This is a genomic window from Pelomonas parva (genome assembly GCF_043555835.1).
GTDB lineage: Bacteria > Pseudomonadota > Gammaproteobacteria > Burkholderiales > Burkholderiaceae_C > Pelomonas > Pelomonas parva.
Window position 1 is genome coordinate 1 of sequence record NZ_JBIGHV010000015.1, and the last position, 105275, is coordinate 105275.

At 67.0% G+C, this 105275-nt stretch carries 76 protein-coding genes and 1 pseudogene; 42 read left to right on the forward strand and 35 right to left on the reverse strand.

Translation table 11 applies throughout. The features are described 5' to 3' along the window. Positions 1-73 precede the first annotated feature (73 nt). Complete coding sequence (locus tag ACG00Y_RS27635; protein WP_394484675.1) at positions 74-262, reverse strand: helix-hairpin-helix domain-containing protein; 189 nt, start codon at positions 260-262, stop codon at positions 74-76. 219 nt (positions 263-481) lie between these two features. On the opposite strand from ACG00Y_RS27635, the gene ACG00Y_RS27640 reads away from it, so the two are divergent. The 5 genes from ACG00Y_RS27640 to ACG00Y_RS27660 all read left to right on the forward strand — a co-directional run bounded on the left by ACG00Y_RS27640 (position 482) and on the right by ACG00Y_RS27660 (position 6463). Continuing rightward, a complete protein-coding gene (locus ACG00Y_RS27640) occupies positions 482-781 on the forward strand; it encodes a helix-turn-helix transcriptional regulator (RefSeq protein WP_394484677.1) in 300 nt (99 codons plus the stop codon). Positions 782-1007: 226 nt separating this feature from the next. Further along, positions 1008-1670 carry a hypothetical protein gene (locus ACG00Y_RS27645; RefSeq protein ID WP_394484678.1) on the forward strand — a complete coding sequence of 221 codons (663 nt, stop codon included), beginning with the start codon at positions 1008-1010 and terminating at the stop codon, positions 1668-1670. A 1-nt stretch (position 1671) separates the two neighbouring features. Then, a complete protein-coding gene (locus ACG00Y_RS27650) occupies positions 1672-2376 on the forward strand; it encodes a PIN domain-containing protein (protein WP_394484680.1) in 705 nt (234 codons plus the stop codon). 102 nt (positions 2377-2478) lie between these two features. Further along, positions 2479-5070, forward strand: a complete 2592-nt coding sequence (locus ACG00Y_RS27655; protein ID WP_394484682.1) for a hypothetical protein — start codon at positions 2479-2481, stop codon at positions 5068-5070. A gap of 145 nt (positions 5071-5215) precedes the next feature. After that, positions 5216-6463, forward strand: a complete 1248-nt coding sequence (locus ACG00Y_RS27660; protein WP_394484684.1) for a hypothetical protein — start codon at positions 5216-5218, stop codon at positions 6461-6463. Between the two features lie 119 nt (positions 6464-6582). On the opposite strand, the gene ACG00Y_RS27665 is transcribed toward ACG00Y_RS27660, so the two are convergent. Further along, the gene (locus ACG00Y_RS27665) at positions 6583-8748 is read right to left on the reverse strand and encodes an SEC-C metal-binding domain-containing protein (RefSeq protein WP_394484686.1); all 2166 of its coding nucleotides are present in this window, start codon (positions 8746-8748) and stop codon (positions 6583-6585) included. Between the two features lie 288 nt (positions 8749-9036). Between ACG00Y_RS27665 and ACG00Y_RS27670 the strand changes: the two genes are divergently transcribed. Then, the gene (locus ACG00Y_RS27670; RefSeq protein WP_394484688.1) at positions 9037-13194 is read left to right on the forward strand and encodes an NACHT domain-containing protein; all 4158 of its coding nucleotides are present in this window, start codon (positions 9037-9039) and stop codon (positions 13192-13194) included. A 231-nt stretch (positions 13195-13425) separates the two neighbouring features. Here ACG00Y_RS27670 and ACG00Y_RS27675 read toward each other — a convergent pair whose 3' ends face one another. Further along, entirely contained in the window at positions 13426-13866 is a 441-nt protein-coding gene (locus tag ACG00Y_RS27675) for an HAD domain-containing protein (protein WP_394484690.1), read from the reverse strand. A 575-nt stretch (positions 13867-14441) separates the two neighbouring features. On the opposite strand from ACG00Y_RS27675, the pseudogene ACG00Y_RS27680 reads away from it, so the two are divergent. Next, positions 14442-14696 (forward strand): annotated as a pseudogene (locus ACG00Y_RS27680) (DUF3526 domain-containing protein); the annotation flags it as partial. On the opposite strand, the gene ACG00Y_RS27685 reads toward ACG00Y_RS27680, so the two are convergent. The 5 genes from ACG00Y_RS27685 to ACG00Y_RS27705 form a co-directional block, all read right to left on the reverse strand. Continuing rightward, positions 14653-15249 (reverse strand): H-NS histone family protein, encoded by a 597-nt coding sequence (locus ACG00Y_RS27685; RefSeq protein WP_394484692.1) that lies wholly within the window; start codon positions 15247-15249, stop codon positions 14653-14655. The pseudogene ACG00Y_RS27680 and the gene ACG00Y_RS27685 sit on opposite strands and share 44 nt — an antisense overlap. A gap of 139 nt (positions 15250-15388) precedes the next feature. Beyond that, positions 15389-17008: a TniQ family protein gene (locus tag ACG00Y_RS27690; RefSeq protein ID WP_394484694.1), complete on the reverse strand. Its 1620-nt coding sequence runs from the start codon at positions 17006-17008 to the stop codon at positions 15389-15391. Between the two features lie 7 nt (positions 17009-17015). Continuing rightward, complete coding sequence (locus tag ACG00Y_RS27695) at positions 17016-18539, reverse strand: ATP-binding protein (RefSeq protein WP_394484696.1); 1524 nt, start codon at positions 18537-18539, stop codon at positions 17016-17018. A 16-nt stretch (positions 18540-18555) separates the two neighbouring features. Continuing rightward, positions 18556-20538, reverse strand: a complete 1983-nt coding sequence (locus tag ACG00Y_RS27700; protein WP_394484698.1) for a hypothetical protein — start codon at positions 20536-20538, stop codon at positions 18556-18558. 201 nt (positions 20539-20739) lie between these two features. Then, positions 20740-21543, reverse strand: a complete 804-nt coding sequence (locus tag ACG00Y_RS27705) for a TnsA endonuclease N-terminal domain-containing protein (RefSeq protein WP_394484700.1) — start codon at positions 21541-21543, stop codon at positions 20740-20742. 338 nt (positions 21544-21881) lie between these two features. On the opposite strand from ACG00Y_RS27705, the gene ACG00Y_RS27710 reads away from it, so the two are divergent. Further along, the gene (locus ACG00Y_RS27710) at positions 21882-23090 is read left to right on the forward strand and encodes a TniQ family protein (RefSeq protein ID WP_394484702.1); all 1209 of its coding nucleotides are present in this window, start codon (positions 21882-21884) and stop codon (positions 23088-23090) included. A 270-nt stretch (positions 23091-23360) separates the two neighbouring features. Here ACG00Y_RS27710 and ACG00Y_RS27715 read toward each other — a convergent pair whose 3' ends face one another. The 5 genes from ACG00Y_RS27715 to ACG00Y_RS27735 all read right to left on the reverse strand — a co-directional run bounded on the left by ACG00Y_RS27715 (position 23361) and on the right by ACG00Y_RS27735 (position 28368). After that, positions 23361-24158 carry an ABC transporter ATP-binding protein gene (locus ACG00Y_RS27715; RefSeq protein ID WP_394484704.1) on the reverse strand — a complete coding sequence of 266 codons (798 nt, stop codon included), beginning with the start codon at positions 24156-24158 and terminating at the stop codon, positions 23361-23363. A 4-nt stretch (positions 24159-24162) separates the two neighbouring features. Continuing rightward, on the reverse strand, positions 24163-25068 hold the full coding sequence (gene ntrB, locus ACG00Y_RS27720) for a nitrate ABC transporter permease (RefSeq protein ID WP_394484706.1): 906 nt from the start codon (positions 25066-25068) through the stop codon (positions 24163-24165). A 2-nt stretch (positions 25069-25070) separates the two neighbouring features. Continuing rightward, positions 25071-26318, reverse strand: coding sequence for a CmpA/NrtA family ABC transporter substrate-binding protein (locus tag ACG00Y_RS27725; protein WP_394484708.1), 1248 nt, complete (start codon positions 26316-26318; stop codon positions 25071-25073). A gap of 321 nt (positions 26319-26639) precedes the next feature. Beyond that, positions 26640-27257: an ANTAR domain-containing response regulator gene (locus ACG00Y_RS27730; RefSeq protein ID WP_394484710.1), complete on the reverse strand. Its 618-nt coding sequence runs from the start codon at positions 27255-27257 to the stop codon at positions 26640-26642. A gap of 112 nt (positions 27258-27369) precedes the next feature. After that, positions 27370-28368, reverse strand: a complete 999-nt coding sequence (locus tag ACG00Y_RS27735) for a TRAP transporter substrate-binding protein (protein WP_394484711.1) — start codon at positions 28366-28368, stop codon at positions 27370-27372. 107 nt (positions 28369-28475) lie between these two features. On the opposite strand from ACG00Y_RS27735, the gene ACG00Y_RS27740 reads away from it, so the two are divergent. From ACG00Y_RS27740 to ACG00Y_RS27760, 5 genes are all read left to right on the forward strand, one after another. Further along, the gene (locus ACG00Y_RS27740; RefSeq protein WP_394484713.1) at positions 28476-30389 is read left to right on the forward strand and encodes a sensor histidine kinase; all 1914 of its coding nucleotides are present in this window, start codon (positions 28476-28478) and stop codon (positions 30387-30389) included. Positions 30390-30535: 146 nt separating this feature from the next. After that, positions 30536-31144: a response regulator transcription factor gene (locus ACG00Y_RS27745; protein ID WP_394484715.1), complete on the forward strand. Its 609-nt coding sequence runs from the start codon at positions 30536-30538 to the stop codon at positions 31142-31144. Positions 31145-31326: 182 nt separating this feature from the next. After that, on the forward strand, positions 31327-31677 hold the full coding sequence (locus ACG00Y_RS27750; RefSeq protein ID WP_394484717.1) for a hypothetical protein: 351 nt from the start codon (positions 31327-31329) through the stop codon (positions 31675-31677). Between the two features lie 208 nt (positions 31678-31885). Next, positions 31886-33058: a sensor histidine kinase gene (locus tag ACG00Y_RS27755; RefSeq protein WP_394484719.1), complete on the forward strand. Its 1173-nt coding sequence runs from the start codon at positions 31886-31888 to the stop codon at positions 33056-33058. Beyond that, a complete protein-coding gene (locus ACG00Y_RS27760) occupies positions 33055-33819 on the forward strand; it encodes a LytR/AlgR family response regulator transcription factor (RefSeq protein WP_394484721.1) in 765 nt (254 codons plus the stop codon). Before ACG00Y_RS27755 ends, ACG00Y_RS27760 begins: the two co-directional genes overlap by 4 nt. 110 nt (positions 33820-33929) lie before the next feature. On the opposite strand, the gene ACG00Y_RS27765 is transcribed toward ACG00Y_RS27760, so the two are convergent. Both ACG00Y_RS27765 and ACG00Y_RS27770 read right to left on the reverse strand, forming a co-directional pair. Continuing rightward, positions 33930-35531, reverse strand: coding sequence for a rhamnogalacturonan lyase B N-terminal domain-containing protein (locus ACG00Y_RS27765; protein WP_394484723.1), 1602 nt, complete (start codon positions 35529-35531; stop codon positions 33930-33932). Positions 35532-35665: 134 nt separating this feature from the next. Then, on the reverse strand, positions 35666-36538 hold the full coding sequence (locus tag ACG00Y_RS27770; RefSeq protein WP_394484725.1) for a hypothetical protein: 873 nt from the start codon (positions 36536-36538) through the stop codon (positions 35666-35668). Between the two features lie 380 nt (positions 36539-36918). Here ACG00Y_RS27770 and fusA point away from each other — a divergent pair, with 380 nt between their 5' ends. The 3 genes from fusA to ACG00Y_RS27785 all read left to right on the forward strand — a co-directional run bounded on the left by fusA (position 36919) and on the right by ACG00Y_RS27785 (position 41384). Then, on the forward strand, positions 36919-38934 hold the full coding sequence (fusA, locus tag ACG00Y_RS27775) for an elongation factor G (protein ID WP_394484727.1): 2016 nt from the start codon (positions 36919-36921) through the stop codon (positions 38932-38934). Positions 38935-39244: 310 nt separating this feature from the next. Then, entirely contained in the window at positions 39245-39487 is a 243-nt protein-coding gene (locus tag ACG00Y_RS27780) for a hypothetical protein (RefSeq protein ID WP_394484729.1), read from the forward strand. Then, positions 39480-41384, forward strand: coding sequence for an AAA family ATPase (locus ACG00Y_RS27785; RefSeq protein ID WP_394484731.1), 1905 nt, complete (start codon positions 39480-39482; stop codon positions 41382-41384). The genes ACG00Y_RS27780 and ACG00Y_RS27785 overlap by 8 nt, the downstream gene beginning before the upstream one ends. A gap of 32 nt (positions 41385-41416) precedes the next feature. Here ACG00Y_RS27785 and ACG00Y_RS27790 read toward each other — a convergent pair whose 3' ends face one another. The 5 genes from ACG00Y_RS27790 to ACG00Y_RS27810 form a co-directional block, all read right to left on the reverse strand. Further along, the gene (locus ACG00Y_RS27790; RefSeq protein ID WP_394484734.1) at positions 41417-42823 is read right to left on the reverse strand and encodes a DUF4832 domain-containing protein; all 1407 of its coding nucleotides are present in this window, start codon (positions 42821-42823) and stop codon (positions 41417-41419) included. Between the two features lie 6 nt (positions 42824-42829). Then, the gene (locus ACG00Y_RS27795) at positions 42830-44716 is read right to left on the reverse strand and encodes an NPCBM/NEW2 domain-containing protein (protein WP_394484736.1); all 1887 of its coding nucleotides are present in this window, start codon (positions 44714-44716) and stop codon (positions 42830-42832) included. Then, positions 44713-47394 carry an alpha-galactosidase gene (locus ACG00Y_RS27800; protein WP_394484738.1) on the reverse strand — a complete coding sequence of 894 codons (2682 nt, stop codon included), beginning with the start codon at positions 47392-47394 and terminating at the stop codon, positions 44713-44715. Before ACG00Y_RS27800 ends, ACG00Y_RS27795 begins: the two co-directional genes overlap by 4 nt. Then, complete coding sequence (locus ACG00Y_RS27805; protein WP_394484739.1) at positions 47391-48488, reverse strand: amidohydrolase family protein; 1098 nt, start codon at positions 48486-48488, stop codon at positions 47391-47393. Before ACG00Y_RS27805 ends, ACG00Y_RS27800 begins: the two co-directional genes overlap by 4 nt. A gap of 166 nt (positions 48489-48654) precedes the next feature. Then, on the reverse strand, positions 48655-51477 hold the full coding sequence (locus ACG00Y_RS27810) for a TonB-dependent receptor (RefSeq protein ID WP_394484741.1): 2823 nt from the start codon (positions 51475-51477) through the stop codon (positions 48655-48657). Positions 51478-51858: 381 nt separating this feature from the next. Between ACG00Y_RS27810 and ACG00Y_RS27815 the strand changes: the two genes are divergently transcribed. From ACG00Y_RS27815 to ACG00Y_RS27835, 5 genes are read left to right on the forward strand one after another with little or no spacing between them, the layout of a single operon-like run. After that, on the forward strand, positions 51859-52758 hold the full coding sequence (locus tag ACG00Y_RS27815; protein ID WP_394484743.1) for an EamA family transporter: 900 nt from the start codon (positions 51859-51861) through the stop codon (positions 52756-52758). Next, positions 52755-54041, forward strand: coding sequence for a D-tagatose-bisphosphate aldolase, class II, non-catalytic subunit (locus ACG00Y_RS27820; protein ID WP_394484745.1), 1287 nt, complete (start codon positions 52755-52757; stop codon positions 54039-54041). Before ACG00Y_RS27815 ends, ACG00Y_RS27820 begins: the two co-directional genes overlap by 4 nt. A gap of 4 nt (positions 54042-54045) precedes the next feature. Then, complete coding sequence (locus ACG00Y_RS27825; protein WP_394484747.1) at positions 54046-55206, forward strand: SIS domain-containing protein; 1161 nt, start codon at positions 54046-54048, stop codon at positions 55204-55206. Beyond that, entirely contained in the window at positions 55203-56159 is a 957-nt protein-coding gene (locus ACG00Y_RS27830; protein ID WP_394484749.1) for an N-acetylglucosamine kinase, read from the forward strand. Before ACG00Y_RS27825 ends, ACG00Y_RS27830 begins: the two co-directional genes overlap by 4 nt. A gap of 47 nt (positions 56160-56206) precedes the next feature. Beyond that, a complete protein-coding gene (locus tag ACG00Y_RS27835; protein ID WP_394484752.1) occupies positions 56207-57013 on the forward strand; it encodes a DeoR/GlpR family DNA-binding transcription regulator in 807 nt (268 codons plus the stop codon). A gap of 84 nt (positions 57014-57097) precedes the next feature. Here the strand turns inward: ACG00Y_RS27835 and ACG00Y_RS27840 are convergent, their stop codons facing one another. Further along, positions 57098-57595 (reverse strand): 3'-5' exonuclease, encoded by a 498-nt coding sequence (locus tag ACG00Y_RS27840; RefSeq protein ID WP_394484754.1) that lies wholly within the window; start codon positions 57593-57595, stop codon positions 57098-57100. 31 nt (positions 57596-57626) lie between these two features. Further along, the gene (locus ACG00Y_RS27845; protein WP_394484756.1) at positions 57627-58202 is read right to left on the reverse strand and encodes a hypothetical protein; all 576 of its coding nucleotides are present in this window, start codon (positions 58200-58202) and stop codon (positions 57627-57629) included. Between the two features lie 144 nt (positions 58203-58346). Between ACG00Y_RS27845 and ACG00Y_RS27850 the strand changes: the two genes are divergently transcribed. Together ACG00Y_RS27850 and ACG00Y_RS27855 are read left to right on the forward strand one after the other, a co-directional pair. Continuing rightward, the gene (locus ACG00Y_RS27850) at positions 58347-60089 is read left to right on the forward strand and encodes a methyl-accepting chemotaxis protein (protein ID WP_394484758.1); all 1743 of its coding nucleotides are present in this window, start codon (positions 58347-58349) and stop codon (positions 60087-60089) included. A gap of 19 nt (positions 60090-60108) precedes the next feature. Beyond that, positions 60109-61044: a 4-hydroxyproline epimerase gene (locus tag ACG00Y_RS27855; RefSeq protein WP_394484760.1), complete on the forward strand. Its 936-nt coding sequence runs from the start codon at positions 60109-60111 to the stop codon at positions 61042-61044. On the opposite strand, the gene ACG00Y_RS27860 is transcribed toward ACG00Y_RS27855, so the two are convergent. Both ACG00Y_RS27860 and ACG00Y_RS27865 read right to left on the reverse strand, forming a co-directional pair. After that, positions 61041-61802: a spermine/spermidine synthase domain-containing protein gene (locus ACG00Y_RS27860; protein WP_394484762.1), complete on the reverse strand. Its 762-nt coding sequence runs from the start codon at positions 61800-61802 to the stop codon at positions 61041-61043. The genes ACG00Y_RS27855 and ACG00Y_RS27860 overlap by 4 nt on opposite strands. Positions 61803-61815: 13 nt before the next feature. Beyond that, on the reverse strand, positions 61816-62556 hold the full coding sequence (locus tag ACG00Y_RS27865) for a YoaK family protein (protein ID WP_394484764.1): 741 nt from the start codon (positions 62554-62556) through the stop codon (positions 61816-61818). A 65-nt stretch (positions 62557-62621) separates the two neighbouring features. On the opposite strand from ACG00Y_RS27865, the gene ACG00Y_RS27870 reads away from it, so the two are divergent. Then, complete coding sequence (locus tag ACG00Y_RS27870; protein ID WP_394484766.1) at positions 62622-62804, forward strand: ribbon-helix-helix protein, CopG family; 183 nt, start codon at positions 62622-62624, stop codon at positions 62802-62804. Positions 62805-62811: 7 nt separating this feature from the next. Here the strand turns inward: ACG00Y_RS27870 and ACG00Y_RS27875 are convergent, their stop codons facing one another. The 3 genes from ACG00Y_RS27875 to ACG00Y_RS27885 all read right to left on the reverse strand — a co-directional run bounded on the left by ACG00Y_RS27875 (position 62812) and on the right by ACG00Y_RS27885 (position 66702). Continuing rightward, positions 62812-63171 (reverse strand): nuclear transport factor 2 family protein, encoded by a 360-nt coding sequence (locus ACG00Y_RS27875; protein ID WP_394484768.1) that lies wholly within the window; start codon positions 63169-63171, stop codon positions 62812-62814. Between the two features lies 1 nt (position 63172). Next, positions 63173-66070 carry an adenosylcobalamin-dependent ribonucleoside-diphosphate reductase gene (locus ACG00Y_RS27880; protein ID WP_474103956.1) on the reverse strand — a complete coding sequence of 966 codons (2898 nt, stop codon included), beginning with the start codon at positions 66068-66070 and terminating at the stop codon, positions 63173-63175. Positions 66071-66132: 62 nt separating this feature from the next. After that, positions 66133-66702, reverse strand: a complete 570-nt coding sequence (locus tag ACG00Y_RS27885) for a DUF1134 domain-containing protein (RefSeq protein ID WP_394484772.1) — start codon at positions 66700-66702, stop codon at positions 66133-66135. A 103-nt stretch (positions 66703-66805) separates the two neighbouring features. Here ACG00Y_RS27885 and ACG00Y_RS27890 point away from each other — a divergent pair, with 103 nt between their 5' ends. The 5 genes from ACG00Y_RS27890 to ACG00Y_RS27910 are packed head-to-tail and all read left to right on the forward strand — an operon-like array spanning position 66806 to position 70622. Then, entirely contained in the window at positions 66806-67240 is a 435-nt protein-coding gene (locus tag ACG00Y_RS27890) for a hypothetical protein (RefSeq protein WP_394484774.1), read from the forward strand. A 32-nt stretch (positions 67241-67272) separates the two neighbouring features. Continuing rightward, positions 67273-67656 carry a PilZ domain-containing protein gene (locus ACG00Y_RS27895; protein WP_394484827.1) on the forward strand — a complete coding sequence of 128 codons (384 nt, stop codon included), beginning with the start codon at positions 67273-67275 and terminating at the stop codon, positions 67654-67656. Positions 67657-67711: 55 nt separating this feature from the next. After that, positions 67712-68812 carry a sensor histidine kinase gene (locus ACG00Y_RS27900; RefSeq protein ID WP_394484776.1) on the forward strand — a complete coding sequence of 367 codons (1101 nt, stop codon included), beginning with the start codon at positions 67712-67714 and terminating at the stop codon, positions 68810-68812. Beyond that, complete coding sequence (locus ACG00Y_RS27905; protein WP_394484778.1) at positions 68809-69855, forward strand: histidine kinase; 1047 nt, start codon at positions 68809-68811, stop codon at positions 69853-69855. Before ACG00Y_RS27900 ends, ACG00Y_RS27905 begins: the two co-directional genes overlap by 4 nt. Next, a complete protein-coding gene (locus tag ACG00Y_RS27910; RefSeq protein WP_394484780.1) occupies positions 69852-70622 on the forward strand; it encodes a LytR/AlgR family response regulator transcription factor in 771 nt (256 codons plus the stop codon). The genes ACG00Y_RS27905 and ACG00Y_RS27910 overlap by 4 nt, the downstream gene beginning before the upstream one ends. Before the next feature lie 49 nt (positions 70623-70671). Here ACG00Y_RS27910 and ACG00Y_RS27915 read toward each other — a convergent pair whose 3' ends face one another. The 8 genes from ACG00Y_RS27915 to ACG00Y_RS27950 form a co-directional block, all read right to left on the reverse strand. Beyond that, positions 70672-71400 (reverse strand): polysaccharide deacetylase family protein, encoded by a 729-nt coding sequence (locus tag ACG00Y_RS27915; protein WP_394484782.1) that lies wholly within the window; start codon positions 71398-71400, stop codon positions 70672-70674. Between the two features lie 5 nt (positions 71401-71405). Then, on the reverse strand, positions 71406-72722 hold the full coding sequence (locus ACG00Y_RS27920) for an MFS transporter (RefSeq protein WP_394484784.1): 1317 nt from the start codon (positions 72720-72722) through the stop codon (positions 71406-71408). After that, entirely contained in the window at positions 72719-74245 is a 1527-nt protein-coding gene (locus tag ACG00Y_RS27925; protein ID WP_394484787.1) for a tetratricopeptide repeat protein, read from the reverse strand. The genes ACG00Y_RS27920 and ACG00Y_RS27925 overlap by 4 nt, the downstream gene beginning before the upstream one ends. Beyond that, the gene (locus ACG00Y_RS27930; RefSeq protein ID WP_394484789.1) at positions 74242-75795 is read right to left on the reverse strand and encodes a hypothetical protein; all 1554 of its coding nucleotides are present in this window, start codon (positions 75793-75795) and stop codon (positions 74242-74244) included. The genes ACG00Y_RS27925 and ACG00Y_RS27930 overlap by 4 nt, the downstream gene beginning before the upstream one ends. A 19-nt stretch (positions 75796-75814) precedes the next feature. After that, positions 75815-77533: a glycoside hydrolase family 9 protein gene (locus ACG00Y_RS27935; protein ID WP_394484791.1), complete on the reverse strand. Its 1719-nt coding sequence runs from the start codon at positions 77531-77533 to the stop codon at positions 75815-75817. 100 nt (positions 77534-77633) lie between these two features. Next, on the reverse strand, positions 77634-80444 hold the full coding sequence (gene galA, locus ACG00Y_RS27940; protein WP_394484793.1) for a beta-galactosidase GalA: 2811 nt from the start codon (positions 80442-80444) through the stop codon (positions 77634-77636). A gap of 67 nt (positions 80445-80511) precedes the next feature. Then, entirely contained in the window at positions 80512-82782 is a 2271-nt protein-coding gene (gene yicI, locus ACG00Y_RS27945) for an alpha-xylosidase (protein WP_394484795.1), read from the reverse strand. Positions 82783-82863: 81 nt separating this feature from the next. Further along, positions 82864-84399, reverse strand: a complete 1536-nt coding sequence (locus ACG00Y_RS27950; RefSeq protein WP_394484797.1) for a tryptophan halogenase family protein — start codon at positions 84397-84399, stop codon at positions 82864-82866. Between the two features lie 153 nt (positions 84400-84552). On the opposite strand from ACG00Y_RS27950, the gene ACG00Y_RS27955 reads away from it, so the two are divergent. The 13 genes from ACG00Y_RS27955 to ACG00Y_RS28015 all read left to right on the forward strand — a co-directional run. After that, positions 84553-85782, forward strand: coding sequence for an ROK family transcriptional regulator (locus tag ACG00Y_RS27955; RefSeq protein ID WP_394484799.1), 1230 nt, complete (start codon positions 84553-84555; stop codon positions 85780-85782). After that, positions 85782-87236, forward strand: coding sequence for a xylulokinase (gene xylB, locus ACG00Y_RS27960; RefSeq protein WP_394484801.1), 1455 nt, complete (start codon positions 85782-85784; stop codon positions 87234-87236). The genes ACG00Y_RS27955 and xylB overlap by 1 nt, the downstream gene beginning before the upstream one ends. Before the next feature lie 12 nt (positions 87237-87248). Beyond that, positions 87249-88562: a xylose isomerase gene (xylA, locus tag ACG00Y_RS27965; RefSeq protein WP_394484803.1), complete on the forward strand. Its 1314-nt coding sequence runs from the start codon at positions 87249-87251 to the stop codon at positions 88560-88562. A gap of 138 nt (positions 88563-88700) precedes the next feature. Then, positions 88701-91697, forward strand: a complete 2997-nt coding sequence (locus ACG00Y_RS27970; RefSeq protein WP_394484805.1) for a TonB-dependent receptor — start codon at positions 88701-88703, stop codon at positions 91695-91697. Between the two features lie 69 nt (positions 91698-91766). Continuing rightward, the gene (locus ACG00Y_RS27975) at positions 91767-93401 is read left to right on the forward strand and encodes a DUF5597 domain-containing protein (protein ID WP_394484807.1); all 1635 of its coding nucleotides are present in this window, start codon (positions 91767-91769) and stop codon (positions 93399-93401) included. Continuing rightward, positions 93398-95581: a beta propeller repeat protein gene (locus ACG00Y_RS27980; RefSeq protein ID WP_394484809.1), complete on the forward strand. Its 2184-nt coding sequence runs from the start codon at positions 93398-93400 to the stop codon at positions 95579-95581. The genes ACG00Y_RS27975 and ACG00Y_RS27980 overlap by 4 nt, the downstream gene beginning before the upstream one ends. After that, on the forward strand, positions 95578-97857 hold the full coding sequence (locus ACG00Y_RS27985; protein WP_394484811.1) for a glycoside hydrolase family 95 protein: 2280 nt from the start codon (positions 95578-95580) through the stop codon (positions 97855-97857). The genes ACG00Y_RS27980 and ACG00Y_RS27985 overlap by 4 nt, the downstream gene beginning before the upstream one ends. Before the next feature lies 1 nt (position 97858). After that, positions 97859-99118 carry a GDSL-type esterase/lipase family protein gene (locus tag ACG00Y_RS27990; RefSeq protein ID WP_394484813.1) on the forward strand — a complete coding sequence of 420 codons (1260 nt, stop codon included), beginning with the start codon at positions 97859-97861 and terminating at the stop codon, positions 99116-99118. A 20-nt stretch (positions 99119-99138) separates the two neighbouring features. Then, positions 99139-100497 carry a GH1 family beta-glucosidase gene (locus tag ACG00Y_RS27995; RefSeq protein WP_394484815.1) on the forward strand — a complete coding sequence of 453 codons (1359 nt, stop codon included), beginning with the start codon at positions 99139-99141 and terminating at the stop codon, positions 100495-100497. Further along, entirely contained in the window at positions 100494-101936 is a 1443-nt protein-coding gene (locus ACG00Y_RS28000) for an MFS transporter (RefSeq protein ID WP_394484818.1), read from the forward strand. The genes ACG00Y_RS27995 and ACG00Y_RS28000 overlap by 4 nt, the downstream gene beginning before the upstream one ends. Next, positions 101933-103510 carry a family 43 glycosylhydrolase gene (locus tag ACG00Y_RS28005; RefSeq protein WP_394484820.1) on the forward strand — a complete coding sequence of 526 codons (1578 nt, stop codon included), beginning with the start codon at positions 101933-101935 and terminating at the stop codon, positions 103508-103510. The genes ACG00Y_RS28000 and ACG00Y_RS28005 overlap by 4 nt, the downstream gene beginning before the upstream one ends. Further along, positions 103507-105090, forward strand: coding sequence for a GH39 family glycosyl hydrolase (locus ACG00Y_RS28010; protein ID WP_394484823.1), 1584 nt, complete (start codon positions 103507-103509; stop codon positions 105088-105090). The genes ACG00Y_RS28005 and ACG00Y_RS28010 overlap by 4 nt, the downstream gene beginning before the upstream one ends. Beyond that, positions 105087-105275, forward strand: a 189-nt coding sequence (locus ACG00Y_RS28015) for a hypothetical protein (protein WP_394484825.1), incomplete at its 3' end; no start/stop codon positions are given. The genes ACG00Y_RS28010 and ACG00Y_RS28015, both read left to right, overlap by 4 nt.

Below are 105275 nucleotides of genomic sequence, written 5' to 3' on the forward strand. Positions count from 1 at the left end.
CGACTCGCCTCCCCAAAACTCCCAGCAACTGCTATGGATTGAATATCTTCCTGGGAGTTCTGACCATCGGCACTCACCCCGAAAAGCTAGTGTTCATGCGGGTTGCAGGCGTTCTGCAGGGCCGACTCTGTAGCGCGTCACCGCCCGCCAGACGCTTCATCACCGGCGTCTCCAGCCGCGCGCGCAGGCACAGGTCTTCAGCGCTCAGGAACGGCGCTCCTGCCCGAGCTGCGACGATGCGCTGGGCGACGTCCTCGCGCATGCCGCTGATGAACTGCCACCGGAGCTACTGCTCTGCAAACCCTCATTGGGGCTGAAAACACCAGGCGTTCTTGAAGCGCTGGAAGCGTGGCTGGCTGCCACCTCCAAACTTTGAAGGCTGCCTCCGCCATCGAGCCGCATCAGGTTCCCGCAGCAGTCGCGTGAGCTTTAGCTCACAAACGCGCTATCCTGTGAGCCAACATTCACATGGAGAGCTACGATGCGCTTGATGGGTGAGTTGCAGGCAATCCGCAAGCTGGCGGGCGTTACCCAGAGCGCCTTGGCCGAGCGCTCAGGTCTTGCGCGAGAGACGGTCAGCAAGATGGAAACTGGCTCAGCCGACCCGCAGCTTTCCTCGGTATTCGAGTACTGCCGGGCGCTCGACCTAGAGTTGCTTGTGGTGCCAAAGAGCTTGCTGCCAGAGCTGAAAGGCTTCATCGCGTCGGGTGGCAAGTACTTTTCTCAGCCCCACGGAATTGATGCGCCTGAGTCGGTCGTGGACAAGCTCATGCAGCGCTGAGGCTACCGGGAGGTACCGCAATGGCGGTATCGATGCCTCCTCACAGCAAGGTTCAAGCGCGTACCGCCATCAAATCTGCGCCGGTGTCGAATGGAATGCGACTGCCAAATCGCGTCTTGGACAGACGAGACTTGGCCGCTTGCACACGCCGGCCGCCTATAGACTTCTTCGCAACGGACCCGGGATGCGGCTGTCGCCAGCCCGAAGCAACCAGGAGATGAACTGCATGACTGAAAAGACGCAAGCCCTCGAGGTATTTCAGGAACTTTATCTGCGCCATCCACAAGGCGCAGTTGCCGTGCGAGCCGCAGTTCTGGCCAACTTGGACAACGGGTGGAGTCACGAACCTGAGCGAGAGGAAAAGTCCGCGGCGCTGGGCAACGACGACATGCTTGCACTAGAGCGGGCCGCCACTCCCAACCTTCCAGGCGTGTCGCTTTGGATGTTCTCGGCAAAAGATGCCAGCTACAAGGTATCCAACATCGTGCCGTCGAAGAGTGGGGAGCTGGGTGTCGCCGGCTACAACGCTGCGCTACAACACTTCATTCAATCGGTGATTCAGCCAGCAAGCGAGAGCACTCCGTTGACATTCGAGGTCACTGGAGCTCTTCAATCGATTGAAGACTGGGCAGGGGATGCTTGCGCGAAGGCGCTGAAGACATTCTCGTCGCTGGCGAACAAGTCGACGGGGCGCACTCACCCGATGGACGAGAAGCGCTGGCTTCTCTTTCTGTTAGTGGCCCACCGAGAAAAATCGACGCTAGAGAGCGACCGGCTGGCGCGCTGGCTCATCGAGACAGAAAGCTGGCCGCTGGAAATTGCCTACGAGCTGGCATCGGAGTACGACCTCAGCCGTACTCTTCTCAAGCTTTACGACCAGACGCGCTGAGATGGCGCTCAGTCCCGCCGATTTGGCGAAAATCCTGGGCGCAGGGGCTCCGGTTCTCATGTTGGACACGTGCTCGCTTCTGGACATCGTGCGGGAGCCGATGCGTCATGATTGCAGGCTTGGCAATGTGAAGGCGGCGATGGCCATGTTGGCAGCTGCGGAAACTGGCTCCAGGCTGACCGTCTTGATTGCCGAGCAGGTCTCGCTCGAACTGAATGACAACCTGGCGGACGTCTTGCAAGTGGCTGGCAAAGCGATGCGCGAGTACATCACCCAAGCGAATCACATTGACCGTGTCGCGATGGAGTACGGAGCAGCTGGCGCTACCAGCACCACCCACCTCGTGGACCACGTCGCGAGGGCAACCGCCGTGTTAAGCCGCTGGGTCGCAGTTGGAATCTCCGTACCCGCAGGACCAGCGGTAGCGCAGAAGGCGATGGACCGAGTCAGGCACGGTGTTGCGCCAGCAAGAAGGGGCAAGGAGAACAGCAAAGACTGCTTCGTTATTGAGAGCTATCTCGAAACCGCGGCTCAGTTGAATGCCGCTGGCTTCGCAGGCCGCATGGTTTTTGGGTCGTCTAACACTAACGAGTATCTAGACCCTGTGTCCAGGCAGCCGCCTGCGCCACTCGACGCCCACCTGCTAGCGGAACGTGTTGTTTATGGGAGCACCCATGAACTCATGAAGAAAGCACTCGGACTCTGATGAAGCAGCGGCCTCTCCTTCCCCCTCGGCGACCCCTTTATGAGCATTACCTCTGGTGCTGCCGGAGTTGGGACCAACTACCTCACGAATCCGACGCGTGACATGAACGAAGCCGAGTTCGAGCGCCATGTCCAGACAGGCCTTCGCAACAAAGAGGTCTGGGAGCTCGTCCACAACTTCTGTTCCCATGCCACGGTCGTGAATCGCGGCGGAGTCGGTCTGATAGCGCAGATGACTGGACTTCCCCTTGGCATGCTTGGACTAAGTTGCGACCACGCACATGTTGGTGGAATGGCGGGCTGGTACCTTGAGGAGACGGCGGTCGATTTCTACGACCGGAATTGCAATCACTGTGACAAACGAGCTGCGTTGCGACTGCCCAACCTGCTTCAGCTAATCGACCAGCGCGACCGTGCCGTTGAAGCTCGACGAGCAGCCGACAAAGCGAATGCGGTAGCCGCAGAATCCGCTCACCAAGCACGTATAGCACGGCGTGCCTCATTGCGAATAGGGCAGAGCGCAGCAACATGCAGCTTGCTGGATGACATCGATGCCCTGGATGAGAGCCGGTCCAGCGATGCCAAGACAAAGGTTGTCGAGACAGCAAGACTCGCACCCGAGGTATTCACCACGCCCATCGTCGAGTACTTCTTTGAGTTGGCGACCTCCTCCGAGATGAACCTCCATGAGCAGGCGCTGCTTGTTCTTCGCAAGATAGGAGCAGACCGTGGTCGGGTCACCGAAGCTGCCTTGGAATGCTTAGCTAAGCATGTTGCTGTCGAGGTGGCCGCTGATATCGTGATGGCTAGCCCGTCCTCCGGCTCCGAAGAAGCGATGGAGAAGGCCGTGCGTGCACTGATTTCGCTCGCCCGGCTGCCGGAGTCGCAGTTACCGGTTTCAGTGCCTGCTCGCCGCCCCGGTCCATTGAGGGCTGTCTACAAGGCTAGGCCAGATACCGTTTGCCGCGTGATTCAGGCGCTGCTGGACTACAAGAGCTCCTACCCGATTCGCTTGGGTATCGCTGCGCTTGAGGTTCTCGGCGAAGACGATGTGAGCCTACTGCCGCGATTCGCCCGAGCAATCATTGCGAAGCTCACGCGCGCCAACTTGCTGATTGACGAGGACGAAGCCGACCGCGAGCTTCAGATGGTTTGTGGTGACATGAGCAAAGCAGTAGCCGCAGCACTCCTCTCTGACCCTGAAAATACGGACGCGCTCATCGCCGACTACTTTACGAGCGCCTCCAGTGAAGGTGAAGAGCGACTATCAGATGTCTACGAGCGCGTTTCTCGGCGGTCGATGCGCAGCAAGTACTTAGGGGGGACGCAGCTACAGCTGGACGAGAAGGTTAACGCCGTAGTACTCAAGCGACTGCTTTCGTGGGCAGGAAAGTCATCGAACGGTGAGGTGCTGTCCAACGTAGTTCAGGCGTTCAGGAACGAGCCGGAGGAGCTGGTGTCAGCTGCCAGGCAGAACATTGACGCTCCACTTGGAACCGCCGCAGTTCTTGACGACCGCATGGAAGCGTGCGACCGCGAAAAGAGCGGGAAGCCAGCCACAACCCTCCTTGAGCAGCTCGATGCAGACAACTTGATGCAGTCGCTTCGGCAGCTTCGCGACTCTTGCGCGGCAATTGCGGCCACCGCCGCAAAGGGGAACCTGGACCTGACGACCTCATACGTTGGGTTCCTCGCAAATGTGGACGAGCGGCGCGACGGCCTGAGCTCTACGCTTTTGAGGGCGACTCCACACCTAATAGACAGGCCCAGCACGCTGAATCTAGTTCTTCCGCATTTGTATTCGGCGATGGTCGGCACGTCAGTTCTGCGTCGCGCGGCCGCCGCGGAGGCTCTCGGAGACCTCGGAAAAGGTCTGCTCTCAGACCTTCCCAGCCTCGTTCTTGAAGCGTTCGTGCTTCTTCTCCATGACCGGTACGTTCTCGTTCACAAGAGAGCAGTCGAAGCACTTCCTAGCGTCGCGCTGCCTACAGAACTAGAGGGCAGCGCAGAGAGTGCCCTGCTGTCTCTGGTTCTGTACTACCAGGGAAAGAAAGATGAGCACAATTTCCTCCTGCGCTGCATGGCACTTTACCTGCGAAGATTCTCAACGCCGGCCAAGCTATCCAGAGGATACAGACGTGCGTTCATAAAGTTCCTGATGGGCGTGCCAGCAAGCTCGCATGTCGACGACTTTGCAAGGATGGCCAGCGACCTCTGCGCCGAGCCGATTTTTGTAGATTTGGTCGGTCGAGTCTTTGAAGACCGCAAGTTGAGCGAGTATGGCGAGGAGGACGCCTGTAGGCTTGTCAATTCCATCCCTGATTCAGTGGCGCTTGATAGAGCCGAGGACTTAGCGAGCTTCGTCCGACGTAATCCTCAGAGGCTCTCGGTTGCTGGTTCAGTCATCGAGCTTTTGACTCGGGTTGGCGCATGGAGCCAGGCCGTGAGCGCCATCGAGGCAACCTGGACTTTCATCCCGGACACGGCGCCTGAGCGACGCTTCAAGATGAACCGTCGGCTCCATGTTGTTGCCGTGCAGTTTGAGGCTGCAGTAGCTGCCGGTGACGTACCGCGACAGCAAGCTTTGAAAGCCGAGTGGATACAGATTGAGTCAGCCCTCGAGGAGGACAGGAAGCGATATGCAGAAAGACGTAGTGCTCTCCCAAGTTTTCTTCAGCCGGATTCAGGCAATTGACTCGCTGAGGTCAGTTTCCGCTGGGGAAGCGTGCGATGCGAACGGACTGCGAGAGATAAGCTCCGCGTTGGACGATGCCTCGCTGAAGTACGGGCGTGCGACGACCGCAACCGCATATGGCGCTCTGGCTGGGCTCCTTAGATTAGTGGCCAGCCTCGTCGAGTGGCGCAACGCGGTGCTTGATGCTACCGATGGAGCTGAGCGCTTCCTGCGAAGCGCCGTAGAACGATATCGCCTATGGCTAAAGGAGTACGGCGACAACGAAGCGGCAGCTGCTCTGGCAACGGCATCACGGTCGCTCCCCGGCATCGCCTCGTTGGATGATTTGGAAGCACTGTGCAAAGCTTTGGCGGGCGTGCCTCTGCCAGTAGGCTTCTTCTCTGATGGCTCTAGCAGACTGCCGAGGCCGGTGGAGAAAGAGGCCCCCCCGCCCCCACCCGCAGAGCTATCGGTGGCGTTCCTCAAGTTCCAGATAGATGGCGAAGCTGCAGCGAACATCCATCACCTTGCACCGCAGGTCCTTCACGACCTGGAGATTGAAGTCCGCGTTTCGCGCTGGCCCACGTTGGCTGAACGGCTACGACTTTCGCCGGTTTCCACTGAGCTGCGCAGCACATATGACCTCTCCGAGTTTGTCTTTGAGAGGCCCGTTGGCGAAGCGCCGTTTATCTTGATGCAGCGAGGGCGGGCCGTCCTGCAGCTCGCGCAAGGTTTGAGTACACGGCCGTACGAATTCAAGTACTCGGCCGCTTTCGAGCCCACAGTCGCGGAGCAGCCCGTATCGGTTGTGGGTCACCGCACGTTGCTTATCGAAGGATTGGACGTGAAGGTGAATCCAATCACCGGGTACGTCGCCGTGGACCAGAAGCTCCTGAAGATTCGGGATGATGTTCGACGTGCAGCTCTCGTGAATGCCCAAGAGCTGACGGACTTGTTGGAGATACTCACTGTCCTGGGCGGTCTTGCTGGGCGTGCAGTTCAAGATGCAGAGTTCGATGGGGTCTGGTCCGAAGCCAGGTTCCAGGATGAGGTGCGCAAGGAACTGCGACGGAATCCTCGGATTGGCGCCGACCTAGCCGAGCATCCGAAGGCTGCTGGTGGCATCACGGACTTGAACTTCCACGACATCGTCATCGAGCTGAAGTCCACCCCGTCCGGCTTGAAGAAGGTCAGTGACTGTCAGGGATACGTTGAGCAGACGGCCAGTTACGCCGTCGCCAAGGGCAAGCGCGTTGCCGTTCTGTGCGTGTTGGACTGCACTATGAAGACCACCGCGCCTTTGCCGGCAGCGGACGGAATCTCCATTCTTTTCTCAGCACCACCCGCAGAGATTGCTGTCATCACTATTCTTGTACAGGGAAACCTAACAAGGCCCAGCAAACTGTCGCGTTGAGTGCCTGCGGTCAGCAGCCGATGATGCCGAAATCCACGTAGGCGCTGTGTTCCACCGCTCCCCTGACTTCGCCGGGCTCTTTGAGGGCCTGCCGCTGCCAAGGCGCTGAGGTATCCAGCTCAGCGCCGTTCGGTTGCCAGGCAGCACTTCTTGTACTTCCTGCCACTCCCACAGGTGCATGGCGAATTGCGCCCCACCTTGAGTTTCCTCGCATCACTTGCAAACTTGTGCAGGGCAGTACGCCAGCCCTTGCCATCCCCCAGCCGCGAGGTCAACTCGTCCATGTCGTCGGACTTCTCCCAGGGTAACTCGTTGGCAATTGCGGCATGAATCTGGCCGTCGGCGCCGATGGACACACCGAACCAGCTGTTGGACCGCGTAGTGTACTTTCGCACCTCGCAGTGTGTCTGCAGCTGAGCTACCGCCTCGGCATCGTGCACTGCATTGAAGTGCAGTGTTACCCCAGCCTGCCCCTCGCCGAAATGGAAAGTGACGTCGTGACGTTTCCCATCTGCGCGCCCCCTCCTCACCAAGGCCTCGTACGCCTGATTAAACCCTCTAACTGAGTCTTCGCCCAAGGATAGGAGCAACAAGCAAAACTCAATAGCATGAGGTATCGCCTGCTCCTCAAGCTGCGCTACAACAGACTCGAAGTGAGTGCCCTTGAACTTCGTCAGCATTCCACGTGGTTCGCGCTCACCGGCGTGACTGTCGCGCCGAACAAGCATCGCTGCGTCCATGTCCGCCGTGAACGAGTCGTCCAAAAGCGCCAGATTGAAGTCACCTTGCGGCCCCATGTTCGTCCGCAGGTGAATGGCCAGCGACGTGTGTTCATGATTCACCAGAATCTTCTCGCCGATACCCACGCGCATCCGCAAGTAGTGCAAGAGTCGGAGCGGGCTGAACAGGAACTCAGTGAGCACATCAAGCAGAAAGACGTCCATCACAAGCGGCGGATGGATAACGTCGGTGCTCCGATGCTTCAGATACTGCCGAGCCTGATGGGCAAGAGCGGGGTAATGCTCCGCCACCAAGCTCAGCGTAAACACCTCCCTGATGGACGCGGGAGCGGCAATCTCACGTCCGCTGGCGTCCTCGAGACGGCAGCCCCCTGAAACCAAGAAACTTGCGCAGTCCCACCCTTGGTCACAGGCGTCCTGGATGGCTGCCCCGAAGTCCTTCTGTAGCTGGCCATCATTTCCTTTGCGTGCTTCAAGCGTCAGCTTCTTTGCCTTGGCCTGAACCACGATGACGCGGTCTCCGAACACGACCAGGACGTCGGCCTCTCCAACGACCTGCTTGCCTTTGAGGAAGTTCACATTGGTGTGGACGTTCCTCCGGCCAAAGACCAAAGCAAAGCGGCGAGCAGCGAAGTTCTCGGTGAACGCCCCACGGTGCGCGTTGGCCGTTGGCCTATAGGCCTTGTCGGCATGCATCCAGTAAAAGGGCGACTCGTAGACCGCCTCGTAGAACGCTCCGACATCGAACAGCAGCACGCTGCCGGTGCCTGTCGGAATCAGAGGCGTCGCGGAAACCTGGTTGAAGTCACCGACGTGCTGGAACCCCTCATTCCTGCCCAGCAAGGTGAAGGCCCGGAAGAATGCCTGAACGACATCCAGAGCCACCCCACTCTGATGGGAAACATCCTCGGCTCGGAACTCGAACATGGGCAGCCAACTGTCAGGCTGCCTACCCGAGTCCACTGCGGCGTTGAAGAGCTCCTGCCCCTTGGCGCTCGTCGCATCGCACATGCTCCGCGCGATTTCTCTCGCCTGATAGGCGGTGAAGCCTTTGTTGGCCACAAGCCAGTTGTCATCCGAACCGTACTTGTCCAGGAGCAGGTCTCGGTACTGGAAGGTATACGCACCCTCAGTAGCGTAGAAAATTGCCTCGCGCATCTGAGCACCGTCGGCAAACTCGTCGAGCGTTCCTTCCTCCACGGCCTTCGTCATCGCGGATGCGGCCGGCGCCCACATGGCCTCATGGAATTCCTTGAGCAGCGAATCGGTCTGAGACACGTATCTGGTCAGGTCCGCCGCCGTCGGAACCGTGAGGTCCAAAGCGCTACGGCACATCAGTCCGAGCACCGTCGTCACCTCAGTCCGCAGCAGGCGCTCGGGCTGGTGAAACTTCTGCATGTCGTCTGCCTTCAGCTCGTCCTGATAGACGATGAGGCTGTCACGCACACAGATGGCCGCTACCGCATGCACGTATCCCGGCGATGCGGTCAGCGCTAGCAACTCTGCGATGACCTCTTGCTCACTTCGAATCGCTCTTGGCTTCATGGGATGAAGGTTCTAGGCAGGCCCAGACTGCCGAAGGTGGTTCGAAGACGCCCGATAGCGCCCCGTGTGATTCGACCTGAGCGATGGAACGATACATCCACAGGCAGGCCCCGACTCGCCCAGGGCGTCCGCGTCAGCACTGCCGCAGCAGCACCTCAGACGTCGTGAGAAACCAGGGCTGGCTAACATCTAATTAGTGCGGCGCTAAGCGAAACTTGCGGTTGAACCAGGTCAGGAACGAGCACAGCTCCAGCACCACGATATCAAGAACCTTAGAGGGGATAGTGCATGACGACGCTCGACTTCGCCAGAATCAGAAGCGCTCCGAAGAGTCGCAACGACAGCTTTGAGGCGCTTGCGGTTCAACTTTTCCGGAGCAGTTGCTCAGCGCCCGAAGGTTCCACGTTTGTCAGCCTTCGTGGCGATGGCGGCGATGGCGGTGTCGAGGCCTACTTCCGCACGCCGGCGGGCGATGTGCTGGGCGTGCAGGCGAAGTACTTCTTCAAGCTGGACGCGGCTGAGCTCGACCAGATTGATGGCTCGCTTAAAACGGCCCTCGTCAACCATCCCACGTTGTCGAAGTACTGGGTTTACATCCCGTTCGACCTGACCGGCCGCACAGGAGGCGGGAAGCGCGGCGTCAGCCAGGCTGAGCGCTTCGAAGTGTGGAAGAAAGATGTCGAGACCCAAGCCAAAAAGCGCGGCGCGCCGCTGACCGTAACCCTGTGCACGGCAGCGGTCATCCGCACCCAACTGCTGGACCTCGACCCTCACGGCGGGCGACGGAGGTATTGGTTCGACGATTCCATCCTTACCGAAGCCCGCATCAAGCGGTCCATCGATGAGGCCGTGGCGTTCGCGGGGCCTAGATACACCGGCGCGTTGGACGTGGCCACCGATGCGCACGACGGGCTGGACTTCTTCGGGGGAACGGGCGACTTTGCGGCATGGCGCGAGGAATCGCTCCTGCCTGTCATGTCATCGATTCAGAGCCTGCGCGGCTGGGGTGATGACGCCCTGGACATCCTTGGCGAGAAGGACGCCGCGTCTGCCAGGGAGCTGATTAAGCGATTGCTCACGGCTGCTGGCGGAATCTCGGACGTCGCTACAGCGGCGGCAGCCGTTGCGGCGCTCAACGAAGCCCTGACAGAGCTGCTTCCGCTGTTTGCCAGGGCCCGTGAGGCCCAAGAGATGGCCTTCTACGATGAGCATGGTCGAGAAAGGGACACGCCATCCTTCCGCCAGTTCCATGCTGAATACATGTGCAATTTCCCGGCCGGCGATATGGACGCCGCACGAGACTGGGAAAGGGCTGCGCGTCGTCTCGAGTCAGTGCTGGCGTCCGGCGAGATTGGCGCAGCGCTGACGAACTCGCTGCTGCTGGTCGGGCCAGCCGGCATCGGGAAGACACACGCCATCGTCAGCGCCGCGATTCGCAGGCTGGCGGTGGGCGGCTTCTCGCTGGTGGTGTTCGGGGACGACTTCGGAAAAGCCGAGCCTTGGGAGGTCCTTCGCACGAAGCTGGGCTTTAGCGCAAGCGTCGACCAGGAGGCGCTGTTCGAGTGCTTGCAGGCCTGCGCCGACCACTCGGAACTTCCGTTTGTCATCTACATCGACGCGCTCAACGAAAGTCCGCGTGACGCGCGATGGAGGAAGAAGCTTCCGGAGCTCCTGGTTCAGTGCAAGCCGTATCCGGGCATCCGCGTGTGCGTGTCCACGCGCGACACGTACCGAGACTTGGTCGTCGACTCACGCTTTCCCGGCTTCGCCTTCGAGCATGCCGGCTTTGCCGGGCAGGAATTTGAGGCCGTCCAGGCGTTCGCCGCGCACTACGGCTTGGATGCTGAAATCACGCCGCTCTTTAGCCCCGAGCTGAGCAACCCGCTTTTTCTGCACCTCGCGTGCAGAACGCTGAAGGACGAGGGCCGCAACTCTCTGGACGTCTCGCTGCCCGGCTTCACGGCGTTGTTCGAGGGTCATCTCAAGCACTGCGACGGCCTGGTGCGCGAGCGCCTGGGCTACGCCAATCCACGTAACTTGGTTCGCGCCGCCATGCTGCGGTTGGCGGACACCCTTACGCAAAACCTCCCGCAGATGCGTACGTGGGAGGCGTGCACCGCTGCGTTGCAGGGCCTGACCGGCACCGACGTCTCGGCGGAAGACCTGCTGAAGGAGTTGGAGCACGAAGGGCTGCTCATCCTCTCGGGAGGCCAGGATGACTCTTGGCTCGTTCGGATGGGCTATCAGCGGTACGGTGACGTGCTCCGCGCGACCAGCCTGGTCGAAGGTGCCATGACCCCGTCTGGTTTTGACGTGGCCAAGCTGGCGCTTGCGCTGACGTCGGTGGACAAGGATGAGAAGGGTCTGCTTGAGGCACTTGCTGCCGTGCTGCCGGAGAAGACGGGAGTCGAAATCACGGCGAGCGAGTTGGGCCTAGACCCCGCGCTTGCGCACGAGCTTTTCATCAACGCGCTCACATGGCGTTCACGGGCCAGCGTGACGAGGGACGTCGAGGACCACGTGATGGCCGCGCTCTACACACCCGGCCTGTGGCTGCACGTCTACGAGGTGTTCTTCCGCTTGAGCCTGGTGCCCGACCATCGCATGAACGCGGCGCACTGGCTCCATCTGTTCTTGAACCGCACGGCGCTCGTGAATCGGGACGCCTACCTCTCGCATGCGGTCGCAACGTCGTTCGAGGACCACGGTGCGGTGTGGTCGCTCATCAACGCGACGTTGAAGGCGGACATCAAGAGGTGGCCGTCTGAGAGCCGCAGGCTTGCTGCGTTGACGCTTGCCTGGCTGGGTTCTGCATCGGACCGTCGCGTAAGGGACCAGTCATCGAAGGCACTCGCGCGAGTCATCGCGACCGAGCCGATGCTGGGAAGGGAGTTGGCCCGCGAGTTTGAGGATTGCGATGACGACTACATCTTGGAGTCCATCGCACTCGCCGTGTACAGCGCGTGCCTGCTGACGCCGGAGCGCAGCGCGGAGTTCGTGCCGGCCCTCGAGGGGCTTCTGATGACTACTTCCAGCACGCCGAATGTGTTGGTGCGGGACTCGATGCGATTGCTGGCCGAGCTGGTGGCAGATACCCCCATCCCGGCGGGTGTCGCCAAGCTGCTGAAAACCTACCCCGCGAAGGCAAAGGCCCCGACAAAGTGGCCGACGCTTGCGGATGCAAAACCGCTTTTGGACTTGGACAAGCTCCCGCTGAACATGAAGCTATGGGGTGAGTCGTTGGGTCCTGACTTCTGGCGCTACCAGGTGGAGTCGACAGTTGACGATTTCGAGCTCGAGAAGGCGGGCATCACTTACGAGAACATCGCCTGCTGGCTGATGGTAGAGACACTGCGGCTTGGCTACCCGGGCCATAAGCAGTGCGCGCTTGAGGCGGACGGCCACGTACAGGGCCGGTATGGGGGCGGTCGAGCTCGCGAGGGATACGGCGAACGTCTCGGGAAGAAGTACTACTGGATGCTGTTGCACCGTCTTGTGGGAGTCCTTGCCGACAACGTCGAACCCAAGCAAGACTCGTGGTCCGATTCGAAGCCAGGACCACAACATCTCTGGTCGGTCGACCTGCGCAAGGCCGACATCACCGACGTACGCGACATAGCGCCGGCTCGCGTGTACCCGGACCAGCTTCTGCAAGGACCGCAGTACCCCTTTCCGGACAAGGCCACCGCCGACATCAAGAAGTGGGTGCGGCACGATGATTTCACGCCGCATGGCGCCTGCATTGTTCGCACCTCCAACGACGGGGAGGAGTGGGTGGCTCTGTCCATCAGCGCGCGCGATAGCGACTCCCCTCCGAGTAGCGAGGAGTGGCGCAACTCGCACCTCGGTGTAGAGCTGCGCTACACGAGCATGCTTGTTGATGAAGGGGTGCCCATGTCCGCTCGAATCGGCGGCGACCGAGATGTGTTCGATGGCCGTGGAGCGAGCTGCTACCGAGGCTACTTCGGCGAGTACCCCAACGGCAAGGTTTTCGACCAGCTGATGGAGCACGGGAGCTTTAGCAAGGGGCAGCAGCAGATGCGCTTTACAGAGGTCTCGCTGATGCGCGGCGCCGAGTGGGAGTACGACTTCTCTTGGACGGGAAAGGAGCGTGCCGAGGGCATCCGCGTGCCGTGCCAGGATTTGGTGAGCCGCCTTGGGCTGCGATGGGACAGGCAGCGGGGCTGGGCCGACGCGCGGGGAAACTTGGTTGCCTTTGAGGCTGCCACAAAGAGGCGGGATGCGCTGTTCATCAGGCGGTCCAGTCTGAACCAGTACCTGCGGGACACCGGCCAGATGCTGGTTTATCGCCGGTTCGCGCGGCGAGGTCTGTTCGACATGCGCGGCCGCAGCGGGTCTGAGATAGACATGTTTTCCTGGATGAAGTACCGACCAGACGATGAGCCGGTCGTGTTCAAGACATCCGAGCGCCCATTCAACTGCTGAATTACGAAGTACCTGGAGCCATGAGTTGCACTTCACCTGTATTCTCATCGGGGCTTCTCGCTTGGGCCCCGAGTCGCATACCACTAGCGCACCTCTGATTCCTGCTATTTCCCCGCAAAGCGAGAGCATTGAGACTGCTCATTAGACACGGTTAGACAGATTTTTCTAATGAACGGTCGCACGAAGGCGCGCGGTTCGAACGAAAAACCGGTGCCGATGGAGCCAATCCCATTAAACAGGTTCTACCCCGCCCGAACATGCGAGCCATCGCATCAAGGCAGACAGCACGCCCGGCGTAGTCAGCCCTAAAGCAGATTCACACACCAAAAGCTCGTCCGGAGCCGGGTGACCGAACTCGTCGGGCTCATCGTCGAGAATTCGATACGAGGCAACGGCAGGATTCATCTGCAAGAACCACCTGATTGCCTCCCAACGAGGCCCCCTTGGGGCGATAGCAATCGGTTGGCCACCAAGGCAGCCTGCAAGCAGTTTTCGAATCTCGTCCGACGAATACTGATACCGCCAAGTCGAATGCACCACGACCAAAACGTCTGGGTACGCGGAAAGCGCATCGGCCAAAAGCGGCAGCCAGACCAGCATGGGCCCGGTGTCCTCCAAGCCGTTTCCCGCACGATGAAGGACGCCGTCGAAGTCCAGAAAGAGTGCACGCATCTCGTTGATGAATCCGCTATCGCTTAGTTCTCCCGCCATCACAAGTCGCGCCGTGGAACAGCCTTCGCTTCGAAAATGACGCTGCGCGCTGAAGCTAACACGCCACAGCGATTCTGAAAACTGCGTGACGCCAACCGCAGAGATTCTCTGACGCTCCTCGTGAGCTGCCGAGTGCCGCGACTGGAAGCAATCGTTTCCCTTAACGATTTAAGGGAAATGATTGTTGGCACGAACGCGCCTTTCGCTGGGACTTAGTTCGACCGGCGATGCGCGGTGCGGTCTCTAAGCTGTGGATGTTTTGCGCGTCGTGCGTTGTGATGACCCCGTTAGGCCGACGACGATGATGAGAAGTGGTCAGCAGACGTGGAAGCTGAGCCCTCGCGCTCGGGCAGATTCGCTCCGGTCTTGGTGCGCATCCCTCAGCCCGAATTTGGGCCGCCTACCCACCCCGCATCAACGCAACTTCCCCGACAACATGGCCGGTCAGCTTTGTCCCCGCGCTCCTGAGGTGGACAGGACTCTAGCGCCGGCTGTTCAGCGGCTCCCGAACGCCAGGCTAGACCAGGCAGCCAGTATTCGTTGAGAGATGGGGGATGCTCTGTCCCGGCCTCGCACTTGCTCACTTTGGCGAGCGCCTCTCCGGCGCCGGTGCGGCGAGTCACGTGCGATATCAGCGCCAGGTCATGCGCTTCGAAGAACGGCGGCGAGACTTCTTCGTTCCGCCGGTTGTGAGCCGCGAGGGGCTGAAGATGAGCGACCTTAAGCGTGCGCCCACGCTCGCCAAGCTCACGAAGCGGAGGCTTCAGCCGGTCCCGATGCCTGTCCACTGACCGCGGACTTTGCAACCCGTGGTTTCTTGAACTGTTTCGCGGAGGCTTTTTTCGCAACAGTTCTAGCGGGCGCGGCGTCCTTGGCGGCCTTCTTTGCGGCCGGAGTCTTCGCCGCGACTTGCTTTCGTGACGCCCTCTTCGAGGGCCGAGCCGATGGAGCAGCGGCGGTCTTCGCTTCAGTTGAAGCGGCCGACATACCGGGCTTGGTCGCCTTCTTGCCCTTCAACAGAAAGTCCTCCAAGGACGCGCCGGCCTCCAGTGCTTTGCGCAGCCAAGTCGGACGCTTTCCAAAACCACCCCAAGTTTGGCCCGTTCCGTCGCCGTACTTTGCTGCCCGAGCGACGCCGCTGGACTTTGCAGCCGCCTTCACCCGAAGGCCGCCACCGCGCTGCGCGGCGGGAACGCCAGCAGACGCTCCAAAAAGGTCTTCCGCTGTAAGTCCGTGAGAAGCAATCTCTTTGCGCAGCCTCTGGACGATGCCAGTCTTCAACTTCTCCGCTTGCTTTTGAAGAAGTTCAATTTGGTTGTGGATACGAGAAAGAGAGGCTGCCATCTGTGCGAACTCCGTCGAGGAAGTCCGCCCACTATATACAACGGATGACGGTGGCACTGAACCACCGGAGCGACAGGTATCTTGGGCACTGACCTCTCCAGCCGCCACGTGAAGCGAGGTCAACACAAGGCGCAGCCGTTCATCGGATGTTCAGACTGAAGGCGGCGCCTCGAACGCCTTTGCTCGCTCGCATGTCGCATCGGCTCCAAAGTGCACTTTCAACCTCCTCGGCAACGGCACAAATCCAATCGCGAACTGAGGCACAGCGGGTAGTGACTTGAACCGCTTGGAACCGCAGCGGAGGGGGTGGCCAGCGCAGAGCCATGCAAAGGGGTGCCGCCTCGCTGATATCGATGCACTCGGCGGCAACTGACCCCGCGTTGAGCAAGATGCTCTTGCGTCCGGTGCGGCCAGCGCCCTGCTGCTCGAGGCCTGCCAATGCGGACAGCGTGTGTCGGTGACGAAACAGCCATTTCTTGTCTCGCTTCAGACCAGGTTGCCCGCGTCTCCTCCAGGCTGGGGAGGTAGTAGGGATTGGAATCAACGCTTCCCGGGTCTGTCCCTCCCGCAGGACAGCCGCCGCGGACCATTCCTTCGCTAAAGCCTCGTTGCCACCAAGAATCTTGTAAATGCCCCTTACGCTATGACCCGTTTGGCTAGACACCTCGCGAACCGAGAGACCCGACAGCAGGAGGCTAGAGACTGAGGGCGGCACGATGACGCTGCATTGATGGTACGAACGCTCTGCCATCCAGTAATTGAGCATGGCCGCGCGGCTCCCGACCAGCGCCCTCCGGGTTTCTGTCGCCGGCATCTCGAACGCCCACGCCCCCCGGTCAAGAACGTCCCTCCACGCTGAGACCGAACCGAACAGCGCGCCGATGGTGATGGCATGCTGCAAGGGCGAGCGCACGCGAATCACGCCATCCGAGTAGATTGAGGAAAGCCACCCTGGGCGCCCAGTGCGTCGCTCGCTTTCGAGGGCCGCCAGACCGGACCACGCGGATTGAATGAGCGTCCAGAGCATCGCCTTGCGCACCCGTCCCCCACTTTCAACCAACCCGAGCTGCCGCAGTTGGTAAAGGTACGCGGCGGCCAGCGTTGCGTTGCCCAACGGCTGAAGGCGAGCTTGGTGTATGTCGGTCAGAAGCTCGGCAAGTCGACACGCCGCTTCAAGCCCAAGATTCCCTGCTTCAGAGTAGGCATCCGGGTTTGGAAATCCGAGGTATCTGTGCTTACCTAAACCCAAGTTTGACGCCGGCGGCGCGACCTGAAGGAGTCGGCCGTGCACATGGCACGCAGCCACGTGCGGAAGCGAGTGCCGGGCCAGCCAGTAAGGGGCCCCGTACTTGAGAACCTGGCTCTGGATGCAGTCCACACAGTGCGCGAGTTCTACGGGCTCCCCGCCGCCACGAACCAACCCCAACTTCATCCTTGCCCGGCGAGAGTCCTCCATCAAGAGGCTATTTCGCACACCAGGCCAGTCGTCCGGCTCCATGAACGGACGAAACAGGGGGGCAGAAGTGAACTGGTCTACAGCGTCGTCGACCAGGTAGTGCCCGACGGGCGGAAACTCGGCAAGCAGGTGCTGCCAGCGCCCAGGCAAAGACAGCGAGATAGTGCGATGCTGGTTGCCGAGCAAGGCAGCTATCAAGCTGGCCGGTGACTCTGCACCAGAGATGCGAAGCCAACGGCCGACCACGGAGACAAGTGCTTCGCCCTCGAACGGCTGAAGGGCCTGTGGGGCGTAGAACCGCACGCTGTGGTCAGGCCGAAGACGACAACTTGCCTTCCAGAATCCTGTCCGCCAGCAGCCCCTGTTTCTTGAAGGCGGGATACAGGTCTCCATCGCCGAACATCGCGCGCGTACGCTTCACCTCCCTCGCGATAGCGATGTCAGTGATATGCCCGCACGGGAACCCTTCAACCTCGAAGGTCCTGGACAACTCGGTCACCGTGGCGGCCGGGCTCCAAGTCTGTCCCTGCTTGACGCGCTCGGTGTCAATCTTCTGCTGACTGGCGCGCCATTCCTTCAAGGTTTCAGGACCGACAAGGTCATCGTAGTGTTGGGCCGCGTCGGGGTCGCGTCGACGAAGGATTTCCAGCGGCCGCTCCAGCAGCTTCAACTCGACCCGCTGGTAATAGCTCAGCACATCTCGCGTCAGATGCTTCAGGCCCCGAAAGGCCATCTCCGCCGCGCACCTTTGGACGAGGTTGGGTAGGAGCGCGTGGATACCTTGGTAGATGTCGTAAACACTGCTCCGCAGGAATGCCTCTTCCTTCCTGTCGGGTGGCATCGGAAGGAAGCCAAGGTAGTAGTTCTCCATGGCCTTGGTGATGGCATCGTTCTCCTCGTATCGAGAGAACTCGATGCATCCGAGACCCGAGAGACGGCGTGGGTCGCGCAGCGTGCCCTCGATGACCTTCCGAGCCGCGTAGGTCCCGATGCAGATGAGCGGCACCCTCAAGAAGTTCATCAGCGCGACAAAGAAGTTGAGCTGTATCTCGGTCTCGGCGTAACCGCGAGCTTTCAAATGCTGGAGCTCATCAAGCACGAGCACACCGACGCTGTGCGAGGACAGGATGAGGCAGACGTTAATGAGCAAGACGTCCGTCGAGGGATACCTGTTAAGCCACCTCGTATAGAAATCAGTACCCAGTTCAAGGTCCAGCGCAAGCAGGATTTCAAACAGAAGACCCTTGAGTGTTCCGGTCGGGGGGCATGAAACGTACAGGTACATAACCTGCAGAACATCCAACGTTCGCCCCCCGTAGGCGGTGTGCCGATACTTTGATGGCAGTCGGGCCAGACAGTACTGGACGCCGAAGGTTTTTCCTAGCCCGCTGGTGCCCATAACGAAGAGGCTGAGCGGCGTTCCGACGTTGAACGTCTGGACGCGTTCTTTGAGCGAAGCCGGGTCGGCGGTCGTCAGCAGATGGAACCTCTTGTTCTGCTCGACGCTGTTGAGCGGATTTCTGTCAATCAATCCCAGGAGGTGCAACTCAAGAACGCGGTCATTGGTTCTATGCAAGATTGGTGTGGGATACACCGCCACCGGCAACTGACGCATGCCAAGGGACGCAAGGATTGGATTGCCGCCCACCGCAACGCCGTTCTTCGGTGCAGTTGGCAACTGCACGGCAACTTCAGCGCTGAAGTTCGGGGCGTTGATGATGTGGCTTGAGATGCATTCGATAAATGGATTGCCATCACACTGCGGATGGCCAAGCGGCACATAGCTTTCCGGAGATGGAGGTTCCTTGTACTCCGGCAGGGTGATACCCTTCATAAGCAAGGACATTCGACTAGGAATTGTCATCGGCGCCTCCGGTTCCACTCTGTGCGGCGCGCTTGCGCAAGATTTCCTGAACCATGTCGACTTGGCGGTTCGCAATGTCAGCGTCGCTGGCTGGCGCTGGCGCAGCGGAAGTCGGCTCGACGTCAGGGTTAGGAACATCGTTCGGAAACCGCTGATGGGCTTCTCGTTTGGCGTTGCGCGCGATTTCTGCTTTTTTTGCAGCCAATGTTCGCTGCATGTCCTTTGTGACGTGGCCTTTCTTGGCCGCGTTTGAGGAAGCCTTTGCGCTCGCCCTGTCTGTGTGCTCTTCTTGGTGGGCAGCCTTATTGAGCTGCCGTAGCAGCTCCCGCTTTCGTGCAGCTGGCATAGAGTCCATATGCTCCTGCGCCTCGGCGGCTGTCATGTTCCCTACAATGTCCGCCTGCTTGGCGTGAAGCTGGCACCTGACACGCTCACCCTTGCCACGAACCCAATCCACGAAGAGGTTCGTGCCACGATGTTGCGCAATCTTGACCCGCGGTGTTTGGCCCTTTGCCCTGCGCTTCAGAAGCCCGTCAGCGACGAGGAGTTCGTGGAAGTAGTACCGACCGTCCACGCAGATGCCCTCGCCAGCATGAACCGAGCACATTCTCGTAGGCAAGCAAACCCTGGCCACGAACTCTTTGTCCGGAACAGGCTTTACCAACTCCGGATTGCTTTCAATCTGCCATCTGAAGAGCTCACGCCTATTAGCAGGCCTTTCTCCAACAGGAAATCCTTTCGGAATCTTGATTGCGGGTAGCTCAATTGAATTGAGGTCATCGATTTCTTCGATGACAAAGGCCTCAAGAGCCCGTACGCTCTTGTCCGCTCTACCCCTGGCCCTGTCCAGAATCTTTCCTACTGACCCCTTGGGGAAGGCGGCCGGGAGAAGCTTCACCCTACCTTTCACCTTGCCGATGCCGCCTTCAACGGCACCCTTGTCCCGCCCCTGCCCCAGTTCGGCGAGCATGACTTCCATGCCGAGGTTCACCAAGATTGCCTCATTCAACTGAGGGGAAGTGAGCTCTTGGTTGTCGACCCAAAGGCTCCTTCCTGGCCTTGAGCAGACCCACGATTCGGCAATCCTTGCGAGACCGTACTCCTTGCAGATGTCAACCATGCCTCCATAGGCGCGATAAAGGATTTCGGCAAATAGTTGATTCGAAGGGGCTTCTAGGCTGACAAGGCACGCTGCGATGTACCAGGTCTCGGCATCGATGAAAAGGTACATCGTTGGATTCTTGAATCGAACGGCTGCATCCAGTTCGGAAACCGCGAACACCTGAAGTTTCGTGGAGTCAACTTCAGACTCTTGGGTTGCGTATGAGACGCGCTTGTACCGGCTGTGGGCAAGGCCGGCGGTGTCGTTGGTGGCCTGACGCGTTCTGAAGGCTTTTCGCAGGTATCCAACCTGCCCAAACGATGGCAGTGGCAACGAGGGGACAGCACCGGCGGCGGCGGCTCGAATGCGTAGCCAGAATTTGGTCGCGTTGAGCTGAACTTCCGGGCCCTTTAACTTCGTCTCGATAATCTCGCGAAGTCGATTTCTCTGTTCAACGGTGAAGGGCTGTGCGGCCATCACGTCGAAGTCAGGTCCGTCTCCTTGCTTTGGTCCGCATACCACTACCCCAAAGAAGCTGCGACCGCTCGGCGACTTTCCGCAGTTAGCAAAGGAGCCCGCTAAGGCGACCCTCGTGCGTCCGTTCGTGAACCATCGCCACACCGATGTCGCGACGTACTGCTCCGACTTTCCACATACGTCTGCGTACCAAGCAACGATGCGCTTGAAATCATCTGGGTAGGCCAGCAGCTCTCCCTGTTGGCGGTGCTCTCCTGCTTCCAGGTCAAGGAGCGGCATCATGTGCTTGACTCGGTCCGCCCAATCCTTCTTTGCGCCAGGCCCCATCTCTTCTTCTGTCAAGCGCGCTGGGCTGTGCTCCTCAATGCCTAATTCCAGGTTCAATATCAACTGAGTAAGCCCTTGAATCTGAAGCCACTTGGGCCTCGCCGCCCTGCTACCCATTGCGATGGCGGCGACACGGCCCGACCCACGCGGAGGAAGAAGGAGGTGGTCTTCTTTGACGTACCGTCTTTCGCCCGCTGGCTTTATGGGACGGAGCACGTGGAAAGCCGGCAGCTGAAGTCGCCAATCCTTCACTGGCGACTCGCTTCAATCGAAGTTGACGGCATTGCAAATGTCGCCGGTTATTCGCCGTGAAAGGTCACATTTGATGGACCCATCCCAGACAAGAAGCTTGAGAAGCTCGAGCCCCTGTCCAGAGTCAATTTTGAGCTTCTTGCTGATTGTTCTCACGACGTGCATGAGAGGTGGAGACCAGTCCGCCTCTGCAGCCTCGCGATAGAACTCGGCGATAAGCTTCTTCGTTGGCCCCTTCCGGGTCTGAGGCAAGTGGGCGGGACAGAGCCAACGAAGCGATATGAGCTCGTTGGTCGCCACCTCCACATCGGTGACAACCAGAAATGGGACGTCGAAGAGAGACCAGTACGTATGTTCGACGAACAACGAGGTGCAGTCCCTCGGCTTCTTTAGTACGTGCCTCAGCTTGAATGTGAGCGCAACGTACTTCGGGGGCACCTTACGCGTGACTAGGAGGTCCGTCGTGAATGGCAAGAACGCAGTTCCGTCATTGCCACCCAAGTGTGGAACGCCCATTTCGTCGCATATCTTTAGGGTCAGGACGGTGGACAAAGGGAAGTTTTCTCGTGTATCGATGGTGTTCGGGTCACGTATTGCCCCAAGGAATATGCCTTGTTCGCCGTCAGAGAGATGACTCCTCAACTCACGTCCTGTGAGAGGACACACTTTCTTGCCGGAGTGCGACATGGTCAGCGTCTTCTCCGCCGTTAGCCAGGGCTGGTAGTCTTTTCCCTCTCCACTTCCACGACCTGCTTTGAGCCACTTGTGGAGCAACTCCACAGTGACCGGCGGTGGCTTAATTCCCCTTATCGACATTGCAAGACTCCGTCAACATTGCATGACTTTTAGCGTTCGGAATGGCTAAGCCGAAGTGGTGTTCTGTCGCAGCTCGGACGGACATGTCGAACCGACTCCTCGCATTCGCCCCGCGCGTGTCAGTCTGGCAGTCGTCAGGGTCACTTCGCAGCAAATTCCGTAGCTTTGAACGGCGGCGACGATAAGCGGTAATGCACACTTAATGCAACATTAGCAGGCAGTTCATATCTCATTCACTGTTTGTTTGCGGACCAACACCAGGTCTGCTTTATCCGTTAATGCGTTGAACTTATCCAGCTTAGGAAGTACGCTAACTTCGTCAAATCTCGAGTTAGACAATGACTACCATTCTTCGGTTGCCCAGTGGCTTCACTCCGGCTGACGACGAGCTTTTCTTCAGTCTTTGCAATCGCGTAATGCCTAGAACCGGGATGCCGAGCAGCCACGGTTTCTCACTGCGCATCAGCGGACAGGAATGGGGCACCTACATGCTCGCCCGCCGGGCGCCGCAGGGCCTAAGTGCAATGGCAGATTTGCTCAGCTGCAGCAGTCTTGAGTTGCTCACCAAGCACACCTTGATTCCATACTTTGAGTCCGCAAGTCCTGTGGGACTATCTGAGCAACAAGTTCAATTGCTCTGCAGTCACGACCACCCCAATTCAAGGTACCGAACGGCTAGTTGGAAGCGACAGCCGCTACAGCATTGTGTGGAGTGCGTTAATGAAGACCTCGAACTCATTGGCGAGCCGGTCTGGAGGCGGTCGCATCAACTTCCAGGTGTCCTCGTCTGCGTTAAACATCGAGCCTGGCTGGTTCACCAATGCTCTGTTTGCCAGTGGGCTTCGTCAGAACGGAAGCTTCGATATCCACCAACAGCGTGTCCGGCTGGGCATGCCTTCGTCGCTCGTAAGCCGCTCGAATCACTCGACCTTTCGGTAGAGTTGAAGTTCGCGCGATGGAGCTCGGAGCTTCTTAGCTATCCGATTGGCGCACGCACACTCACCTTGCGAACGACGTTGCGGACCCTCGCCAGGCGCAGGGGGCTCGGTGCGTGGTACCGCGATGTGGACAGACCAGACTCCCTTGCGGAGGCCTACACCTCGGGACTTCGGGATGCTGTTCTGTTGAACGCTCGGACTTTGGTCGAACGTGTATCGAATCCGGTTTTCCGACACTTGCTCACCCCTGCGCTCTCTTCGCAGCATTGCCATCGCCCTCATCCCGCCGAAATGATGCTGTGTGTTAAAGCATTGGTTGGCACCAAGGTATCAGTGCCCGTGGCACTGCTGTCTGCAGAACCGGCGGACCCGAGCAGTTGGAGCGCGCGTTATCACAGGAGCCGCCGCATGGACCCAGCGGAGCGTGAGAAGCTGCTGGTGTCTTTCGTGGAAGAGCGTGCGCACCTACAACAAGCGTCTTCGACCAACGCGATGGATGAGGCGCTTGGGAAGGAACTCGGCCTTAGCAGGTCAGGGTTCGGTCTGTGGCGGCGACAACTTTGTAAAGTGGCCCAGGCATTGCGTAAAGCGCGGCCGGACTTGTATTAAAGCCGGCACACCCATGTACGCGAATCCAACGCCAACGGGAAATAAAGATGACGGCGACAGTCCTAAAGCGTTGATTCACAAGAAGAATCTAGAAAATCGAATGTCCGGCGCCGATGTCGACTTTATTTCTTCCGGTCAGGCTCAATGCCGCGTGCATCTTCGGGAGGTCTTCCCGGACGCACCATCTGCCCGCTGCATTGCCGGCAGTTCCGCCAGGCAATGCAACGATGAGGCAGGCTCGACGCAAAAACCACCTCAGGCGATCAAGCCTCAAGCGGCTTGTTCGACGTGCGCATGCCGCGTGTACAGGAAGTCGATGACCTCCTTGCGCGCCGAGATGTAGCGCGGGTCTTCGGCCAGCTCGACGCGAACGCGCGGGCGAGGAATGTCAACGCTTAGGATCTCGCCGATGGTCGCGGCCGGGCCGTTGGTCATCATGACGATGCGGTCCGACAGCAGCACGGCTTCGTCGACATCATGCGTGACCATGACCACCGTGCTCTGCGTGCGAGCGACGATCTTCAGCAGCTCGTCCTGCAGCTTGGCGCGCGTCAGCGCGTCCAGTGCGCCGAAGGGCTCGTCCATCAGCAGGACCTTGGGCTCCATGGCCAGCGCGCGGGCGATGCCGACGCGCTGCTTCATGCCGCCCGAGACCTCGTGCGGCCGCTTGTGCAGCGCATGGCTCATGCCCACCAGCTCCAGCGCGGCGCGGGCGCGCACCTTCAACTGGGCCTGGCTCTCCTTGCCGCCGAAGACCGACTCGACGGCCAGCAGCACGTTGTCCAGACAGGACAGCCACGGCAGCAGCGAATGGTTCTGGAACACCACCGCGCGCTCCGGGCCAGGCGCGGCGATCTCGCGGCCGTCGCACAGCAGCACGCCCGAGGTGGCCTTCAGCAGGCCGGCAATCAGATTCAGCAGCGTGGACTTGCCGCAGCCGGAGTGGCCGATCAGCGTGATGAACTCGCCGCGCTGCACGTCCAGGCTGACGTTCTGCAGTGCATGGAAACGGCCCTTGCGGGTGGTGAACACCATCTCGGCGTCTTGCACTTGAATGAAGGGTTTCATGGCATCAGTCCTCGAAGGTGAAGTGCTTGGCCAGCGTCATCAGGAACCATTCGAGCAGCAGCCCGACGGTGCCGATGACGAAGATGGCGATGATGATGTGGGCGACGTTGAGGTTGTTCCACTCGTCCCAGACCCAGAAACCGATGCCGACGCCGCCGGTCAGCATTTCGGCTGCGACGATGACCAGCCAGGCCGTGCCCACCGACAGGCGCACGCCGGTCAGCACATAGGGCAGCACCGCCGGCAGCAGGATGCGCGTGATGACCTTCCACTCGCTGAGCTTGAGCACGCGGGCGACGTTCAGATAGTCCGCCGGCACGCGCTGCACACCGACAGCGGTGTTGACGACCATGGGCCAGATCGAGCAGATGAAGATGGTCCAGATCGCGGCCGGGTTGGCACTCTTGAAGACCAGCAGGCCGATGGGCAGCCAGGCCAGCGGCGACACCGGCTTGAGCAGCGCGATCAGCGGCGACACCATGCGGTTGGCGAACTCGAAGCGGCCGATGATGAAGCCCAGCGGAATGCCCACCAGCGCCGCCAGGCCGAAGCCCATGCCGACGCGTCCCAGCGAGTTCAGGATGTTCCAGCCAATGCCCTGGTCGTTCGGGCCGTTGCTGTAGAACGGATCGGAGAACAGCGTCACGGCCGCGTCGAAGGTGGCGGCGGGCGTCGGGAAGCTGCCGCCCTTCATCGTCGCGATGCCCCACAGGCCGATCAGCAAGGCCATGCCCAGCACGGGTGGCAGCACGCGCAGTGCCAGTGCGCGCCAGTCGTAGGGCGTGCGCTTGGGCGCGGCCTTGGGCTCTGCCGCAGCAGCCGCCGGGCGGCTGGTGGCGGCGGGCGCGGTGGAGGCGGCAGCGGCGGCCGCGGAGGCGTCGCCGGGGGAGTGGAAGACTGCGGAGACCATGATTAAGCCTTGATCTTGAAACCGTCGGCGTACTTCGCCGGGTCCTTGCCATCCCAGACAACGCCGTCGATCAGCTTGCTGGTGCGGAAGTCACTCTTGGGGATGCTGACGCCCAGGGCGCTGGCAGCCTGCTTGTAGAGCGCGATCTGGTTGATCTGCTTGGCCACGCCCAGGTAGTCGGGGTGAGCCTTGAGCAGGCCCCAGCGCTTGTGCTGGGTCAGGAACCACATGCCGTCGGACAGGTACGGGTAGTTGACCGTGCCGTCGTTGAAGAACTTCATGTGGTTGGGGTCGTCCCAGGTCTTGCCCAGGCCGTTCTGGTAGCGGCCCAGGATGCGCTGGTTGATCGCGTCGACGCCGGTGTTGATGTAGGACTTCTGCGCCACCGTCTCGGCCATCTTCAGCTTGTTGGACAGGCTGGCGTCGATCCAGCGGCTGGCCTCCAGCACGGCCATGATGACGGCGCGCGCGGTGTTGGGGTACTTCTTGACGAAGTCGGCCGTCGTGCCCAGCACCTTCTCGGGATGGTCCTTCCAGAGGTCTTGCGTCGTGTTGGCGGTGATGCCGATGCCGTCCATGATGGCGCGGTGGTTCCAGGGCTCGCCGACGCAGAAGCCGTCCATGTTGCCCACGCGCATGTTGGCCACCATCTGCGGCGGCGGCACGGTGATGAGCTTGGCGCCCGACACCGGGTTGATGCCCGCAGCGGCCAGCCAGTAGTGCATCCACATCGCGTGGGTGCCGGTGGGGAAGGTGCCGGCGAAGGTGTATTCGCGCGGGTTGGCGGCCATCACCTTGGCCAGCGAGGGGCCGTCAACGGCGCCCTTGTCGGCCAGCGCCTTGGACAGCGTGAAGGCCTGACCGTTGTGGTTCAGGTTCATCAGCACGGCCATGTCCTTCTTGGGGCCGGCGGTGCCCAGATGGACGCCGTAGACGAGGCCGTAGAGCACGTGCGCCATGTCCAGCTCACCGCTGACCAGCTTGTCGCGCACGCCGGCCCAGGAGGCTTCCTTGGTGGGGATGATCTTGATGCCGTACTTCTTGTCGAAGCCGAGCACGGCGGCCATGACGACGGAGGCGCAGTCGGTCAGCGGGATGAAGCCGATCTTGACTTCCTCCTTCTCGGGCTTGTCCGAACCCTGCGCCCAGGCGCCACCGGCCAGGCCGGCAAGAGGGAGGGCGGCAGCGGCGGCCAGCAGGCTGCGGCGTTGCGGGTGGGGCGTGGCGGTCGAGTTATCGAAGGCGGTCATCACAAGCTCCTGGGTCATGCAGGGTGCAACGGCGGCCACGCTCTCGCCCACGCAGCGGGACGCGAAGACGAATAGGGGAGGTCGGACGTCGTTGTCCCGAAGTGCCAACCGATGCAAAGCCGGTTGGCCCGAGAGACCTGCGCCATTGCAGGTCTCAGTCCTCATTGAGCAGGTTGCGTGCCAGCTTTTCTACGGGTTTGCCACGTGAGATTTGCACGCGGCTGGCGCACGGCTGCCGCTGCACCGGGCGGTTTGCGTCGCACCGGTGCGTGCCCTGGCAGTGCTTGTTGGTGCGCGGCGCCCCAAGCCGGCGAGCGGTGCCTAGCGGTGGCGCAGCAGTTGATCGGCGTCGATGAGCCGCGCGGCCACGCTGGCCATCGTCTGGCCGCCGGTCATCGCCAGCTGGCGCAGGCGCTGGAAGGCAGCTTCTTCGTCCAGGCCTTGCTCGCGCATCAGGATGCCGCGTGCGCGCTCGACGAGCTTGCGCTCGGCCAGCTGGGTCTGCGTCTGCCGCAGGTCCATCTGCAGCGCCTGGTCGTGCTCGAAGCGCGCCAGCGCCAGCTGCAACAGCGCGCCCAGCCGCTGCGGCGGCAGGCCGGCGAGCTGCAGTGCACTGGCGCCGGCGCGCAGCGCGGCGCGCATCTGCTCGGGCGTCATCTGCTCGGCCACCATCAGCACCGGGCGCGGGCGCTGCAGCTGCGCCACGGCCAGCTGGGCGAGCATTTCGGGCGTGGGCTGCTCGCAGTCGATCAGCAGCAGCTCGGGCGCCATGCGCTGCAGCGCGCTGCCGAGCGCGTGGGGCTCGGCGACGAGGTCGAGCACATCGACGAGCTGACAGCGCAGCCGGATCAGCTCAAGGCGGATGACGGGGCTGCGCCGCTGCCCGGCGTCCGCCAGCAGCACGCGCAGGCCGGCCAACGGGAATGCGGGCGTGTCCATGCCCCGGCCTAGTGCAAGTTGCGTGCCGTGGTGTGCGCAGGCAGGCCAGGCGGGTGCGGCACCAGGCCGGTGCCGCCACGTGGTGCACGCACGCCGACGAAGCGTGGCAGACCTACTTCGGCGCGACGAAGCCGGCCGCGCGGTAGGCCGCAGCGATGGTGGCCTTGCCCACGCGCGGCTCCATCGCCTTGTGCACGGGCATCAGCGCCTGCTTCCACGCGTTCAGCTCGGCCGGCGTCGGCGTGTGGAGGGTCACGCGGCCGCTGGCGCGGATGCTGGCCAGCGCGGCGTCGTTCTCGGTGCTGGCGATCGCGTTGGCATAGGCCGTCGCCTCCTTGAGCGCGGCTTCGAGCTGGCCGCGGATGTCGCCGGGCAGGCCGTCCCAGAACTTCTTGTTGACGATGACCGCATAGGCCAGGTGGCCGTGGTTGGACAGCGTCATGTGCTTCTGCACCTCGTGGATCTTCTGCGTGTAGAGGTTGCTCGGCACATTCTCGGTGCCGTCGACGACGCCGGCCTGCAGCGCCGGGTAGAGCTCGCTGAAGGCCATGACCTGCGGGAAGGCGCCCAGGGCGCGCATCTGCGCGTCCAGCACCTTGCTGGATTGGATGCGCATCCTCAGGCCCTTGAAGTCCGCCACGCTGTGCAGCGGCCGGTTGGCGCTCATGATCTGGAAGCCGTTGTCCCAATAGGCCAGGCCCTTGATGCCCTTGGGCTCCAGCTTCCTGAACAGCTCCTCGCCCATGGCCCCGTCGGTGATGGCGCGAAAGGCCTCGGTGTCCTTGAACAAAAAGGGCAGGTCGAAGACCTCGAACTCCTTGACCCCCAGCGGGCCGAACTTGGCCAGCGACGGTGCCAGCATCTGCACGCTGCCCAGCTGCAGCGCCTCCATCTCTTCCTTGTCCTTGTAGAGCCGGCTGTTGGGATGCACCTCGACCTTGACGCGGCCGCCGGTCTTGGCCTCGGCCAGCTCCTTGAAGCGCTGCGCGGCTTTGCCCTTGGGCGTGTCGGGCGTCACGACGTGGCTGAACTTGATGATGATGGGGGCCTGGGCGGAGGCGAGCACCGGCAGGGCAAGGGCGGCGGCGAGGACGAGACGGCGCGACGACATGGGGCAGGCCCGGAGGTGGGTATGCCGGCATTCTGAGCGGCCTGCACGGGGCGGCGATGTGGAGTTCCACATGTCGCCCGCTGGCCGGCCTCCGTAGACTGAGCCCAATGCCTTTCCGCGACGCCCTGACCCGCAGCCTCTGGCTGGCCCCGCTCGCCCTGTCCCTGGCCTTCGTGCTGGGCGTGCTGGCCTGGGTGCGCGCCAACGAGGCCGACGAGCAGGAGCTGCAGCACCAGACGCTGATCTCCGACGCCCTCAGCACCGAGGCGCAGCTGCGCGGCAGCATCGACGAGGAGCGCGCCCACCTGCGCCAGCTGGCCGCCGGCCTGGCCGGCCGCGTGCCCAGCGAGGCGACGCTGGCCGCCCACCCGGAGGTCAACGACGGGCTGCGCCGGCTGTGGCTGTCCGTCACCTGGTTGGACGGGCGCAATCGCGTGCTCGCCGAGGTGCCGGCCGGGTCGGCGGCCACGCGCTACGAGGACGGCCTGTCGCTGCACCTGACCGCCCCGGTCGCGCCGGACGGCGTGCTGGTGGTGCGCTATGCCCCGGCGCTGCTGCTCAAGCGCGGCGTGCCCTGGTGGCTGGCGCGCAAGTACGACGTGCAGCTGGTGGACAGCGCCGACCAGGTCATCGCCTCCACCACCGACTCGCCGCTGCGCGCCGCGCCGGGCGGGCCTAGCTACCGTGTCGCGCTGACCGGCCCGCTGCGGGCCAGCCCGCTGGCCGAGTCCATGCTGACCGACGCGGCGCTGGAGCTGACGCTGCGCGACGCCAGCGTGCACGGCGTGGGGCCGCTGGCCTGGGTGCTGGCGGCGGGCTTCCTGCCCTTGATCGCGGCGGCGAGCTGGCTGATCCGTCGCCAGATGCGCCATGTGCAGCGCGCCGAAAGTGCCTGGCGCACCGAGGCCGCCTGGCGCCGCGCGATGGAGGACTCGGCGCTGGTGGCGCTGCGCGCGCGCGACTTCGACGGCCGGCTGCTCTACGTCAATCGCACCTTCTGCGACATGGTCGGCCTGCCGGCTGAAGCGCTTGTCGGCCTGCTGCCGCCCATGCCCTACTGGCCGCCCGACGCGCTGGACGAGCTGACCGAGCGCAACCGCCGCAACCTCGCCGGCCAGGCGCCGCGCGAGGGCTTCGAGGCGCGCTGGCAGCACGCCTCGGGCCGTGCGGTGGACGTGGTGGTGTTCGAGTCGCCGCTGGTGGACGCGGCAGGCCGGCAGATCGGCTGGATGGGCTCCATCGTCGACGTCACCGAGCGCAAGCGCCTGGAGGAGCGCGAGCGCCGCGAGGTCGAGACGCTGGCCCACAACGCGCGGCTGACCATGCTGGGCGAGGTGGCCTCCACGCTGGCCCACGAGCTGAACCAGCCGCTCACGGCCATCGCCAGCTACAACGCCGGCATCACCAACTCGCTGGCCAAGCTGGGCGTGCAGGACGAGCTGGTGCTCGGCGCGCTGCAACGCCTGGGCCAGCAGGCCCAGCACGCCGGCCGCATCGTCGCGCGCATCCGCGAGTTCCTGACGCGCCGCGAGCCGCGCCACGAGCGCTGCGACCTCAACGAAGTCATCAGCGCGGCGCTGGACCTGCTGCGGCGCGACCTGCAGCGCCGCGGCATCACGCTGGACCTGCACCTCGCTGCCAGCGTGCCGGCCGTGCTGGCCGACGCCGTGCTGATCGAGCAGGTCGTCATCAACCTGGTGCGCAATGCGGCCGATGCCTTGCAGGCCAACAACGAGTCGGGCGCGCGCATCGCCGTCAGCAGCCATGTGGCCGGCGACTTCGTGCGCGTGGACGTGCGCGACAACGGCCCCGGCCTGCAGGGTCGCCGCGTCGAGCAGCTGTGCGCGCCCTTCTATTCCACCAAGGCCGAGGGCATGGGCATGGGCCTGGCGATCTGCCGCTCCATCATCGAGGCCCACCAGGGCGTGCTCGACGCCGACGAGGCGACGGGTGGCGGCGCGCTGTTCTCATTCAGCCTGCCCTTGAGTCGCGAACTGACCCCGGAGGCCGCGCATGACTGAGGTGAAAGTCAAAGGCAACCACAGAGGCACAGATACACAGAGGCAACACGGAGAAGACCTCTCTCTGTGCCTCTGTGCCTCTGTGGTTGCATTTCCGCATTCGCTTCATCTGGTGCGGATGGTCACCGATGTCATGGAGACCTGACATGTCCGAAGGCACCGTCCACCTCGTCGACGACGACCCCGGCGTGCGCGACGCGCTGGCCTTCCTGCTGCGCTCGCGCGGCCTGGACGTGCGCGCCTTCGCCAGCGGCCCGGCGCTGCTGGAGGCGCTGGCGCTGGAGCGGCGCCCGCCCCGGGGCATCTTTCTGCTCGACGTGCGCATGGAGCCCATGAGCGGCACGCGCCTGCACGACGAACTACTCGCGCGCGAGTTGAAGAACCCGGTGCTCTTCCTGACCGGCCATGGCGACATCCCCATGGTCGTCGAGGCGTTGAAGAAAGGCGCCTTCGATTTCCTGGAGAAGCCCTACAGCGACAACGCGCTGGCCGACCGCATCGCCCAGGCGCTGGCTGTGGACGCCGCCATGCAGGCCGAAGGCGCGCAGGCCGCGGAGCGCACGGCCCGGCTGGCCAGCCTGACCGAACGCGAGCACGAGGTCATGGCCCGCGTGGCCGCCGGCAAGCTCAACAAGGTCATCGCCGACGAACTGCACGTGTCCGTGCGCACCGTGGAGGTCCATCGCGCGCGCGTGTTCGCCAAGCTGGGCGTGCGCTCGGCGGCCGAGGTTGCCACGCTGCTGGCCGCGCGCTGAGCCAGGCGCAGCGTCCGCCCTTCAGGCGCCAACGCGAGGCATCACCTCCCAAAAGCGGCGCAGCGCAGCCCAGTCATGGGGCGGGTTTACCAGTATTCCGGCCTATTTGGCCTGGCATGGGGTTTGCACTAGTGGAAATACCGAAGCAACCGGCTTCGGAGCCCTTTAGGAGTACCCCCACCATGACCACCTGGACGAATCTGCGACCGATCACCCTCTCGGCCGCTCTGCTCGCAACCCTCACGCTCACCGCGCCCGCGAGTGCCCAGGAACCCACCGTGCCTGCCGCATCGACCCGGTCCATGCTTCGCCTCGCCCAGGGCGAGTACCTGCTGGACGACGGCCGCACGCTCAAGGTCCACGTCGGCAGCAGCCGGCTGGCCGTTGCGCTGGACGAGAGCCCCCTGGAGGCCTGGAAGGCCGAGAACAACGAGTTGCTCGTCAGCCCCGACGGCATGCGCCGTGTGCGCCTGTACCGCAGTGCCGACGGCAGCGTCGACCGCATCGCGCTGGAGACCGACCGGGTGCGTTGATCTGAGAAGTTAGCCCGGCTGCACCCGCTCGATCAGCGGTGCGGTCGGTCGTCCCCCGCGGCGGCGCGCAACCCGCGTTCGCCACCCACCTGAGAAACGACCGCCCGGCCTGCGCCTCATGCAGCGCTGGCGGCGTTTCATACGTGCCATGACGTGAGTCGCCCGGCTGGCTGCGGCCAGCCGGGCAGCCGCACCTAGAGTGCGGCCCATGGACACACCCAACCCCCTCGCCCACGGCAACCGCTTCCAGCGGCGCTACTACCGCTGGGCGCTGCCGTACTACGAGCGCTTCGGGCGCGAGGACCCGCTGCTGCGCGAGCGCGTCGAGCTGGCGGACATCTACCTCTATTCGCGTCAGGGCCTGGGCGCCTGGGCCGGCTGGCTGCTGTGCCTGCTGGGCGGCGCCGCCTGGTTGCACGGCAATGGCATGGGCCTGGGCAAGGCCCTCGCTGCAGCCACGACGATCATGCTGGGCTTGAGCATCGCGCTGCTGGGCGCCTGGCTGAAGCCGCATCAGAAGCCCCGCCGTGTCGTCGGTGGCTTCATGGGCGGCATGGCCGCCGGCATCGTCGCGATGTTGCTGGGTGTGAGCGTCGGCCGCGCGCTCAGTGGCAAGAGCCTGGACCTGGGCAGCGCACTGACGGCGCTGCAGGCGTCCGCCGCCACGTTGATCCCGCTGGGCCTGAGCTTTGCGCTGCTGCTGATCGGCGTGGCGCGGGCCGGCCGTCTGGCTCGCGAACGCCAGCTGGCCCGGCTGCAACTTGTCGCCGAGCGCGACGCCGCCGCACGCACCGCCGCCGAGGCCGACCTGCGGCTGCTGCAGGCGCAAATCCACCCACATTTTGTCTTCAACACGCTGGCCACACTGCAGCACTGGGTGGACCGCCGCGACGAACGCGCCGGCCCGCTGCTGCGCGAGCTGACCGGCTTCCTGCGCCGCAGCACCGAACTGCTGGGCCGCCCCGTCGTGCCGCTGGCCGACGAGGTACAGGCCGTGCGCCACTACCTCGCCATCCTGACCGCGCGGCTGGACGGCCGCGTGCAGGGCGAGGTCCACATCGCGCGCAACCTGGAGGCTGAGCTGCTGCCGCCGGGCCTGCTGCTGACCCTGGTGGAGAACGCCGTGGAGCACGGCCTGGAGCCCAAGATCGGCGGCGGCCTCCTGACGCTGGCAGCGTGTCGCGAGCCCGACGGCCGCTGGTGGCTGCGCGTCGACGACGACGGCCTGGGCCTGGCCGACGATGCCGAGGACGACGTGGGCCTGGCCAACCTGCGCCAGCGGCTGAGGCACCATTTCGGCGAGCGCGCGCGCTTCACGCTGCAGCGCCGCACCGAGGGCGGCACCCGCGCCGAGATATTCATCACCCCGGAACCCGCATGACCCGACTGCTGATCGCCGACGACGAACCCGCGCCCCGCGAGCAACTGGCCGATGCGCTGGCCCTGGCCTGGCCCGAGGCGCGCATCGTCGCCAGCGCCGAGCATGGCGCCGACGCCTGGGATCAGTGGCTGGCCCACGAGCCCGACGTGTGCTTCCTCGACATCCGCATGCCCGGCCTGTCGGGCATCGACGTGGCCCGCCGCATCGCCGGCCGCTGCCCGGTGGTGTTCGTCACCGCGCATGGCGACCATGCGCTGCAGGCGTTTGATGCCGGCGCGGTGGACTACCTCGTCAAGCCGCTGGACGTGGACCGGCTCGCGCAAACGGTGGCGCGGCTGAAGCAAACGCTGCAGCGGCCGGCGCCTGACGCCGGGGCTGTGCAGCAACTGCTGGCCCAGCTCGCCGGCCAGCAGCGCCGCCCGGCCTGGCCCGACACGCTGCAGGCCGGCGTGGGCAAGGAGGTGCGGCTGATCCGTGTCGAGGACGTGATCTATTGCGAGTCCGACAGCCGCTACACCCGCGTCGTCTACAGCGACGCCGGCAAGCAGTGCGAGGCCTTGCTGCGCACGGCGCTGAAGGACTTGCTGGCCCAGCTGGACCCGGCGCGCTTCCAGCAGGTGCACCGCTCCGTCGTCGTCGCCAGCGCGCAGATCGCCAGCGCGCTGCGCGACGACGAGGGCGGCATGCTGCTGCGCCTGCGCGGCTCGCCGGACACGCTGACCGTGTCGCGGCCGTTTCAGGGGCTGTTCAAGGGGCAGTGATCTCCCACCTCATGCGGGCGGGTCATGCCCCGCCGTTTGAGGGCGTGCTCGAAGCCGGCGTTCGACAGGGATGCGGGAAGGAACGGCGGGGCGCGACCCGCCCTACCCACTCAATACATATCCACCGCATCCACCGCAAACCCCGCGCTCAGGAAACCCGCACTGCCACTCCCCGACGCCGCATTGATCGTCACGGTATTCGTGCCCGCCACAAACGCGCTGGCCGGCACGCTGTACGTGAACGTCGTGTTGTTGCCCCGGTAGGTGCCGAGGGTCAGCGAGCGCGAGTTGGGCTGCGTCGACGGGCTGGGCACGGCGCTCGTCCAGCCGTTCACCGTGATCTGCGGCCGAGCGTTGGCATACGCCGCCGTGATGCCGATGCGCACCGTGCGCGCGGCCAGTTGCGCGCTGGTGAGGTTGAAGGTGATCTTGGTGCCGTCGTTCTTGTCCTTCCAGATCGCGCCCGGGAACTTGTTCGTCGCGCTGCCCACGGCGTAGGTGACCGGGCCCCACGACGGGTTGCGCGTGTCCTGCGGGTGGCGCACGGTGAAGGTCTGGCCGTTGAGGAACTCCAGCGGCGTGCCGTCCCAGTTGCCGACGCGCCAGAGCACCGCCCGCTGCGACGGGTCGGCCGTGATGGCGCGCGTGTTCAGCGTCGTCGTGCCGCCGCTGGCCACCGACACCTGCTCGGCGAACACGCCCAGCTCGCCCTTGTAGACCGTCATCGTGTAGGTGCCGGGCTTCATGTTGGCCACCGTGACAGCGCCGCTGCCGGACGCCGTGCCCCAGTGCTGCGCCGTGCCGTTGGCAAAGCCCACCGTGTAGGCATAAGCCGTGTCCATGCCCGTCAAACCGTTGAGCACCACCTTGCCGCGCCCGCTGACCCAGCCCTGCAGGCCGAGGCCGGACATCCAGCTCATGTCCGGTGCGGCCGGCGTGGCGCCGGTTGTAAAGACAAGTGCGTAGGGTCCGTGCAGGCCCATGCGGAAGGCCTCGGTCTGGTTGTGGCCCGAGTTCATGTAGTTGTAGAGCTCGGTGTCGGCGCCGCTCTGGTTCTGGATGTCGCGGAAGAACGGCCCGCCCGAGGCCGACTCGCGGTTGCCGTAGACCATGAACACGCCCACGCCGCTGCCCGTCACACCGCGCACACCCATGTCCTTGGCGCGCTGGTTGCCGTAGTACTTGGAGCGCGTGGTGCCATCACTCATGCCGAAGATGTCGGCGCTCTCGATGGCGCCGGTGTTGCCGCGCAGGTTGGACTCGACCGGCACGCCGGTGAACACGCTGCCGTTCAGCCGCGTGATCCAGCGCAGCTCACCCACCGCCGGCTCGGCGGTGACATGGGTGGCCATGTAGATGGTGTTCTCGTTGCGGCGCACGACGAGGTAGTGTTTCAGCGTAGCCGCGGTGATGGTGATGACGGCCGTGGTGCCGGACGGCGAGAACGCGTAGGTGGCCGGTGCGCCCAGGCCCGAGCTGATGTGGGAGAACTTGGTCTGGCCCTGCAGCTCCGCGCCGTTGTTGAGCTTGATGGACGTGATGTCGCCGCTGCTCTTGTTGACCTTGAACACCAGGCCGGCGCCGCTGTCGACGGTGAGCACGCCGCTGGCGTCGGTGATGCCCCAGGCGGCCAGCGCCGCAGTGGAAGAGAAGGTACAGGCGGCCGCAGCCAAGCCGAGCGCCGCAAGGCGCCCGTGCGAAACGAAGTTCATCGGTTGTCTCCAGTCGTTGTGGTCCGCCTGCTGGCATCCATGCCGCTGCGGTGCCGCGCAGTCTAGGAAGCGATGCAAGCCGCCGTACTCAGGCGCGCTACCGAGAAACGGCATTCACTCAACCGATTGATTGCTTACGGACAGGCGCTGACGGGAGGCGGCACGGGCGGCGGCGGGATATCGCTGCGGCCCAGTTGCTGGGCCAGATCGGCGCCCTGCTGCCAGGCGGCAGGCGTGTCGCTGCGCGTGAGCAGCAGCGTCGCCGCATGGGCGCAGGCCGCGCCGATGGGATGCGTCGGTCCGTAGTGGCCGCAGGCGTTGGCCAGGCTGATGGACGGTGCGGGCGACGCGGCCCAGGGCTGGTCGCGCAGCGGCTGCAGCAGCGCCTCGCGCTGGGCCGGCAGCAGCGCTGGTGGCAAGGCCCGGCCGACACGCTCGCCCAGCGCCAGCGGCTGCTCGCGCCAGTAGCGCGCGGCCGCGAGGCCCTGCCAGGCCTCGTCCATCGCAGCCGGGTGCTCGTCCAGCCAGGCCAGCCAGTGCACGGCGTTGTCGGGCTCCAGGCGCAGGCGCTCCTGCAGCAGCTCGCGGCGGCAGGCGGGCGTGGCGCAGGCGCTGGCCGCCCAGCGCAAGGCCTGCGCGTCCTGCGAGCGCAGCGCAGCCAGCCGCACCTGCTCCGCCCAGGCCGCGTCGTCGGTGGGGGGCCTTTGCATCAGCAGCGCCAGCACCGCGTCGCCGCCCGAGCCGCTGGCCAGCATGGCCACCGCGCGCTGCAGGGCCATGGCCTGGTCGTGCGGGCTGAGCGCGGGCACGGGCGGGCACTGCTCGGCACGCGCGGCTACCGGCATCGCGACAGAGGCCGCAGCCTGCGCGGGGGCTGGGGCGGCAAGCGCCGCAGCCTCGGCCACGACGGGCACCGCAGTTGGCTCATCCTCCGGCCAGGCCAGCCAGACCGCGGCAACACCCGCCCCCACAAGGGCGAGCACCAGGAGCAGGCGTCGGGTCGGCATGGGGCGCTATTGAAACGCAAGCGCGCGCCGCCAGATCTCCCCACAAGCCCCAGGCCCGTTCAAGCTCGTAGACAATCGCGCTCATCATGAAGATCAACCACACGACCCAAGCCCGCCTCAACACCTGAGACGCCCTTCGACCGTGTTCGGAAGGCGCCCCGCCTTCCGGTCCAACAAAACCCCGGCAGGCTCGCACCTCCCGGGGTTTTGTTTTTCCTGAGTTCAATCATGTTCAACCGCACCTTCGACAAGCTGATCGCCACGATTCCCGAGCGCCGGAGCGCGGCTTTGTCGCGTCTGCGCTTCGGCGTCCTGCCTTTGCGCTAGCCCCCAGCGATTCCGCTTGGGGCTGGCAACTGCTACCCCACTCAGGAATCGCCATGAACTCGAACACCACCTTCCGCAACCTGCGCAACATCGGCGTCATCGCCCACGTCGACGCGGGCAAGACCACGACCACCGAACGCATCCTGTTCTACACGGGCGAGAACCATCGCATCGGCGAAGTGCACGACGGCGCCACGACGATGGACTTCGACCCGCAGGAACGCGCACGCGGCATCACCATCCACAGCGCGGCCACGACCGTGCATTGGCAGGGCACGCAGATCAACCTGATCGACACGCCCGGACACATCGACTTCAACCTCGAGGTGCGCCGCTCGCTGCGCGTGCTGGACGGTGCCGTCGTCGTCTTCGACGGCGTGGCCGGCGTGGAACCGCAGACCGAGACCAACTGGCACCTCGCGGACGAGTACCGCGTGCCGCGCATCGCCTTCGTCAACAAGCTGGACCGCGTCGGCGCGGACTTCCAGCGCGTCGTCGCGTCCCTCGAAGAACGGCTCGGCGTGCGCGCGCTGCCGCTACAGCTGCCCATCGGCGCGGAAGGCGACTTCCGTGGCGTGGTGGACCTGTTGACGATGCAAGCCCTCGTCTGGGATCGCGACGACGCCTCTTCGCCGCCGCGTATGGACGCCATCCCGCCCGCGTTGCTGCCCGCCGCCGTGGCCGCCCGTGCGCGCCTGGTGGAAGCCGCTGCCGAGCAGGACGACGCGCTGCTGGACGCCTGGCTGCGCGGCGACGCGCTGCCCGTTGACAACCTGCGTGCGGCGCTGCGACGCGGCACGATCGCAGGCGCCTTCGTGCCCGTGCTGGCCGGCTCGGCCTTCCGCAACCGCGGCGTGGAGCCGCTGCTGGACGCAGTCGTTTCGTATCTGCCCGCACCTGGCGAAGCGGCAGGTGCGCTGGATACACACGGCCCGCTGTCTGCCCTCGCCTTCAAGCTGACCGCCGACGACCACGGCGCGATGGTGTTCGTGCGCGTCTACAGCGGCCGGCTCAAACGAGGCGACACGGTGTTCAACGCCAGCACGGGCAAGCCCGAGCGCGTGTCGCGCCTGTACGAGATCCATGCGGACCAGCGCGTCGAACGCGACGAACTCGTCGCGGGCGACATCGCGGGCGTCGTCGGCCTGAAGGACGTGCTGACCGGCCACACGCTGGCGTCCACCAAGGAAGCGGCGGTGCTGGAAAGCATCGCCGTGCCCGAGGCCGTCATCGACGTCGCCATCGAGCCGCGCAAGCAGGCCGATGCTGCGGCCCTCGCGAAGGGCCTGGGTGTGCTCGTCCGTGAAGACCCGTCGCTGCGGCTGCGCCAGGACGCCGACTCGGGCCAGACGCTGCTGTCTGGCATGGGCGAGCTGCAGCTGGAAGTGGCGGTGGAGAAGCTGCGTTCGCGCTTCGGCGTGGACGTGGCCACGGGCCGCCCGCAGGTCGCCTACCGCGAGACCATCACGGCCACGGCCGAGGTGCGCCATGTGCACAAGAAGCAGAGCGGCGGCCCCGGCCAGTTCGCCGAGCTGACGCTGCGCATCGCGCCGCTGCCGCGCGGTGACGGTTTCCGGTTCGACAGCCAGGTGATGGGCGGCGCGATCCCGCGCGAGTTCATCCCGGCGGTCGAGGCGGGCATCAGCAAGGCGGCGCAGGCGGGCCCGTTCGCGGGCCACCCACTGGTGGACTTCGAGGCCCAGCTGCTCGACGGCAGCGCCCACGTGCGCGACTCGTCGGCGCTGGCCTTCGAGCTGGCGGCGGCGGCGGCGCTGCGCGAAGCGGTGCTGAAGTCGTCACCCGTCGTGCTGGAGCCCGTCATGGCCGTCGAGGTCATCACGCCGGCCGAATCGCTGGGCGACGTCATCGGCGACCTGCTGCGCCGACGCGGCCAGGTGCAAGGCCAGGACGCACGCGGCAACGCGGTCGTCGTGACGGCGCATGTGCCGCTGGAGCGGATGTTTGGCTACATCGGCAATCTGCGCGCGCTCAGCTCGGGGCGGGCGCAGTTCACGATGCAGCTGAGCCACTACGACCAGGCGCCGGCCCGCATGGTGCTAGCGGCCTGATTGAACGGTGGGGCGCGTCGGCCAGCACGGTCGACCGCCCCATCACCGTTGGCGCACCGCAACGCGCCACGGCCGACGCGCTTGCGCGCTGGCGTCGGCACACGCATCATTCGCGCCCTTGCTGAAGGCGCCCACGACAGCGCCCGCAAATCGGAGATCCCTGCTATGTCCTCCCTGTTCATTTCGACGATCGACTGAACACGGTTCCCAGCCCCGGCTGAACCGTGTCTGTTCACAGATACGGCCTCAGACCGCGCGGCGTGCAAAGCCCCGGACACAAGAGCCGGGGCTTTTGCTTTTCGGAAACCGAATGAGTGCACAACTCCGTTCCCGCGCCTTGCAAGAAGGCCGGGTCAAGGCCCTGCGCCGCATGAAACAGCCGATGACGCTGGTGCTCGAAACGAGCTCCAGTGCGCGCGACCCCGTCGCTCGCGCACTGGCCCAGCGTGGCTTGCGTGGCGCAGGCGAACACATCCAAAGCCGCGGCGCCCAGCGCCGTGCCGACCGCATGGCGCTGCAGGCGCTGATGCGAAGAAAGGACTGGGATGAATGATCCCCAACACATGCGCGAGCAGCTGGCGCAGAGAAACCAGCAGTTGCAAGCCATCGCCGCCCAGCTCAAGACGGAGCTGCTTGGCATCGACGCCATCATCGACCGCGTGGTGGATTCGGTGCGCGCCTGGTACGTGCTGCCCGGGCTCGTCTCGCGGCCCGTCATCGTCTGTCTGTGGGGACTGACCGGCACCGGCAAGACCCAGCTCGTGCGCCGCCTCGCGCAGCTGCTGGGCTTCTACGACCGTTTCGTCGAAGTGCAGATGGACGGCTTCTCCAACGGCGCGAGCTGGCGCGGCGCGCAGAGCATCTCGGGCATGCTCGCGCAATCTGGCATGCGCGAGGGCGAGCCGGGCATCCTGGCGCTGGACGAGTTCCAGCGCTTTCGCACCATCGACGGCAAGCGCAGCGAGTTGCGCGTGGAGCGCTACCAGGACGTCTGGGCGCTGCTCTCCGACGGCCGCCTGCCGCCGGCGCTCTCGCTGCTGGGCGACATCGAGTCGTCCATTGCCGAGGCGGCCTTCGATGCCGAGCGCGCCGACGCCGACGATGCCAAGCTGCGTTTCAAGCTCACCAGTTGGGACGCGAAGGAGTTGCGGCGCACGCTGAAGCTCGACGTACCGCTGCTGGAGATCATGGCCTGGACGCCCGAGCAGATTCAGGCCCGCCTGCAGGCCTTCCGCGAGAGTGGGCAACAGCAGTGGGACACCGACTACAGCCGGCTGCTCGTCTTCGTCTGCGGCAACCTCGACGAGATGTACGAAGACCTCGCCACCAGCGTGGATGACTGCGACAGCGATGCCGACACCTTCCACGCGCTGACGGGCAAGCTGAGCGTCATCGACGTCAAGCAGGCGCTCAACAAGCGCTTCAAGCCCGAGCAGGTGGCGCGGCTGGGCAACGAGCATGTGATCTACCCCTCGCTGTCGCGCCGCGCCTATGAGCAGTTGATCGAGCAGGGCTGCGCGCGCTATGCCCGCGAGACCGGGGAGCGCTGCGGCCTGCGCTTCGAGCTGGCGGCCAGCGTGCGCGAGCAGATCTACGCCAATGCCGTGTTCCCCGCCCAGGGCACGCGGCCGCTGTTCTCGTCGCTGCATGCCATCCTCGGCGCCGGTCTGGCCAAGGCCGCGCTATGGGCGCTGGAGCGCGGCGCGATGGCGGGCGACGGCGTCGGCCTCACGGCCGATGGCCGCAGCCTGATCGCGCACTGGCGCGGCCAGTCGCACGCCATCGCCGCGCCGTTCGAGATCAGCCGCCTGCGCCAGCGCAGCAATGCCGACTTCCGCGCGCTGCTGGCCGTGCACGAAGCCGGGCATGGCCTCGTGCATGCGCTGCTGTTCGGCCGCGCGCCGACCGAGATCAAGATCCACGTGGCCAGCTTCGAAGGCGGCTACAACGCCTACACCTCGCGCAAGGTCTGGTCGCGCCAGAACCTGCTGGACTCCACGTGCACCAGCCTCGCCGGGCGCGCTGCGGAGCTGCTGGTGTTCGGGCCGGCCATGAGTTCCAGCGGCGCCGAAAGCGACTTGCGCAAGGCCACCGAGACGGTGGCCCGCATGCTGCGCCATCTTGGCCACGGTGAGCGCATCGGCCGCAGTGACGTGTCCGTCAACAGCGACGACAACCTCTGCACCGACGTGGACGACAGCAACGCACCCATCGAGGCCTTGCTCCAGGCCGAGCACGCCCGCGCCACGCGGCTGCTGGAAACGAACCGCGGCGCGCTGATGGCGCTGGTGGACGAGTTGATGGAGCACGGGCAGGTCACGCCGGCGCGATTCGCGGCGGTGGCCGGGCTGCCGGCAGGCAGCCTCGGCAAGCCCGAGGATGAGCTGGACCCCTATGCGCAGCGATGGGCGGCGTTCAAGCTGGAGGGGCGCGAGCGGCTGCGAGCGTAGCGGGCGCGCAAGACACCCTGGGTGCTCTCGCTCTACCGCACGGTCAACGCCGTCCCGGCACGGAAGGCGCCCAGCGCCGCATCCCAGGCCTGGGCCTTCGCCGTGTCGTCCGCATTGGCGGGGCGCACGCTGTAGCGCACGTCGCCCGCCAGTGACGCGGCGCCGTCCGGCAGCGCCAGCAGCACGTCGTAGGCACCCGCCGGCGTGCCCACCGGCACAGTGAACCCGGCCGACACGGTGCTGGAGCCGTGGGGCAGCCAGGCCCGCGGGTCGACCGCCGGCAGCGCGATGCGCACGACGGCGCCGCTGGTCTTGTGCTTGAGCAGCAGCTGCACCGCGCGCGGGTTGAAGGCGCGCGCCCAGCCGCTGTTCTTCACGGTCAGCAGCAGTTCGCCCGACTGCCCGGCGGTGACCGCCGCGGTGTGCCGCAACGTGGCCAGCTCAAAGCGGTAGCCAAGGCTGCGCCTGACCTCAGCCATGCAGCCCTGCTGCTCCCACTTGGTGTGGAAGATCTTGCGGTAGTAGCTGTTGTTCAGGTAGGTCAGGCCGAACTGCCGACCCTCGGCCAGGATGTCGGCGCAGCTGGTGCGCGGCATCGGGTTCTGCTCGTCGGCCGGGTTGCAGGTCTCCGCGCCGAAGGGCGTCACGCGAGACAGCGCGGCGACGTAGTTGCGCTCGGTCTGGCGCGTCGTCGCGTTGTCGCTGTAGGTGCCGACGTCGGTGGCCGAGGCCAGGAAGCAGTCGTTGTGCGTGCCGATGCGAGAGGCCGCCGAACCGTCTCGCCAACCCGGCACGTGCGGCGCCCATTGCATCAAGTAGGGCGGGTAGCGCAGCTGCAGGAAGCGGTCAGGCGGCAGCGCCTGCAGCAGCGCATCGCGGATGCGGGTGCGGGGCCCTGCGGCCGTCAGGTCGTTGGACGAGGTATGCCATTCGCCCCAGGCGCCGATGAAGCCGGCCTGCAGGTAGGCGATGACGTCGGCGTTGGCCGCCAGCACGGGCTTGAGCTGGTCGATATGGCCGAGCACGCGGGCCAACGGCGCATCCTTGGCGTCCCGGTACTCGGTCTCGCCCCGCGGGTAGTTGTAGAGGAAGCGCGGGATCAGTTTCAGACCGGCGCTGCGCGCGGTCGCGAAGGCCTCCGAGAGCCGTGCGAGCAGGTCGGCGGGCAGCGCGGCGTTGGCATGTGCGTCGAGGCGCACCGGCGCGTAGACGATGCGGTAGCCGGCCTGGAACTGCGCGTCGGCTGCCGCCTGCGTCCACTGCAGCAGGTCGTCCGCTGCCCAGACGTACATGCCGCGCTCGGGGTTGGCGAGCTCGGCAGCGCTGGTGGTGAAGGTCGTCTCCACCCACGGCGCAGCGGCGGCGTTGACAGGGGCGCCGGCAAGCAGCAGCGAGGCGATACCGCAGGCCAGCCCCGCCAGGGGAGATGTGCGAGGCACGGGCGGCTACTCGACGCGCGCCTCGCCCCAGGTCACGACGACGGGGCCTGCGGTGTCGGCGCCGTGCTGGCGCGCGACCAGCTCGATCAGCGTCGCACCGCGCAGCTCGGCGCTGAGTTCGCGCGCCGGCTGGTTGAACGTCATCGGTGCGGTGGTCGCGAGCTTGCGGCCATCACCCCAGACCTCGAAGCTGACGCCGGCGGTCTTGCCACGCGTCGAGTCGTCCACACCCACCTTGGCCGTGAATCGCTGCGAACCGCCGGGCACCCTGACCTGCAGCCGCGAGTCGGCCAGCACACCCACGCCGTGGCGAAACACCTGGCGCTGCACGCTGAGCGCCTGGTCGAACGGCGTCGAGTCCGCGCGCGGTCCACCCCAGCCGGCGTAGGCCGGGCGGGTGCCGCCGTTGTCGGTGGTGGACCACGACGCCAGCGCGCGGTAGATGACCGGGTCCTGCTCCAACGCGCGGATGCCGTCGCGCGCCACGTAGACGTTGCCGGGCCGCTCGGACACGAAGTAGCCGCGTGGCAGCAGGTGCTTGCCGGTGGCGGTGAACAGCAGCGCCTCGCGGGCTTGCAGCTCGAACTCGCGTTTGCCGGTGAACGTGCCGGCATCGGCGCGCGCCCAGGCGTCTCGCAAGGCGATGGGCACCGTCGAGTCCATCTTCAGGTGCTCGGCGGTCAGCGTGAACTTCGCCGGTGCACCGGTGCGGTTGAACAGCAGCACGGCCTTGCGTCCGTCGGCCAGCGTCTTCACGAGGATCTGCCGGTCGCTGTCGGCATAGGCGAGCACGCCCTGGTGGCCGGCCGGGTCCTGGTTGATGGCGACGACTTCGGGGGCCTTCAGGATGTCGATGATGGCGGGCGACGCCTTGGACAGGTCCGTGCCGATCATCAGCGGCGCGGCCATGATGGCCCACAGGCCCATGTGCGTGCGCGCTTCCAGCAGGTGGCCGTCGCCGAAGTCACCGTTGCCGATCTCCAGCATGTCAGGATCGTTCCAGCGGCCGGGGCCCGCATAGAACTCGCGCGTGGCGACGGTGTCGAAGTTGTGCACCATCTGCGCGAAGCCCTTCCAGATGTCGCGGCTGGTGCGCCACAGCGTGCCGTGGTCCTGCCCCCAGCTGCGGACATTGACCGTGCCCCACAGGCAGACCGACAGCATGTAGTCACCGCGCGGGCGCACCTCGTCCAGCGCGCCTTTGAGGGCGGCATACAGCTTCTTGGTGCCCTCGATGTCGGACTGGTTGATGCTGCCTTCGACGATGGTGGGGGTGTACTCGCGGTGCTGGCCCGAGGCGACGTGCGGCCGGTCGCGGCCATACGACGACAGCCCGCAGCCGTCGACCTTCAGGTAGTCGAAGTTCCACTCGTTGAAGAACAGCGCCACGTCCTGCTTCATGAACCCCATCAGGCCCACCTCGCGCTCGGCATGGGTGCCTTCGGGCAGGTTGGGGCTGTCGGCGTCGTAGGCCTGCGAGCAGGCGTTGCGGCCGATGTCGGTGTACAGGCCCGCCTTCAGGCCCATCGCGTGGATGCGGTCGGTGAACGGCCGCAGCGACGAGTCCTTGCCCGGGCCGAGGTTGGCGCTCGGGAACAGGCCCGTGCGCACCAGTAGCCGGCCATCAGTCGTGCGGCGCTTCAGCCACCAGCCGTCGTCGACGTTGATGTTGCGGTAGCCGGCCTTGGCGAGACCGGAGTCGACGATGACCTGCGCCGAGTCCAGCACCTTCTGCTCGGTGATGTCGACTCGGAAGGCGTTCCAGCTGGACCAGCCCATGGGCGGCGTCGGCGCGCTGCCGACCGGCTGGTGCTGCCAGCGGCCGGTCGGCGTGAGCGGCTGCTGGGCCTGGGCGGAGAACGCGACGAGCAGGGAGAGGGCGAGCAGTTTCATGCGGCAGTCAGCAGTCGACCGAAGGCGGCCGGGACGTGGAAGTCAGGAGAAGCAGTCTGGGTCGGGCTCCAGGCGGAGTACACGCGGTCCCTGCCTTGACCCTCGACACGGAACAGGTTCAGGCGCCAGCCTTCATCCGCGCCCCGCATCGGCACGGCCAGCTCGGCCGTCCAGACCTTGGCCTTGGCATCGATCTGCGCCCTCGCGCGGCTCTCGCCGACGATGCGCTTCTTGCCGGACGCCTCGACGGTGACTTCCAGCAACAGGCCGTTGGGTGCCACCTCGACTTCGCGGTAGCTCTTCAAGCCAGCACGCTCCGGCGCCTGCAGGAAAACCTCGACGACATCGCGCTCCCACAGCGGCCAGATGTCGGTCGCCGAGCCGGCGCGGTCGAAGGTGTTCAGCGCCTCGTACTTGCAGATGAAGCGCAGATGGAGCTGGCCCGCGCCGCGCAGCAGTTGCACGCGGGTGGACTGCGGGCCTGCCAGTGGCTTGCCCTGCCAGTCGTGGCGGAAGAAGGTGGTGGGCGCGTCGGCCCATTGCGACGCCAGCGGGAAGCCGTCGGCGCCGACCTGTGCGACCTTGCCGGCGAAGGCGATGGGCAGCGTGTCGGGCACCTCGGGGCGCGCCTCGATCAGCAGGCTGTGCCTGAAGCGCACGGGCAGCGTCGGCTTGTCGGCGCTCACCACGCCAAGCTCCTTGCCCGTCAGCGAATCGCGCAGCTTCCAGCGACCGTGATCGAGGCCACGCAACGTGACGGGACCGTCCCAGCGTTCCGCATAGAACGCAAAGTGCAGCGCCCCACCCTGCTCAACGACGTGGGTCTCCGGCTTGTCAAAGCCCAGGTCGTACAGCTCGCCGCGGTAACGGCCTTCGGCGAGGCGATGCTTGTTGTAGAGGTCCACCCATTGCCGCCAGTGCCGCTCGCGCTCCGGCGTCAGCAGGAAGGAGTCCTTGGGCTTGGGGTCCACCGGCCAGGTGAACTTGGTGGCGACGACGGCGCCGATGCCCACGCTGGAAGCGAAGTCCTGCCCGCCGGTGCTCAGCTCCACGTGGTCGCCCGCGTAGGCGGACCACGGGCCCATCAGCGCCTTCAGTGTTTTGCCCTTGTGGCGGATCTGCCAGCTGGACAGCGGGTCGGACGACGGCGCCTGGTCCATGAAGGGCATGTTGTGGAAGGCGTAGCTGGTGCCGCAGGGGCAGACCTCGACGACAGCTTCCGGGTTGGCCGCGTGGGCGGTGTCGTGCATGACCTTGTAGAAGGCCGAGACGGCCTCCACCGACTCCTCCGGCCGTGCATGCTTGTGCGCCGGGTTGTAGCAAGGCGCCACGCCGTTGAGGTGCTGGCCGTCGACCTTGAGGCCGTCGAAGCCCCAGTCGCCAATGATCATCTTGATCGTGGCGGCCAGGCGGGCTTGCGTCTTCTCGTAGGCGGGGCAGAGGTAGAAGCTGTTCCACCAGGTCACGTCCTGCGCCGCACCGTCCTTGTCGAGCAGCAGCAGGTCGGTGTGGTCATGCATCTCGTCGCTGCCGGGCGCCACGGCCAGCGGGGCGATCCACAGCCGCGCCTTCATGCCGCGGGCGTGGATGTCGGCGACAAGCGCCTTCATGTCCTCCGCACCGCGGGGGAACTTGGCGCGGTCGGGCGTGTTCCAGTCGCCGGTCTTGCGCTGCCAGCCGTCGTCCAGCACGGCCCACTTGAAGCCCAGTTCCTGCACCTTGGGCAGCGTGGCGCGCACGTAGTCGAGGGAGAAGTCGCGCTCATAGCCCCAGGCGCACCACTGCGGCTCGTAGGCGCTCGAAGGTGCCTCGGGCGCGGACAGGCCCTGGGCAGCCATCAGGCGGCGGTAGCGGTCCAACGGCACGAAGAAGTCGCCACGGTGCACGGCGATGAAGCTGGGCGGCGTGGCGAGCACCTCGCCCGGTTTCAGGGTCTGCGGCGCGTCGCCGCGCAGCGATATGTCGACGGCATCACCGATGGCCTTCACGGGCAGCGCCACCAGCTGCGGTTGAAGGGCCAGGTGGCCGACGGCGAATCCAACGTCTCGACGCCAAACATCGACGACGGGCGTGCCGCCGCCATAGTCCGACGCATTCATGCCCATGAAGTTGCGCTGCTCGAAGCCGCGCTTGACGGGCTGCACCCAGTCGCGCCGGTCGGCATGGCTGGCGCCGGAGTAGGTCCAGTAGCCACCGGCGTGGCGGGGCGGCGCGGCCAGGCGGTGGGCGGCGTTGACCCAGGCGTCGATGGTGATGGGCTTGTCGCCGGTGTTGACGTAGGCGACGTCCAGCAGCGCGACGCCGGGGTGTTCATCGAGCAGCGTGACCGTGACGCGTTTCTCGATGCCGTCTGCGGAACGGCCCGTCAGCCGCAGCGCCTGGCCGACACCGAACGGCGTGGCAGCCTTGGCCGGCTCGGCCTTCTGCAGCGTGAAGCGCGCCAGCGGCTTGCCCTTCACGACCAGGTGTTCGCTGGCGTCAAACCCGGTCAGCGCGACCGGCTGCTTGCCTAACAAGCTGACCACACGGCAGCGCATTTGGTCGTCGAACTGCAGCGACACGGCAGCGTCCTGCAGCCGCACATGGCCCTTGCCCTCGGCGGCGTGGGCGGACAGCGGCAACTGCGTGGCTAGCGGCGCAGCACCAAGCCATTGCAGGAAGGCACGGCGCGCGGTCATCGCTTCGCTCCCCAGGCGCCGGGGAAGGCGCGTTCGGCATTCGTGCGGTAGAGCTTGTCCACCACGTCGCGCGGCAGGGCCAGGCCTTGCACCGGCTTGTCGAGATCGCTCACCTTGAAGCTGTCGGCCGTGTTGAAGTAGCGCCAGTGCATGCGCCACACGCCTTCGGCCTCCTTGCCCAGCGCGGCGCCGTCCTGGTCGGGGCCTTGGGCCATGTCGCTGCCGTAGAGAACACGGTCCTGGTACTTGATGAAGAAGCGGCGCACGCGCTCGCGGTCCTGCTGGCTCTGGTGCTGCAGCTGGCCGATGCGCGCGGCCACGTCGACCACGGCGTTAGGGAACTTGTCGAGGAAGGCGGCCAGTTCGCCCACATCACGCTCCTGCGAGGCCAGGTGCACGCCGATGAAGCGCAGGCCCGGGTGCGCTGCCACCATGCGGTCGCGCGCGGCCATCTGCGCCTCCCAGCTGGGCATCTCGGGGTGCTGGTGCATGTGGTACTGCGGGTGGGCCTTGTAGTACTCGCGGTCATTGTTGACCGTCATCTTCTCCAGCGGCAGCCAGCAGTTGTGCGGCTCGCCCTGGTGGCCCAGCAGCGGGATGCCGCGCCTGGCGAAGTCGTCGAACAGCGGTGCGAAGCGGGTGTCGTCGATCATGACCAGCTTGTCGTTCTTGCCACGCAAGCTCATGCCGATGTTCTTCCACACCTTCACGCCGACAGCGCCGGCCTTCAGCGCCGCAGCGATGCGCTGGCGCGTGGCGGGCAGCCAGGCGGGCTGGTCGGAGCCGTCAACCGAGAAGCTGGCCGCCCAGGCGACATCCTGCGGGAATGCCTTCTGCAGCTGGATGGCCACGCGCTGCTGGTCAGCCAGCGGCGGGAAGTCCGGGTAGTCGACGTTGATCGTCAACACCTTGAAGTTCTGCTGCTTCGCGGCGGCCATGAAGGCCGGTGCGGCGTTGTGCAGATGCAGGTGCACGTCGATCTTCGCGACACGGCCATAGTCGGCCATCGTGTAGCTCGGCTCGGCCGCCTGCGCGGGGGATAAAAAGGCCGCCCCGGCAAGCAGGGCGGCAACGGAGGAGACAAGTTTTCGCATCAGCAATCCACGTATTTCGGGTCGAGCGCCGGGCCGCTCCCAAGCCGGCCCGCTTTGGCGATGTGCTCGCGGCTCAACGCAGCGAGCATCGCCGTCCCCTCGGGGGACCGGCTGGGCGCGCCCGCGTTCAGCGGTGCGCGACCAGACGAGGGGCTCACATCTCTCATCAGAACTTGATGCTGGCGCCCAAGGTCACGGCGCGGCCATAGCGGTAGTAGCCGTTCGGCAGGCTGATGCTGCCGTTGCCCAGCTTCGGCGCCTGCACCGCATCCGTCAGGTTGTTGCCCTCCAGGCTGATGCGCAGCCACTGGTTGACCTCGTAGGCCACCTGCGCCGTCACCCAGGTCGTGGCATTGGCGGTCTCGTTGAAGTTGGCGCCCAGCACGTTGGTGGCGGTGACGAAGGCATCGGTGCGGTCGGCCGTGGCGCTCATGCTCCACGGGCCGCGCTCGTAGAGCACGCCCAACGATGCGGTCGCCGGTGCGATGCCCTCCAGCGCCCGCTCCTCGCCGGCCACCCAGGCACGCGACTTGTTGCGGGTGTACTGCGCCCGCACGCCGAAGCCGTTGTCGAACAGGTGCTGGAAGCCGACCTCGAAGCCGCGTGCCGTGGCCTTGTCGCCGTTGATCGGCCGCTGCACATTGAACAGCCGGCCGCCCGGTGCGCCGATGTCCTGGCCCGTCAGCCACAGGTTGGTGATCTGGTTCTTGATGTTCTTCTGGTAGACGGCGAAGGTCAGCGCCGAGTCCTTGCTGTAGTACCACTCCAGCGAGGCGTCGTACTGGCGGGCGCTGTAGGGCTGCAGCTCGGCATTGCCGCTGTAGATCTGCGTGAAATCGCCCCAGGAGATGCTGGCCGTCGTGCTGGACGGTGCCAGCTTGTCGACCGACGGCCGGGCCATGGTCTTGGCAGCACCCAGGCGCAGTTGCAGGTTGTCGGTGAACAACCAGGTGAAGTTGACCGTCGGCAGCGCGAAGTTGTAGCTGGCCTCCTGCTGCAGGGTGGTCGGTGCCGCGTAGACAGCCGTGTAGTTGAACGCGCCGTTCTCGATGATGTCGGTGAGCTTGGCGTCCCAGGCCTGCGAGGAGGTCTTGGTCTTCACGAAGCGCACGCCCAGGTCGGCGTTCCAGCTGTCACCCGACAGGTCGGCCTGCACGAAGGCGGCCGTCGTCTTCTCCGTGACGCGGTAGCTTTCCAGCGGGTTCCAGGCCGGCGCGGAGGCGGTGGAGCTGTAGACGCCGCCACCGGGGCGGGGCTTGCCGTCCCAGGCCTTCAGTGCCTCGGCGTAGTTGGGGACATCGAAGCCCAGGAAGCTGCGCGGGAAGTTGCCGCTGACGCCGCCCAGGAAACCATCGGGGCTGAAGGTCTGGTTGATGACGTTGCCGCCCAACGTGCCGACGTTGATCGCGTTCTGCCCGGAGTAGTGGTCGGCGCCGGCGTTGAATGCGTTGTTGATCATGTCCCGCGACTTCTTGCGGTTGGTCTGGCTCAAGCCGAACTTCAGCTGGTCGATGTGGAAGCGATCCAGCTTCCAGTCGAGGTTGACGTTGGCGCCGTTGATCTTGTCGTCGATGTTGTCGCCGGCGCGGCTGTAGTAGTGGGTGTTGAAGTCGCTGGCCTTGAAGAGGCCTTGCGACAGCCCGGTCTGCAGGTCGCGGCCGTCGGCGAAGGTGGTCTTCACGTCGGGCACCGCCGAGCCGGTCAGCTGGATGCGCGTCGTGTTGGGCTGGTTCATGCGCAGCACGACATAGCTGTCGTTGCCGCCGGAGTGGCGCTTGGACGTGGACTCGTAGATGTCGCCCGTCAGCGTCATGGTCGGCGAGAGCTTCCATTCCGCATTCGCGCCGTACAGCGCCGTGTCGACGACGCGGTACTCGGTCTTGTTCAGCAGTTCGGGGTTGAGCGCCAGCTCCGGGTCGGGATTGGCCAGAGTGAAGTCGGCGACCACGCCGTTGCTGATCTTCATGTTGGACCAGCGGCCCGGCGCGTACAGCGGGTAGAACGACAGCTGGTAGCCGACCTGCGGCGAGTCCAGCCGGGTCTTGAAGCCGTCGACGACGATCTTCAGGTCGCTGCTCGGCCGCCACTCCACCTTGCCCGACAGCGCCAGGCGCTCCTTCTTCTCCATGATGGAGCCGAAGCGGAACTGGCCCGGGGCGATCAGGCCCTCCTCGTCCAGGTCCAGCTGGCCATTGCCGTTGGGGTCGATGTTGCCGCCCCAGGTATTGCCCCAGGGCCAGAACAGCTCCGGCTTGTTCGGCGCCGGATTGCGGCTCCAGCCGCCGTCGTTGCCGGCCGTGTCGGTGCGCACGTCGCGCTTGGCGTAGACCACGCCCAGCAGCACGCCCACCTCGTTGCCGAATGTGTTGCTGTAGGTGCCCGACAGCTTCGTGCCATTGAGGCTGCTCATCTGGTTGCGGTCGGCTTCCACGCGCAGCAGGCCGCGCTGGCCCTTCTGGTCGAAGGGGCTGGCGGAGCGCAGGTTCACCAGGCCGCCGATGGCACCTTCCGTCAAGGAGGCCTGGGCGGACTTGACGACGTCGGCGCCGCTGATGACGTCGGCGGGCAGCACGTCGTAGGCGAAGTAGCGGCCGGCGCTGTCGGTGCCCAGCAGGCGGCCGTTGAACGTGGTCAGCGTGTACTCGGGGCCGAGGCCGCGGATGCTGACCTTCTGGCCTTCACCACCCGCCGTGCGCGAGATGGACACGCCGGTGATGTGGCTCAGCGAGTCGGCCACGTTGTTGTCGGGGAAGCGGCCCAGTTCGGTGGCGCTGATGCTGTCTTGCACGCCGGCGGCATTGCGCTTCAGGGAGAGGGACTTCTGCAGGCTGGCCCGGGTGCCGGTCACTTCCACGCGCTCCAGCGTCTCAGCCTCGGTCTTGGCAGCGGCCTCCTGGGCGAAGGCGGGGGCGGCGAACGCGGTCAGGGCCACGAGGCCGGCCACCGTCAGCGGGTGCAGGGCAAAGCGGGGTTGCAGTCGAGGACTCATCGAACGGTTCCTTTTGTGGCGCAGCTGCCATCAGGGCAGCCAGAAGCAATCTGCGGGTAGGACCGGGGCGGATGGGCCCCGTGCGGCTTGCCGGCTCTGAAGAAAGTGCTCCGAACCGGCTTGCCGCAAGTCTACGAATTCTTTCGTTTGATTTCGTATATGGTTTTCACGGATGCAGAATGCTTTCGTTGCATCATGCCACGAAAGGCTTCCGCTTCGCTGACATAGAGAGAGACGCCTGAGCTATATGGGTAATTGACCGTCACCCGCGAAATTTGACATACGAAAGTACTTGCGCCGTTGTGTTTTCGTTTTCGTTCGTTTATGCTTTCGCACGAAAGTCAACGCCGTTGACGATTGCCAACCCGAAAGATGCTGCCCATGCAGAGCAACTGGCTCTTCCATGCCCTCGTCACCACCCTGCTCTGGGGCGTGTGGGGCGCCTTCGCGGGCCTGCCCGCCCAGCACGGTTTCCCGGACACGCTGATCTACGTCGTCTGGGCGCTGACGATGATCCCGCCCGCCCTCATCGTGCTGGCGCGCAGCGGCTGGCGCATCGAGCGTGACCGCCGCTCCGTCGTGCTGGGGCTGACCGTGGGCCTGCTCGGCGCGGGTGGCCAGATGCTGCTGTTCCGCGCGGTGCAGAGCGGCCCTGCCTACCTGATCTTCCCGATCGTGTCGCTGTCGCCGGCCATCACCATCGCGCTGTCCTTCGGCCTGCTGGGCGAGCGCACCGGCAAGCTGGGCGTGGCGGGCATCGTGTTGGCGCTGTGCGCGCTGCCGCTGTTCGACCTGCAGCTCGGCCAGGGCGGCGAGGGGCTGGGGCTCTGGTTCGTGCTGGCCCTCATCGTGCTGGCTGCCTGGGGTCTGCAGGCCTACTTCATCAAGCTGGCCAACGTGGGCAGCAGCGCCGAGAGCATCTTCTTCTACATGACCGTCGGCGCACTGGCTTGCGTGCCGGTGGCGCTGGCGATGACCGACTTCTCCCAGCCCATCAACTGGGGCTGGCAAGGCCCCGGCCTGGCCGCCATCACGCAAGTGCTGAACGCCGTCGGCGCACTGACCCTCGTCTACGCCTTCCGCTACGGCAAGGCGATGGTCGTGTCGCCGCTCGTCAACGCCGGTGCGCCGCTGCTGACGGCGGTGTTGTCCATGACGCTGAGCGGCGCCACGCCCGGTGGCACCAAGTTGGCCGGCGTGGCGCTGGCCCTGCTCGCGGCGCTGCTGCTGGCGCTGCAACCCGAAACCCCCGCCAAATCTGCCCAAGGAGAAGTGGCATGAAGCTCATGCTCGACCTCGTGCGCCGCCACAAGCAGGCACGTCCCACTGAACACGCTGCCATCGGCATCCCGTCCGTCTGCTCGGCCCACCCCGTCGTCATCGCTGCGACGCTGCGCGAATGCGCCGCACACGGCCGGCCGGCCCTCATTGAGGCCACGTCCAACCAGGTCAATCAGGACGGCGGCTACACCGGCATGACGCCGCTGGACTTCCGCCGCTACGTGATGGAGATGGCCGCTCGTGAGGGCCTGCCGCCCGAACTGCTGCTGCTGGGCGGCGACCACCTCGGCCCCAACGCCTGGCGCAAGCTGCCGGCTGAGGCCGCGATGGCCAAGGCCGAAATCATGGTGGCGCAGTACGTGGCCGCCGGCTTCCGCAAGATCCACCTCGATTGCTCGATGAGCTGCGCCGGTGACCCGGTGCCGCTGCCGGAACCCGAGATCGCCGCCCGCGCCGTGCGCCTGTGCCATGCGGCCGAGCAGGCCTGGCGCGACGCGCCGGACCGCGGCGAGCCGCCCGTCTACGTCATCGGCACGGAGGTGCCCGTGCCCGGCGGCGCGCACGAGGACCTGGGCGAGCTGGACGTGACCTCCCCCGAGGCCGCGTCGTCCACACTGGAACTGCACCGTCACGCATTCGCCCGCGCCGGCCTCGACCTGGCCTGGGAGCGCGTCGTCGCCATGGTCGTGCAGCCGGGCGTCGAGTTCGACCACCACAAGGTCATCGACTACCGCCCCGAGAAGGCCCGCGACTTGAGCGCCTTCATCGAGCGCCAGCCCGGTCTCGTCTTCGAGGCGCACTCGACCGACTACCAGACGCCCGAGCACCTCGCCCAGCTGGCCCGCGACCACTTCGCCATCCTCAAGGTCGGCCCCGGCGTCACCTTCGCGCTGCGCGAGACGCTGTGGGCGCTGGCCGCCGTCGAGCGCGAATGGGTCGGCAAGGGCGAAGGCCTGGTTGCCACGGTGCTGGGCGTCATGCGCGAGGAACCCGAGCATTGGCGCGGCTACTACCAGGACCCGGCGCGCCTGCAGGTCGACCTGGCCTACTCCCTGAGCGACCGCATCCGCTACTACTGGGCCCACCCGGCCGTGCGCGAAGCCTGCCGCACCATGCTGGCCCGCTTGGACGCCACGCCGCCGCCGCTGACGCTGCTGAGCCAGTACCTGCCGCGCCAGTACGAGGCTGTGCGCGAGGGCCGCATCAACACGCACACCGATTCGCTGCTGCGCGATGGGACCGTCCAAGCCCTGCGCCCCTACCTGCACGCCTGCGCCGCCTAAGCCCATGACCTTGCTCCATCTCGACCCCACCGACCTCGACCACCGCGGCGCCGCGCACACGGCCCGTGAGATCGCGCACCAGCCTGCCGTCTGGCAGATGGTCCACGAACAACTGCAGGCCGAGCGCCCCGCCCTCGACGCCTTCCTGGCACCGCTGCTGACCCTGCCCGACCTGCGCATCGTGCTGACGGGCGCCGGCAGCTCCGCCTTCATCGGCCAGTGCCTCGCGCCGGCGCTGCTGCGCCACTTCAACCAGCGCGCCGGCATCCGCGTCGAGGCGATGGCCACGACCGACATCGTCTCCAGCCCCGAGCAATGCCTGCAGCCCGGGGTGCCGACGCTGCTGGTGTCCTTCGCCCGCTCCGGCAACAGCCCCGAGAGCCTGGCCACCGTGGAGCTGGCCGATGACGTCGTCAAGACCTGTCACCACCTCGTCGTGACCTGCGCGGCCGAAGGCACGTTGAACCGCCGCCTGGCCGGCCAGGCGAATGCGCACGTGCTGCTGCTGCCCGACGAGACGCACGACCGTGCCTTCGCCATGACCTCCAGCTTCACCGGCATGCTGCTGGCCGCCGCCTGGGCCTTCGGCCTGGCGCTGGGGCCGGTGACAGCGCTGGCTCACGCCGCGCAGTCGCTCGCCGACCGTGAGGCCGACCGCCTCTACACGCTGGCCGAAACGCCCTTCGAGCGCGTCGTCTTCCTCGGCAGCAACACGCTGCTGGGCCTGGCCCGCGAGGCGGCGCTGAAGCTGCTGGAGCTGACCGACGGCCGGCTGATTGCGATGGCCGATTCGACGCTGGGCTTTCGCCACGGCCCCAAGACCATCCTGAATGACCGCACGCTGGTGGTCATCTTCCTGTCCAACGACCCCTACACGCGCCGCTACGACCTGGACCTGCTGCACGAACTGCGCCGCGAAGGCCGCGCCCGCGTGCTGGCGCTGAGCACGGAAAAGGCCTCGCACCCCGACGACGTGCAACTGGCCCTGCCCGCCTCCGCGCCTGACCTGGCCTTGGCCCCGGTGGCGCTGGTGTTCGCGCAATGCCTGGCCCTGCTCGCCTCACTGCAACTCGGCATCACGCCCGACAACCCGAGCGCCTCCGGCACCGTCACGCGCGTCGTCAGCGGTGTCACCATCCATCCCTACTCGCAGCAGCAAGGATGACTTCCATGTTCCTCGGCATCGACGGCGGCGGCACCAAGACCGCCTTCGTCCTCATCGACGACAGCGGCCGCCTGCTGGCCCGCCATGAGTCGACGACGAGCTACTACCTGGAGATCGGCTTCGACGCGCTGCGCACGCTGCTGCAGGACGGCGTTCAAGCCGTGCTGGGCCAGGCCGGTGTGCCCGCGTTCGACATCGCTCACACCTTTGCCGGCCTGCCGGCGCACGGCGAAGACAGCGCGCTGCTCGCGTCCTTCGACGGCCTGCTGGCCGACCTGCTGCCGCGCAGCACCGTCGGCAACGACATGGTCTGCAGCTGGGCCGGCTCGTTGGCCGGCGCGGATGGCATCAGCCTGGTCGCCGGCACCGGCTCCATTGCCTATGGCGAATGGCTGGGCCGCAGCGCGCGCTGCGGCGGCTGGGGCGAGGTCTTCGGCGACGAGGGCTCGGCCCACTGGCTGGCGCGCGAGGTGCTGGCGCTGTTCTCGCGCATGGCCGACGGCCGCGCCGAGCGCGGCCCGCTGCTGGGCCTGGTGCGCGACCACTTCGGCCTGACGCACGACCTCGATCTCTGCGCCGCCATCAACGGCAGCGCCGCCCGCAGCGGCTTCGCGCAGATCGCCCGCCTGGCCACGGCTGCCGCCCACGCGGGCGACGCGCAGGCGCGGCAGCTGCTGGTGCGCGCTGGCGACGAGCTGGCCGCGCTGGCGGCCGGTGTGGCTCGCAATCTCGGCGTTAGCGGCATCCAGGCCGTGCCGGTGTCCTATTCCGGCGGCGTGTTCGCTGCGGCCGAGCTGGTGCTGGGTCCGCTGCAGGCCGCCTTGTCGCGACGGCTACCGGGCGCCGTGCTCACGACACCGCGCTTCGGCCCCGAGCTGGGTGCGGCCTTGTACGCCGCGCGCCTGGCAGGCCGACCGCTGTCGGACCAGGCATTGGAGCGTCTGGCGCGCTGAACCCGTCGATATCATTCGAAAGTCGGCTCACCGCCCTGCTCCACCGCATGCCCGCCTCCACCCACTCGATTGCGAAAACCGAAAGCCCGCTGCTCATCGACGAGCGGCGCCGGCTGATCCGCGAGCTGGTGCAGAGCCAGGGCCGCGTCACGGTGGACGAACTGGCCGAGCGCTTCGGCACCTCGGTCGTCACCATCCGCAGCGACCTGAACTCGCTGGCCTCCACCGGCGCCGTGCTGCGCACCCACGGCGGCGCGCTGGCCCAGCGCGACACCGAGGAAGTACCCATCGGCGTCAAGCAGAAGCTCAAGCACGAGCAGAAAGCGCGCATCGCCATCGAGGCCGCCAAGCTGATCCGCGACGGCGAGACCATCCTGCTCGACTCGGGTTCGACGACGGAAGAGATCGCCAAGCAGATCCGCGGCTTGAAGCTGACGTCGCTGAACGTCATCACCAACGCGCTGAACATCGCCGGCCTGCTGGCCACGGTGCCGCACGTCAACCTCATCATGCCGGGCGGCCAGTTGCGTCCCAACTCCTACTCGCTGTCCGGCCCCCAGGCCGTGGCCGCGCTGCAGGGGCTGTACGCCGACCGCTTGTTCCTGGGTGTGGACAGCCTGGACCCGGACATCGGCCTGATGACGCCGCACCTGCTGGAAGCCCAGCTCAACGCGCAGATGATGAAGATCTCGCGCCAGGTGATTGCCGTGGCCGACGCCTCCAAGCTGATGAAGCGCAACCTGTCGGTCATCGCGCCGGTGGAGCAGCTGGACATGCTGATCACGGACAGCGGGGCGGACCAGGCCATCGTCGATCAGCTGCGCGGGCGGGGCATCGAGGTGGTGCTGGCGTAGGTCGCGAGGGAACGGCACCGGCCTTGGCGCCGGTGCATGGCGTCAACACAAGCACCACGCAAGAGCAGCGCAAACGCGCGCCTCTCAGCAGCTCACCCCCGCCTTCAACTCCCCCAACGCCAGCTGCAACACCCGCGCATCGCTGCTGGCCCGGTGCCTCGTCAGCTGCTGCCGCGCACGCACCGCCTCGGTGACGCCCTTCCAGCGGTCGGCCTCGTCCTCGCTGAGCAGGCCGCGCAGGTCGTCCAGCTTGAAGCTGGGCCGCAGCGCCACCGCCTCATACAGCCGGTTCAGCCAGGTGTAGTCGTGGCCCCAACCATCGCAGTAGACGGTCTGGCCGCGCAGCCGCGTGTTGAGCTGCTCGGCCATCCAGCGCGCCGGGCGGCCGTGGATGCGCAGCAGCTCGCGGCTGATGCCGTGCAAGGCCTCGGCGCCGTCGTCCCAGTGCAGCCAGTCGGCCTCCGGCAGGATGAGCCCGCAGAACAGACCACCGTCCGCCGCGACGAAACCGACCTCGATCGGGTAGCTGCCGCGGCCGAAGCCAGAGGCTTCGATGTCGATGATGGTGGGCAGCGCGTCCATCGGGCCGAGTTTGTCAGGCCCTCACAGGAAGTTACACAGGGTTGTCGATGACGACTTCCCGCTCGAACAGCGCCAGCGCCGCGCGGCCCACCTCGCGCGTGTCCCACCAGGCATAGGCGCCCACGCCGGCCGCGCCGACCAGCGGCACCCAGCGCGACATCACCTTGCCCGCCGCCTGCCGGCCCAGGTGCATGCCGACGGCGCCGGCCACGCGCTGCAGCACGGCCTGCGCGGCTGGGCGGACGATGACGCGCTCACCGACGCGCACGCCCAGGTCGCGCAGAGCCTGCGCGGCCGTGTGGCGGAACAGGCACCACATCATCTGCGTCGGGCCCAGCTCGGCGCTGCGGCCGTAGAGAGCGGCGATGTCGGCCACGAGCTGGCGCTGGATGTGCCAGACGGCGGTCATCTCGGGGATGACGGTGGCCCAGCCCAGCGGCCCTGGCGGCAGCGCCAGCGTGCCGGCGGCCAGGCCGGCCTTGCGCGCGGCGCTGTCGATGACGCGGGCCGCCGCATCCGCCGGCCGGGCGCTGGGCACGCAGCCAGGCTCTGGAGGCCGCGCCACCAGCGCCAGCACCTTGTCGCTCAGATTTGCTTCGTGTCCCATGCCCCGTACTCCTCGGCGATCGCAAGCGGAACTACTGCACGAAACCGGCCTTGCGTCGGGCCGACAGATTGCCACAGACTTCGGCTCGCCGCGCGTGCACGGGCTATGGTTTCCGTCCGACGCGCCAACACAGGGAGAAACACAATGAATTTCATCGCCAATCTGCGCATCGGCCAGCGCCTCTGGCTGGCCTTTGCGATCTCCATCGCCATCAGCGTGCTGCTGGCGGCCTATGCCAGGACGTCGCTGGTGCGCATCAACGACGAGCTGACGCTGATGGTCGACGACCGCATGGCCAAGGTCGAGCAGCTCGAACAGATCAAGGACAACGTCAACCTGACGGCCCAGGCGGTGCGCAACGTGCTGCTGCTGTCCGACGCCGAGGCCAAGCGCAAGCAGCTCGCCGATGTCGAGGCGATCGCCAAGCGCAATGCGGAAATCTTCTCGAAGCTGGAAGCCAGCATCACCACCGAGCGCGGCCGCCAGCTGATGGCCACGACCGTGCAGGCGCGCACGGCCTTCGTCGACTCGGTGCGCAAGGTCATCGAGCTGGGCACCAACAACGAGACCGAGGCCGCCCGGGACCGGCTGCTGGGCGAGACCCAGGAGTTGCAGGGCAAGTACTTCACGTCGCTGGAAGCGCTGGTCAAGTTCCAGCAGGACTTGATGCACGACGCCGCCAAGTCGGCCGACGCGACGGTGGACTTCGCGGCCATCGCCGTTGTCGTGGCCGCTGCGGCTGCCGTGCTCATCGGCGCGGCCATGGCGCTGCTGATCACGCGCTCGGTCGTCACGCCCATCCAGCAGGCGGTGACCGCCGCCGAGACCGTCGCCGCCGGTGACCTGCGCCTGCACCTGGACACGAACCGCAAGGACGAGACCGGCCAACTGCTGGGCGCGCTGCAGCGCATGAACGACTCCCTCGTACGCATCGTCGGCGCGGTGCGCGGCAATGCCGACAGCGTGGCCACGGCCAGCAGCCAGATCGCCCAGGGCAATGCCGACCTCAGCCAGCGCACCGAGCAGCAGGCCAGCAGCCTGCAGGAGACGGCCGCGTCCATGGAGGAGCTGAGCGCCACGGTCAACCACAACACCGACACCGCCCGCCAGGCCGCGCAACTGGCCACCAACGCCGCGCGCGTGGCCGAGAGCGGCGGTCAGGTGATGGGTCAGATGGTGAGCACGATGGAACAGATCACCACCAGCTCCAAGAAGATCGCCGACATCATCGGCACCATCGACGGCATCGCCTTCCAGACCAACATCCTGGCGCTGAACGCGGCCGTGGAAGCGGCCCGTGCCGGCGAGCAGGGTCGGGGCTTTGCCGTGGTGGCCGGCGAGGTGCGGCTGCTGGCGCAGCGCTCGGCCGAGGCGGCGCGCGAGATCAAGGGGCTGATCGGCGCCAGCGTCGAGCGCGTGGAGGCCGGCAACACGCTTGTGGGCGAGGCCGGCCGCACGATGGACGACGTCGTCGGCCAGGTGCGCCGCGTGGCCGACCTGATCGGCGAGATCAGCGCCGCCAGCAGCGAGCAGAGCAAGGGCATCGCCCAGGTCGGCGAGGCCGTCAACCAGCTGGACCAGGTCACGCAGCAGAACGCCGCGCTGGTGGAGGAAAGCGCCGCAGCCGCCGAAAGCCTGCGCGGCCAGGCCGCCCAGCTGGCCGAGACGGTGTCGACCTTCAAGCTGGATGGCGCCGCTGCGGCCAAGCCGGTGGCGGCACGGGCGGCTGCCAAGCCAAGGCCTGCGGCCGCTGCGAAGGCGGCGCCCGCCAAGCACCGCCCCGCGCCTGCTGCCCCCGCCCAGGCGCGCGCGCCATCCGCACCACCCGCAGCGCCCAAGCCCGCTCCAGCGGCTGCGGCGGCGGATGACGAATGGACCAGCTTCTGACCGCCTGCCCTCTGCGGCCGTGAACTGCATCCACGTCGTCGACTCGCACACCGGCGGCGAGCCGACGCGCGTCGTCATCGGCGGCTTCCCCGACCTGGGCACGGGCCCCATGGCCCAGCGCCTGGACCGCCTGCGCAGCGAGCACGACCGCTACCGCCGCGCCACGCTGCTGGAGCCACGCGGCAGCGAAGTGCTGGTCGGCGCGCTGCTGTGCCCGCCGCAAGACTCGGCACACACGGCCGGCGTCATCTTCTTCAACAACGCCGGCTACCTGGGCATGTGCGGCCACGGCACGATCGGGCTCGTCGCGACGCTGGCCCACCTGGGGCGCATCTCGGCTGGCGAGCACGTCATCGAGACCCCGGTGGGCGATGTGCGCGCGACGCTGCACGAGGACGGCCGGGTCAGCGTGCGCAACGTGCCGGCGTACCGGCTGGCGGCCGACGTGGTCGTCACACTCTCCACAGGTCAAACGGTGACCGGCGACATCGCCTGGGGCGGCAACTGGTTCTTCCTGTGCGCCGACCATGGCCAGGCCATCGAGCCCGAACGCGTCCATGCGTTGACCGACTACGCCGCGCTGCTGGGCGAGGCGCTGCAGGCCCAGGGCCACCGGGGCGCGGGCGGCGCCGTCATCGACCACATCGAGCTGTTTGCCGACGCCGACCCGGCGCTGGCCGACAGCCGCAGCTTCGTGCTCTGCCCCGGCCGGCAATACGACCGCTCGCCCTGCGGCACCGGCACCAGCGCCAAGCTGGCCTGCCTGGCCGCAGCGGCGAAGCTGCAGCCGGGTCAGGTCTGGCGCCAGGCCAGCGTCATCGGCAGCGTGTTCGAGGGCTGGTACGACGCCGCCGGCGAACACATCGTGCCCACCATTCGCGGCCAGGCCTTCATCAGCGCGGAGGCGACCTTGATGATCGACCCGACCGACCCGTTCGGCTGGGGCCTGCCCTAAAGGCCCTCGCGCTGCCGCTGCAGCGTGGCCGCGACGTGGGCGAAGGCGGGCCGGAGTTCTTCCCACGCATCCCGCGCCAACGACTGCGGCCTGCGCATCACGCCAGGCTGCCCAAGCCCTCGCAGCACCCGCTGGCCGGCGAAGGCGATGGTGTTGCTGCACTCCTGGTCGCCGACGAGCAGCACATCGCCGTCGAAGGCGCGATGCAGGCGTGAGGCATGCCGCTGGAACTCGGCGTGCGCGGTGTGCAGGTTGACCACCAGCACACCGTCCGGGCGCAGCGCGTTGCGGCAGTCGTCGTAGAAGGCCTGCGAGCACAGCGCCGGCGGCTGGCCTTCGTGGTCGAAGCCGTCGACGAGCAGCACGTCCAGCCGGTCCTGGGCGTCGCGCACGAAATGCGCGCCATCGCCACGCCGCACCTGGAAGCGACCATCGTCCGGCGGCACCTGGAACTGCTCGCGCAGCGCAATGACGTGGGGGTTGATCTCGACGACCTCGATGCGCGTATCGGGCAGCTGGCGGTGGCAGAACTTGGCCAGTGAGCCGCCACCCAGGCCGATCATGGCCAGCGCCTCGGGGCGCGGCACGAAGAGCAGGAAGGCCATCATCGTGCGCGTGTAGGCCAGGTCCAGCGCGTGCGGTTGCAGCACCTGCATGCGGCTCTGGATCTCGCAGATCGTGAAGTGCATGGCCCGGGTGCTCAGCGTCTCGTAGACGAAGGGCTTGACGAAGGAATGCGTGTCGGCGGTGTCGGGCATGGATGAAAGGCTCTCACCTTCTCAGGTCGGTGATCAACGGCGGCGCGGCCATCAGCATCAGCAGCAGCGCGATCGGCAGGGTGGCGGAGAAGCCGAAATGCTTGAAGGCCAGCGCACCGACGAGGCCGCCGACGAAGAACAGGCCCAGCACCAGGCTGTGGATGAAGAGCTTGTCGCGGTTGGCACGCACGAAGTGGACCGAGTCGGGCGCGGTGGCGCCGTTCCAGTAGAGCAGGCGGCCCAACTCCAGCCCCAGGTCGGTGACGACGCCGGTCATGTGGGTGGTGCGGATCTCGGCCTGGGAGATCTTGGTGACGATGGCGTTCTGCAGACCCATGATGAAGCACAGCAGCAGCACGGCGGTCGGCACCAGCAGATGGGCCAGCGTATCGAGATGGGCGCCCACCAGGCCGAACATCAGCAGCAGCGCGGCCTCCAGCAGCAGCGCGAGCGCGTACTTGCCGTGCATCTGCCGCTGGCGCGCCCAGTTGACGAGCAGCGCCGTGCAGGCCGCCCCGGCCACAAACGCCAGTAGCGAAGCCAGCCCCGCGAGCGCGAGCGCAAAGCCGCCTGTGGCCAGGTCGTCGGCCACGCCGGAGATCACGCCCGTCATGTGCGAGGTGTAGCGCTGCACGGCCAGGAAGCCGCCCGCATTGACCGCCCCGGCCACGAAAGCCAGCACCGCGCCGAGTTGCCGGTTGGCGGACCGCGTGCGGTGCGTACCGGTGAGTCGGTGCAGGAAGGGCAAGGTCACACAGGCGAATCTAATGTGAATATCATTTAATTGCAATTATCATTTGACGCACATAAGGAGCCGACGTGGAACAAAAGACCGCCCGCCTGACGGTGCTGATCGACCCGGACAAGAAAAAGGCCTTCGAGACCTTGTGCGCGCAGCAGGACGTGACGCCCTCGCAGGTGGTGCGGCGGCTGATCCGCGACTACCTGGCCGCCCACGGCGTGACGTACAAGCCCGGCGCGGATACGACCGCACCAGACTGAACTGGCCTCAAGCGTCAGTCGCTTCGTCGCCCCGCCCGAGGTAGGCGCGGATGGCGGTGATGCACCCGTTCGCGTCGAAATCAAACACGTCGACGACGTGCAGCGTGTCGCGCCGGTCCACGACGATCTTCAGCTCCGCCGCCGCGCCGCCGTCGCGCTCGTAGGCGGCGAGCACATCGATCTGCAGGTGTTGCACGGCCTCGAAGTTCTTGCGCGTCTCGGCCAGCGCCGCCGACTTGCCAACGACACGGATCTTCCAGTCGCGCAGCGTGATGGCGTCGGCGAACAAGGGTTCGATGGCCGCCAGATCGCGGGCGGCATAGGCTGCCAGGTAGGCCCGCACGAGGTCGAGCCGTTCGGACGTCATTTCAACCACACTGCCCGACGTAGCCGCAGGCGGTGCAGAAATCGCAGCCGTCCTTGTGGATCATGGTCGCGTTGCCGCACTCCGGGCAGGGCTTGCCGGCCTGCAACTGCAACGCACCGGCCGCCGCCGCGAGCTTGGGTGCAGGCGTCTGCAGCAGGCCCATGTCGGTCAGCGGCTGGCCGGCTTCGTCGAGGATGCCCAGCATCGCGTAGCGGTGGATGACCAGCCGCGCGACGTAGGCGACGGTCGACGGCCAGACTTGCTGGCGCCGCTCACCGTTCAGCGTCGGCACCGGCGCCATGAAGTGGCCCAGCGGCTCGCCGACATTGAGCAGCTTGCGCAGCTTCATCGCGATCCAGCCCGGGTCCATCACGCGCATGTCCAGCGACAGCAGGCGGGCCAGGCCGTCGAGTGCCTTGGGGTAGTTGCCCGAGAAGCCCATCGCGCAGGGACGGGTCACCGAGCCACCGTCCGGCGTCGGCAGCACCACTTCCTTCAGCGTCAGCGTGAACTGCTCGTTCGTGGCCGGGTTGTCCACGTCCACCGCCCACGCCAGCGTGCCGGACGTGCCGGTGCGCGGTTCGTTGCGGCTGAACATGGCGTCCACCACCGGCGTGGGGCCGCCTTCCTGCAATGCACCCAGCTGCTCGCAGCGCCAGCGGATGACGGCCGCCGTGGCAGCGACGACGCCGGGGAACAGCCGCTTCTCGCCGCTGGGCGGCATGGGCATCTCGAAGGCGCGCTCCTCAGCCACGGTGGCCAGCGCGTCCAGCTTCAGGCGCAGCCAGGCCGCGTCGTTGGTGCGCAGGTCGGTGGACAGCGTCTTGGCCAGCGCCGCCAGGCCCCGCGGCTGCTCGGCGCCGTTCACCCAGACCTCGAAGGGCAGGTTGCGGCCGAACAGGCCGCCGTCGGGCCCGTCCAGCGGCAGCTCGCCGATGAAGAGGGCGAAGTCGCCATGCGGATGCTGGATCAGGTAGCTCCAGGCCGGGTTGCCGCCGGGCATGTCGGGGCGGCTGGGCCAGCGCAGCGAGGCGACGACGGCGTTGGGCAGGCGCTCGACGCGCAGGCGCTGGTTGGTGCCGTCGACTTCCGCTCGCAGCGGCTCGGGCTGCTTGACTTCCGGGGTGACCGACAGCACCGAACCCAGCACGCTGTTGGGCCGGTAGGTGGCCAGGCCCTTGAGCTGGGTCTGCCAGGCCTGGATGTAGAGGTTCTGGAAGTCCTCATACGGGTAGTCGGCCGGCACGTTGACCGTCTTGCTGATGGACGTGTCGATGTAGGGCGCGACGGCGGCAACCATGGCCGCGTGGTCGGCCGCGCTCAATTCGAGGGCGGTGACGAAGGCGTCGGAGAGCGGCGCGTCGGCGCCGAACAGATGTCTATACAAGCGCCAGGCATGGTCTTCGACCGCGTATTCCTTGAAGCCGCCGCCTTCGGCCTGGCCCAGGCGCTTCTTGCGCGTGTACGTCCACGAGAACGCCGGCTCGATGCCGTTTGACGCATTGTCGGCAAAGGCCAGGCTGATGGTGCCGGTGGGCGCGATGGACAGCAGGTGCGAGTTGCGCAGGCCCTGGGTGCGGATCTTGTCCTTCAGCGCTTGCGGCAGGCGCGAAGCGAAGCTGCCGCCGGACAGGTACAAGTCGGCGTTGAAGAGCGGGAAGCTGCCGCGCTCGGCGGCCAGGTCGCTGGATGCGGCGTAAGACGCGTCGCGCATGACCTCGCTGATGCGGCTGGCCATGTCACGCGCTGCCTGCGTGTCGTAGCGCAGGTTCAGCATGACCAGGGCATCGCCCAGGCCGGTGAAGCCCAGGCCGACGCGGCGCTTGTTGGCGGCCTCCTGCTGCTGAGCGGGCAGCGGCCAGGGCGTCACGTCCAGCACGTTGTCCAGCATGCGCGTGGCGACGGCCACGACCTCGGCGAAGCCGGCGTCGTCGAACGCGGGCTTGGCGCTGAAGGGGTCGCGCACGAAGCGCGTCAGGTCGATGGAGCCGAGGCAGCAGCAGCCGTAGGGCGGAAGTGGCTGCTCGGCGCATGGGTTGGTCGCCGCAATCGTCTCGCAGTAATGCAGGTTGTTGTCGGCGTTGATGCGATCCAGGAACAGCACGCCCGGTTCGGCGTGGTCGTAGGTGGAGCGCATGACCTGGTCCCACAGCTCGCGGGCGCGCACCTTGCGGTAGACCCACTGCCCGTCGCCGCGCTGGTAGGCGCCGGCCGCGATCTGTGCCTCGCTGGGCTGGGCCTTGTGCGCCAGCTCGACGACACCATCTGCCTGCACGGCCTCCATGAAGGCATCGGTCACGCCGACGGAGATGTTGAAGTTGCGCAGGTCGCCCTGGTCTTTGGCGTGGATGAAGGCCTCGATGTCCGGGTGGTCGCAGCGCAGCACGCCCATCTGCGCGCCGCGGCGGCTGCCGGCGCTCTCGACCGTCTCGCAGGAACGGTCGAACACGCGCATGTAGCTGATGGGGCCGGAGGCATGGCTGCGCGTGGAGCCGACCCAGGCGCCTAACGGCCTGATTCGGCTGAAGTCGTAGCCCACGCCGCCGCCCCGGCGCATGGTCTCGGCGGCTTCGGTCAGCGCGGTGTAGATGCCAGGCACGCCGTCCTCGGCGGTGGCGATGGAGTCGCCCACCGGCTGCACGAAGCAGTTGATCAGCGTGGCCGACAGCTCCGTGCCGGCGGCAGACATGATGCGGCCGGCGGGCACAAAGCCGCGCTTTTGCGCATCCAGAAAGGCCGCCGCCCAGCGCGCGCGGTCGGCCGGCTTCTCGGCCAGGGCCAAGGCACGGGCCACGCGCTCGCGCAGCTCGTCGGGCGTCTGCTCGCCGCCCTTGGCGTATTTCTCGATCAGGACTTCGCTGGAAATGTCCTGCACGGGCAGGTCGGTGGTGGGGCTCACAATCACCTCGCAATGCTGTATGGAAATACAGTCTACGCCCGACATAGGGGCAAGTTCAGCGGTCAGAACGGATTGATGCTTTTCTCGCGCCGGTAGTGCACATAGCCCACGCTGGCGCCGGCCCGCAGGCCCACGCCCAGGCGGATGGGCGCCAGCGTGATGCCCTTCAGGCGCTGGTAGTTGATGCCGGCGCCGCCGATGTAGTACAGGCTGCCGTCCACGCCAGGGAAGCGCTGGTAGATGGCGCTCGCCCGGGGCAGCTTGTAGACCAGCGTGAAGACCTTGGCGGCATTGGCGCCCATGTCGAAGCCGATGGACGGCCCGGCCCAGAACACCTTGGACGCGCCGCCGCCCTTCATCAGCAGCTCGCCCTGGCCGTAGCGCAGGCCCACGGTGATGGCGGCGCTGGCCTCCTCGCCCCGGATGAAGGCATTCGGGCGGCCCTGCTCCTTGAAGGCCTTCTCGATGACCTTGGCCAGGCCCTCGGTCGTCTGGCCGAAGAAGTCGGTGGCGGCCTTGAGGACGGAGTCTTCGTCGTAGGTGCTGTCCTTGTCGTCCGCAGCGACCGCCGGCAGGGCCGAGGCAGCGGCGAGGGCGGCGAGGTGTTGCAGATGCTGGCGGCGGTCGAACATGGCGGCGTCCTGGTGGCATTCCCTAGTGGAGGGCCAGCATAAACAAAGCGGTGTGAAGTTTGGCCGCACTTAACCCATTGACACGACCTAGACTCGGCCTCCCATGTCGTCCAACCCCGACCTCCAGCGCCTGTCCGCCGCCCTCGAATACGTCGACCTCGCCGCGGGCCTGTACCTGGCGGGCGGGGCGGACCAGGCCGCGCGGCTGCTCGCCGCAGCGGCCGAGCAGCAGCTGGGCGACCTGGTGCGCCTGATCGACGCGCCCAGCGCCACGGTGGACATGCGTGAGCTGCTGGCACGCATCGCCCGCGCCCACCGGCCGGCGGTGGTCGCGCCGCGCGATGCACCGGGGCGCGACTGGGACGCCGAGCCGGCGCCGGCCGATGCCACGCGCGAGGAAGTCATCGCCTACCTGCGTGCGTCCTGGTTCATGCTGGAGGCCATGGGCCTGGCCTCGCTGGCGCCCGAGCGGCTTCAGCAGGCGGTGGAGACCAGCACCGTGTTCGGCGGCGCAGACTCGCTGGAACCCTTCGTCTAGCATCCAAGGCGCTCAGCCACAGGGAGAGCATCATCACCAACACCGAACGCCGCCAATTTGCCCGCGTCGCCTTTGCGGCCGGCGCCGAACTGATCACCACGCAGGCACTGCTGCGCTGCCAGGTGATCGACATCTCGCTGAAGGGCGTGCTGCTGCAGCTGCCCGAAGGTGCGCAGCCACAGGCGGGCATGCCCTGCCTGGTCAAACTGCCCCTCGGCCAGGCCGACGCCGATGTCCTCATCGCGATGGCCGGCGAGCTGGCCCACGTCGAAGGCGGCCACGCCGGCGTGCTCTGCCGCAGCATCGACCTGGAATCCATCACCCACCTGCGCCGCCTCATCGAGGTCAACCTGGGCGACGCGGCGGCGTCGGAGCGCGAACTCAAGGCGCTGATCGCCGCAGCCAGGGCCGCATAAGCCCAGTCCATCGCATCGCTGCCGAGCTGCCGGCCGGCCGCCGAGAATCGCCGGCATGGAGGACCCGACCCCGCTGCAAGCCTTTCGCCGCATCTGCAATCTGCGCATGCTGGCGGGGGTCTACTACTTCTGCCTGCTGTACGCGCTGTCGCGCCAGCTGACCTGGTTCGACGAGAAGGACGCCGCCCAGCTCGGAGACTCGCTGTTCGCACTGGTGCGCTTCAGCCGCCAGTCCCTGCTCACCGGGCTGTCGCTGCTGCTGATGGTGGCGCTGGCCGAGGCCGTGCTGGCTGGGCGGCGCTGGCCGCTGCCGGCGGCGCTCGCCGTGCAGGCACTGGCCGTGGGCCTGGGCGCCGGCCTGGGCACCTGGCTGCGCTACCTCGCCGCCGTGATGGACGACCCCGGCATGCGCGTCAAGCCCGGCTGGGTGCTGTCCACCATCATCATCTGGGCGTTGCTGGGCGGCATGGCCTACGCGCTGCTGCTCGTCAGCCGCGCGCAGCGCCAGGGCAGCGGCGAGCTGGCGCGGCTGTTCCGCGAGCGCGAGGCGCTCCGGGCGCAGCAGACCGAGGCCCAGCTGTCGGCGCTGAACGCGCAGATCGAGCCGCACTTCCTGTTCAACACGCTGGCCAACGTCAAGCGCCTGTACGAGACCCGCCCCGAGCGCGGCCGCGACATGCTGGTGGCCCTCATCGCCTACCTGCGCGCCGCGCTGCCCGCCATGCGTCGGCACGAGTCGACGCTGGCCGACGAGCTGGAGCTGGTGCGCCACTACCTGGCCATCCTGCAGATGCGCATGGGCGAGCGACTGACCTTCGACATCAGCGCGCCGCCCGAGCTGCTGCACGCCCGCCTGCCCACGCTGGTGCTGCCCACGCTGGTGGAGAACGCCGTCAAGCATGGCCTGTCACCGCTGCCGGAGGGCGGGTGCATCGCGATCCGCGCGGCACCGGCGGACGGTGGCGGGCTGACGGTCGAGGTGGCGGACAACGGCCAGGGCTTCGGCGCGGCCAGCGGCGGCGCGGGCGTGGGCCTGGCCAACACGCGGGCGCGGCTGGCCGCCCGCTTCGGCGATATGGCCGCGCTGGAGCTGGAGGCCGCGCAGCCGCGCGGCGTCGTGGCGCGTGTGCGGCTGCCCGCGGAGGCGCTCCAGTGATCGGCCATGTGTGGCGCTCCTGGCGCTCGCTGCGCCCCTACGAGGCCCTGACCTTCGTGGTGGCAGCGCTGCTGTTCGGCGCCATCGACCTGACCTCGCTGGTGGACCTCGACGTGGGCGGCCGCCTGCCCGAGGTGCTGGGCCGCCACCTGGGCCTGCCGGTGGTCAGCTGCGCCGTGCTGCTGCTGTGCTGGTTGCCGGCCGCGCGCAGCAGCCCCATCCACACGGCACGGCGCGCCCGCCTCGTGGGCGCCACGCTGCTGGGTTCGGCGCTGACCATCGCCGTCATCTACCCGCTGGCCGCCACCCTGCCCTGGCCGTCCATCTGCGACCTGTACGCGCTCAAGCACGGCAAGCCCAGCTGCAACATGTTCCGCATCTCCGCGCTCATCGGCGACACGCTGTGGGTCGCCATGCCGGCGCTGATGCTGGTGGGCGTGCTGGAGTTCCGCACCCTGCGCCGCCGGCAGGACCAGGCCGCGCAAGACCTGCTGCGCGAGCATAGCCAGCTGCGCCGCCAGGCCCTGGAGGCGCGCCTGGCGACGCTGCAGGCGCAGATGGACCCGGCCCTGCTGTTCGATGCCCTGGTCGCCGTGGAGCAGGCCTACGGCCGCCAGGACCCGGCAGCCAGCGCCCGGCTGGAGCGGCTCATCCGCCACCTGCGCCTGGCGCTGCCGCGGCTGCGCGAGGCCGGCACGACGCTGGCCGCCGAGGCCGAGCTGATCGCCAGCTACCTGGACTTGCTGCGCGACCTCAACGGCCAGCCGCCCGCCTTTGACTGCACGCTGGGCGCGCGCGGCGCGACCCCGCTGCCGTCGATGCTGCTGCTGCCGCTGGTGCAGCGCGCACTGCGCCTGGGCCGGCCGCAGCGCTGCTGGCTGACGGCCGACGGCCGCATCACGCTGGCCTTCGATGACGAGGGGCTCTGCAGCGAGGATGCGGACCTGGCCGCGCTGCGCGAACGCCTGGTCGTGCTGGGCGCCACCCTCGTCTGCACCAGCGCCCAGGGCCGCACCGAATTCACGCTTCAACTGCCGTCATGAACACCTTCTCGCCCACCGCTGTCGTTGCCGAGGACGAAGCCGCCCTGCGTGGCGAACTGGTCGAGCAGCTCGGCCGGCTCTGGCCCGAGCTGAGCATCGTCGGCGAGGCAGCCGACGGCCTGGAGGCACTGCGCCTGCTGGACCAGCACCGCCCCGACATCCTCTTCCTCGACATCGAGATGCCCGGCGCGACCGGCCTGGACGTGGCTCGGCAGGTGGGCGGGCGCTGCCACGTGGTCTTCGTCACGGCCTACGACCAGTACGCCGTCGCTGCCTTTGACCAGGGCGCGGTGGACTACCTGCTCAAGCCGCTGGCCGGCGCGCGGCTGTTCACGGCCATCACGCGGCTGAAGGCGCGCCTGGGCCAGGGCCAGCCACCGGCAGCGCTGGGCGGCGTGCTGGAGCAGCTCAGCGCCCGCCCTGCCCCGTCGGCGTCGCGGGCGCCGCTGCGCTGGATCAATGCCTCGGTGGGGCAGACGCTGCGCCTCATCACGGTGGACGAGGTGATGTTCTTCCAGAGCGACAACAAGTACACGCGGCTGGCGCTGAAGGACGGCGAGGCCTTGATCCGCAAGCCACTGAAGGAACTCATCGACGAGCTGGACCCGCAGCAGTTCTGGCAGATCCACCGCTCCACGCTGGTGAACGTGAACGCGATCGCCAGCGTGAGCCGGGACTTTCGCGGGCGCATGCAGATCAAGCTCAAGCATGGCAGCGAGATGCTGCTGGTTGCGGAGAGCTGCGCGCATCTGTTTCGGCAGATGTGAGGGCCGGCGGTCGGTTAGCTTTTCTGAAAGCCTCCGATGCGCCGCACCGTCACTCCCAGCGCAGATGCACCACCCGATACCCCTTGCCCTTCAACGCCTGCAGCAAGAACGGCATCGCCCTCGCCGTCTGATCCTGCGCGTCATGCAGCAGCACGATGCCGCCGCCGCTCCTGCCCAACTGACCTAACAGCTTGTCCGCGAGCATCTGAGGCGTCTGGTCGGGCAGCCAGTCCTCGGCGCCGGCATCCACCGACATCACGGTGATGCCCAGCGTCGCCAACGCCTTGAGCAGCACCGGCGACTCGGCGAGGAAGGGGAAGCGGTAGGAAGCCGGTGCCTCGCCCAGGACGTCGACGTAGGCTGCCATCATGGCCTTCAGGTCGCGGCCCTGGTCTTCGGCCGGGAGCTGAGAGAAGTTGTCGTGCCGGTAGCCATGCATGCCCACCGTGTGCCCGGCGTCGCGAACCTGGCGAGCCAGCGCCGGGTGTCGCGTCAGCGGCTCGCCGTTCATGAAGAACGTGGCCTTCACGCAGTGGTCGGCGAGCGCCTTCAGCACCGCCGGCGTCGACTCCGGCCGCGGACCGTCGTCGAAGGTCAACACGACCTCGCCCGGCGCCAGGCCCGGCAGCGCGGCGTGCTGAGCCGTGCCCCAGGCCGCGCCCTCGCGTTTGAGCGTCACGGTGCGCGACGTGCCAAGCACATCGGCGCCGCAGGTGGGTTCGGCAGCGGTGGCTGCCGCGGTGAGGGTCGCAATGGCCATGGTCAGCAGCGGCTTCATCATCCTCAATGCCCCCCGGCCGGCGCTGCCTGCCCATTGACCTCGCCAGCCTCCTCATGGTCATGCGGGAACGGCGCCAGCCAGGCCAGGATGACCGGCGGGACGGAGAAGACCAGCACCCAGCCGAAGAAGCTCAGGTAGTTGTGGTCCACCAGGTTCCACATGAAGCCGCTGACCGTGCCAGTGCTCCATTTGGTGAGCGCCATGACGCCGGTGGCCATCGCGTAGTGGGCCATGCGGAACGGGCCCGGGGCGACCTGCTGCATCATGTACAGCATGTGGCCCACCGAGCCCATGCCGAAGCCGAACTTCTCGATGGCGACGATGGCGCCAATGATGACCGGGTCGGTCGGCATCGTCTGCGCGAGGTAGAAATAGGTCAGGTGCGGAATGTTCAGCACCAGCGCCAGCGTGAAAAAGCTGCGCGGCAAGGTGCGCTTGGCGACGAGGAAGCCGCCCAGGAAGGCTCCCGCGATGAAGGCCAGCGTGCCGACGGTGCCGTTGATGTGGCCGAGCGCCTCGTTGCCCAGGCCCAGGCCGCCCGCACTCGTCGAGTCGAGCAGGAACAGCGGGCCGAACTTCTCGATGAAGCCTTCGGCGAAGCGGTAGAAGAAGATGACGGCCAACATCATCCAGATCTGCGGCTTCTTGAAGAAGGTGACCCAGGCCTCGCGCATGCCGGTCATGCCGACGGCCAAGCCCTGGCCCTGCAACGTGGACGGCGCACCCGGCGGCAGCACGCGCCAGTGCCACAGGCCCGCCAGCGCCATGGCACCGGCGGCCAGCGACACGACGATGACCCAGCACTGCACCCAGCTCATGCCCATGTGGTTGTGCAGGTAACCCGTCAGCGACACGAACAGGCCGGAGCCGATGACGGCGCCCATGTTCCAGCACATGCCTTGCAGGCCGGCGTAGCGCGCCTGGTCGCGCTTGGAGGCGGTGGTCATGAACACGCCGTCGGCGCAGGTGTCCTGCGTGGCGGACGCGAAGCCGACGAGCCAGAAGAAGGCCAGCGACAGCTTGAAGAAGCCCTCCAGCGGCAGGACCAGTGCCACGAGGGCGAGGCCGGCGGCCATCGTGAACTCCATGCTGATGACCCAGAAGCGCTTGCTGCGGTAGGCCTCCAGCAGCGGCGCCCACAGCGGCTTGAGCACCCAGGGCAGGTACATCTGCGAGGTGTAGAGCGCGATGTCCTCGTTGGAGACGCCCAGGTTCTTGTAGATGATGGCCGCGACGACGCCGACCATCACATTGGGCAAGCCCATGGCCAGGTAGAGCGAGGGCACCCAGGTGAGCAGGTGGCGTTGGGGTTGTGTCATGGTTTTTTGTTGGGCTTCTTCGGGGCGTTCAACAGGGCAAGGGCGGTGGCGGGCGTTTCGTTGGATTGCAGTGCCAGCAGGGCGGCGCGGGCATTGGCTTGTTCGTCCTTGGCCTTGGAGGACACAAGCGCCCGCAGGCTGCGCAGCGCCCGGGCACGGTCGCCCGTCTGCAAATGCGCCTGCGCCGCGAGTTCGGTGTAGGCAGTGACCGAGGGCTCCAGCAGCGCGGCCGCCTCCGCCACATTGCTCAGGGTCACACTGGTGTTGCCGGCGGCCTGCAGTGCCCGGGCCAGGTGGTAGAGCGTGGGCGCGTCGTCCGGGCGCTGCTTGTGGGCCGTGACCAGGAAGGCGCGCGCCTGTTTCAGCGCCAGATCGCGGTCCGCCCCCTGCGAGCGCTCGGCCTCGGCCAGCCAGGCCCAACCCAGCAGCCGGTTGGCCTCGAAGGGCGCGGGGTCCTGACGCGCCCAGGGCGACAGCAGCAGCAAGGCGCGCTCGGGGTCGCCGAAGCGGGTTTCCGCATAGGCCAGTGCCCAGCGCATGACGTCGGGCGCCTGCTCGCCACCCGCCTGCGCCACGCGGTCGCGCAGGCTTTGCAGCAAGGACTTGCCGGTCTCGGCAGTCGGCCACGCAGCGATGGCGATGGCATCCACCTCGGCCAGCGCCTGCGCCTCGGCCACGGCTGTGATGCGAATGTCGGGCGCCTTGCCCGTCGGCAGGTGGACGACACCGAGCTTGCGCAAGTGCCGGCGCAGCTCTCGCGTGAGGGCATCGACCGACAGGCCGGTGGCCGGCTCCAGCGCCGCCAGCGCGTCTTCGCCGACTGCAACGCGTTGGAGGTAGGCATTGAAACGCGGCAGCCGGTCCACGTCGGAATGGGCGTAGTGCGTCAACAGCCAGGCCTGTGCGGTGTAGATCTCTTGTTGATGGCTCGGCACCTCGCCCGACTTCAGCACCTCGGCGAGGTCCATCCAGCGCCGCCCTTCCAGTTGGGTCAGGAAGGTGTCGATGCCACCGATCTCGACGGCATCAGCGCCAAAGCTCACGTTGCCGAAATAGTTGCCCAAGCCCGAGGAGTACCAGTCCGGCTGGCCGGCCCTTGCAAACCGCCGCGAGACCCGGTGGGCATTCACGAACAGCAACGGATTGACTGCAACGGTGGCGACATCGAGCGCCACTAGCGGGAAGCCGTCCACGGTGGCGCCGGTCATGGCGTGAAGGTTCGGCCTCCCCGTGCCATCCACCCGAGCGATCAGCGCAGGGTCGCTCACCAACAACAGCGGCGCGGGCGAGCGCGCCCCCCGCTCCGGCACACCCAGCGCCATCAGCATGAGGCTTTGCTGGCGCTCCAGTTCCGCCAGCCGCTTGCGGGCGGTGGCCTCGGAGGTCTGCGCCAGCAGGCTGAAGTGGCGACTCTCGGCGCGCAGCCAGGGCTGCGCAGCCCATGCGGGCGCGGCCCAGGCCAGGGCGCCGGCCAGCGCCAGCAGCACGGCAGCAGCACGTGATGGGCGGAAGAGGCGGTTCATGGCAAAGCGGGCTGCTTGCTGCCGTACAGCAGGGTGAGGACGCGCTCTGCGTCTTCGTTGGCTTGCAGGGCTTGCAGCGCGGCGCGGGCGCGCTCGGTGAGTGCGCCGCCATGCGGGTTGTTGGCCATGGCTTGCAGGGGGCGCACGGCCTTGTCGCGGTGCCCGGCCTTCAGGTGAACGTCGACGGCCAGGCGCGCGTATTCGGCGATCTGCGGTTCCAGCGCGCTGGCGGCCTCAGCGGCATTGCTGAGGCTGGCGCTCGGCCCTTTGACGTAGAGCAGGCGTGCCAGCCAGTACAACGTGGGCGCATCGTTGCGGCGCTGCTTGTAGGCCCGCATCATGAAGGCGCGCGCCTGGGCAAACGCTTCGTCCTCCTCCGCCCCCTTCGAGCGCGCGGCCTCGGCGAACCAGGCCAAGCCGAGTAGGCGGTTGGCCTCGAAGGGCGCCTCTTCCTGCCGTGCCCAGGGGGCGAGGATCAGCAGCGCGCGGTCGGCATCTCCATAGAGGATCTCGGCATAGGCCAGCGCCCAGCGCATCGCCTCGGGCGCCTTCTCGCCGCCGGCCTTGTCGACCCGGCCCTGCAGACGCTGCAGCACGGCCTTGCCATGCTCGGCCTGCGGGCGGGTCGCAATGATCATCGCGTCGAGTTCGCTTTCGGCCTGCTCGACGGTCAGCTCGGTCACCTGCACCGTCACGGCCGGCAGGGCGCTCGCCGGGATGCGCGCGGCGAACAGCTCGGCGCTGTGGCGGCGCAGTTCGTCATTGAGCCGATTCAACGCGATGCCGGTGGCGGGTTCGAAGGCCGCCACGGCGTCCTCGCCGGCAGCGATGCGGCGGAAGTAGTCGTTGAAGCGCTGGGTGCGGCCGCTGTCGGACAGCAGGTAATGCGTCAGCAGCCAGCCCTGGGCGTAGAACGCATCGAATCTGCTGTCGTCGATGCCTTTCTGCCCGGTGGCCTCGAAGCCGGGCTGGAGCAACTGGGCCGGCTCCAGCCACGGCCTTTCTTTCAACACCCACAGCCTGCCCGCATCGGCGGCGCCGACCTCGACGCCTTCGCTGTCGATGCGTGTCGCGCCGAAGTAGCTGGCAAAGCCCTCGACATACCAGGCCGGGTAGCGGATGCGGGCGTACTGCGCCATCACGCGGTGGGCGTACTCGTGGGAGAGCACCTTGTCTGCGCCATCCCTGCTGCCACGGAATGACCTGACGGCCGCGAACGCGCGGGCACCGTCGACGCTGCTGCTGAACACGCCGGCGGCCCGATCACGCAGATGCGGATAGATGTCGGCGATGAAGGCCTCGTCGTCCTTCATGGCGATCTCGAATGGCGGGCGAGGCGGCGCCTGACCCTCGGACACGCCCAGGGTCAGCAGCATCACGCTGTGCAGCCGCTCCAGGTCCTGCACGCGGTCCTGCAGGATGGACTTGTTGTTGCGCGCCAGCACGCGGAAGTGCGGCGACTCGGCGCGCAGCCACTGCGCCGCGCCCGCAGGCAGGGCCCACAGCAGCGCCAGCACGAGCAGCGCCGAGATCGTTCCGCAGTTCTTCATCGTCTCGGCACGCCCCTGCTTATCGCGCCGCTGGCGCCTTCGGTGTCAGCGCCTGGAGGGCCGCCGACACATAAACCAGCGGCGCGTTCCAGTTGATGGCGACCTCGTTGGCCGCGTAGCTGCAGCCGTGGTCGATGTAGGAAAGCGCCGGCAGCTTGGACGGATAGGGCGGGCAGTTCTTTTGGTCCTGCTGGCCGGGGTTGGGGCCGCCGACGATGAAGCCGGGCACAGGCGCATCGATGCCGTCGGCCTCGGACGGCCGGTGGTGCGGGTGCATGGGCGCCTTGGTGCCGAAGCCGGTCACGTAGCTCATGCCCAACGGGTTGCGGCCCAGCACGTAGTCGAGCACTGACTGCGCGGCGTCCAGCTGCACGCGGTCGTTGCCGAGGCGGTAGGACTGGATCAGCATCAGCGCCTGGTTCAACGCATGGGCGTTGCTGCCCCAGACGAAGTCGGTGGGCGCCGCCATCGTCAGCCGGTAGGCCGAGGCCTTCCAGGTGGCAGCGAGTTCGTCGCCGAAGGCGCGCACGCGCTGGGTCACGAGGTCGGCGTCGGCCTTGGCGAGCTTGTCGCGGTTCTGGGCCAGGCTCACCCAGGCCAGGCCGCCCACATCGCCCCAGCCGGGCACGCGCACGGTCTGGCGGTCCAGCGCCAGCGCGTCGCGGTAGCCGGCCTCGCCGGTGGTCAGGTAGAGCTCGGCCGCAGCCCAGGCGAACTCGTCGTCGAGCTTGGCGTCGCCGTACTCGCCGGTGCGCACGTCGGGTGGGTTCTTGTAGGCGAGCTGCGGGTTGGCGCGGGCCCATTTCCAGGCGGCCACGGAGGCCTCGCGCAGGCGGGCAGACAGGCCCGGCCGTTGCGACTCGAAAGGCTTGTAGATGCGGCTGGCATGCGCCATCACGGCAGCGAAGTCCAGCGCGGCTGCGGTGCCCTTGGCCACGACGTAGCGCTCGCCCTTGGTCTGGTGCGGCATCTGGTTGCCGTCGAAGCTCTTGTTGGTGAGCTTGTGATAGACGCCGCCGTCGGCCGGGTCCTGCATCGTCAGCATCCATTCGAGGTTCCACAGCACCTCGTCGAGCAGGTCGGGCAACGCGTTGCCGCTCTCGGGGATGTTGAGGTTCTGCGCCTTGAACAGCGCCGGGAACTGCTCGTAGGCGGCCAGCAGCGTGTAGACGGTGATGCCGGAGTTGACGATGTACTTGTTGTAGTCGCCCGCGTCATACCAGCCCTTGGGCGAGCTGATGACGCTGCCCTCGGGACGCGCGGCGCTGGCCGCCGATGAATGCACCAGGACCTTGTCGTCGGCGTGGCCTGCGGGACGCGCCCAGCGGCCGGCGTGCTGGGGCAGCAGCGGCGTGCTGGCGCGGTTGAAGTAGAAGGCCTTGATGGACGCGGCGTTGACGGCGGCGTAGGCATCGGCCGCGACGACGAAGGGCGGCGAGTCGGGCAGGCCCTTGACCTGCAGGCGATAGCGGCCGGGGGCATTCAGCGCGGAGAAGTCGGCCAGGCGCACGTCCTGGCCGGCCGGCGCCCAGCGAGCGGCGGCGCCGAGGCTGCCGCTCAGCACGGATCGGCCGGTGTCGGCATCGACCACGGTGAAGGCCGCCGCATCCCCGGCGGGCACGGCGGCCAGCTTGGCCGCACCGGGCAGGTAGCCGACCTGGTTGACGGCGATGCCGTCGGTTTGAGCCTGAGCCAGGCTGGCGGCCAGCAGGCCGGCACAAAGAATCTGTCGCTTCATGGGGTGACTGTCTCGTTGATGTTGTGGGCCGCGCCGCTGCCGCCACGGGCCTGCAGGCAATTGCAGCCAGGCCGGCAGGATACCGCTGTCCAAACGGCCGTCATGGCTTCACCACGACGACCTTGCCGCGCACACCGGAAGACTGCGCGGGGTCGGACTCGATCATCACCGTCAGCTGCCGCTGCGTTGTGCCCGTGGGCAGCAGCACGGAGAACTCGGCCGGCGCAGCGGTCGTCTTCTCGCCAAGCTTCACCCCCGCCAGCCACACCTGCGCCTTGCCAGCCAGCTCGCGGAAGACGAGGCGGGCGCGGCCGTCGTTGAGGTCGGCGCGCAGGCGCAAGTCGGTGCGGTACAGCCGCCAGGCAGGCGACTCGGCGGCCTGCTTGATCGGCACCTCGCCCCAGCCCCAGGTGTTCATGTCGTTGTCGGCGAGCTGGACATTGGGGTCAGGTTGTGCGGCCTGCGCGGGCGAGATGCGCCAGTACAGCAGCTGCGTCACGGGCTCGGCGGCGGCCACTGCCGGCGGCGTGGAGATGGCCTGCACGGCGAGAGTGATCTCGGCAGGCTGCAAGCCGTCGGCGAGCGCGCGCAACTTCAGCTCGCCCGTGCCGGCGCGGCGGCTCTGCAGGATGACCTGGGCCAGCCCGTTGTAGAGGCTGCGCTCGGGCGCCTTCTCGGACTCGTGCGAGTTCGGGTCGCCATTGCCCACGCCGATGATGCTGGCCGCGCCGCTCAGCTCGAAGCGCACCTTAACGTTGGCGGTCGGCACGGGCCGGCCTTGGGCGTCCAACGCGCTGACGGTGACGGGCATGGCGTCCAGGCCGTCGCCGGCCAGCGCCTTGCGGTCGGGCGTCAGCAGCAGGCGCACGGGCGCGCCGCTGGTCTCGACGACGTCGCGGGCAAGCTCGGCACCACCCTTCAGCGCGACGGCCTCCAGCTTGCCGGGCGCGTAGGCCACGTCGAAGCTGACCATCTCGAAGGGGTCGACATCGCGCTCGTCCACCACCTTGCCGTTGAGCAGCAGTCGCACACGCGGCGCATTGCTCAGCACCATGACGCGCTGGTTCTGGCCCTCCTGCCCCGCCCAGTTCCAATGCGGCGCGATCTTGATGACGGGCGCGTCTTCCAGCTTCACCCACTGCGCGCGATGCAGCCAGAACGCCGTCTTGGCAAAGCCGCACAAGTCCATCGCGCCGAAGAAGGAGCTGGCGCTGGGCCACTCGAAGGGCGTGGGTTCGCCGCGGTAGTCGAAGCCGGTCCAGACGAAGCCGCCGGCGATGAAGGGCCGCTCGGCGATGGCCTTCCAGGCCTGCCGGTGGGTGTTGCCCCAGTAGGCGGCCTCGGTGTCGTCCGAGGCCATGATGTTGCGGGCGCGGTCGGTCTTGAACTCGCCGCGCGACATGAAGGCGGAGGTGTCTTCCGAGCTGGTCAGCGGCAGCTTGGGGTTGGCCTGGTGGAAGCGGTCGTAGTCCTTGATCTGGTAGTTGAAGCCGACCACGTCGACGGCCTGGGACACGTTGATGTCGGCAAAAAGGCCGCCGTTCATCGCCGCTGTCACGGGGCGGGTGGCGTCCAGCGCCTTCACGGCCGCCACCATGCGGCGAACCATCTCGTAGCCCACCTCGGTGCCCTGCATGGGCTCCTCGTTGAAGACGGACCACAGGATGACGCTGGGGTGGTTGCGGTCGCGCTTCACCAGCCAGGTGAGCTGCTGCATGTAGTCGGGCGAGGGGTTGAAGTTGCGGTTCTCGTCCATCACCAGCAGGCCCATGCGGTCGGCCATGTCCAGCACCTCGGCGGCCGGGGCGTTGTGGGAGAAGCGGATGGCGTTGACGCCCATCTCCTTGAGCCGCCGCAGCCGGAATTCCCAGATGGCCTCGGGCACGGCGACGCCCACACCTGCATGGTCCTGATGGATGCAGACGCCTTGCAGCTTGACGTGCTGGCCATTCAAGAAGAAGCCCCTCTCGGCGTCGAAGCGGATGGTGCGGAAGCCAGTCTTGATCTCGGCTTCATCCGTGCCCTGGCCCGCAGCCAGGCGAGCACGAACTCGGTAGAGCTTGGGGTCCTTCAACGTCCACAGCCGCGGCTGCTTGATGGGGAGTTGCAGCTTGGCCGTGCTCATGCCCAGTGGCTGCACACGCACCTTGCTTCGCGAGCGTGCAACTTCCTTCCCGGCCGGGTCGATCAACGTCACCTCCACCTCGGCGTCCTGCGCCGCCTTGCCGCTGCTGTTCACCTCGATCTCGACCGGCAGCGACCAGCGCTTGCCATCGGTGCTGACCGGGTTGGCATGGATGCCATCGGTGGCGATGTGCACGGCGTTGCGCTTGACCAGCCAGGTGTGGCGGTAGATGCCGGCGCCCTCGTACCACCAGCCCTCCATCGCGTCGGCGTCCACGCGCACGGCGATGTTGTTCACGTCCTCGCCGTAGCGCAGATAGGGCGTGATGTCGATGTTGCGGCCGTTGTAGCCCGACCAGTTGCGATTGACGACGTTGCCATTGACCCAGACCGTGCTGTGTGTGGCGATGGCGTCGAACTGCAGCTCGATGTGGCGGCCGCGGTCGGTGACGGGCAGCTGGAAGTAGCGCCGGTACCAGCCGATGCCGCGTTCGCGGTAGCCCTGCGAGATGTTCTCGTTGGGGTTGAAGCCGCCTTCGACGGCCCAGTCATGCGGCAGGTCCAGCCGGCGCCAGCTTGAGTCGTCGAAGTTGGCGCCCGCGGGGCCGACGGCGCCGCCGGCCTTGGCGTAGTTGTACGAGGCGCCATGGCCCTTGACGGGCGGCATGGGGATGTCGCCCTTGTGGAAAAGCCAGCCCTGGTCGAGCGACAGGCGCTCGCGGGGGCTCGCATGAGCCAGGCTGGTCACGGCCAGCAACACCATCAACAGAACGCGACGCCAGGCCATGGTCACTCCATCAAGCAATGGGCCGGTGGACGCCTGAGCATCGACCGGCTTGGGGCGGGTCAGCCGGTCAGGCCGTCCAGCTCAGCGAGGCACCTTCAGCAAGCACCGGGCTGCGCTTGCCGTCGACCTCCAGGCCCCAGTCGCGCAACGCGCCTTCGGTGACGTTGGCCGTGTACTGCCCGTCGCTGCGGCTGACCGTGCCGCGTGCCGCGACGCCGCCGTCCAGGCCCACGACCGTGAAGGCCGCGCTGGCGCCATCGGCCAGCTCGAACACGCGCAGCACGGTGCCGCTGGCGTAGTCGTAGTCCGGCTTCTCGGTCTCTGCGCCCCAGGCAATGACGCTGCCCGGCGCCGCGTAGAGCGGCATGGACAGGAAGCCATGCGTATCGCGGTGCCAGCGGCCGCCCTGCTTCTTCTCGCCGTTGAGCAGGTGGGTCCACGTGCCCTCGGGCAGGTAGAAGTCCACGCTGCCGTCTTCGGTGAAGACGGGCGCGACGAGCAGCGACTCGCCCAGCTGGTACTGCCGGTCCAGCGGCGCGCAAGCCGGGTCGTGGGGATGCTCCAAGAGCATCGCGCGCATCAGCGGCACGCCCGTCTCGGTCGCCTCGTGAGCCTTGGCGTAGAGGTAGGGCATGAGCCGATGCTTGAGCTGCGTGAAGGCGCGCAGCACGTCGCAGCTCTCTTCGTCCACGAGCCATGGCACCCGGTACGAGCTGCTGCCGTGCAGGCGGCTGTGCGAGGACATCAGGCCAAACTGGATCCAGCGCTTGTAGACGGCCGGCGGCGGGTTGCCCTCGAAGCCGCCGATGTCGTGGCTCCAGAAGGCGAAGCCGCTGGTCGTGAGCGACAGGCCGCCACGCAGGCTCTCGGCCATGGACTCGAAGGTACTCCAGCAGTCGCCGCCCCAGTGCACGGGGAAGCGCTGGCCGGAGGCGTAGGTCGAGCGGGCGAAGACGATGGCGTCCTTGCCCTGCACTTCTTCCAGCAGCTCGAACACGGCCTGGTTGTAGTGCAGCGCGTAGAGGTTGTGCATCTCGACGGGGTCGGAGCCGTCGAAGTAGGTCACGCCCTCGCTCGGGATGCGCTCGCCGAAGTCGGTCTTGAAGCAATCGGCGCCCTGGGCCAGCAGGCGACGCAGGTGGCTCTGGTACCAGGCCTTGGCCGCAGGGTTCGTGAAGTCCACGATGGCCATGCCGGGCTGCCACTGGTCGGTCTGGAACGTGAGACCGTTGGTGCGCTTGATGAAGTAGCCGTTCTTGACGCCTTCAGCGAACAGCGGCGACTTCTGCGCCACGTAGGGGTTGATCCACAAGCTGATCTTCAAGCCCTTGGCATGCAGGCGCGCCAGCATGGCTTCGGGCTCGGGGAAGCCGCGCGGGTCCCAGGCGAAGTCGCACCACTGGAACTCGCGCATCCAGAAGCAGTCGAAGTGGAAGACGGCCAGCGGCAGGTCGCGGCGCTTCATCTCGTCGATGAAGTGGGTGGCCGTCGCCTCGTCGTATTGCGTCGTGAACGAGGTCGTCATCCACAGGCCGAAGCTCCAGGCCGGCGGCAGCGGCGAGCGGCCTGTCAGCGCTGTCAACCGGCCGACAACTTCCTTGGGCGTAGGGCCAGCAATGACGCAGTAGTCGAGGCTCTCGCCCTCGCGGCTGAACTGAACGCGCGCGACCTTCTCCGAGCCGACCTCGAAGGACACCGGGCCGGCCTCGTTGACGAGCACGCCGTAGCCGCGGTTGGTCAGGTAGAACGGCACGTTCTTGTAGGCCTGCTCGCAGGCCGTGCCGCCGTCCTTGTTGATGTTCTCGACGATCTGGCCGTTCTTGACCCAGGGCGTGAAGCGCTCGCCCAAGCCGTAGACGTTCTCGCCGACGGCCAGGTTGAGTTGGTCGTGGACGAAATTACCCTTGCCGGCGTACTGGATGTAGCCCAGGCCGCGCCAGTCGCTCTTGGTCAGGACGCGGTCACCTTCGCGGAAGGTCAGCGCCCAGCCGTCGCCCTTCTTGACGTCGACCGAGATCGAGCCGGACGTCAGCGTGGCCTTGGTCTCGCCGTCGACGATCTGCACGGGGCACTTGCCGGCGCCGACCATCGGAATGTGCAGGCGCGGCGCGCTGGACGCGGTGTAGTGCTCCACGCTGACGCGAATGACGCCGGGCAGCGGCGAGCTGAGCGTCACGGTCAGCGTGGGGCCTTGCAGCGTGTCGCCGCGGTGCTTGATGGGCCGGGTCGTGGCGAGCACGACGAGGCGGTCTTCGTGGACTTCAACGCAATAGGCCTCGGCCGCGTAGTGCGCGGCGACGCCCGGCTGAAGCATCCACTGTCCGTCAGTGAACTTCATGAGGGTGGTTCCTTGTTGTCTCCGGATGGCCGGCGGCAGGCCGGCCTCTTGGCTGTTGTCGGTGGTGGTTCTCCTAACTCCTCAAGCAGGTAGCGCCTTCACATGGCGGGTGATGTAGTCACCGTGGTCGGGCATGCCGGCCGCAGTCTCGTGGATGGCCTGGCGCAGGCGGGCGAAATGGTGCACCAGGGTGGCCTCGTCGACGTGGTCAACGAAGGGGTCGTAGGCCTCGGGCCGCAGCCCCAGGCCCATGAAGAGCGACACCCAGGACGGCTCCTGGAAGCTGTCGCGGTCCAGCACGGCGACGCGGCCCGTCGTGCGGAACAGCTCGATCTGGTGGGCTAGGTTGTCGGACACGGGCATGGCCGCGCAGTAGCGCCACAGCTCGCTGTCGCGCCGGTCGGTGAGCTTGTAGTGCAGCGCGATGAAGTCGCGCGTGGACTCGTACTGCTGGCCCATCAGGCGGTTGAACTCGGCCACCAGGTGGGGCTTGCAGTGGCGGTCCGGCATGAACTGGATCAGCCGGCCGACGCCGTCCATGATGAGCTGGATGCTGGTGGACTCCAGCGGCTCCAGGAAGCCGCCCGACAGGCCGATGGCGACGACGTTCTTCACCCAGCCGGCCTTGCGCCGCCCGGTCGTGAAGCGCAGCTGGCGGGGCGTGTCCAGCGCCTTGCTGTCCAGGCCCGCGAGCAGCGTGGCGGCGGCCTCGTCGTCGCTGATGAAGCCGCTGCAATAGACATGGCCGTTGCCGGTGCGGTGCTGCAGCGGGATGCGCCATTGCCAGCCCGCCGCCTTGGCGGTGGAGGTGGTGTAGGGCGTCAGCGGCGAGGGCGGCGAAAGGCGCTCGCTGGGCACGGCCAGCGCGCTGTTGCAGGGCAGCAGCGCGCTCCAGTCCTCGAAGGGCGACTTCATCGCGCCCTCGATGAGCAGCGCGCGAAAGCCCGAGCAGTCAATGAAGAGGTCGCCCTCGATGCGGCGGCCGTCCTTCAACTTGACGGCCGCGACGAAGCCGTCCTCGGGACGCAGTTCGACGTCGACGATGGTGCCCTCCACCCGCTGCGTGCCGCGCTGCACGGAGTAGTCGCGCAGGTAGGCGGCGTAGAGGCCGGCGTCGAAGTGATAGGCGAAGGAATAGGCGTTGGCCGCCGAGGGCGGCCCGTCCGCCGGCGGCGTGAAGCGGTTGCGCCGCGACATGACGGTGGACATGGACCAGTCCTCGTACGTCGGCAGGCCGGCCACCTTGCGCTGCAGCCGCAGCCAGTGCTGCCACGGCGAGCGGCCGTCGATGGGCGGGCCGAAGTCGCCAAAGCCATGGAAGAAGCGGTTGCCGACGCTGCCCCAGTCGCGGAACTCGATGCCCAGCTTGAAGCTGCCCTGCGTCTTCCTGACGAAGTCGGCGCCGTCCAGGCCCAGCGTGCGGTTGTAGGCGCGGATGGGCGGCAGCGTCGCCTCGCCGACGCCGATGGTGCCGATGTCGGGCGACTCGATGAGCACGACCTCCGGCCGCCCGCCTTCAGCGGCGCGCTCGAACAGCCGGGCCAGCGGCGCGGCCGTCATCCAGCCGGCGGTGCCGCCGCCCACGATGACGATTTTTTTGAGGGAGGGATCTGTCATGGGATAGCGCTGTCGGAGCTGACTCCGGCAAGCGTTCGCATCTTCGGCGGGCCGTACCAAACCGCGCTAGGGGCTTTCACCCAATTTACTTCGTGCGACGGCCGAACTAATATGACTCAAAGCCTGGACCACCAGGCATCACTGGAGACAAGCTTGCAGGCTGAAGCCGCCGCCGGGAGCCAACAGTTGCTCAAGGTCATCAACCGCATGGCATTGGTCAGGCAGCTTTGTGCCTGTCCGGGGCTGTCGCGTGCCGACCTGGCCGGGGCCGTCAACCTGACCAAGTCCACCGTCAGCCTGCTGGTGCGCGAGTTGGTGAACGAAGGCTGGCTGGTGGAACGCGAGGTCGTCGCCACCGGCGACCTGGGCCGCCGTCCGACGCCGCTGTTCATCGACCCCGAGCGCCTGCTGCTGCTGGGCGCCGAGGTGGGCATCGAGTCCGTGCGCGTTGTCGCGACCTCGCTAACCGGCGAGGTCAAGGCCTGCACCGTGGCCAACTACGGCGCCAGCCGCACGGCCAAGGCCTGCATCGCCAGCCTGGCCACGGCGTTGCTGAAGCTGCGCCGCCAACTCGACGCCAGCCAGCAGATTCTCGGCATCGGCGTGGGCCTGCCGGGCGGCGTCAACGAGGCGCGCGGCGTGCTGTATTTCGCCCCCAACCTCGGCTGGCGCGACGTGCCCTTCGCCGCGCTGCTGGGCGAGAAGCTACAGGACACGGCGCTGGCCGGCGTGCCGCTGTTCATCCAGAACGAAGCCGATGTCGCCGCCCTGGGCGAACTGGAATTCAACCTGACGGCCGCGTCGGACCCGCTGCTCTACGTCTCCATCAACCAGGGCCTGGGCGCCGGCGTCATCGTCGGCGACCGCCTGCTGACGGGCAGCCGCGGCTTTGCCGGCGAGGTGGGTCACATGGTGCTGCAGCCGGGCGGCCCGCGCTGCTCCTGCGGCCGGCGCGGCTGCGCCGAGGCGCTGATCGCGACGCGGGCGCTGCTGGGCGGCAGCGAGGACGAGACCGTGCTGCGCTCGCTGGCGGAGGTGCGCGCCCACCTGGTGGACGAAGACGCCGAGACGCTGAAGGCCGTCAACTCGGCCGGCCGTTACCTGGGCGTGCTGCTGCAGAACCTGGCCACCGCCTACGACCCCGCCTGCATCGTGCTGGGCGGCGCCGTCGTCGAGCTGGGCGAGCCCTTCCTGAAGCCGGCGCTCGACACGCTGCTGGACTACGCCACCGCCGCCGGCCTGCCGCCGCCCAGCGTGCGCACGTCGCGCTTTGGCGCCAACGCCGTCGCCGTGGGCGCCGCCGCGCTGGCCCGCTACCGCCTGACCCGCCCCGCCCTGCCGCTGGCCGATACCGGCGTGACCTTGGCCGAGGAGGCCGTCTGATGTTTCTCGGTCTTGATCTCGGCACCTCGGAAGTCAAGGCACTGCTGCTCGACGACCGCGGCTTCACCGTCGGCACGGCGGGCAGCACGCTGACGCTCTCCAGCCCGCAGCCGCTGTGGTCCGAGCAGAACCCCACCGACTGGTGGGCAGCCACCGAGGCCGCCATCGCACTGCTGCGCGAAGCCCACCCGGAAGAGTTCGCCGCCGTGCGCGGCATCGGCCTGTCGGGCCAGATGCATGGCGCGGTGCTGCTGGACGAGGCCGACGCCATCCTGCGCCCCGCAATCCTGTGGAACGACGGCCGCTGCCACGCCGAGTGCACCGAGCTGGAAGCCGCCGCACCGCGCCTGCACGACATCGCCGGCAACCTGGCCATGCCCGGCTTCACGGCGCCCAAGCTGCTGTGGGTGAAGAAGCACGAGCCTGAAATCTTCGAACGAATGAAGACCGTGCTGCTGCCCAAGGACTGGCTGCGCCTGCAGCTGACCGGCGACAAGGTCTCCGACCCGTCCGACGCCGCCGGCACGCTGTGGCTGGACGTGGCGCGCCGCGACTGGTCCGACGAACTGCTGGCCGCGACCTCGCTGACGCGCGCCCACATGCCCCGCCTCGTCGAGGCCAGCGAGCCCAGCGGCGTGCTGAAGGCCGAGCTGGCACACGCCTGGGGCCTGGGCGCCGACGTGGTCGTGGCCGGCGGCGCCGGCGACAACGCCGCCAGCGCCATCGGCATCGGCGCCACGCAACCGGGCGACGGCTTCATCTCGCTCGGCACCTCGGGGGTGCTCTTCGTCGTCAACGACCGCTACCGGCCCAACCCGGCCTCGGCGGTGCATGCCTTCTGCCACGCGCTGCCCCAGCGCTGGCACCAGATGAGCGTGATGCTGTCGGCCGCGAGCTGCTTCAGGTGGTTCTGCCATCTCGTGGGCCAACACGAGAGCGCACTGCTGGCCGAGCTAACGTCAAATGACAGCGCAGTCACCGACCGTGCGCCGACCTTCCTGCCCTATCTGGCCGGCGAGCGCACGCCGCACAACGACCCCTTCGCGCCGGGCGTCTTCCACGGCCTGAAGGCGAAGACGACGCGCGCCGACTGCACCTATGCCGTGCTCGAAGGCGTGGCGTTCGGCCTGGCCGACGGCCTCGCCGCATTGCGCGCCGCCGGCACCGAGGTGCGCCAGCTGTCCCTCGTCGGCGGCGGCTCGCGCAGCAGCTTCTGGGCGCAGCTGATCGCCGACGCGCTGGACGTCGAGATCGTCGTGCACGCCGGCAGCGAAGCCGGCGGCGCACTCGGCGCAGCACGGCTGGGTTGGCTCGCCACCGGTGGCGCGGTCGACACCGTCTGCACCCGCCCCGCCATTACGTCGCGCCACCGGCCCGACCCCGAACGCCATGCCCGCCTGGCCCCACGCCTGGCGCGCTTTCGTGACCTCTACAGCCGCCTGCGCGGCGCATAGACCTTTTCAGACATGAGCTACTTCGAACACATCCAGCCCATCCGCTACGAGGGCGCCGACAGCCAGACCGAGCTGGCCTTCAAGCACTACGACAAGGACCGCATCGTCCTGGGCCAGCGCATGGAAGACCAGCTGCGCTTTGCCGTCTGCTATTGGCACAACTTCGTCTGGACCGGCCTGGACCCGTTCGGTGGCGCGACCTTCGAGCGCCCCTGGTTCCAGGGCGGCAGCCCGATGGAACTCGCCAAGCTGAAGGCTGATGCGGCCTTCGAGTTCTTCGCCAAGCTGGGCGTGCCCTACTACTGCTTCCACGACCGCGACGTGGCTCCCGAGGGCGCCACGCCGCGCGAGAGCCAGGAAAACTTCAAGCGCATCGTCGACGTGCTCGGCGAGAAGCAACAAGCCACGGGCTTGAAGCTGCTGTGGGGCACGGCCAACCTGTTCAGCCACCGCCGCTTCATGTCGGGCGCAGCCAGCAACCCCGACCCCGAGATCTTCAAGATGGCAGCACTCCAGGTGCGCGACGCGATGGACGCGACGCTGGCGCTGGGCGGCGAGAACTACGTGCTGTGGGGCGGCCGCGAGGGCTACGAGACGCTGCTGAACACCCGCCTGGGCCAGGAGATGGACCAACTCGGCCGCTTCCTGAACATGGTCGTTGAATACAAGCACAAGATCGGCTTCAAGGGCACCATCCTCATCGAGCCCAAGCCGCGCGAGCCGTCCAAGCACCAGTACGACTTCGACACCGCGACCGTCTACGGCTTCCTCGTGCGCTACGGCCTGGAGAAGGAAGTCAAGGTCAACATCGAGGCCAACCACGCCACGCTGTCGGGCCACAGCTTCGAGCACGAGATCGCCACCGCCGGCGCGCTCGGCATCCTCGGCAGCCTGGACATGAACCGCGGCGACCCGCAGCTGGGCTGGGACACCGACCAGTTCCCCAACAACGTGCCCGAGACGGCGCTGGCGCTGTACCACGTGCTGCAGGCCGGCGGCCTGGGTAGTGGTGGCCTGAACTTCGACTCGAAAGTCCGCCGCCAGTCCATCGATGCCGAAGACCTCTTCCACGGCCACATCGGCGGCATGGACGTCTGCGCGCAGGCGCTGCTGATCGCCGAAAAGATGATCGTCGATGGCCGCCTGAAGAGCGCCGTCGACACGCGCTACGCCGGCTGGGACAGCGCGCAAGGCCAGGACATCTTGAACGGCAAGCGCACGCTGGCCGAGCTGGCAGACGAAGTGCTCGCGTCGAACAAGGACGTGGCACCCGTCTCGGGCCGCCAAGAGGTGCTTGAGAACCTCGTCAACCGCTTCTGCGCATGACGCGCAGCGCCGTCATGCAGCTCACCAAGCCCGCCACCGGCATCGGCCCTGCAGGCCGATGTTGATCCCTTCCCCGTTCCCGCCGAACCAGCAGCAAGTCCACAGCCCACGGCCCCTGAGGCCATCAGAGGAGACACAGTGAACAAGTACCAGAGAACCGCCATTTCCCTCGCCGCCGCCCAGGCCGCCCTGCTTTGCAGCGGCCTGGCGATGGCGCAGACACCCGCAGCGCCTGCGGCCGCCGCATCGGCCCCCGTGCAGAAGGTCGAGACCGTCGTCGTCTCCGGCCGCCGCGCGGCGCTTGAATCCGCGCAACGCATCAAGCAGAACTCCGATGAGATCGTCGACTCCATCGTTGCCGACGACATCGGCAAGCTGCCCGACCAATCCGTCACCGAGGTGCTGCAGCGCATCGTCGGCGTGACCATCGACCGCACCATGGCCCGCAGCGACCCCGAGCATTACTCGGTGGAAGGCTCCAGCGTCAACATCCGCGGCCTGACCTATGTGCGCTCCGAAGTGAACGGCCGCGACACCTTCTCCGCCAACGGCGGCCGCGCGCTGAACTTCGAGGACGTGCCGCCCGAACTGCTGGCCGGCGTCGACGTCTACAAGAACCCGATGGCCACGCAGATCGAAGGCTCCATCGGCGGCCTGGTGAACCTGCGCACCGCCCTGCCTTTCGACTACAACGGCTTCAAGGGCAGCGTCACCGCAGTCGGCAAGTACAACGACCTGACGGGCAAGTGGAGCCCCTCCGCGTCCGGCCTGCTGGCCAACAGCTGGAACACCGACATCGGCAAGGTCGGCATGCTGCTGAGCCTGGCCCACAGCAACAGCCGGACCCGCAACGACAAGTGGCAGATCGAGCCCTACTACAAGATCGACGGAACGCACTGGGTGCCCAAGGGCGCGCAGTGGCGCGAGGAGAACTTCGACCGTGACCGCAACGGCCTGTACGGTGCGCTGCAATGGAAGAAAAACGACATTGAAAGCTCGCTGACCTATTTCCAGTCCAAGTACCAGATGCGCTGGGACGAGAACGCGCTGTTCTCCTCGGCCAACCCCTGGAACCTCGTCATCGGCAGCGACGCCAAGTACAACGCCAACAACGTCTTCGTCAGCGGCACGCTGACCCAGCCGGCCGACGGCGGCGTCAACTTCGGCGCCGACACGCGCTACATGAAGCGCAACTCCAAGACCCGCGACCTGGGCTGGAACCTGAAGTGGCGCGCCAGCGACAAGTGGTCCTTCAGCACCGACCTGCAGATCGTCAAGTCCGACACCACCGGCTTCGACTCCACCGTCGCCACCGGCCTGCTGATGCCCAAGGAAGTGCTGGACCTGACCGGCTCCACGCCACGCGTCGTCTTCGACGCCGGCGACCTGGCCGCGCTGCAGAACAAGGCCAACTACTACTGGGCGTTCACGATGGAGCACCTGGACCGCAGCCGCGCCGAGCAGAAGGCCTGGCGCGCGGATGCCAAGTTCAACTTCGACCACGCCGTGCTGCAGGACCTGTCCTTCGGCGTGCGCCTGACCGAGCGCGACGCCACCACCATGAAGACGGTGCCCGACTACAACTGGGCCGCCATCACCCAGACCTGGCAGCGCGGCTGGGACATCAGCGACGTGGCCTACCTGAGCGACCCGCGCTTCAATGCCCCGGTCACGCTGCACGAGTTCAAGAACTTCTTCGGCGGCCAGCAGGTGTCGCCGATCTACGTGCCCCACGTGTCGCTGGCGCAGAACTACCCGCAGAGCTACCAGCAGATTCACGAGTACCACGACATCCGCTGCCAGGAGTTCACGGCCGCCAACGGCTGGGGCAGCGGCTGCGCGAAGTGGGCGCCGGCCAGCTTCGGCACCAACCCGGCGGGTACCAACGAGCAGAAGGAACGCACCCAGGCGGCCTACGCCCAGCTGCGCTTTGACTTCACCGACTCCGGCACGCCCGTCGACGGCAATGTCGGCCTGCGCGCCGTGCGCACGGACATGAGGGCCAGCGGCTTCACGGTCTTCAACTACAACCCGGGCATCACGCCGCAACCGGGCCAGACCGTGGGTGGCGTGCCGGTGCCCGTCATCGCCAGCTTCGCTTCGCCGATGGCCGCCCAGCAGGACTACATCAATGTGCTGCCCAGCCTGAACCTGCGCTTCAAGGCCAGCGACGCGCTGCAGTTCCGCGCCGCCGTGGCCAAGGGTGTCTCGCGCCCGGACTTCTCGGACATGCAGGCCTACACGTCGATGGAGCTGACGACGACCAAGCACACCGAGGGCAACACGCTCATCATCGACGCCGTCAACCTGACCGGCTCGGCCACCGGCAACCCGCTGCTCAAGCCGGTCAAGTCCACCCAGATCGACCTGACCGCCGAGTGGTACTTCTCCAAGAACGGCTCGCTGACGCTGGCGGTGTTCAACAAGCAGCTGAGCGACATCATCGTCAGGCAGTCGGCCACGACGGTGTTGCGCGACGCCGCCGGCAACCCGCTGAACTTCACCGTCACCTCGCCGGTCAACGGCAGCAAGGGCCACGCCCGCGGCTTCGAGCTCGCCTTCCAGCGCTACCTCGACATGCTGCCGGGCTGGATGTCGGGCATCGGCGTGCAGGCCAACTACACCTACGTCGCCAGCAAGACCAAGCCCTACAACCCGGTGCTGAGCCCGTTCTGCGCCAGCAACACCTTGGACGCGGTCAACCTCAACCTGAACATCAACGGTTGCGACACCGACGGCCGCACCTTCGGCGACCTGCCGCTGACCAACCTGTCCAAGAACGCCTACAACCTGGCGCTGCTGTATGACTACGGCCCGCTGTCGGCGCGCGTGGCCTACAGCTGGCGTGGCAAGCACCTGCAGGCCGTCAATGCCAACGGCACGCGCGGCACCGACGGCCGCCTGGCCGACGGCACCAGCGTGGCCTACGCGCTGCCCACCTGGAGCGACGACTACGGCCAGGTCGACGCGGGTCTGAACTACCGCTTCAGCGACAAGTTCAGCCTCAGCGTGGAAGCGCAGAACCTGAACAACGCCCAGGCCCGCCAATTGATGCAGCAGAACATCGGCATGATGACCCGCGCCATCAACTACAACGGCCGGCGCTACAGCGTCACTGCCAGCTACTCGTTCTAATCTCCGGCACTTCCGGCGGCCTCCTCCCGGGGCCGCCGGCTTTTTCCCCTCACATCCGAATTTCCGATGATGAAGAACAAGCTTCTCCTCGCGGCGGCGCTGGCCTGTCTGCTCAACGCCGCCGGCGCCGCCGAGTTGCCGCGCCTGGTTTCGAAAGACGGCCGCCACGCGCTGCTGGTGGACGGCAAGCCCTTCCTCATGCTGGGCGCGCAAGCGCACAACTCCAGCAACTACCCCGGCGCGCTCAAGCCCGTGTGGGACGCCGCCAACGACTTGCACGCCAACACGCTGCTGATGCCGGTGGCCTGGGAGCAGGTGGAGCCCGTCGAGGGCAGGTTCGACTTCAGCTTCGTTGACGTCCTCGTCAAGGAAGCCCGCCAGCAGAAGAAGCGTCTGGTGATCCTGTGGTTCGCGACCTGGAAGAACACCAGCGCGCAGTACACGCCCGAGTGGGTCAAGCTCAACCCGAAGCGCTTCCCTCCCAATCTCGACCAGGAAGGCAAGCCGAACTACAGCCTCAGCCCCTTCGGTGCCGAGACACTCAAACACGACAAGCGCGCCTTCGTTGCGCTGATGACCCACCTGAAGAAGATCGACTCGACCGAGCGCACCGTGCTGATGGTGCAGGTGCAGAACGAGGTCGGCACCTACGGCCTGGTGCGCGACTTCGGCAAGGACGCGCAGGCCGCCTTCAACCAGCCCGTGCCCGCCGCTGTGCTGGCGCGGCAGAAGCCCAAGGCCGCGGCCTCCGGCACCTGGCGCGAGGTCTACGGCGACTATGCCGACGAGTACTTCCACGCCTGGGCCGTGGCCCGCTACATCGGCGACATCGCCGCCGCCGGCCGCGCCGTGTACGACCTGCCGATGTACGTCAACAACGCCCTGCGTGACCCGCTGGAGCAGCCGCCCAAGCCCTGGAACAAGAACTTCGCCAGCGGCGGCCCGACCTGGGACGTCATCGACATCTACAAGGCCGCCGCGCCCGCCATCGACATCGTCGGGCCCGACATCTACCGGCCCGAGTCCGACCAGGTCAACGCCAACTTGAAGCTCTTCCAGCGCCCCGACAACGGGCTGTGGGTGCCCGAGTTCGGCACCAAGCCCGCCTATGCGCGCTTCATCTACGCCATGCTGGGCCGCGGCGCCATCGGCATCTCGCCCTTCGGCACCGACTACTTTGACTACAGCAACTACCCGCTGGGCACGCTGGCCACGGACAAGAAGCTCGTCGAGCCCTTCGAGCGTGTCTACCGCATGTTCGCGCCCATCCAGCGGCAGTGGGCGCAGTGGGCCTTCGACGGCAAGGTCCAGGGCGCCGGCGAAGGCGACGACCGCAAGCCCCAGCAGCTCGACTTCCCCGGCTGGACCGCCAAGCTCACCTACCGCATGGGCCGTTTCGGCGAGTCCGCCTGGGGCGGCGAATTCGCCAAGCCGGCAGCGGGCACCGAGGAACCCAGCGGCGGCGCGGCGATGGCCCAGATCAGCCCGGACGAATTCATCGTCATCGGCCAGCGCGTGCGCGTGCGCATGGAGCCGGCGCAAGGCACGAGCGGCATGATGCTGCGCGCCGAGCAAGGCCGCTTCGATGACAAGGGCCGCTGGGTCATGGAGCGCGTCTGGAACGGGGACCAGGTCGACTACGGCCTGAACCTGCCGGCCGAGCCCGTCATGCTCAAGGTCAAGATGGGCAGGCCCGCTCAATGATCCACCGCCGCCACCTGCTGCAAGCCGCCGGGCTGGCGGCCACCCTGCCCACTTCAGCCGCCTGGGCCGCCGACACCGCACCCGCCTACGACTGGCGCAGCCTGACCTACGGCGGCGGTGGCTTCATCGACGGCTTCGTCTTCCACCCGCGCGAGCAAGGCCTGCTCTACGCGCGCACCGACATCGGCGGCGCCTACCGCTTCGACCCTACGGCCAAGCGCTGGCTGCCGTTGCTGGACCATTTGGCCAAGGACGACGCCGACCTGATGGGCGTGCTGGCCCTGGCCGTGGACCCCACCGACGCCAACCGCGTCTACGCCGCCTGCGGCCTGTACACCGGCGAATGGGCGCGCAAGGCCGCGCTGCTGTCGTCCACGGACCGCGGCGCCACCTGGCAGACGCACGAGCTGGGCCTCAAGCTCAATGGCAACGGCCCCGGCCGCGGCACCGGCGAGCGCCTGCAGGTGGACCCGAAGCGCCCCGAGCGCCTGCTGCTCGGCACCACGCAGGACGGTCTGCAGCAGAGCACCAACCACGGCCAGAGCTTCAGCCGCTTGAGCGGCTTCCCGGCCAAGCATGTGTCCCTCGTGCTGTTCGCGCCGACGGCCAAGACCGTCTACGCCGGCAGCCACGACCAGCCCGGCCTGTTCGTCTCCAGCGACGACGGCGCCAGCTTCACGCGCATCGCCGAACTGCCCGCGCAAGCGCCGCAGCGCGCGGCGGTCGGGCAGGACGGCTCGCTCTACGTCAGCTTTGCCGGTGGCGACGCGGGCACCATCACCAACCCCGGCTACGCCAAGACCGGCAGCGTCTGGCGCCGCGCGCCGGACGGCAGCTGGCGCGACATCACGCCCGTCAAGCCCCGCAGCGGCGACGGCTTCGGCTACTCGGGCCTGGACGCGGACGCCAGGCGCCCCGGCCGCGTCGTCGTGTCCACCATCGAGCGCTGGAGCCAGGGCGACGAGATCTACGTGTCGGACGACTTCGGCGCCAACTGGGTGCCGCTGAGCCCGCGCTCCGCCTTCGACGCCAGCACCCATCCCTGGCTGCAGGCCTACCAGGCCAAGACGCACCACAAGCAAGGCCACTGGCTGGCCGACTTCAAGATCGACCCACACGACGGCGAGCGCGCCGTCTACGGCACGGGCTACGGCCTGTGGATGACAGGCAACCTCGGTGCCGCGAAGGTCAACTGGGCCTTCACCGTCGACAACCTCGAAGAGACCGCCGTGCTTGGCCTGGAGAGCCCCAACGGCGGCGCGGCGCTGCTGGCGGCCATGGGCGACGTCTCCGGCGCGGCCTGGGACGACCTCAACCAAGGCCCCAAGAACGGCCTCTTCCTGCCCGCCGGCGAGACCTGCCGCTCGGTGTCGTTTGCCGAGCTGAACCCCGGCATCGTCGCGCGCACATCGGACATGGCAGCCAACGGCGGCTACTGGTCACCCGACGGCGGCGCCAGCTGGCGACCCTTCGGCCCGTCCACGCGCAACGCCAAGACGCCCGAGGGCTGGAGGGCATCGTCGGGCCAGGTGGCCGTGTCGGCCAAGGGCGGCTTCTTCCTGTGGGTGCCCGACAAGCAGGCGGCGCTGTTCTCGCGCGACCGGGGCAAGACCTGGAACCTCAGCCAGGGCTGGCCCGCCGAGCGCGACGTGACGCTGACCCCCGTGGCCGACCGTGCCATCGAGGGCGTGTTCTACGTGCTGGACCGCGCCAATGGCCGCATCCTCGTCAGCGCGGACGGCGGCGCCAGCTTCCAGCCCAGCATCACCGGCCTGCCCAAGCTGGAGAACTGGCGCAGCGCCCAGCTCATCTGCGCGCCGGGCCAGGCGCGCGACCTGTGGCTGGCCACGCACGACGGGCTCCTGCACATCCCCGGTGTCGGCGCCAAGGCCAAGACCATTCGCGGCGTGGCCGAGCCCTGGCGCGTGGCCGTGGGCAAGGCGGCCCCGGGCGCGACCTATCACGCCGTCTACGTGTGGGGCAAGGTGGCCGTCGGCGGCGGTGACGCGGTCGAAGGCCTGTTCCGCTCCATCGACGGCGGCGCCAGCTTCCAGCGCATCAACGACGACCGCCACCGCTACGGCCGGCTGAACGCGCTGGCCGCCGACCCGCTGGAGTTCGGCGTCGTCTACCTCGCGCCCGAGGGGCGCGGCGTCATCATCGGCAAACCCAAGGCATGAAGCGCCTCCTCGCCGCTCTGGCCCTGGCGGCCGCGCTGCCTGCGTGTGCCAGCGAGCTGACGCTGCGCTACGCCGCGCCCGCGCCCGACACGCCCAAGGGCTGGGAGCAGCAGGCCTTGCCCATCGGCAACGGCCGGCTGGGCGCGATGCTGTTCGGCCAGGTGGCGCGCGACCGCCTGCAGTTCAACGACATCACGCTGTGGACGGGCGACACCCAGAAGATGGGCGCCTACCAGCCCTTCGGCGACGTCGTGCTGACGCTGGACGGCGCCGATGCGCCGCTCAGCGACTACCGCCGCGAGCTGGACATAGCCCGCGCCGAGCACCGTCTCAGCTACACGCAGGGCGGCGTGGGCTATGCCCGCGACGCGCTGGCCAGCCACCCGGCCCAGGTGCTGGTCTGGCACCTGCACGCCAGCGCGCCCGGTCGCTACAACGGCCGCATCGCGCTGACCGACCGCCACAGCGCGGCGCTGAGCGCGGCCAACACCACGCTGACGGCACAAGGCAGGCTGCCCAATGGCCTGGCCTACGCCAGCCAGCTGCGCGTGCTGCACGAGGGTGGCAGCGTCGCCATCGACGGCAACACACTGCGCTTCAACGGCTGCACCTCGCTGACGCTGATCCTCGGCGCCGGCACCAGCTTCACCGACGGCAAGGCGCCGCTGCCGCGCGTGCAGGCCCAGGTGGCCGCCGCTGCGGCCAAGCGCTGGCAGCAGCTGCGTGCGGAGCACCACGACGATGTCGATGCCCTGCTCGGCCGCGTCGCGCTGGACCTGGGCGACAGTCCCGCCGAGCGCCGGGCACTGACGACCGATGCGCGCCTGGCCGCCTACACCCAGCACGGCGGCGACCCCGAGCTGGAGGCGCTCTACTTCCACTTCGGCCGCTACCTGCTCGTCAGCAGCTCGCGTGACTCGCTGCCCGCCAACCTGCAAGGCCTGTGGAACGACCACCTGCAGCCGCCCTGGAACAGCGACTACCACTCCAACATCAACCTGCAGATGAACTACTGGCCGGCCGAGCCGACCAACCTCGCCGAGGCCGCACGGCCCTTCCACCGCTTCGTGCAGCGGCTGATTCCCGAGTGGCGCAAGGCCGTGTCCGAGCGCGCCGCGCTTGCGCTGCGCGACCCATCGAGGTTGCCACCCGAGACACCGCCCTGGGACAACTCGGTCCAGCCGCCCATCGAGACCTTCCTCAAGGACGGCCGGCCGGCCCGCGGCTGGGCGCTGCGCACCGAGACCAACCCGTTTGGCTATCAGGGCTATCTGTGGAACATGACCGGCAACGCCTGGTATGCCCGCCACTTCTGGGAGCACTACGCGTTCACGCAGGACAAGGCCTTCCTGCGCAACGTCGCCTGGCCGGTGCTGAAGGAAGTCGGTGAGTTCTGGGAAGACCGGCTCAAGGCCTTGCCCGACGGCAGGCTGGTGGCGCCCAACGGCTGGTCGCCGGAGCACGGCCCCATCCAGGACGGCGTGGCCTACGACCAGCAGATCCTGTGGGACCACTTCGACAACATGGCGCAAGCGGCCGAGGCGCTCGGCGACCGCGCCGCGCGGGACCGCGCCGCGTCGCTGCGCGACCGCCTCGCGGCCCCAAGCATCGGCAGCTGGGGTCAGTTGCTCGAATGGATGGAGGAGTTGAAGGACCCGGTGCTCGACACGCCCCGGGACACGCACCGCCATGTGTCCCACCTGTACGCGCTTTACCCTGGTCGGCAGATCTCGCCCACCCGCACGCCCGAGCTGGCGGCCGCCGCACGCAAGACGCTGCTGGCGCGCGGCGACGTGAGCACCGGCTGGTCCATGGCCTGGAAGATCGCCTTCTGGGCGCGGCTGCGCGACGGCGACCATGCCCACGGCCTGCTGCGCGGCCTGCTGGCCCAGCCCGGCGCGCGCAAGGCCCGCGAGGGCGGCGAGGTACACCAGGGCGGCACCTATCCCAACCTGCTGGACACCCACCCGCCCTTCCAGATCGACGGCAACTTCGGCGCCACCGCCGCCATCGCGGAGATGCTGCTGCAGTCGCACGACGGCGTCATCGACCTGCTGCCGGCCTTGCCTGCGGCGTGGCCCGAAGGCTCGGTGAAGGGCTTGCGCGCGCGCGGCGGGTTCGAGGTGGACATCGCCTGGGCGGGCGGCAAGTTGACACGCGCCACCGTGCGCTCGGTGGCAGGCACCGGCGACGGGCGCGCGCGCGCGGGCGAGCGCGTCGTCGAGCTGAAGCTCAAGCCCGGCCAGTCGCGCACGCTGCTCGCCAAGGACTTCTGACATGCATCGTTTCCTGCTCGCCTTCCTCGCCCTGCTTCCGCTGACAGCGCAGTCAGTGGACTTGTCCAAGGGCTGGCAGGTCGCCGTCACCGATTTCGAAGGCGAGGCCAGGTTGACCGGCGACCGCATCACCGTGCCCAAGCCGGCCAATCCGCGCGTGCCCAACAGCCATGTCGCTGCCCGCCGTGGCAGCGACGGCACCGTGACGCTGCAGTTCAGCAACACCTGGATCGCGCAGCTGCGCTGGCAGGACGGTAAGCCGCTGGACCTGAACCCCTACCTGGCCGAGGGCACGCTGGAGTTCGATCTCAACGTCGTCGACCTCGCCAAGGGCGGCATGAAGTTCAAGCTCGGCTGCGGCAAGGACTGCGAGCGCAAGGTGCCCTTCCTGTTCGCGGGGCGCACCCTGATCGGCAAGGGCCGCCAGCACCTCTCGTTCTCGCTGAAGTGCTTCTGGCGCGAGGGCGACGACTTCTCCGCCGTCAACCTGCCCTTCACGCTAGAAGGCACCGGCAGCGGCGAGCTGCAGATCGCCAACCTGCGCATCAACAAGACCGGCAAGGCGACCACTGCCTGCCCCGACTACCGCACGCAATCGACCACGCCCGAGCGCCTGCAGGAGTCCTGGGCCGTGGACTGGTGGCTGCCGCGCCACGAGGCCAAGCTGGCCGAGATCCGCGCCCACCGTGAGGCCGGCCGGCGCGTGGACCTCGTCTTCCTGGGCGACTCCATCACGCAAGGCTGGGAGAACGAGGGCAAGGCCGCCTGGACCCGGCACTTCGCGAAGCACAACGCCGTGGCGCTGGGCTTCGGCGGCGACCGCACCGAGAACCTGTTGTGGCGGCTGCAGAACGGCGAGCTGGACGGCATGGCGCCCAAGGCCATCGTCATGATGATTGGCACCAACAACACCGGCGAGCGGCTGGAAGACCCGGCCCTCACCGTGGCCGGCATACAGCGCAACCTCGATGAAATCAGGAAGCGCCAGCCGCAGGCCAAGGTGCTGCTGCTGGCGCTGTTCCCGCGCGGAGAGAAGCCCGACGACCTCATGCGCCGCCACAACGCCAAGATCAATGCGCTGCTGCCGGCGCTGGCGGACGGCAAGCGCGTCGTCTTCCTCGACCTGGCCCACGCGCTCACCAACACGGACGGCACGCTGTCCAAAGACATCCTGCCGGACTCGCTTCACCTGAGCCCGCAGGGCTACGACATCTGGGCCCGCAGCCTGGAAGCACCTCTGACTTCTCTTCTGGCGCCCTGACGGCGCCTTGCACCAACTTCATGACCGCACTGACCTACTCCAGCCCTTTCCCTGACGACTTCCTGTTCGGCGTCGCCGCCGCCTCCGCCCAGATCGAGGGCGCTGCCTTCACCGACGGCAAGGGCGAATCCATCTGGGACCGCTTCTGCCGCACGCCCGGCAAGGTGCACGACGGCGACACGCTCGACGTGGCCTGTGACCACTACAACCGCTTCGACGACGACTTCGCGCTGATGGCCTCGCTGGGCCTGAAGTACTACCGCCTGTCCATCGCCTGGCCGCGCATCTACCCGAACGGCGACGGCGAGCTGAACCAGGCCGGGCTGGACTTCTATCACCGCCTCTTTGCCAGCATGAAGAAGCACGGCATCCAGCCCTGGGTGACGATGTTCCATTGGGACCTGCCGCAGTCGCTGGAAGACCGCGGCGGCTGGACCTCGCGCGTCACCGTCGACGCCTTCGCGCGCTACGCCGACACCATCGTCAAGGCCTTCGCCGGCGAGGTGAAGCACTGGATCACGATGAACGAGATCCGCTGCTTCACGCAGCTGGCCTACGGCTACGGCACCAAGGCGCCGGGCCGCACCGAGAGCGCGCAGGTCGTCAACCAGACCTTCCACCACGCGCTGCTGTGCCATGGCCATGGCGTGCGCGCCGTGCGCGAATTTGGCGGCGCGGGCGCGGTCGTTGGCCTGACCGACAACCTCGACGTCTGCATCCCCGTCACCGAGACGCCGGCCGACATCGCCGCCGCCAAGGCCTGGTTCCTGCAGATGAATGCCCATGTGCTGGGCGCCATGCATGCCGGTCAGTACCCGGCCGACTACCTGGCCCGCGTGGGCGCGGACGCGCCCACGGTCGAGCCCGGTGACTTCGACCTCATCAGCCTGCCCACCGACCACCTGGGCCTGAACATCTACACCGGCACCTATGTGCGCGCCGGCAAGGCCGGCGCGGCCTTCGAGGCCCTGCCGCCGCCCGTCAACTACCCGCGCGCCGACAGCCCCTGGCTGCGCCTGGTGCCGCAGTCCATCTACTGGGCCACGCGCTTCGCGGCCGAGTGCTACGGCCACCAGGCGCTCTACATCACCGAGAACGGCTGCGGCTACAACGACGAACCGGTCGTGGACGGCGAGGTGCTGGACCTGCACCGCCGCGACTTCCTGCGCAACCACCTGCGCGAGGCCCACCGCGCCATCGGCGACGGCGTGCCGCTGAAGGGCTACTTCCTCTGGTCGTTCATCGACAACTACGAGTGGGAAGACGGCTATCAGCGCCGCTTCGGCATCGTGCATTGCGACTACGCCACGCAGGTACGCACGGCCAAGCTGTCGGCCCACTACTACGCGGAAGTCATCAAGGCCAGGAAGATCCTGTGAACGCCAGCACCCTCCATCTCGACCGCGTCGTGCCGCCCTCGGCCGACCGCCTGCCCATGCGGCAGAAGATCGGCTTCGGCCTCGGCTCCATCCTCGACATGTGGGGCCACTGGCTCTACCCGTCGCTGGCCTTCCACGTCTTCAACATCTTCCTCGGCGTCGCGCCCGGGCTGATCTCGACGGTGCAGATGGTCAAGATCTTCATCGATGCGGCCAGCGATGCGATCTTCGGCTGGATCAGCGACAACACACGCACGCGCTACGGCCGGCGCCGCCCGTTCATCCTGATCGGCGGCGTGCTGGCCGGCATCGGCCTGCCGCTGATGTTCGCCGTCGGCAAGGGCTGGACGGACATGCAGTACTTCACCTTCATGCTGGTCAGCATGGTGATCTACGTGCCCATCATGAGCTGCTTCAACATGCCCTGGGTCAGCCTGGGCTCGGAGATGACGCCCGACTATCACGAGCGCACCACCGTGATGGCCATCCGCAACGCCATCCAGAAGGGCCCGGAGCTGGCGATGTTCTTCGCCGCGCAGTTCACGACACTGGCCATCTTCAACGACCCCGACACCGGCAAGCCCGACATCCTGCGCGGCGCCCAGACCTATTGCGCCATCCTCGGCGCCATCATGGTGGCCGTGTCCATCGCCATCTTCCTGCTGGTGCGCGAGCGCTACTACGAGAAGCTGGTGTCGCGCACGCAGACCCACATCCCCTTCACCGACACCCTGTGGCGCACGCTGCGCTGCAAGCCCTTCCGCCATGTGCTGACCATGTCGCTGGCCTACGGCATCGGCACGGCCATGGTCGGTGCGCTGGGCTACTACGCCACCGTCTACTACGTCTGCAAGGGCGACATCGTGCTGGCGACGAAGTGGAACACCGCGATGGGCCTGGCCGGCATGGCCTTCGGCTTCGCCGGCATCCCCTTCTTCACGTGGATCGCGCGCCAATGGGGCAAGCGCGCGGGCCTGGCCACGGTGCTGGTCATGGCCATCTGCGCCTTCATCGGTGACTGGTGGCTGTACGACCCCGAGCGGCCCTACCTGCAGCTGTTCGCCTGCGGCTTCGTGGCCTTCACCGGCGCGGGTTTCTGGACGCTGTACGGCGCCACCATCGGCGACGTGGTGGACTACGACGAAGCCCAGACCGGCCAGCGCCGCGAGGGCTCGTTCTCGGCCTGCCAGTCGTGGATCTCCAAGGTCGGCATCGCGCTGGGCGTGGGCGCGTCGGGCTGGATACTGCAGGCCACCGGCTTCGATTCCAAGCAGGCCATCCAGACGCCCGAGGCCATCTTCTGGATACGCATCCTGCTGTCGGGCATCCCGGTCATCGGCCTGGTGCTGGCGCTGATCGCCATCCTGCGCTTCCCGCTGACCGAGGCACGCATGCTGCAGATCCGCGGGCAGCTTGAATCGACGCGCGGCACGGTATGACGCTGTCGCGCCGCACGGCCTTGCAGGCCGCACTCGCGGGCGCGGCGGTCACGCCCGCCCTCGCCGCACCGAAGTTTGCTGCCGGCATCGAAGGCCAGCGCAAGGCCGACCTGGGCAACGGGACGTACATCAACCCCATCGTCGCGGGCGACCATGCCGACCCCACCATCCTGAAGGACGGGGCCGACTACTACATGACCTTCTCGTCCTTCCAGTCCTACCCGGGGGCCGTCATCTGGCACTCGCAGGACCTGGTGAACTGGACGCCCATCACCGCCGCGCTGCATCAGCCCATCGGCACCGTCTGGGCCATGGACCTGATCAAGCACCAGGGCCGCTTCTACATCTACATCCCGGTGCTGCAGGACCAGGGCACGGGCACCTATGTCATTCACGCCGACGACATCCGCGGGGCCTGGAGCGCGCCCATCGACCTGAAGCTGCCCGGCTGCATCGACCCCGGCCATGTGGTGGGCGAGGACGGCCGCCGCTACCTCTTCGTCAACGGCGGCCGCCGCGTGCGGCTCACCGACGACGGCCTGGCCACCGATGGCGCGCTGGAAGAGAACGCCTGGAAGCCCTGGCAATACCCCAAGGACTGGGTCGTCGAGATGTTCGCGCCCGAGGGGCCCAAGCTGTTCAGGCGCGGCGAGTGGTTCTACCTGATCTCCGCGGTCGGCGGCACCGCCGGGCCGCCCACCAGCCATATGGTCACCGTGGCCCGCTCGCGCTCCGTGCACGGGCCCTGGCAGGACGCGCCCAACAACCCCATCGTGCGCACCAAGAGTGCCAGCGAACCCTGGTGGTCGCGCGGCCATGCGACCGTCGTCGAGGGGCCGGCGGGTGACTGGTGGATGGTCTATCACGGCTACGAGAACGGTTTCCGCACGCTGGGCCGGCAGGCGCTGCTGGAGCCCGTTGAATGGACCCAGGACGGCTGGCTGCGCGCCAAGGGCGGCACGCTCGACCGGCCGCTGCCCAAGCCGCGCGGCGGCAAGCCGAGCAAGGCGGGCTTCGCGCTGTCGGACGACTTCTCGTCGGGCAAGCTGGGCCTGCAATGGGCCTTCCACGCACCGGCGCCTGATGAGGCGAAACGCCTGCGCTTCGAGGGCAAGTCGCTGGTCATCAAGGGCAAAGGAAAAGCCCTGCCCGATTCGTCACCGCTGACCTGCGCCTGCGGCGACCGCAGCTACGAGGTGACCGTCGAGCTGGAAATCACGGGCGAAGGCCATGGCGGCCTGGCGCTGTTCTACGAAGAGCGCGGCCATGTCGGCCTCGGCTTCAGCACCACGCAGATGCTGACCTATGGCTACGGCCAGGAGCATGGCTGGATGCGCCAGAGCATGACCACCAAGAACGTCCACATTCGCCTGACCAACCGCGAGAACGTCGTCACCTGGCACTACTCCCACGACGGCGGCAAGACCTGGACCCAGCATTCCTGGCAGATGGAGGTCTCCGGCCTGCATCACAACGTGTTCGGCGGCTTCGTCAGCCTGCGGCCTGCGCTGTTCAGCGCGGGCAGTGGCGAGGTGCGCGCCCGCAACTTCACCTATCGAGGACTTCCCGCATGACTTCCCGCCGCCAACTGCTTGCCGCCGCCGCCGCCATGCCACTTGTCGCCCAGGCCCAGCCGGCCCAAGCGCCCAAACAGCGCCGCATCGTGCTGGACCTCGACCAGGCCAAGCAGCCGCTGGACCGCTTCTTCGACCACTGCGTCGGCGCCGACTACCCCGGCACCACCTACCGCCCCGATGCGCTGGCGCAGTTGAAGACGACGGTGGACGAACTGGGCTTTCGCTACCTGCGCTTCCACGCCATCTTCCACGACGTGTTCAAGACCGTCACGCGCGACGCCGCCGGCAAGCTCGTCTTCGACTTCACCAACATCGACAAGCTCTACGACGCGATGCTGGCGCGGCGCATCAAACCCTTCATCGAACTGGGGTTCACGCCGCTGGCGCTGAAGACCTCGGACCTGAAGATCTTCTACTGGGCCGGCAACACCTCCCACCCCGAGCCCACCGGCTGGGTCGCGTTGATCGAGGCCTTCGTGCGCCACCTGCTGGACCGTTACGGCGCGCCCGAGGTGCATGACTGGTACTTCGAGGTCTGGAACGAACCCAACCTCGACGGCTTCTGGGAGAAGGCGGACAAGCAGGCCTACTTCGACCTCTACACCCGCACCGCCAAGGCCATCAAGGGCATCGCGCCGCTGCTGCGCGTGGGCGGCCCGTCGACCGCTGGCGCGGCCTGGGTGCCCGAGTTCCTGGCGCATGCCAAGGCGACCAACACGCCGGTGGACTTCATCACGACGCACACCTACGGCGTCGATGAGGGCTATCTGGACGAGTTCGGCCAGCAGGACCGCATGCTGTCCAAATCGCCCGACGCCATCGTGGGCGACGTGCGGCGCGTGCGCAAGGAGATCGAGGCCTCGCACCTGCCCGGCCTGCCGCTGTTCTTCACCGAGTGGAGCAGCAGCTACAACCCGCGCGACCTGGTGCACGACAGCTACATGAGCGCGCCCTATGTGCTGACCAAGCTGAAGCAGACGCAAGGGCTGGCCCAGCACATGAGCTACTGGGTCTACAGCGACCTGTTCGAGGAGCCCGGCCCGCCGGACGCGCCCTTCCACGGCGGCTTCGGCATGATGACCCGCGAAGGCGTGAGGAAGCCTGTGTGGTTCGCCTACAAGTACCTCGCCGCGCTGGCCCGGCTGGATGGCAAGGCGATCCCCAGCAGCGACGAGTTCAGCTGGGCCGCGACCAACGGCGAGCAGGTGCAAGCCCTGGTGTGGGACTGGCGCCTGCCGGACCAGAAGGTCAGCAACCGCGGCTTCTTCGGCAAGCCGCAGCCGGCCAGGGATGTCGGCACGGCCACCGTCGAGCTGCGCCACCTGAAGCCCGGCCGCTACCAGCTGACCCAGCAGCGCACCGGCTATGAGGTCAACGATGCCCACACGGCCTATCTGAAGATGGGCTCGCCCAAGAACCTCGATGCGAAGCAGCTCGCCACGCTGCAAGGCCTGACCGCCGACAAGCCGGAAGTGCAGCGCGAGCTGGTCGTCGGCGCTGCCGGCACGGCCACCGTGACGTTGAAGCTGCGCAGCCACGACGTGGTGCTGCTGAGCCTGAAGAAGGTCGGCGCGTGAAGCGCCGCCAGGCCGCGCTGAGCCTGCTCGCAGGCCTGGCTGCTTGCGGTGGCGGTGGCGGTGGTGGCAGCAGTGCCGCCACGCCACCGGTGGCCGGTGCGCCGCCTCCGCCACCCCCGCCACCCCCGCCACCCCCCCCCGCAAATACAACGCGGGCAAAGCCCATGACCCCCACGACCAAGGCG

What these genes read in the sequence shown, in the direction of transcription:
- ACG00Y_RS27675 (WP_394484690.1), bottom strand. Translation starts at nt 13,866, where the DNA reads ATGCGTGCACTCTTTCTGGACTTCGACGGCGTCCTTCATCGTGCGGGA.
- ACG00Y_RS27715 (WP_394484704.1), bottom strand. Translation starts at nt 24,158, where the DNA reads ATGAAACCCTTCATTCAAGTGCAAGACGCCGAGATGGTGTTCACCACC.
- ACG00Y_RS27950 (WP_394484797.1), bottom strand. Translation starts at nt 84,399, where the DNA reads ATGACAGATCCCTCCCTCAAAAAAATCGTCATCGTGGGCGGCGGCACC.
- ACG00Y_RS27825 (WP_394484747.1), top strand. Translation starts at nt 54,046, where the DNA reads ATGACCTTGCTCCATCTCGACCCCACCGACCTCGACCACCGCGGCGCC.
- ACG00Y_RS27785 (WP_394484731.1), top strand. Translation starts at nt 39,480, where the DNA reads ATGAATGATCCCCAACACATGCGCGAGCAGCTGGCGCAGAGAAACCAG.
- ACG00Y_RS27805 (WP_394484739.1), bottom strand. Translation starts at nt 48,488, where the DNA reads ATGCGAAAACTTGTCTCCTCCGTTGCCGCCCTGCTTGCCGGGGCGGCC.
- ACG00Y_RS27780 (WP_394484729.1), top strand. Translation starts at nt 39,245, where the DNA reads ATGAGTGCACAACTCCGTTCCCGCGCCTTGCAAGAAGGCCGGGTCAAG.
- ACG00Y_RS28010 (WP_394484823.1), top strand. Translation starts at nt 103,507, where the DNA reads ATGACTTCCCGCCGCCAACTGCTTGCCGCCGCCGCCGCCATGCCACTT.
- ACG00Y_RS27860 (WP_394484762.1), bottom strand. Translation starts at nt 61,802, where the DNA reads ATGCCCGACACCGCCGACACGCATTCCTTCGTCAAGCCCTTCGTCTAC.
- ACG00Y_RS27925 (WP_394484787.1), bottom strand. Translation starts at nt 74,245, where the DNA reads ATGAACCGCCTCTTCCGCCCATCACGTGCTGCTGCCGTGCTGCTGGCG.
- ACG00Y_RS27800 (WP_394484738.1), bottom strand. Translation starts at nt 47,394, where the DNA reads ATGACCGCGCGCCGTGCCTTCCTGCAATGGCTTGGTGCTGCGCCGCTA.
- ACG00Y_RS27975 (WP_394484807.1), top strand. Translation starts at nt 91,767, where the DNA reads ATGAAGAACAAGCTTCTCCTCGCGGCGGCGCTGGCCTGTCTGCTCAAC.
- ACG00Y_RS27920 (WP_394484784.1), bottom strand. Translation starts at nt 72,722, where the DNA reads ATGACACAACCCCAACGCCACCTGCTCACCTGGGTGCCCTCGCTCTAC.
- ACG00Y_RS28005 (WP_394484820.1), top strand. Translation starts at nt 101,933, where the DNA reads ATGACGCTGTCGCGCCGCACGGCCTTGCAGGCCGCACTCGCGGGCGCG.
- ACG00Y_RS27830 (WP_394484749.1), top strand. Translation starts at nt 55,203, where the DNA reads ATGACTTCCATGTTCCTCGGCATCGACGGCGGCGGCACCAAGACCGCC.
- ACG00Y_RS27900 (WP_394484776.1), top strand. Translation starts at nt 67,712, where the DNA reads ATGGAGGACCCGACCCCGCTGCAAGCCTTTCGCCGCATCTGCAATCTG.
- galA (WP_394484793.1), bottom strand. Translation starts at nt 80,444, where the DNA reads ATGGCCTGGCGTCGCGTTCTGTTGATGGTGTTGCTGGCCGTGACCAGC.
- ACG00Y_RS27835 (WP_394484752.1), top strand. Translation starts at nt 56,207, where the DNA reads ATGCCCGCCTCCACCCACTCGATTGCGAAAACCGAAAGCCCGCTGCTC.
- xylB (WP_394484801.1), top strand. Translation starts at nt 85,782, where the DNA reads ATGTTTCTCGGTCTTGATCTCGGCACCTCGGAAGTCAAGGCACTGCTG.
- ACG00Y_RS27685 (WP_394484692.1), bottom strand. Translation starts at nt 15,249, where the DNA reads ATGGCAGCCTCTCTTTCTCGTATCCACAACCAAATTGAACTTCTTCAA.
- ACG00Y_RS27695 (WP_394484696.1), bottom strand. Translation starts at nt 18,539, where the DNA reads ATGAAGGGTATCACCCTGCCGGAGTACAAGGAACCTCCATCTCCGGAA.
- ACG00Y_RS27760 (WP_394484721.1), top strand. Translation starts at nt 33,055, where the DNA reads ATGACCCGACTGCTGATCGCCGACGACGAACCCGCGCCCCGCGAGCAA.
- ACG00Y_RS27755 (WP_394484719.1), top strand. Translation starts at nt 31,886, where the DNA reads ATGGACACACCCAACCCCCTCGCCCACGGCAACCGCTTCCAGCGGCGC.
- ACG00Y_RS27850 (WP_394484758.1), top strand. Translation starts at nt 58,347, where the DNA reads ATGAATTTCATCGCCAATCTGCGCATCGGCCAGCGCCTCTGGCTGGCC.
- ACG00Y_RS27930 (WP_394484789.1), bottom strand. Translation starts at nt 75,795, where the DNA reads ATGAAGAACTGCGGAACGATCTCGGCGCTGCTCGTGCTGGCGCTGCTG.
- ACG00Y_RS27845 (WP_394484756.1), bottom strand. Translation starts at nt 58,202, where the DNA reads ATGGGACACGAAGCAAATCTGAGCGACAAGGTGCTGGCGCTGGTGGCG.
- ACG00Y_RS27650 (WP_394484680.1), top strand. Translation starts at nt 1,672, where the DNA reads ATGGCGCTCAGTCCCGCCGATTTGGCGAAAATCCTGGGCGCAGGGGCT.
- ACG00Y_RS27670 (WP_394484688.1), top strand. Translation starts at nt 9,037, where the DNA reads ATGACGACGCTCGACTTCGCCAGAATCAGAAGCGCTCCGAAGAGTCGC.
- xylA (WP_394484803.1), top strand. Translation starts at nt 87,249, where the DNA reads ATGAGCTACTTCGAACACATCCAGCCCATCCGCTACGAGGGCGCCGAC.
- ACG00Y_RS27875 (WP_394484768.1), bottom strand. Translation starts at nt 63,171, where the DNA reads ATGACGTCCGAACGGCTCGACCTCGTGCGGGCCTACCTGGCAGCCTAT.
- ACG00Y_RS27705 (WP_394484700.1), bottom strand. Translation starts at nt 21,543, where the DNA reads ATGTCGATAAGGGGAATTAAGCCACCGCCGGTCACTGTGGAGTTGCTC.
- fusA (WP_394484727.1), top strand. Translation starts at nt 36,919, where the DNA reads ATGAACTCGAACACCACCTTCCGCAACCTGCGCAACATCGGCGTCATC.
- ACG00Y_RS27885 (WP_394484772.1), bottom strand. Translation starts at nt 66,702, where the DNA reads ATGTTCGACCGCCGCCAGCATCTGCAACACCTCGCCGCCCTCGCCGCT.
- yicI (WP_394484795.1), bottom strand. Translation starts at nt 82,782, where the DNA reads ATGAAGTTCACTGACGGACAGTGGATGCTTCAGCCGGGCGTCGCCGCG.
- ACG00Y_RS27795 (WP_394484736.1), bottom strand. Translation starts at nt 44,716, where the DNA reads ATGAAACTGCTCGCCCTCTCCCTGCTCGTCGCGTTCTCCGCCCAGGCC.
- ACG00Y_RS27990 (WP_394484813.1), top strand. Translation starts at nt 97,859, where the DNA reads ATGCATCGTTTCCTGCTCGCCTTCCTCGCCCTGCTTCCGCTGACAGCG.
- ACG00Y_RS27750 (WP_394484717.1), top strand. Translation starts at nt 31,327, where the DNA reads ATGACCACCTGGACGAATCTGCGACCGATCACCCTCTCGGCCGCTCTG.
- ACG00Y_RS27915 (WP_394484782.1), bottom strand. Translation starts at nt 71,400, where the DNA reads ATGAAGCCGCTGCTGACCATGGCCATTGCGACCCTCACCGCGGCAGCC.
- ACG00Y_RS27815 (WP_394484743.1), top strand. Translation starts at nt 51,859, where the DNA reads ATGCAGAGCAACTGGCTCTTCCATGCCCTCGTCACCACCCTGCTCTGG.
- ACG00Y_RS27935 (WP_394484791.1), bottom strand. Translation starts at nt 77,533, where the DNA reads ATGAAGCGACAGATTCTTTGTGCCGGCCTGCTGGCCGCCAGCCTGGCT.
- ACG00Y_RS27840 (WP_394484754.1), bottom strand. Translation starts at nt 57,595, where the DNA reads ATGGACGCGCTGCCCACCATCATCGACATCGAAGCCTCTGGCTTCGGC.
- ACG00Y_RS27910 (WP_394484780.1), top strand. Translation starts at nt 69,852, where the DNA reads ATGAACACCTTCTCGCCCACCGCTGTCGTTGCCGAGGACGAAGCCGCC.
- ACG00Y_RS27665 (WP_394484686.1), bottom strand. Translation starts at nt 8,748, where the DNA reads ATGAAGCCAAGAGCGATTCGAAGTGAGCAAGAGGTCATCGCAGAGTTG.
- ACG00Y_RS27770 (WP_394484725.1), bottom strand. Translation starts at nt 36,538, where the DNA reads ATGCCGACCCGACGCCTGCTCCTGGTGCTCGCCCTTGTGGGGGCGGGT.
- ACG00Y_RS27645 (WP_394484678.1), top strand. Translation starts at nt 1,008, where the DNA reads ATGACTGAAAAGACGCAAGCCCTCGAGGTATTTCAGGAACTTTATCTG.
- ACG00Y_RS27745 (WP_394484715.1), top strand. Translation starts at nt 30,536, where the DNA reads ATGTCCGAAGGCACCGTCCACCTCGTCGACGACGACCCCGGCGTGCGC.
- ACG00Y_RS27655 (WP_394484682.1), top strand. Translation starts at nt 2,479, where the DNA reads ATGAACGAAGCCGAGTTCGAGCGCCATGTCCAGACAGGCCTTCGCAAC.
- ACG00Y_RS27810 (WP_394484741.1), bottom strand. Translation starts at nt 51,477, where the DNA reads ATGAGTCCTCGACTGCAACCCCGCTTTGCCCTGCACCCGCTGACGGTG.
- ACG00Y_RS27725 (WP_394484708.1), bottom strand. Translation starts at nt 26,318, where the DNA reads ATGACCGCCTTCGATAACTCGACCGCCACGCCCCACCCGCAACGCCGC.
- ACG00Y_RS27980 (WP_394484809.1), top strand. Translation starts at nt 93,398, where the DNA reads ATGATCCACCGCCGCCACCTGCTGCAAGCCGCCGGGCTGGCGGCCACC.
- ACG00Y_RS27765 (WP_394484723.1), bottom strand. Translation starts at nt 35,531, where the DNA reads ATGAACTTCGTTTCGCACGGGCGCCTTGCGGCGCTCGGCTTGGCTGCG.
- ACG00Y_RS27730 (WP_394484710.1), bottom strand. Translation starts at nt 27,257, where the DNA reads ATGGACACGCCCGCATTCCCGTTGGCCGGCCTGCGCGTGCTGCTGGCG.
- ACG00Y_RS27985 (WP_394484811.1), top strand. Translation starts at nt 95,578, where the DNA reads ATGAAGCGCCTCCTCGCCGCTCTGGCCCTGGCGGCCGCGCTGCCTGCG.
- ACG00Y_RS27640 (WP_394484677.1), top strand. Translation starts at nt 482, where the DNA reads ATGCGCTTGATGGGTGAGTTGCAGGCAATCCGCAAGCTGGCGGGCGTT.
- ACG00Y_RS27890 (WP_394484774.1), top strand. Translation starts at nt 66,806, where the DNA reads ATGTCGTCCAACCCCGACCTCCAGCGCCTGTCCGCCGCCCTCGAATAC.
- ACG00Y_RS27735 (WP_394484711.1), bottom strand. Translation starts at nt 28,368, where the DNA reads ATGTCGTCGCGCCGTCTCGTCCTCGCCGCCGCCCTTGCCCTGCCGGTG.
- ACG00Y_RS27635 (WP_394484675.1), bottom strand. Translation starts at nt 262, where the DNA reads ATGCGCGAGGACGTCGCCCAGCGCATCGTCGCAGCTCGGGCAGGAGCG.
- ntrB (WP_394484706.1), bottom strand. Translation starts at nt 25,068, where the DNA reads ATGGTCTCCGCAGTCTTCCACTCCCCCGGCGACGCCTCCGCGGCCGCC.
- ACG00Y_RS27740 (WP_394484713.1), top strand. Translation starts at nt 28,476, where the DNA reads ATGCCTTTCCGCGACGCCCTGACCCGCAGCCTCTGGCTGGCCCCGCTC.
- ACG00Y_RS27820 (WP_394484745.1), top strand. Translation starts at nt 52,755, where the DNA reads ATGAAGCTCATGCTCGACCTCGTGCGCCGCCACAAGCAGGCACGTCCC.
- ACG00Y_RS27710 (WP_394484702.1), top strand. Translation starts at nt 21,882, where the DNA reads ATGACTACCATTCTTCGGTTGCCCAGTGGCTTCACTCCGGCTGACGAC.
- ACG00Y_RS27995 (WP_394484815.1), top strand. Translation starts at nt 99,139, where the DNA reads ATGACCGCACTGACCTACTCCAGCCCTTTCCCTGACGACTTCCTGTTC.